The organism is Streptomyces sp. NPDC044003 (genome assembly GCF_056435185.1).
Map to the genome: position 1 here is coordinate 949,278 of NZ_JBWKFA010000002.1, position 114,770 is coordinate 1,064,047.

The following is a 114,770-nucleotide window of genomic DNA, read 5'->3' on the forward strand; positions in this document are numbered from 1 at the left end:
AGATCGCCGGCTTCATGGTGGCGCTGCGCGCCAAGGGCGAGACCGTGCAGGAGATCGCCGGCCTCGTCCGGACCATGTACGCGCACGCCAACGTCATCGAGGTACCCGGCCGCACCGTCGACATCGTCGGCACCGGCGGCGACGGCGCCAAGACGGTGAACATCTCCACCATGGCGTCGATCGTGGTCGCCGGGACGGGCGCCAAGGTCGTCAAGCACGGCAACCGCGCCGCGTCCTCCGCCTCCGGCTCCTCCGACGTCCTGGAGAAGCTCGGCGTCAATCTGAACCTGACCCCGCAGCGGGTCGCCGAGGTCGCCGACGAAGCAGGCATCACCCTCTGCTTCGCGATCAGGTTCCACCCCTCGCTGCGGCACGTCGCCGCGGCCCGTGGCCAGCTGGGCATCCGGACGACCTTCAACGTCCTCGGCCCGCTGACCAACCCGGCCAAGGTACGGTCCCAGGCCGTCGGGGTCGCCGACCCGCGCATGGCGCCCATCGTCGCCGGGGTCCTCGCCGAGCGCGGGAACTCCGCCCTGGTCTTCCGCGGCGACGACGGCCTGGACGAGCTGACGACCACCTCCACCTCCCGGGTCTGGGTGGTCCGGGACGGCGGCGTCACCGAGGAGCGCTTCGACCCGCGGGACGTCGGCATCGACCTCGTCCCCCTGGAGGCGCTGCGCGGCGGCGACGCCTCGTACAACGCCGACGTCGCCCGCCGGCTGCTCGCGGGGGAGACCGGTCCGGTACGGGACGCGGTGCTGCTCAACGCCGCGGCGGCGCTCACCGCCCTGGACCCCGGCACGGGCACCCTCGCGGAGCAGCTGGGCGCCGGCATCGCGAAGGCGGCCGAGGCGATCGACTCCGGCGCGGCCCTGCGGTCCCTGGAGCGGTGGATCGCCGTCAGCAACGCCTGAACCGCGCCTTGCGCCGTACGACCCCGGTCCACCATGCGGACCGGGGTCTTGCGCTTCGGCGATCATGTGGCAGGATGCTTCACAGGTCACGAGTGACAGCGTTTTGGCCCCGGCTTGCTGTCCGGCAACCCTCCTTCCGTGGCGGGGTGCCCCGGGTGATGACCGGGCCGTAGGCAGCGAGGTCTACGGCAAGCGCGGATCCCTCGAGCACCAGGGGTCCTGGTCAGTCGAGGAGCTTTTTCCGTGAGCAAGCGAATGCGATAGGGCGACTCCGCCCCTTCTTCACCCTCGGAAACAGGGTCCCTTCCGCGTACCCCCATGTCCTCCGAGGCATCACCCGTACCCCGCCGTACCCGGCCGCGTACGGGATTCACCGAAGCCATTCCGCACCGCCCGCCGGGAGATACCGCCATGTCCGCATACCCGAACGCCACTGCCGTCACCGCCGACTCCGAGTCCGCCGACCCCTGCTGCGCCGCCCCGCTGCCGGTCCTCGGCCGGGACGTCACCGTCCCGCTCGTCACCGGCGGCGAGGTGACCTACGCGGCGCTCGACTACGCGGCCAGCGCGCCGGCGCTCCAGCGGGTCTGGGACGACGTCGCCGCGTACGCCCCGTACTACGGCAGCGTCCACCGCGGCGCCGGCTACCTCTCCCAGCTCTCCACCGACCTCTTCGAGAACAGCCGCGTCACCGTCGCCGAGTTCCTCGACTGCCGCCCCGACGACCAGGTCGTCTTCACCCGCTCCACCACCGACTCGCTGAACCTGCTCGCCGCCACGATCCCGGCCGGCTGCCAGGTCTTCGTCTTCGAGACCGAGCACCACGCCTCCCTGCTGCCCTGGCGCGACGCCCGCGTCACCTACCTCAACGCGCCGCGCACCCCGGAGCAGGCCGTCGAGACCCTGGAACGCGCCCTCGCCGACCGCGACCCCTACGGCCCGGCCCTGGTCTGCGTGACCGGTGCCTCCAACGTCACCGGTGAGCTGTGGCCGGTGAAGGAGCTCGCCGCCGCCGCGCACGCGCACGGCGCCCGGATCGTGCTCGACGCCGCCCAGCTCGCCCCCCACCACCCGGTCTCCGTGCGGGAGTTGGACGTGGACTGGGTCGCCTTCTCCGGGCACAAGCTGTACGCGCCCTTCGGCTCCGGCGTCCTCGCCGGCCGTGCCGACTGGCTTCAGGATTCCGAGCCCTACCTCGCGGGCGGCGGCGCCTCCCGCAAGGTGGCCCGCCGGGCCGACGGTGGTGTGGACGTGGAGTGGCACACCACCGCGGCCCGGCACGAGGCGGGTTCGCCGAACGTCATCGGCGTCTACTCGATCGCCTCCGCCTGCAAGGCGCTGACCGAGGCCGGCTTCGACTCCCTCGTCGCCCGCGAGCAGCACCTGATCGCCAAGGTCCGCGAGGGCCTGGCCGAGGTGCCCGAGGTGCGGGTGCTCTCGCTCTTCGGCGACGACGCGCCCCGCGTGGGCGTCATCTCCTTCGTCGTGGAGGGCTGGAACAGCTCCCACTTCGCCGCCGCGCTCTCCGCCGAGTACGGCATCGGCGTCCGCGACGGTCTCTTCTGCGCCCACCCGCTGGTCCGCACCCTGCTCGGCAGCGACCCGCAGGACCCGGGCGAGTGCGGCTCCCCCGAGGCGGCCCCGGGGGAGCGGTCCCTGAACGCCATCCGGGTGAGCTTCGGCGCCGGTACTCCGGACGAGCACGTGGACCGGTTCGTCGGCGCCGTGAAGGAGCTCGTCCGGGACGGCGCGCAGTGGAAGTACCGCACCGAGGACGGCCGCTGCGTCCCGGACCGCGGCTGATCAGTCACTCGTACGGGTGAAGGGGGCCTCCCGGTCGGGAGGCCCCCTTCAGCCATGTCGCGTGCGCGGTGTCAGGACTCCGGACCGTCAGGACTCCAGACCGATGGCGAAGGCCGCCTCCAGGTCGTGCTGGGAGTACGTCCGGAAGGCGACGTGCGTGTCCGTGGCCTCGACGCCCGGAATCTTGCTGATACGGCCGGGGATCACGTCCGCCAGGTCGTCGTGGCGCGGCACCCGGACCATGGCGATCAGGTCGTACGTACCGGTGACCGAGAAGACCTCGCTGACGCTGTCGAGCGCGGCGATCGACTCGGCGATCTCGGGGATGCGGTCCACGCTGGTCTTGATGAGCACGATCGCGGTGATCACGGCTGGCTTTCTCCCTCGGTCGCCGCGGCTTGGGCTTTCACTCTATCCCCACCGCGGAAGCGCACCCAGGCGTAGAGGAAGCCGACGGAGAAGCCCACGACATGGGCCAGATAGGCGACGCCGGGTCCCGCGCCCGCCGCCCGCGCGGCCAGCCACTGCAGGGTGAACCAGAAGATCAGCACGATCCAGGCGGGGAAGCGCAGCGGCAGGAAGAACAGGAAGGGGAAGAGGCTGGTGACCCGGGAGCGGGGGAAGAGGAAGAGGAAGGCCCCGAGCACCGCGGAGATCGCCCCGGAGGCCCCGACCAGGGTCTGCTCGCTGTCCGCGTGCGCCACCGCGTACCCGGACAGGGCGATGTAGCCGGTCCCCAGGTAGAAGAGGCAGAACTCGACGGCCCCCATGCGCTCCTCGGCCATCGCGCCGAAGACGTACAGGAAGAGCATGTTTCCCAGCAGGTGGAGCCAGCTGCCGTGCACGAAGAGCGCGGTCAGCGGGGTGAGCAGGGCGCGCGGATCGCCGCTCGTCAGCTCGGCGGGGATCACGCCCCAGCGGCGGAAGTAGGCGCCCTGGGCGGCGAGGAGCTCGTCACCCGTGCCGTACCCCGGGTTGAGTCCGGAGACCGGGCTGACGGCGAAGAGCAGGCAGCAGGCGGCGATCAGCCCGTAGGTCACCGTGGGTCCGCTGCGGGTGCCCCGCCAGGCACCGAGGACCGCGCCTCGCCAGTCGATCATGGACAGATCATGGCGTACCGGGGCCGAAGTGGACAGAGTGCCTCGCCGTGCCCCGCCCTCCCCGCGAGGCCGTAGGGTTACGGGCACCACCACCGCAGTTCGACGGCGCACCGCGGCACCCGCACCTGGTACCACGCAACAGGAAGAAGGACGGCACCGATGACGACGGTTCCCCTGCCGACCGACGAGACCCGCTGGCGCTGCACGCTCTGCGGAAACCTGACCCGTTTCGACGTGACCCGCTCCTCCAAGGTCGTGGAGTACGTCCATCTGGACCTCGCCGGAGACCCGACGGTCGAGGAGCGGCAGGTGGTCAGTGAGACCATCGAGTCGGTCCGCTGCCGCTGGTGCAACGCGGTGGACCAGATCGAACTGGTGGACAGGCCGGGCGCCGCTTCCTGAGGGACGGCGCGGACGACATAGGGGTGACGGATCGTGGAGCAGCCCGCGCACGGTGGTGAGCCGGCCGGCGCGGCAGGTGACGCTGCCGAGACGCTCGACCACCCATTGCCGGAAGGTGTACGGCGGCGGGTCGTCGCGCTGGTCGCGGACGCCTTCGGCGGGCTCACCGTCGCGGAGCTGCCCGCGCCCCTGCGGCAGTACGCCCGCTTCACCGCGAGCCGGCGGGCCAAGTTCGCCGGCAACGCGATGGCCGCCGCGCTGGAGAGCGACCCGCTCTTCCGGCAGCGGATCGGCGAACGGTTCAAGCAGGGCCAGCCCGAGCTGGCCGGAGCCGTGGAAACCGGCACCCCGCCCGCGGCCGCCGACCCCGTCGACGTGGCGGCGGCCGCCTATGTGCTGCGCCCGCCCGGCTGGGTCAAGCTCGTCGCCGCCGCCGGCGAGGAGGCCCAGCGGGTCGACGCCGAGCGGGCCGACGAGGCCGGCCGGCGCGAGCTGGAACGGCTGCGCGAGGAGCTCGCCGCCGCCCGGGACCGCTCCCGGGGCGAGACCGAGCAGCTCCGGCACGACCTGGACGCCGCCCGCAAGGAAGCGGAATCGCTTCACCGCAAGCTGCGCAGTGCCCAGAGCGACGTCAAGCGAGGCGAGGCGGCCCTGCGCAAGGTCCAGGGCGAGATCGAGGCCGCGCGGGCCGAGTCGGCGGCCCAGGTGTCGGCCGCCGAGAGCGAGACCCGGCGCCTCAAGGCGCGGCTCGGCGAGGTCGAGGCGGCCCTGGAGGCGAGCCGCAGGACCGCCCGTGAGGGCCGCTCGGTGGAGGACATGCGGCTGCGGCTGCTGCTGGACACGGTGCTCGACGCGGCCCAGGGGCTGCGGCGCGAACTCGCGCTGCCGCCCGTCTCGGTGCACCCGGCGGACACCGTGGACGCGGTGGAGCCGGGGCGGATGTCCCCGAAGGACATCGCGGCGCGGGCGCTCTCCGAGACGGACCCGGCGCTGCTCGACCAGCTGCTCGCGCTGCCACAGGCGCATCTGGTCGTCGACGGCTACAACGTCACCAAGACCGGCTATCCGACGATGCCGCTGGAGAAGCAGCGGCTGCGGCTGCTCGGCGCGCTCTCGGCCCTGGCGGCCCGCTCGGGCGCCGAGGTCACCTGTGTCTTCGACGGGGCGGAGCTGGCGGCCCCGGTGCTGCTCGCCCCGCCGCGCGGGGTGCGGGTGCTGTTCTCCAAGCCCGGTGTCACGGCGGACGAGTTGATCCGTCAGCTGGTCCGGGCGGAGCCGCCGGGCCGGCCGGTCGTGGTGGTCTCCACCGACCGTGAGGTGGCCGACGGAGTCGCGAAGGCGGGCGCGCGGCCGGTGACGTCCGCCTTGTTGCTGAAGCGGCTTTCGCGCCTCTCGTGACGCATCGCAACTCCTGGGCGATATGCCCGAATTCTGGATGGCGCACTGTCAAGTACCCATCACTGGCAGTGTGATGTATGTAAATAAAGTGGTGCGTGAGCGAGATTTTTGCCAGCGGGATTTGAACTGATCACAACTCGGTCACTAGGGTCGGGCTTCGAACCTTCGCGCGGTTGATCACCCATCCGGGGTGGCGGCGGAGGAACCGCCTGCCCGTGACCGGTTGGGCGGCTCTGAGGAAGAAGGAGCTCGCCTTCGTGGCGTCCCACCGTCGACCCAAGCAGCCGAGCCGCACCCGTGTGACCGTGCTCACCGTGACCGCGGCCGCCGCCGTCGCACTCACCGCCCAGTCCGGCGCCCAGGCGGCCCCCGCCAAGCCCAAGATCGACGAGGTCAAGGCGAAGGTCGACGCACTGCACCACGAGGCCGAGGAGGCCACGGAGCAGTACAACCTCGCCGAGGAGCGCCGCGGCAAGCTGCAGAAGGAGATCGGCGACCTCCAGGACAAGGTGGCCCGCGGTCAGCAGGAGCTCAACACTCTGCGCGACCAGATCGGTTCGGTCGCCAGCGCCCAGTACCGCTCCGGCGGCATCGACCCGGCGCTCCAGCTCTTCCTCTCCTCCGACCCGGACACCTACCTCGACAAGGCGTCCGCGATCGACCAGTTGAGCGCCCAGCAGGCCGACGTGCTCACCTCGATCCAGGCCAAGCAGCGCACGCTCGCCCAGCAGCGCGCCGAGGCCACCTCGAAGCTGGCCGACCTCGAGGACGTCCGCAAGACCCTCGGCGCCAAGAAGGCGAAGTACCAGGGCAAGCTGGCCGAGGCCCGCAAGCTCCTCAACAGCCTCACCGCGGCCGAGCGGGCCAAGATGGAGCAGCAGGAGCAGCGCGCCAGCCGCGCCGCCGGCGAGCGCGTCAACCTGGGCAGCGAGGTCCCCGCGAACGGCTTCGGCGCCGCCGCGCTCGCGGCCGCCGCCACCCAGCTCGGCAAGCCGTACGTCTCCGGCGCCGAGGGCCCCAACTCGTACGACTGCTCCGGTCTGACCATGTGGTCCTACCGCCAGGCCGGCGTCACGCTCACCCGCACCACCTACACCCAGCAGAACGACGGCGTGAAGATCGGCCGCGGCCAGCTCAAGCCGGGCGACCTGGTCTTCTTCAACAACCTGTCGCACGTCGCGCTGTACGCGGGCAACAACACGATCCTGCACGCCCCCAAGCCGGGCGCGGTCGTCCGCTACGAGTCCATGAACTACATGGGCACCTTCCAGTTCGGCGTCCGGATCGGCGGCTGACCCGCCCCCGCGACCCGCTGCGGCACACCGCCCGAACGGGTGGTTCGCCGCGACGCGCACTGACCTGACGCCCCGCCGGTGACCTGTGTTCTCCGGCGGGGCGTCACTTTGTGTGCCCGGCGCCTTCGTTGGACGAGGACTGATCAGCGGCTACTGTCTGCCGCGCCAGTCTGCGTCGAGCCGAACGGAGCGCGATTCGTGGCGTCCCACCGCCGACCCGCCCGGGTCACCGTCCTCACCGCCGCCGCCGCGGCCACCGCGGCGGCGTCCCTCGGGGCCGTCCCCGCGAGCGCCGACCCCGGGGCCACGCCCGCGGCCACCCGCGCCACGGTCGACCGCCTCTTCGAGGAGGCCGAGAAGGCCACCGAGGGTTACAACCGGGCGGACGAGAAGGCGGACGCGCTGCGCAGGACGGTCTCCCAGGCGCAGGACAGCCTCGCCCGCGGCCAGGAGCGCATCAACCGCATGCGGGGCGCGCTCGGTTCGGTCGCCGGGGCCCAGTACCGCTCCGGCGGCATCGACCCCGCCCTCGCCCTGCTGCTCTCCTCCGACCCGGACAGCTACCTGGACCGGGCCTCCGCCCTGGACCGGGTCACCGCCCGGCAGGGCGCCGCGCTCGGCGAACTCCTGCGCGAGCAGCGCGGTCTGAACCAGAAGCGGAGCGAGGCCCGCGCGGCCCTCGGTGAACTGGAGCGCAGCCGGGCCGAGGTCGCCCGCCACAAGCGCACCGTCGAGCGGAAGCTCGCCGAGGCCCGCCGGGTGCTCGCCTCCCTCACCGCCGAGGAGCGCGCCGACTACGACCGGGCCTCCCGCACCGGCGAGCGCGCCGACACCCCCGCCGAGGAGCTGCCGCCGCTCGCCGACCTCGGCCCCTCCCGGGCCGCCGCCGCGGTGATCGCCGCCCGCAGCGCGATCGGCAGGCCGTACGTGTGGGGGGCGACCGGCCCCTCCGCCTTCGACTGCTCGGGCCTGATGGTCTGGTCGTACCGGCAGGCCGGGATCAGCCTGCCCCGCACCTCCTCGGCGCAGCGGTACGCCGGCCGGCAGGTGCCGCTCTCGCAGGCGCAGCCGGGCGACCTCGTCACGTACCGCGGGGACGCCAGCCATGTGGCGATCTACGCCGGGAACGGCCAGGTCATCCACGCCCCCTATCCGGGCGCCCGGGTCCGCTACGACCCGGTGAACATGATGTCCCACGTCACCGTGACCCGCGTCTGACCCGCGTCGGACCCGCGTCGGACCCGCGTCGGACCCGCTTCTGACCCCGTCCCCGTACGATCGGGGGCGTGGCGGGCAGGCGGAGCGGAGTGGTGCGCGGTGCGGCGGCGGGGCTGCTGGCCGCGGTGCTCGCCCTCGGCGGATGCGCGGCCCCCGCCCCGGCCGGGCCGGCGTCCGAGGAGATCCAGAGCCTGCTCGACCGGCACGCGCGGGCGCTCCTCGACCGGGACGAGGACGGCTACCTCGCGGCCCTCGACCCCGCGCTCGTACCGGCCGCGCGCACCGAGTTCGACCGGCTCGCGAAGGTCCCGCTCGGCGGCTGGACGTACCGGGTCACCGATGTCGACCGGGCTGGTGAGGGCCGGGTCGTCGCCAGGGCCGAGCTCGGCTACCGGATCAAGGGCTACGACTCAGGGCCCGCCACCACCGAGCGGGTCCTCGACCTCGCCGAGCGGGACGGCCGCTGGTACGTGACCGGCGACCGCGCCGCCGAGGGCGCCCCGCAGCAGCTGTGGCAGCAGGGCGAGGTCACGACCGTCACCGGCAGGCGCAGCCTCGTCCTCGGCGTGGGGCAGAGCCAGGAGCGGCTGCGGGAGATCGCGGCCGCGGCGGACCGGGCGGTGCCCGCGGTCGGGGACGCCTGGCGCGGGAACTGGGCGGGCCGGGTCGTGGTCCTCGTACCCGCCTCGATCGAGGCGATGGGCCGGCTCCTCGGCGGGCCGGCCGCCTCCTACCGGGGCATCGCGGCCGTCACGACCGGCCGGACCGGCGGCGGTCCCACCGCGCCGGCGGACCGGGTGATCGTGAACCCGGACGCGTACGCGGTGCTCGGGGCGTTCGGCCGGCAGCTGGTCCTCACCCACGAGACCACCCATGTCGCCACCCGCGTCCAGACCACCGGGTCCACCCCGGTCTGGCTCTCCGAGGGCTTCGCCGACTGGGTCGCCTACCGGGGGACCGAGCGCACCGCAGCCCAGGCCGCCCCCGAGCTGCGCCGCGCGGTCCTGGCCGGCGACCTCCCAGCCGAGCTCCCGGAGGACGAGGCCTTCTCCTTCGGCGGGGACGCGGAGGCCCTGGCGCGGGCCTACGAGGGCGGCTGGCTGGCCTGCGAGCTGATCGCGGACCGCTGGGGCGAGGAGAAGCTGACCGCGTTCTACCGGGCGGTGGGGGCGCACCCGGGCCGGGACGGCGCGGTGGAGACGGCGCTCCGGAAGGTCCTGGTCACCACTCCGGAGGAGTTCACCGCCGACTGGCGGGCGTACCTGGGGGAGCGGCTCGGCTAGCTCTCCGGCTGCGGGCTCTCCAGCTGCGCCAGCGCCTCCTGCAGCCAGGCCTTCTCCGCCGTGCCCGTCGCGCGGGCGATCCGCAGCATCCCCTGGCGGAAGAGGTCGGGCTCCCGCTCGACGGTGACCGGGGTCCCGCCCTCGTAGAAGAAGCTGGCCGGGGTGTCCAGGAACTCCTGGCGGCGGCGGAGCACGGCCGCCTGGTCCGCCCGGTCCGGCAGGTGCCGCAGGAAGGCGAGCAGGGTGAAGAAGCGCTGGCCGTCGGTGATCTCGGCGTCCTTGGGCGCACGCAGCCGGGCGAGGAGCTCCCGGCGGCCCCCGGGGGTGAGCGAGAGCGTGCGGCGCGGGGCCGCGCTCGCGCCGGGCTCCGTACGGCTGTCGACCAGGCCGTTCTTCACCAGCCGGGTGATGGCGGGGTAGAGGGCGCCGTCGCTGACCGGGCGGACGTGGCCGCTCAGGCCCTGGATGCGTTCCTTGAGCTCGTAGCCGTGCAGCGGCTTCTCGTACAGGAAGCCCAGGATCGACAGCTCCAGCACCTTGCACCACTCCTTCGCGCTTGTCGGGGGACCGGTTCTCATGCTACCTCTTTTCGAGGTGCCTCGAATCGAGGTACATCGGAAAGAGGGGGTCCTTTCGCATGTCCTCGCTGTCGCCGCCGTCCTCGCACCGCCGGACTCTCGTCCGGCTCGCCCGCCCGGTCTATCTCGAACTCCTCGCCGGAGTCGCCGCCGGCATCATCAACATGGTCTGGGTCGCCCGGCTCGGCGGGGACGCCGTCGCCGCCGTCGCGGTCGCCACCAACGTCGAGAACCTCCTGCTCGGCGTCGTCCTCATGGCCGGCTCCGGCACCACCGTCCTCGTCGCCCGCGCCCGGGGCGCCGACGACCCCGGCGCCGTCCGCGCCGCCGTCCGCGGCGGCACCGCCCTGTGCGCCCTGCTCGTGCCACCCGTCGCCCTCGGGGGCTACCTGCTGCGGGACCCGCTCGCCGCCCTCCTGCTCGGCGGCTCCGGCCACCCCGCGCACGCCCTGGCCACCGCCTACTTCGCGATCTCGCTCCCGGGCACGGCCGTCTTCTTCGCCACGAACGTCCTCGACGGAATCCTCAAGGGCACCGGCGACACCCGCACCCCCATGCGGCTCGCCTTCCTCGCCAACGGCCTGATCCTCGTCCTCGACCCGCTGCTCATCCACGCGTACGGGGTTCCCGGCGCCGCCCTCGCCACCGTCACCGGCCGGACCGTCGCCCTCGCCGCCGGCCTCGTCGCCCTGCGCCGCGACCCGCTCCTCAGGGCCGCGCGGGCCGCCCGGGCGGCCCTGCCCACGGCCGCCGCGCTGCGCCGCACCGCCGCCACCGGGCTGCCCATGGCCGTCGACTTCACGGTCCGGATGGCCGGAGCCCTCGCGCTCGTCTCCGTCGTCGCCCGGCTCGGTGTCACCGAGATCGCCGCCTACGGCATCGCCACCAAGGCCATGTACGTGGCGACCATGGCCTTCTACGCCGTCCGCCAGGCCGCGTCCATCCACAGCGCCCACCTCCTCGGCGCGGGCCGGGACGAACGCCGGGCCGTCGGCCGGCAGGCCCTCCTCCTCGGCGCCGCCCTCGGCGCGAGCGCCGCAGGGCTGCTGCTCCTCGGCGCCGGACCCGTCATGCGGGCCTTCGGCGCCGAGCCCGCGGTGGCGGAGGCGGGCGCGCTCTTCCTGCGCTGCCTCGGCCCCTATCTGCTGCTCATGGCCGGGTACATCGCGCTCGCCGGGGTCTTCGAGGGCACCGGGGCGAGCCCGTACCTCGCCCGGATCACCCTCGCCGGCGTCCTCGTCCAGCTCCCCCTCGCGTACGCCCTCTCAGGCGCGGGACTCGGCCTCCCCGGGATCTGCCTCGCGATGGCCCTCGCCATGGGAGCCCAGTGCGCGGCCCTCGGCCTGCTGCACCGCCGTACGGTCACGGCCGCCCCCGGGAGGACCGGGAAGGCCGGGAAGAGTCAGTACGAGCCGGACAAGGCCTTCTCGCGCTCCGGCTGAGCGCCCTGGGCCGCCCAGGCGAACGAGTGCGGCCGGCCTGGCGAGCTGATCACGGATCGCCGGGGCGAGGAGAAGCCGACCGCGTTCTACCGGGCGGTGGGCACGCACTCGGTGAGGGAGGGCGCGGTGGAGAAGGCGCTCCAGGACGTCCTTGAGACCACGCCGGAGCAGTGTGCAGCGGACTGGCGCGCGCACCTGACCGAGCGGCTGGGCGGCGCGAAAACCTAGAACGCGGATCGGCCGCCGGCGTAAGCCGACGGCCGATCAGGAGAACTCCGGACCTGGTCTGAGGGAGCGGAGCTCTCGGGGTCCAGCTAGCGGGTGATCTTCGGCGTGGCCTTGATCAGAGCGCCGGTGTTCCCGTTCAGCAGCTTGCCGTAGCAGGCACCCTGGCTGCCGACGGAAAAGACGTAGGACCGGGTCTGACCCGCGACGATGGTGAACTTGCCCAGGTCGCCGAACCAACGGCCGTTGTCGCAGTACAGGTTGAAGTCGACCGTCGCCGCGGCGCCGGACTTCTTGTAGTACTGAATGCGGTAGCCCGCCGGGTCGACGTTCAGGCACAGGCTGCCGCCGTCAGGAGTGGTGGAGCAGGCTGTGGTGACGGCGTTGGCCGTAGAACCGAAAGTCGCCATGGCGCCGACCATGGCGGCGGTGGAAAGCCCGACGCCCAGTGCGCGACGAATGAAAGTCATGTTCCGTCCCCTCGTTTTGTCGTCCCTTCTGGGGCGACAGGGGCAGAGAATATGGCCTCGACATCGCACTCGTGATCGAGTTTCGTTTGTGTGGGCGAATTTGAGCCGATTTCGCTCGGCCGGTCTCGTGGTACAGGGCGACGAACGGAGCCCGCTGCCACAGGAGTTGACCGACGGGTTTTGCCGCTCGATCCGACCGACTTGACGGACTGCCCCGCCCAGGCGGGGGAAGACCTGTCGGTGGTCCTGGGATCGGCCATCCTCAAGTCCGGATTTCGGGCCCAGGACTGGCCGAGTTCATTCGCATCGCCAGGCGTGGGCGGAGGCCCGCACGAAGCCCTGCGGCTGCGGGCACTGGCCGCGCTCGTGGCGGGGGACGGGCACATGAGGACGTGGCGGCGGTCTTCGGGGTGTCGCTGACCCACACCCACCGGGCCGGGAACCAGACCGAACTCGCCGCCGAAACCCGACGGTTCTTCCACCGCTGACAACGCCAAACTCACATCGTGCGCGGATACTTCGGTGGCCGGCACGTCCGCTACGTCATCGACCGGTGAACCCCATGAGTTCGATCAATGACGTGGGGTCTTCCCGCTGTCGACCCTGCTGAAAAGCGAAACCCCGTCGCGTATGTCGACCCTTTGGTAACCGGCAACATCCGGTATGGCCGCTTCCATTGCCCTTCCGGCTGTGCAGTCCGGATCGGTCATGTCGGTGGCGTCGTAGATCAGCCACTGGGGGGGCTCATTCGGAGGGAAGGATCGAGGGAACAGACAGATCTCGCTGACGGTGGTCCGGTTCGCGAGCTGAGCGGCCAGGCGATTCGATGCAGCCACGGTCGCGCCGTCAGGGATTCGTTCGAGCAGCTCGTTCGATGTCCTGACATGGGCGGAATCGCTCCATGTCTGCGGTAGTGCGAGCTCATGCAGGGGGTGAGTGAAGAAGGTGACGCCTGTGGTCACTGTTCCGATGACGCAGGCGGGAAGGATTCTGTGTGCGGTCACGCGGGCGGTAGCGACAGCATGGATGGCGGCGGCGAAGGCGATGGGCATGAGGACTGCGCTGTAGTGGAAATCCGTCCCCCAATGGAAGGGGTTCGGCGAGGTGAAGCGCCAAGCCAGGGTCGGCAATGCGACAAGCAGGATCGGAGAGCGTAGGGCAAGGAATCCGGTGGGGGCCAGGATTATGAAGACCGTGAGCCACTTCACGGGCGGCCAGAAGGCTCCGATGGCCTGCAGGAGTAGGCCCGTCTCCTCGGGAGTCGGGGCCGGCCAGTAGGCGAACTTCCCGATCGGGTTGAAGTACGGAAGGATTACCAGCATTTCCAGGGCGGTGGCGGCGACCCCGAAGGCGAGCGTGGCGAGCCCTGGGGCTCGAGGTCCTTTCCAGGCCACGTAGGCGCCGATCGCGGCAACGGTGAGACCGAGGTCCTCCTTGACGAGGATCAGTGGAAGCGACCACAGGATGGTCGCGCGCCAGTTCTTTCGTCCGGCGGCGCAGAGGGAGAGAGACAGGAGCGGTACGGCGAAGGCGACTTCGTGGAAGTCGAAGGAGATCAGTTTGGCGAGTCCCCAGGAAGCTCCGTACGACACTCCGATCCAGTAGGCGAACCTCCGGCCCCTGACGTCGTGAGCCCACTTCATCAAGGGGATGATGGAAAACGCGACAAGGGCCGCCTGAAAGACGAGCAGTGTATAGCTGGACGGAAATACTTTGTAGGCCGGCGCAATGAGGGCGAGGATCGGGTGGAAGTGATCCCCGAGCGTGTTGTAATCGGGCCCCTTGAGGGGGGAATAGGGGATGGACAGTTCGGAATATGACTTCACGATCTGCGTGAAGATTCCCAAGTCGTACCCGGTCGAGAGGTTTACCGCATGGCGCCTCCCCGACAGGAGCAGATAAGTCAGAAAGAAGGTGCCGGCGACCAGAAATGTGGGCTTCGAGAATTTCGCTGCCGCGACTTCCGGAGATTTCTTCTCTGCTCTCTCTGTATCCCCTGTCCCTGTGCGCCGCGGAAGCGTGTCGACCGAGAGGTTCGGATTATTCATATCAGTAGAAAAACCTAACGGGGGAAGGTTGATCAGGGTAGCATCAGCGCCTATCGGTGGGATTCAGACCGAACCGATCGGTACCTTCTTCTGCTCCAGTCGCGCCACCGGGACGGGGATCCGCATGACGCCTGCGTCCAGCACCGTGTGACGCCACAGAGTGCGGCATGCGGAGAAGGCGGCGGCCACGAGCAGGCCGTTGCGCAGGAACAGCACCGCAATGCCCAGCGGATCGCTCTCCGTCACGTGCGAGAACCAGACGGGGAACTCGAACTGCGTCGCAGCCGTCGCCCACAGGACAAGGTAGGCAGGGCGCCGCATCCTGGTTGACCGGTAGGCGAGGCAGACCGCGGCGAGCCCGACCAGCCAGACCATGTATTGAGGCGAGATCACCCGGCTTGTCACGGTGAAGAGCAGAACGGCCACGAAAGCTGCGTCCGCCACCGTTGAGGATGCGAAGCGCCGAGCCTTGAATCGCCACAGGGCCAGCCAGCCGAAAGCGGCAACCGTCAGCCCCATCGAGCCGGCCGACACCCACGAGACGTACGGGCCGACGAATTCCATCGAGCCGTAGTTCATCCGTGCCACCCCGTCCCAGCCGAAGTGCCGGGCCAGGTGGAACACCGTCGCGCCCAGCGACTCGACCTCCGTGCCCCGCTCGCTCTGGTGAGAGAGGAAGGCCAGCGACCCTGGCATCCAGGCTGTGCACAGCAGCAGGACCGCGCTTGCCGCGCCTGCCGCCACCGGCCAGGAACGCCAGGTCATCGACCCCTTCGGGGTGCCCACGAGGAGCAGTGCCGGCCACACCTTGAGCACCGCGCCGAAACCACCGAGCGCACCGAGGATCTGCGGACTACGGCCGGCGGCCAGCAGGGCTGCCACGGCGACGGCTGTCACCATGATGTCGTAGCGGGCGTACGCGGTCGGGCCGAGCAGCGGCACGGCTGCCAGCCATAGCCAGGCGCCCCGCATCGACCGGCCCGGTCGGCGGCCCGTGCGCACAAGAGACCCGAAGACGACGACATCGCACAGGGATGCCAGGACGAAGAAGGCGGCTGAGTACCCGAGGAACGGCAGCAGTGCGGGCGCGAGGATCGCAAGGGCGGCGGCAGGCGGATACTGCCAGGTCACGTCATTCTGGGGATAGGTTCCCGTCTTCAGGACTTCGAACCAGCCCTGGTAGATCTGCTCGACTTCCAGCGTCACGTCCGGGCCGGGGACCACCACGACCTTGAAAGCACACAACAGCAGGATGATCCGGCTGAGGCCCCAAAGAGTGATCGGAAGTCGCAGGTATATGGGGGGGTCGTTTCCCGCGGCGCCCGTCATGACCGTCCTGGTTCCTGTCCTGTCGGCTCGCTCATGTGGGAGGAGCGGTGTTGCCGGGCAGTGGATGCGATCGCGTACTGTCGGCCACGATGCACAAGACCCTGATCGTAACCAACGACTTCCCGCCGCGTCCCGGCGGAATCCAGGCCTTCCTGCACAACATGGCGCTCCGCCTGGACCCCGACCGGATCGTGGTCTACGCCTCCACGTGGAAGCGCAGCCGTGAGGGGATCGAGGCGACGGCCGCGTTCGACGCCGAACAGCCTTTCACGGTGGTACGGGATCGCACCACCATGCTGCTGCCTACTCCTCGGGTCACCGCCCGGGCCACCGCGCTGCTGCGCGAGCACGGCTGCGAGTCCGTGTGGTTCGGCGCGGCCGCGCCGCTCGGCCTGATGGCCCCTGCGCTCCGCCGGGCGGGCGCGAAGCGGCTCGTCGCCACCACCCACGGGCACGAGGCGGGCTGGGCCCAGCTGCCCGCCGCCCGGCAGCTCCTCCGCCGCATCGGCGAGGGCACGGACACGATCACCCACCTCGGCGAGTACACCCGCTCCCGGATCGCGACCGCCCTCACCCCGGCCGCCGCCGGACGCATGGTCCAGCTCCCGCCCGGCGTCGACGAGAAGACCTTCCACCCCGACTCCGGCGGCGACGAGGTCCGCGCCCGCCTCGGGCTCAGCGACCGCCCCGTCGTCGTCTGCGTCTCCCGGCTCGTCCCGCGCAAGGGCCAGGACACCCTGATCCGGGCCATGCCCGCGATCCTGAGCCGGGTCCCGGACGCCGTCCTCCTGATCGTCGGCGGCGGACCGTACGAGAAGGACCTGCGCCGCCTCGCCGCCGAGACCGGCGTGGCCGGATCCGTACGCTTCACCGGCGCCGTCCCCTGGTCCGAGCTGCCCGCCCACTACGGGGCCGGCGACGTCTTCGCCATGCCCTGCCGCACCCGGCGCGGCGGCCTCGACGTCGAGGGCCTCGGGATCGTCTACCTGGAGGCCTCCGCCACCGGCCTGCCCGTCGTCGCCGGCGACTCCGGCGGCGCGCCCGACGCCGTCCTCGACGGCGAGACCGGCTGGGTCGTCCGCGGCGAGTCCGCCGAGGAGACCGCCGACCGCGTCGCCACCCTCCTCCTCGACCCCGAGCTCCGCGACCGCATGGGCGAGCGCGGCCGGGCCTGGGTGGAGGAGCGCTGGCGCTGGGACCTCCTCGCGGAGCGGCTGCGCGAGCTGCTGTAGGGGGACTGCCGGAGAGGTACTGCTGCGAGAAGTGCTGCTGCAAGAAGTACTGCTGCAGGGGTACGCGAAAGGGGCCCGGGGCGATGCGATCGCCCCGGGCCCCTTCCTGTCGCCCCTACTTGGTGTAGATGGCCTCGATCTCGTCGGCGAAGTCCTTCGCCACCACGTTCCGCTTCAGCTTCAGGGACGGGGTGATGTGCCCCGCCTCCTCCGTGAACTGGGCCGGGAGGATACGGAACTTGCGGACCGACTCCGCCTTGGAGACCGCGGCGTTGCCGTCGTCGACGGCCCGCTGGACCTCCGCGATGAGCTCCGCGTCCTCACGGAGGGAAGCCGCCGTCGAACCGGCCGGCTTGCCGTGCTCGCTCGCCCAGCGACCCAGGAACTCCTCGTCGATCGTGACCAGCGCGCCCACGAACGGACGCCCGTCGCCGACCACCATGCACTCCGCGACCAGGGCGTGTGCCCGGATCCGGTCCTCGATGACCGCCGGGGCGACGTTCTTGCCGCCCGCCGTCACCAGGATCTCCTTCTTCCGGCCCGTGATCGCGAGGTAGCCGTCCTCGTCGAGCGTGCCGATGTCACCCGTGTGGAACCAGCCGTCCGCGAGCGCCTCGGCCGTCGCCGCCTCGTTGTTCCAGTACCGCGAGAAGATGTGCTCGCCGTGCAGCAGCACCTCGCCGTCGTCGGCGATCCGCACCACCGAGCCCGGCAGCGGCTGACCGACCGTGCCGATCTTCTGCCGGTCCCAGGGGTTGAACGCGGTCGCCGCGCACGACTCCGTCAGGCCGTAGCCCTCCAGGACCGTGAAGCCGATGCCCCGGAAGAAGTGGCCGAGCCGCTCGCCCAGCGGCGCGCCGCCCGAGATCGCGTACTCGCCGCGACCGCCGAGCACCGCCCGCAGCTTGCTGAAGACCAGCTTGTCGAAGATCTTGTGCTTCAGCTTCAGACCGAAGGACGGGCCCTGCGGGGTGCCGATCGCCCTGCTGTACGCGATGGCCGTGTGCGCGGCCTTGTCGAAGATCTTGCCCTTGCCGTCGGCCTGCGCCTTCGCCCGCGCCGAGTTGTAGACCTTCTCGAAGACGCGCGGCACGCCCAGGATGAGCGTCGGCCGGAACGAGGCCAGCTCGTCGGTGAGGTTCTTGATGTCCGGGACACAGCCGAGACGGATCGGCGCCATCACCGAGGCGACCTCGACGAGCCGCCCGAAGACGTGCGCGGCCGGCAGGAACAGCAGCACCGAGCACTCGCCCGTACGGAAGAGGGGCTTCAGCCGCTCCACGATGTTGCCGCACTCGGCGAAGAAGGCACGGTGGGACAGGACGCAGCCCTTGGGGCGGCCCGTCGTGCCCGAGGTGTAGACGATCGTCGCCGGGTCGTCGGCGTTCGCCGCGGACATGCGCGCGTCGAGGAGCTCGTCGGAGACGTCCGCGCCGGCCAGCATGAGCCGGGCGACCGCGTCAGCCTCGATCTGCCACACGCCCTTGAGCTCCGGCAGGTTCTCCCGCACGGACGCCACCGACTCCTCGTGCGCGGCGCTCTCGAGGAGGACGAGCCGGGCGCCCGAGTCGCCGAGGATCCACTGGATCTGCTCCGGCGAGCTCGTCTCGTACACCGGCACGGTCACCGCGCCCGCGCTCCAGATCGCGAAGTCGAGCAGCACCCACTCGTAGCGCGTACGGGAGAGCAGCGCGACCCGGTCGCCCGGCTCCACGCCGGAGGCGATCAGACCCTTGGCGATCGCGCGGACCTCGGTGAGGAACTGGGTGGCGGTGACGTCCGTCCAGACGCCGTCGACCTTGCGCCCCATCACGGCGACGTCTGGGTGCTGGGAGGCGTTGCGGCGGATGAGATCCGTCAGGTTGCCGTCCGTGGGGACCTCGTACAGGGCCGGAAGGCTGAACTCGCGCAAGACTGCTGCTCCTCATCGGGCGCCGGCGCCACGGCTCTGTGTGATGCACCGGTGAAGTCCATGATCGGGCAGGTGCTCAGTGGGGGTGAGCACGACTGGACCGCTCGGACGTTACCCACCAGTACATGGTTCCCGGTAGGGGGTCCCGGCCAGATGTTCCGTGCGTCACACATGCGTGACGTTGCTCTGCGCACAGTAATCCACCGGTTTCACGACTCCCAAGTAACCGCAGGTGACACCCCCTAAGGTGGGCTCATGCGAGTCCATGTGGTCAGTGACGTGCACGGCAACGCCGGCGACCTCGCCAAGGCAGGGGAGGGCGCCGACGCCCTGATATGCCTCGGTGACCTGGTCCTCTTCCTCGACTACGCCGACCACAGCCGGGGCATCTTCCCCGACCTCTTCGGCACCGAGAACGCCGACCGGCTCGTCGAGCTCCGCACCGCCCGCCGCTTCGACGAGGCCCGCGACCTGGGCCGCCGCCTCTGGGCCGAGCTCGACGTCGACCGCGACACCGCGATCGAGGCCGCGGTCCGCCGCCAGTACGCCGAACTCTTCGCCGCCTTCCCCACCCCTACGTACGCCACCTACGGGAACGTCGACATCCCCCGGCTCTGGACGGACTTCGCCGGACCCGGCACGACCGTCCTCGACGGCGAGCGGATCGAGCTCGGCGGCCTCACCGTCGGCTTCGTCGGCGGCGGCCTGCGCACGCCCATGCGCACCCCGTTCGAGATCTCCGACGAGGAGTACGCGGCGAAGGTCGAGGCGCTCGGGGACGTCGACGTCCTCTGCTCCCACATCCCGCCGGACGTCCCCGACCTGACCTACGACACGGTCGCCCGCCGCTTCGAGCGCGGCAGCCGCGCCCTGCTCGACGCGATCCACCGGGTCCGGCCGCGGTACGCGCTCTTCGGCCACGTCCACCAGCCGCTCGTTCGGCGGATGCGGATCGGTGTGACGGAATGCGTGAACGTCGGCCACTTCGCCTCGACCGGGAGGCCCTACGCCCTGGAGTGGTGACGGCGCGGCCACGGGGGCGCGATAGCCTTCCATCGGCACGTCTGTGCCCCTTTTCTACTTCCGCCGGACCGCACAGTGGAGGAGCCACCGCGATGGCCGAACACACCAGCTCGAGCATCACCATCGAGGCGGCGCCGGCCGACGTCATGGGCGTGATCGCCGACTTCGCCCGCTACCCCGAGTGGACGGGCGAGGTGAAGGAGGCCGAGGTCCTGTCGTCCGACGAGGCCGGCCGCGCGGAGAAGGTGCGGCTGCTCCTCGACGCCGGCGCCATCAGGGACGACCACACCCTGGCGTACACCTGGACCGGGGACAACGAGGTCTCCTGGACCCTGGTCAAGTCCCAGATGCTCCGCTCCCTCGACGGCTCGTACCTGCTGAAGGACCTCGGGGACAAGCGCACCGAGGTCACGTACCAGCTGACGGTGGACGTCAAGATCCCCATGCTCGGCATGATCAAGCGCAAGGCGGAGAAGGTCATCATCGACCGCGCGCTGGCGGGCCTGAAGCAGCGGGTGGAATCGGGCGCGTAGCCCTCACCGGGCAGCCCGGTCCCGGCCGGACGCCCACCTGCGCTGCGGGTCGCGCCAGAGGGACGGCGCCCCGGCCCCCGGGGTGGGCCCGCGCCCGGCTGGGCGGTGCCCCGACCCGCCGCCGTGTGGGCCCGCGCCCGCGCTGGGCGGTGCCCGCCGCCCACCCGCCGTGTGTCCGCCCGCGCTGGGCGGCGCCCCGGCCCACCGCCCGTGTGGGCAATCGTCCCGCTGGGGCGGGACGGGTGGGCACACGGGACGGCGCCCCTAGCGGCGCCTCCGCGTTCCGCGCCCTGACCCGCACCACCAGCTCGGCGTACGAAGGGGTGCGGGTCCAGGCTCGGAAGCCTCTGGCGCCGGCAGGGCGCGGGTCCGTTGTGCCCACCCGTTCCGCCCCAGCGGAACGATTGCCCACAACGGGCGGGGCGCCGTCCGGGAGGGTGGGCACTGCCCCAGCGGAACGATTGCCCACAACGGGGTGGGGGTGGGCGCCGTCCCGGTGGAGCGCATGGCCACAACGGGGTGGGTGGCTGCTCGCAGCAGGCTGGGCGGCTGGTCACGATCAGGGCCCGGTAACGTTTTGGCGCATGCGGATCATCCTTGTCACCGGCCCCGGCGGCGCCGGCCGCACCACCCTCGCCGCCGCCACCGCCCTCACCGAGGCCCGGGCCGGACGCCGCGTCCTGCTCGTGTCCGAGGACGCGGACCCGCTCCCGGGCGTCGACAGTCTCCGGCCCGCGCCCGCCGCCGACTTTCGGCGGGAGTTCCTGGCCCTCCAGGAGCGCTCCTCCGCCGCCCTCGACCTCCTCGGCGCCGCCCCCTTCGAGGACGCCGAGCTGACCGAGCTCCCCGGGAGCCGGCAGTTCGCCCTGCTCAGGGCCCTGCGTGACGCCGCCGCCGGTGACCACGAACTCGCCGTCGTCGATCTGCCGCCGCTCCCCGAGGCCCTCGCCCTCCTCGCCCTCCCCGGCCAGCTCCGCCGCTATCTGCGCCGCCTCCTGCCTCAGGAGCGCCAGGCCGCCCGCGCCCTGCGCCCGATGCTCGCCCAGCTCGCCGGCGTCCCCATGCCCGCGCAGTGGCTGTACGAGACCACCGCCCGCTGGGAGGCCGAGCTGGCCGCCGTCCAGGCCGTGGTCGAGGCCCCCGGCACCACCGTCCGGCTCGTCCTCGAACCCGGCCCCGGCGCCGCCCGCGCCCTGCGCGGCGCCCGGCTCGGCCTCGCCGTCCAGCGCCTCGCCCTCGACGCCGTCGTCGCCAACCGGATCCTGCCCGCCGCCTCCGAGGACCCCTGGCTCGCCGGACTCACCACCGAACAGCACCGGCACCTCGCGGAGCTCCGTACCGCCGCCACCGCTGAGCTGTACGAGCTGCCGCATCTCGGCCGGGCCCCGCGCGGGGCCGAGGACCTGCTGCTGCTCTCGCCCGTCCGGACCGAAGGAGCGGCCCCCGTACCGGAGTGGGCGGTCGAGGACCGGCGCGAGGAGGACGGCGTCCTCGTCTGGCACATCCCCCTGCCGGGCGCCGTCAAGGAGGAGCTCAACCTCGTCCGCCGCGGCGACGAACTGCTCCTGACCGTCGGCGCGTTCCGCCGCGGCGTCCCCCTGCCGGGCGCCCTGCGCCGCTGCACTGTCACCGGCGCCGGGCTCGTCGACGGGGACCTCCGGGTGCGCTTCACACCCGACCCCGGGCTCTGGCCCCGCACCCCCTGAGGCGGCGTGTACCGTCGAAGTACGCAGCCACTGAGGAGTACGCCATGAGCGATTCGGACGCCTGGGCCAAGGCCTGTGCCGAGGACCTGGAGGCGGAGAAGGCCCGCCGCCGGGCGCAGCGCGCGACCGAGCCCGGCTCGCCCGCGGAGGAGTTCCGCAAGCTCTTCGAGGCCGTGGCCGACAAGGTCTCCGGCGGCCTCGGGAACCCGTTCCTCGGCGGCCAGGCCGCGCAGACCGCCGCGGAGACCGTGCAGCAGCTCGTCAACCAGGCGAAGGCCGTCGTCGAGCCCGTCATCGAGCGCAACCCGCAGGTCTTCGACCACCTCGCCGCCGCCGGCAGCGAGCTGCTCGCCGCCTACCGCTCCGCCGTCGAGGGCCACGAGAGCCGCTGGACCCGCGGCGGCTCCGTCCCCGACGCCGACGACCCGCGCCGGGACGCGGACCCGGACAGGCCGCCCAAGGGCGACCGCAAGGACGACCGCAAGGACGACGAGGGGCCTGGAACCGGCCAGCACATCGACCTCGACTGATCGGCGGGCCACCCCCGCTCGGGTACGGTGGGCCTTAGCGGGGCTCGACCGAAAACTGAGGGACACATGGGACTCACCATCGGCGTCGACATCGGCGGCACGAAGATCGCGGCCGGCGTGGTCGACGAGGAGGGCAACATCCTCGACACGCACACTGTGCCCACCCCGCCGACCCCCGAAGGCATCGTCGACGCCATCTGCGACGCGGTCTCCCAGGCCGGCAAGGGGTACCAGATCGAGGCCGTCGGCATCGGAGCCGCGGGCTACGTCGACGACAAGCGCGCCACCGTCCTCTTCGCGCCGAACATCGACTGGCGGCACGAGCCGCTCAAGGACAAGGTCGAGCAGCGGGTCGGCCTGCCCGTCGTCGTCGAGAACGACGCCAACGCGGCGGCCTGGGGCGAGTACAGGTTCGGCGCCGGCAAGGGCCACGAGGACGTCATCTGCATCACCCTCGGCACCGGCCTCGGCGGCGGCATCATCATCGGCAACAAGCTGCGCCGCGGACGCTTCGGCGTGGCAGCCGAGTTCGGCCACATCCGGGTCGTCCCGGACGGCCTGCTGTGCGGCTGCGGCAGCCAGGGCTGCTGGGAGCAGTACGCCTCCGGGCGCGCGCTCGTCCGGTACGCCAGGCAGCGTGCCAACGCCACCCCGGAGCGCGCGGAGATCCTCCTCGGCCTCGGCGACGGCACCCCGGAGGGCATCGAGGGCAAGCACGTCAGCCAGGCCGCCCGCGCCGGCGACCCGGTGGCCATCGACTCCTTCCGGGAGCTGGCCCGTTGGGCGGGCGCCGGTCTCGCCGACCTGGCCTCGCTCTTCGACCCCTCGGCGTTCATCGTCGGCGGCGGCGTCTCGGACGAGGGCGACCTCGTCCTCGACCCGATCCGCAAGTCCTTCCGGCGCTGGCTGATCGGCGGTCAGTGGCGCCCGCACGCGCAGGTCCTCGCGGCCCAGCTCGGCAACAAGGCCGGCCTGGTCGGCGCCGCCGACCTCGCCCGCCAGGGCTGACAGCCCCCTCGGGGCATACGACGACCGCCCGCCGCGTCCTCTCGGACCCGGCGGGCGGTCGTCGTATGTTGGCCGTCATGGCGATCAGTGAGCTGCCCAACTCCCGCACCGAGAGCGACGGTTCGGCCGTCCTCCGGGTCCTGAGCTACAACGTCCGTTCGATGCGCGACGACGAGGACGCCCTCGCCCGGGTGATCCGCGCCTGCGCCCCGGACCTCGTCTTCGTCCAGGAGGCCCCGCGCTTCTTCCGCTGGCGCAAACACGCCGCCCGGCTCGCCGCGAAGAGCGAGCTCGTCGTCCTGAGCGGCGGCGCCACCGCGGCCGGACCGCTCCTGCTCTGCTCCCTGCGGGCCACCGTGGAGCGGACCGAGGACGTCCTGCTGCCGCTCACCCCGGGCCTGCACCGGCGCGGCCTCGCGACCGCCGTCGTCCGCTTCGCCGGGGCCCGGCTCGGTCTCGTCAGCTGCCATCTGAGCCTGCGGAAGGACGAGCGGTACGCCCAGGCCGGGATGGTCCTCGACCGGGTCGCCGCCCTCGGCACCCCGCACGCCCTCGTCGCCGGCGACCTCAACGAACGCCCCGGCGGCCCCGCCTTCACCCGGCTCACGAAGGAGCTCCAGGACGGCTGGGCGGTCAGCCCCTGGGGCGGCGAGCACACCTCGACCCCGGCCGACCCGCACCAGCGCATCGACGCGATCCTGGCGACCCCCGGCGTCGAGTTCCTCGGCTGCGGAGTCCCGACGGACCTCGACCCGGCGGACCTGCGGGCCGCCATCGACCACCTCCCGGTGCTGGCCGCGGTCCGCGTCCCCGCGACGAGCTGAACGACGGGCTCCGGCCACGTGGCGGCCGGAGGCCGGCGCAGCCGTCCGAAGCCCGGGAGGCGCCCCGACGCCGAGCGGTGCGAGGGCGGCGCCGGGAAGAGGTGCCTCAGACGACCGCCCCGCGGCCCGGGTCGTCGAAGCCGTCGTCATCGTCGTCGTCGTGCTTCATGCGGGCCACCAGGGTCGCGAAGCCGCCCAGGAAGCCGCCCACGCAGAGCGTCGTCAGCCACCAGGTCATGTCCCACTGGAGCACGACGGCGAGCAGCATCAGGACCGGGCCGCCGACGACCGCGAGCCAGGCGAACTTGGTCGTCGTGTCCGCCTCGGGCAGCGGCGGCGGCTCCGGCGGGACGAAGTGGCCCTCGTCGACGCCGCCCGCCGCCTCGTCGTCCGACTCGGCCGGGGAGTAGTCCCGGGGGCCGCCGCTCCCCACCCCGGGCGCGAACACGATCGAGCTGCCGAGCGCGGGCCGCTCGGGCCCCGTCTCCGGGTTCTCGTCCGCCTCGTCCGCCTCGGGGGCCTCCGGCGCGGGCTTCGGCCTCGGCTTCCAGGCCGCGCCCTTGATGGGCCGGACCTCCCCGCCGTCGTCGTCCGTGTCTTCGGGCTCGGGCAGCGAAAGGTTCTCGACGGGCCGGAACGGCTTCGTCCCCGGAGGGTCCGCGGGCTCCTCGCCGTACCCGGCGACGATCGCGGCCCAGGCCGCCTCCTCGTCGATGGGCTGCGGCTCCCGCTCCGGGCCGTCCTGCTGCTCAGCCACCGCTCCTGCTCCCCTTTCCGTCGACCAGATCCGGGGCCAGACGCTCGACGAAGGCCAGGCTCTCGTCGAAGATCCGCTCCGCGTCATGGTCCAACGTCGCCACGTGGTAGCTCTGTTCCAGCAGGACCTCCTTCACGTCCGTCGAGGAGATACGGGAGAGGATCCGGGCCGAGTCGGCGGGCGGCACGACGTGGTCCTGCGGGCTGTGGAGCAGTACCACCGGCTGGGTGACCTGCGGAAGCTCCCCGTCCACCGTCTGGAAGAGCCGGCGCAGGGAGTGCGCGGCGTGCAGCGGCACCCGGTCGTAGCCGACCTCGGTCACGCCCTCCTTGGCGATGTCGCTGGCGATGCCCTTCGTGGAGGGGACCAGGTGCCGGACGACCGGCAGGGCGTGCGCGGCGAGGCCGTGCACCTTGTTGCCCGGGTTGACGAGGACGATGCCCCGCACCGCGTCACCGTGCTGGGCGGCGAGCCGCAGCGTGAGGGCCCCGCCCATGGAGAGGCCGAAGACGAAGACGGTCCGGCAGCGCTCCAGGAGCTCGCGCAGGGCCCGGTCCGCCTCCGCGTACCAGTCGTGCCAGGTGGTGAGCTGCATGTCCTGCCAGCGGGTGCCGTGACCGGGCAGCAGCGGCACCGACACCGACAGGCCGCGCTCGGCCAGGTACTCGGCCCACGGGCGCATCGACTGCGGGGAACCGGTGAATCCGTGACAGAGAAGGACGCCGACCTCTCCGCCTTCATGGCGGTACGGCTCGGCTCCGGGAAGGACCGGCACCGGGGTCTCCTGTTCGGTTGCGACTCCGGCGTTCTCGGGTGCGCCGGAGCGACGGAAAATGGGGAAGGACCTTCACGGTACGCGACCGGACCGACACCGACCAGGGCCGTAGCGGGGGCCGTGCGTCGGTACGGGATAAAGTCGTGGCGACGGCACACGGAAGGCTTGGCGAGTTGATCTACGGCGCAATGAAGTTCTCCATCGGAGGGTCCCTGAAGCTCGCCTTCCGGCCCTGGGTGGAGGGTCTGGAGAACATCCCCGCCGAGGGACCGGCGATCCTCGCGAGCAACCACCTGTCCTTCTCGGACTCCTTCTTCCTGCCCGCCGTCCTGGACCGCAAGGTCACCTTCATCGCGAAGGCCGAGTACTTCACCACGCCCGGTGTGAAGGGCAAGCTCACCGCCGCCTTCTTCAAGGGCGTCGGCCAGCTCCCGGTGGACCGTTCGGGTGCCCGTGGCGCGGGCGAGGCGGCCATCAAGGCCGGCATCGAGGTCATCGAGGGCGGCGGGCTCTTCGGGATCTACCCTGAGGGCACCCGCTCGCCCGACGGCCGCCTCTACCGGGGCAAGCCCGGCGGCCTCGCGCGCGTGGCCCTGGCCACCGGCGCGCCGGTGATCCCGGTCGCCATGATCGACACCGAGAAGATCCAGCCGCCCGGCAAGGTCGTCCCCAAGCTGATGCGCCCGGGGATCCGGATCGGCAAGCCGCTGGACTTCACCCGCTACCAGGGCATGGAGGGGGACCGCTTCATCCTCCGCTCGGTGACCGACGAGGTCATGTACGAGATCATGAAGCTGTCCGGCCAGGAGTACGTCGACATCTACGCGACGGCCGCCAAGCGGCAGATCGCGGAGGCGGAGAAGGCGGCCAAGGAGGCCGTCAAGGCCGAGATCGCCGCTCGGGAAGAGTCCGGCGCGTAGGTCCCCGCGAGGGACTCGGGGGTGGGGGAGATGGCCAAGCGCGAGCGTGTCGTGCGCATGTCGGTCGAGCAGCCGCTGTGGCGGGCGCTGACCGGCTACCGCGTCCTGACGATGGTCTACGCGGTCCTGCTGGTCGCTTTCGGCCGGGAGCGGTACGAGCGGCCCTGGATCGCCGTCGCCTATCTGGCGGTGCTGTGCTGCTGGACCCTCGCCACCCTCCCCAAGGTGGCGAACGCGGCCGGCTGCACCAGACGCTTCCTCGTCGCCGACCTCTCCATCGCCCTCGTCGGCATCCTCCTCACCCCGCTCGCCGACGCCCACGCCCAGTCGATCGACGGCCCCACCCTGCCGTCCATATGGACCGCCGGCTCCGTCCTCGCGTACGCGATCAAGGGCGGCTGGCGCTGGGCCGGTGTCGCCTCCTCCCTGGTCGCCGTCGCCAACATCATCGAGCGCGGCCACCCCAGCCGGGACACCTTCCACAACGTGCTCCTCGTCTGGGTCGCCTCCATCGCCATCGGCTACGTCGTCGAGGTCGCCCGCGCGTCCGAGCGCACCCTCGCCCGCGCCCTGGAGATCGAGGCCGCGACCCGGGAGCGGGAGCGGCTCGCCCGCGACATCCACGACAGCGTCCTCCAGGTCCTCGCGATGGTGCAGCGGCGCGGCACGGCGCTCGGTGGCGAGGCCGCCGAACTCGGCCGGATGGCGGGGGAGCAGGAGGTCGCCCTCCGCACCCTCGTCGCGGGCGGGCTCACCCGGCCCAGCCTGGTCTCCGAGGACGAGTCCGAGGGCGCCTTCGTCCGGGTCGTCGAGGTCGACGACGAACCCGACACCGATGCGCCCGTCGACCTCCGCGTCCTGCTCGCCCCCCGCGCCGGGGCCAAGGTCACCCTCTCCGAGCCGGGTGCCCCGGTCCCGCTGCCGCCGCCCACCGCCCGGGAGCTGGCCAACGCCGTCGGCGCCGCCCTGGACAACGTCCGGGTGCACGCCGGGGAGGACGCGCACGCGTGGATCCTGATCGAGGACTGGACGGACGAGGTGATCGTCACCGTCCGGGACGACGGCCCCGGCATCCCGGAGGGCCGCCTCGCGGAGGCCTGGGGCGAGGGCCGGATGGGCGTCGCCCTGTCCATCCGGGGGAGACTGCGGGATCTGGGCGGCTCGGCCGAGCTGATCTCGGTCCCCGGCCAGGGCACGGAAGTCGAGTTGAAGGTTCCACGGGGGAAGGCAGGGGAGAAGTGAGCGAGCAGCGGATCAAGGTGATGGTCGTCGACGACCATCCGATGTGGCGGGACGCGGTCGCCCGCGACCTCGCCGAGGCGGGCTTCGACGTGGTCGCCACCGCCGGCGACGGCGAGCAGGCCGTGCGCCGCGCCGTCGCGGCCGGTCCCGACGTCCTCGTCCTCGACCTGAACCTGCCGGTCAAGCCGGGCGTCCAGGTCTGCAAGGAGCTCGTCGGCGGCCGGCCCGAGCTGCGGGTCCTCGTCCTCTCGGCGAGCGGCGAGCATGCCGACGTCCTGGAGGCGGTCAAGTCCGGTGCCACCGGCTACCTCCTCAAGTCGGCCAGTACGGAGGAGCTGATCGACGCGGTGCGCCGCACGGCCGTCGGCGACCCCGTCTTCACCCCGGGCCTGGCCGGCCTGGTCCTCGGCGAGTACCGCCGGCTCGCCTCCGAGCCCGCCCCGGCGGCCGGCGCCGACGAGCCGAAGGCCCCGCAGCTCACCGAGCGCGAGACCGAGGTCCTGCGGCTCGTCGCGAAGGGCCTCAGCTACAAGCAGATCGCCGAGCGCCTGGTCATCTCGCACCGCACGGTGCAGAACCACGTCCAGAACACCCTGGGCAAGCTCCAGCTGCACAACCGGGTGGAGCTCGTCCGGTACGCCATCGAGCGCGGCCTCGACGACGCCTGAGGCGGCCGGGCGTCACGAGGGGCCGTATATTCGCGATATTCGCTCGTATACGGCCCATCGTGACGTTGAGGGGAATCCCGTGGAAATCCTGGCATTCGGCGTGCAGGCGGACGAGAAGCCCCTCATCGAGAAGGCCTTCGAGGGCCACCACGACGTCCGCTGCGTGGGAGTCTTCCTCACGGAGGACACCGCCCCCATCGCCGCCGGGTACGAGATCATCTCCACCAGCGTCAACGCCGACCTGAACCACCGGGTCCTGCAGACCCTCGCGGCCGGCGGGACCCAGATGATCGCCCAGCGCTCCACCGGCTTCAACAACATCGACCTGGAGGTCGCCGAGCGCCTCGGCCTCACCGTCGCCCGGGTCTCGTACTACTCGCCGTACTCCGTCGCCGAGTTCGCCTGGACCCTTGCCACGGCCGTCAACCGCCGCATCGTCCGCGCCTCCAACCGGACCCGCGACTTCGACTTCCGGCTCGACGGACTGATGGGCCGTGACCTGCGGGGCCGTACCGTCGGCGTCCTCGGCACCGGCAAGATCGGCGAGGCCTTCACCCGGATCGCCCACGGATTCGGCATGAACCTCCTCGGCTGGGACGTCGCCGAGAACCCCGCCTGCGTGGAACTCGGCATGAAGTACGTCGAGAAGGAACGGCTCTTCGCCGAGGCCGACCTCATCAGCCTCCACGTCCCGCTGCTCCCCGCCACCCATCACCTCGTCGACGCCGCCGCCCTCCGGGCCATGAAGGACGACGCCATCCTGGTGAACTCCAGCCGCGGCGGGCTCATCGACACCGAGGCCCTCGTCACCGAGCTCCGGTCCGGCCGCTTCACCGGCGTCGGCCTGGACGTGTACGAGGCGGAGGCCGGGCTCTTCTTCCTCGACAAGTCCCTGGAGGTCGTCGAGGACGACACCCTGGCCCGCCTGGTCACCTTCCCGAACGTGGTGGTCACCTCCCACCAGGCGTACTACACGCTCGACGCGGTCGGCCAGATCATCGACACGACGGTCCAGAACGTCCTCAACTACGTGGCGCGGCGACGCGACGAGAACGTCCTGGTACCGAGGACCGTCTCCTAGACCAGCACGCCCGCGAGCAGCGAGGCGGTGAGCGCCGCGCCGTCCGTGGTGAGCACCGACTCCGGGTGGAACTGCACACCGGCGAAACCCGGTCCACGCAGGGCGTGCACCTCGCCGCTCTCCTCGTCCCGGCTCACCTCGATGCGGTGCAGCGCCAACTCCGTCGCCGTCCGGTCGTCGCAGCGGGCCGTGAAGCTGTTGTAGAAACCGACCGTCTGCTGCTGCCCGAAGAGGTCGATCCGCAGCTGCGCCCCCTGGAACGGCGTCCGCTTGCGCACGATGTCCAGGCCCAGTTCGGCCGCGATCAGCTCGTGCCCGAGGCAGACGCCCAGCAGGCCGTGGCGGTGTCCCCGTACGAGTTCCGCCGTCAGGCCGCGCAGGAAGCGCATCTTCGGGTCGGCGGCGTCCGAGGGGTTCCCCGGGCCGGGCCCCAGGACGACCGGCCCCTCGTGGGCGAGCGCCAGCTCCCGCAGCCCCGGCTCGTCGTAGCGCAGCACCGACACCTCCAGGCCCGAGGAGCGCAGGACGTGCGCGAGCATCGCCGTGAAGGTGTCCTCGGCGTCGATCACCAGCGCGTGCCCGGACAGCTCCGCCGAACGGGCCTGCATCTTCAGCCAGAACGGCGCCAGGTCCGCGCGGCGCGCGTCCAGCGCGGCCCGCACGCGGGGGTCGTCGGCGAGCCGCGGCGGCACCGGAGCCGACGCGTCGGCCGGCCGCCCCTCCCGTACGCCCAGGGCCGTGAGGACACCCGCCGCCTTCGCGTGGGTCTCGGCGACCTCGCCCGCCGGGTCCGAGTGCCGTACGAGCGTGGCGCCCACCGGCACCCGCAGCTGGCCGTCGGCGGCGATGTCGGCGGTACGGATGAGGATGGGGGAGTCCAGCGTCTGCACCCCGTTCGCGTCCGTGCCGAGCAGGGCGAGCGCACCCGCGTAGTACCCCCGGCCGCCCTCCTCGTGACGCTCGATCACCCGGCAGGCGTTCTGCACGGGCGAGCCGGTCACGGTCGCCGCGAACATCGTCTCCCGCAGCACCTCCCGCACGTCGAGCGAGGACCTGCCCCGCAACTCGTACTCCGTGTGCGCGAGATGGGCCATCTCCTTGAGGCGCGGTCCGACCACCACCCCGCCCATGTCGCCCACCGTGCACATCATCTTCAGCTCCTCGTCCACCACCATGGAGAGCTCCTCGGTCTCCTTGCGGTCGGCGAGGAAGGCGAGCAGGTCCTCGGCGGTCGGGGCGGCCCCGGCCGGGTAGCGGTACGTGCCGCTGATCGGGTTCATCACGACCGTCCCGCCCGACATCCGGACGTGCACCTCGGGGCTCGCCCCGACCAGCGTCCGGTCCCCGGTGTGCACCACGAACGTCCAGTACGCGCCCCGCTCGCCCGCGAGCAGCCGCCGGAACAGGGCGAGCGCGTCGGCGCGCCCGAAGCCCGGGATCTCGCCGGTGTAGGTGCGCCGGATCACGAAGTTCGCGCCTTCGCCGGAGCCGATCTCCTCGTCGATGACCCGTCGCACGGTCTCCGCGTACTCCTCGTCGGAGACGTCGAACCCGCCGCCCTCCACCCGTACCCCGTGGGCGGGCAGCGCGGCGAGGGCCTCGTCGAGCGGCAGCTCGTACGCCTCGTCGGCGACGAGCACGGAGAGCGGGGTGCCGTCGTCCCGCACGTCGAAGCCGCGCTCGCGGATCTGCCGGAACGGGACGAGCGCGAGCGTCGGCAGGGGCCCCACGGGAAGCTCCGCGAGGCGCTCGGCCTCGTGGACCCGGCCGATCAGCACCTCGACGGTGTCGTGGTCACGGCCGGGGGTGCGGCGGCGCAGCAGCGCGAAGGGAGGGCAGGAGGGGTCGAGGAGACGGGAAAGGTCCATGGGGCGGGTCGTTCCTTCCGAGTGGAGTACGGAGAGGAGGAACGGCCCGGGCACGAGAAAGGCCGCCCCTCGGGCGGCCTTTGCGTGTGTGGGTGTACGCGCAGTCAGTGGGCCGCCGGATGAGCGGTCCACCACCAGTTCTGGGTCTGCGAGACGTACGACATGCGAGCACTGTAACGCAGCCGGGCACGGGAACGGGGCCCGTTCCACACCGTGGACGGCGTGGAACGGGCCCCGAGGCCGTATCTGTTCTGCCCGATCAGAAGATCAGGTTGTAGGGCTGCCAGCCCGGGCTGACCTGCACGCGCGCGGTGTACGGGGCGGTGGCGCTGCCGGTGCCCTTGTACAGCCACAGCGCGCCGGCGCTGTCACGGGCGACGAAGTCCACCTTGCCGTCACCGGTGATGTCACTCGGACCGGTGATGCTGTTGTAGATCTGCCAGCCGGTGCCGACCTTGACGCGGGCGGCGTACGGGGCGGTGGCGCTGCCGGTGCCCTTGTACAGCCACAGCACGCCGGCGCTGTCGCGGCCGATCATGTCCGCCTTGCCGTCGGACGTGAGATCGCCGGTGCTGACGATGCTGTTGTAGATCTGCCAGCCGGTGCCGATCTGCACCCGGGGGGCGAACGGCGTCGCCGGGGTGCCGGTGCCCTTGTACAGCCACAGCGCGCCCGACTTCTCGCGGGCGATCAGGTCCGGCTTGGAGTCGCCGGTCAGATCACGGACGCCGATGATCCGGTCGTAGATCTGCCAGCCGCCGCCGGTCTTCAGGCGCGTCTTGAACGGCGCGGACGGGTTGCCGCTGCCCTGGTAGTACCAGAGCACACCGGAGGCGTCCCGGGCCACGGCGTCACCGGTGCCGTCGGCCCGCAGGGCGGTCAGCGGGGTGACGGCGTTGTAGATCTGCCAGCCGCCGCCGACCTTGTACCGCGTCAGGAACGGGCTGGTGGCGCTGCCGGAGCCCTGGTACTGCCAGAGGACACCGGAGCCGTCCCGGGCGAGGAGGTTGTAGCGGTTGTCGCTGCGGAGGGACGCCGTGGTGGCGACCTCCTTGACGTCGCTCGCCTTCACCCACGCCATGCGGTGGTTGTAGCGGATCGGGATGAAGATGTTGGTCGTGCCGACGACACGGGTGCCGTCGGTGTTGTAGGCGCTGTAGTAGTAGTCGCCCGGGACCGGGTCGCCGGCCTTCACGTACAGCTGCCCGGCCGGGAGGCTGTACTTCGTCAGCGAGGCGCTGTTGTTGGCCTGGACCGGGACACCGGTGCCCGTGTAGGCGGCGTCCTCGGGGTAGGTGCGGCCGTAGACCGGGATCGAGGTGGCGCCGTCCTTGGCGGTGATCGCCGTCTTCACGCCCGCGGGGGCCGTGTACTGGCCGCCGGGGTTGTAGAACCAGGCCTTCTTGCCGCCGTACCAGATGGCGGTCCAGTCGGTCCGGGACTCGGCGACGACGTGGGTGCTGCCGGCCGTGACCTTGTTCGCCCAGTTGGAACCGTACGTGGCACCCGAGGTGAAGTACGGGTCGGTCAGCGCCTTGGTCTGGTCGGCCACGGGCTCCGAGTAGAGGTAGCCGAAGTTGACCGGCAGCGCGACGGTGGTCTTGGTGACGCTCTGACCGTCGACCTGCTCCGTGTACTTCAGCTGCTGCTGGTTGGCCGAGGTGAACGGCGGGACGATCCGCACCAGCTGTCCGGCCTGGAGGGGGCCGCCCGCGCCACCGGCACCGGTGGGGGCGCCCACCAGCGTCATGAAGTGGTTCCAGTCCCAGAACGGGCCCGGGTCCCAGTGGTCCTGGATCTTGGAGTCCAGGATGCTCGGCACGTCGTCGTGGCCGATGATGTGCTCGCGGTCCAGCGGGATGGAGAACTTCGCCGCCAGGTACTTCACGAGGGCCGCGGAGGACTCGTACTCGGGCTCGGTGTACCAGCCGGAGTCACCCTTGATGGCAAAGCCCTCGTGCTCGATGCCGATCGAGTGCATGTTGAGGGTCTTGTTGCCGGCGTGGTACGCCTCGTTCTTGGTCTCCACCATCTGCGTCACGCGACCGTCGGCGCGGACGATGTAGTGGGCGCTGGCGTAGCTCAGCGGGTTCTGGAAGACACCGACGGCACCGTCGTGGTCGCCCTCGATGTCGTGGATGACGATCTGGCGGACGTCGAAGCCGTTCGCGGGACGGCTCGCGATGTTGTAGTTGCCGTCGTTCTGCGAGTAGGCGGCCGGGATGAACGTGCAGACCAGGCCCGTCGGGCACTCGACCGCCGGGTCCTCGCTCGTGGCCGTGAAGCTTGCCGCCAGCGGCACGTTCGACGGCTTGACCGGCTTCACCGACGGGTCCGCCGGCAGGACGACCTGCTCGCCGTCCGCGGTGATCTCCCGCTCGCCCGTCTTGATGGACTCGAAGACGCGCTTCGCGAAGAGGTCGGCGCCCTTCCGGTCGTCGGACTGGCTGTAGCGGGCCACGGCCGGGTACCAGGCGCCCGGGTCGTCGGACAGCTCGGCGCCGGCCTGCTTCTGGTACTCGGCGAGGAGCGCGGCACCGGCGCGGATCGAGGCGGCCGTGTCCTTCTGCACGGACTCGGTCGAGCCGTCGATCAGCTCGGCGGCCTTGTCGAGCGTGTGCAGCGTCGGGTCGGAGGTGTCGATCTTCTTCTCGGGGAGGGAGGCCAGCGCCTTCTTCCCGTCGAACCGCTTCTCGATGCGCGGGTCGCCGCTCCGGTTCATCAGATCGAGCAGCTGCTCGTCCGTGTCCTGCTCGACGTCCTCCGGGTCGACCTTCGTCAACCCCATGACGTTGTACGCACCCGTGGTGCTGGGCACACCTTCGTGCGACTCCCAGCGCGTCTGGCGGTACGACACGGCCATCAGCACGCTCTGCGGGACGTCGAACTCGCGGGCGGCGTTTGCGAACTGCGTCTGGAGGGAAGGGTCACCCCCGGACGTGCCGTCGCCCGCGCCGAGGAGGCCCGGTGAGGCGACCGCGATGGTGCCGATCGTGGCGGTGGCGACGACGGCCGCCGCCGCTCCGTACAAGAGTCGTTTCTTCTTGCGATCCCTGCGATGCCTCTGGGTCACGCCCACCCCTGTGAATTCGACTTTGCTCTTGTGAAACGGGCCAGAGGGTAACACCACTCGATGGCGTGAAGATCCCCGTGTGACATTTCGGGCGCGCGTCTCAGCCATTGGGCAGGGGGACAGGACCGGACGAAGAACCCCGTAATGTTGTGCATGTGACCGTGAACGCTGATTCCCACGCCGTCGCCAAGGCGACCTGGCGAGACCTGCCCGCGGCGCAGCAGCCCGAGTACCCCGATGCCGAGGCTCTGCGCGATGTGATCGCGGACCTCGAGTCGTATCCTCCGCTCGTCTTCGCCGGCGAGTGCGACCAGCTGCGCGCCCGGATGGGAGCCGTCGCCCGTGGCGAGGCGTTCCTGCTCCAGGGCGGCGACTGTGCCGAGGCCTTCGACGCCGTGTCCGCCGACCACATCAGGGCCAAGCTCAAGACGCTGCTCCAGATGAGTGCCGTCCTCACCTACGCGGCCTCCGTGCCGGTCGTGAAGGTCGGCCGTATCGCCGGCCAGTACTCGAAGCCCCGCTCCAAGGGGACCGAGACCCGCGACGGCGTGACCCTGCCGACGTACCGCGGCGACTCGGTCAACGGCTTCGACTTCAACGAGAAGGCCCGTATCCCGGACCCCGAGCGGCTGAAGCGGATGTACAACGCCTCCGCCTCCACGCTCAACCTGGTGCGCGCCTTCACCACCGGTGGCTACGCCGACCTGCGCCAGGTGCACGCCTGGAACCAGGACTTCGTGAAGTCGTCCCCCTCGGGCCAGCGCTACGAGGCGCTCGCCCGCGAGATCGACAACGCCCTGAACTTCATGAAGGCCTGCGGCACCGACCCGGCCGAGTTCAAGGCCGTCGAGTTCTACGCCTCCCACGAGGCGCTGCTGCTCGACTACGAGGGCGCCCTGACCCGTACGGACTCGCGCACCGGCAAGCTGTACGACACTTCCGGCCACATGGTCTGGATCGGTGAGCGCACCCGTCAGCTCGACCACGCGCACATCGAGTTCTGCTCGCAGATCGCCAACCCGATCGGCATCAAGCTCGGCCCGACCACCACGGTGGACGAGGCGCTCTCCTACGTCGACCGTCTCGACCCGGACCGCGAGCCGGGCCGGCTGACCTTCATCGTCCGCATGGGCGCCGACAAGGTCCGCGACAAGCTCCCCGAGCTGGTCGAGAAGGTCACCGCCTCCGGCGCGGTCGTCGCCTGGGTCACCGACCCGATGCACGGCAACACCTTCGAGGCGGCCTCCGGCCACAAGACCCGCCGCTTCGACGACGTGCTCGACGAGGTCAAGGGCTTCTTCGAGGTCCACAAGGCGCTCGGCACCCACCCGGGCGGCATCCACGTCGAGCTCACCGGTGACGACGTCACCGAGTGCGTGGGCGGCGGCGACGAGATCTTCGTCGACGACCTGCACCAGCGCTACGAGACGGCCTGCGACCCGCGGCTCAACCGCAGCCAGTCGCTCGACCTGGCGTTCCTGGTGGCGGAGATGTACCGCGATCAGTAAGTAGGTTCCTACGGGGATGGGGCACGGATCGCTGTGATCCGTGCCCCATCGTCGTATCGAGGGCTTTTACGCCTCGGGGGTGCCGGGTAAGGTTAGGTTAGCCTTAACGATCTCGGCGGGAGGTGAACCGCGTGTACGTCTGCTCATGCTTCGGTGTCACGGAGAACCAGGTCAAGGAGCACGCGGACGCGGGCGCCTGCACACCCCGCCAGATAGCCTCCGCCTGCAAGGCCGGCACGGACTGCGGCTCCTGCGTCCGTCGCATTCAAGCCATTCTCGGGCGCGGCAACTGCCCGCGACGCGAGCTCGTGGACCAGGGCATGCCCGCCCTGACGGCGGAGACGGTCACGGAGCTCCGGGAAGCGGCCTAGGGCCCGTCTGACGGCCTCAGCTCGGCTGCTCGATGAGCGTCGAGATGTACAGCGCCTCACCCAGGGACTCGATCAGCTCCAGCTGCGTGTCCAGGTAGTCGATGTGGTGCTCCTCGTCGGCGAGGATCTCCTCGAAGAGGTTGGCGGACGTGATGTCCCCCTTGGCGCGCATGACCTCGATCCCGCGCTTGAGGCGGTCGATCGCCTCCACCTCGACCTGGCGGTCCGCCTGGAACATCTCGGTGATCGTCTGGCCGACCCGCACATGGAAGAGCCGCTGGTAGTTGGGCAGGCCGTCGAGCATCAGGATGCGCTCGGTCAGCTTGTCCGCGTGCTTCATCTCGTCGATGGACTCTTCGCGGGTGTACTTGGCGAGCTTCGTCCACCCCTTGTTGTCCTGGATGCGGTAATGCAGCCAGTACTGGTTGATGGCCGTCAGCTCGCCGGTCAGCTGCTCGTTGAGGAACTCGAGGACCTCGGGGTCGCCCTGCATCGCTTCAGGATCCTTCCACGGTACGTGTCCATGCCGTCACTAGGCGGGATGGCCGCATCCTCGCACCCCGAATGGGGGGCGTCCAGTAAGTGCAGGCTTAGTCGGAGTTGCCCGAATCGAGCCTCCCGCGTGGTCGCTTGGTCATGACCACCCCTCGCCGTCTGTCACCATGGATGACATGGGTCAGCCGGAGAGCGGAGTACACCGGGAAGCGGGTCAGCCGGATCGTTCGCCGGAGCTTCCGCCGGATCTGCCGCCGGGGCAGCGCCTCCAGCGCGGCTGGCCGGTCACCCATTACGGGCCCGTCCCCAAGTTCAAGCCGGACCGCTGGGAGTTCCGCGTCTTCGGGGCGACGGCCGACGGCGACAAGCGGTGCTGGAACCACGAGGAGTTCTCGGCCCTGCCGTTCTCCACGGTCGTGGCCGATCTGCACTGCGTCACGAAATTCAGCATGCTCGGGGCCGAATGGGGTGGTGTCCCCGCCCGCACGGTCCTGGAGCTCGCCCCGCCCGCGCCCCACGTCACACATGTGATGGTCTGGGCCGAGTACGGCTACAGCGCCAACATGCGGCTCGCCGACTTCGCCTCGGACCGTACGATTTTCGCCACCCACAAGGACGGGGAGCTGCTCACCGCCGAGCACGGCTTCCCGCTGCGGCTCGTCGTCCCGCACCTGTACGCCTGGAAGGGACCCAAGTGGGTCCGGGGCGTGGAGTACATGGCCGCCGACCGGCGGGGCTTCTGGGAGGAGCGCGGCTACCACAACCTCGGTGATCCGTGGCGGGAGCAGCGGTACTCGTACCAGGAGGAACCCGGAGACGGCCCGGAGCTGTAGCAGCTCCGGACCGCCTCGGTGGTGGTGTCGTTCAGTGGTGGTACTGGTGGACCACCGCGTGGCCCTTGCCGCGGCCGATCATCCACTTGTTGACCGGGGTGGTGAGCACGAAGGCGACGCCGAGCGAGATCGCGAGGACGATCCAGAACAGCGGTTCGTCGAGGTGCGCGTCCATGGCGCCGGGCCAGAGGGCGATGACGCCGTTGTCGATGATCTCCATGACGGCGATGGAGAGGGTGTCGGCGGCGAGGGCGACCTTGAAAGCTGTCTTGAAGTCGACGCCGGCCTTGAGGATGCCGCGCAGGGTGAGCGCGTAGCCGAAGAAGAAGGCCAGGATGATCGCGAGGATCATCGTCGGCATGTTGCCCCAGCCGAACGCGGTGCCGATGATCATGCCGAGGATCTCGCCGATGGCGCAGCCGGTGAGGCAGTGCAGCGTGGCCTGGGCGGCCATGGACCAGGAGACGGTGCCGCCGGGGGCGTGGTGGTGACCCTCGTGGTCGGCGTGCGCGGCGTGATCCTCGTGCCCGGCGTGATCCGCGTGGGCGGAGTGGTCCATGTGGGTGGTGTGGTCCGCGTGGGCGCTGTGGTCGGCGTGGCCTTCGTGGCCGGCGTGAGCCAGGTGGGCCTCGTGATCCGCGTGACCCTGGTGGCCCGCATGGTCCTCATGGCCTGCGTGACTCTGGTGACCCGCGTGGCCCTCGTGGCCCTCATGTTCGTGGTGCGCGTGTGCTTCGTGCTTCATGGGAGTGCCCCCATTCCCGTATACGGAGCCTGCCGTCTTCAGGAACCGTATACCCCCCTAGGGTATTCCTCAACAGGAATGATCAAGAGGGGCGCTCGCGGAGCTTCTTCAGGAGTTCGATGTCGGCGACGTGCCCGTCCTTGCCGCCCGGGGTCTCGATGATCAACGGTACGTTCTCCGTGGCCGGATGGCGCAGGAGAGCACGGAACGCCTCCTCGCCGATGTGACCTGCACCGATGTTCGCGTGGCGGTCCTTGTGGGCGCCCACGACGTCCTTCGAGTCGTTGGCGTGGATCAGCTTCAGGCGCCCCTCGCCGACCGTCTCCACCAGCAGGTCCAGCGTCTGCGCCGCCCCGTGCGGCCCCGCCAGGTCGTGCCCGGCGGCGAAGATGTGGCAGGTGTCGAGGCAGACGCCCAGCTTGGGGTGGTGGTCGAGCGCGTCGAAGTACGGGCCGAAGTCCCAGGTCCGCGAGCAGAGCGAGAAACCCTGGCCCGCCGTCGACTCCAGGAGCAGGTACGGATCGTCCTCGTGGGTCAGCTCGTCGAGGAGCGGCAGCATGCGCTCGCGCACCTGGGCGAGGGCCACCTCGCGCGGGCGGCCGCCGGTCGCCGAGCCGGTGTGGACCACGACGCCCTTCGCGCCGATCTCCCGGCCGCGGCGCAGCGAGTGCCGCAGCGACTCCACGGACTTCTCCACCGTGGCCTCGGTGTGGGAGCCGAAGTTGATCAGGTACGGGGCGTGCACCCAGGCCGAGATCGACTCGGCCTCGCACTCGGCGCGGAACCGCTCGTCCTGGGCCGGGTTGCCGACCGGCGTGGCCCAGCCGCGCGGGTTGGCGACGAAGACCTGCACGGTCTCGGCGCCGAGCTCGCGGGCGTAGCCGAGGCCGGTCGTGGCGAGGCCACCGGCCACGGGGACATGGCCGCCGACGGGGTTGCGCATGAGTCTCTAGAGTCCCTTGATCGTGATGGTGATGGTGGAGCCCTCGGCCGCGGTCCCGCCGCCCTCGACGGACTGGCTCGCGACCGTGTCGCCGAGATAGGGGAAGGACTTCTTGACCTTCACCTCGAAGCCCGCGTCCTCCAGGGCCGTCCGCGCGTCGGCGGTCGTCTCGCCGGTCACGTCCGGGACCTCGACCAGCTTCGGGCCCTTGGAGACGGTGAGGGTGATGACGTCGCCCTCGGCGGCCCGGCTGCCGCCGGCGAGGGACTGGGCCGCGACGGTGCCGGCCTCCTCCGGGGAGTTGATCCGCTCCGGGGCGACCTTGACGGTGAGCCCCTCCTCCTGGAGGGCGGCCGTGGCGTCGGCGACGGTCTCGCCGCTGACGTCGGGCACGTCGATCGGGGAGCCCTTGCTGACCACGAGCGCGACGGCCGAGTCGGGGCTGCGCTCGGTGCCGGGCTCCGGATCGGAGCTGATCACGGCGCCCTGCGCGACGGAGTCGCTGAAGGCGTAGGTGATCACCCCGGGCGCCAGGCCCTCGTGCTTCAGGGCGCGCTTGGCCTCCCCGAGCGGCTTGTTCTTGAGGTTGGGGACCTTCACGATCTCCGGACCGCGGGAGAGCGTGAGGGTGACCGTGCCGTTGCCCCGGACGCGCTCGCCGGGGGCCGGGTCGACGGCCATGACCGTGCCGCGCTCGTACACGTCGCTGAAGGCGCGCTTCGTGGTGCCGACGTCGAGACCGGCGTCGGTGAGGCGCTTCGTCGCGGCGGCCTCGGACTGGCCGAGGACGGCGGGGACACGGGTGAACTGGCCGGAATTGATGTACCAGACGCCGGCGCCGAGGCCGAGAGCGAGGAGGACGGCGACGACGAGGAGGAGGGGACCGCGCGGAGGCCGCCTGCGGGCGGCGGGCGGTGCCTCCGGGGCGGGCAGCCGGTTGGTGTGCTCGGTCGCCGCCGGTACGGGGCGGGCGATCACGCTCGTCCGGTCCTCGGCGGTGTCCCGGGCCTCGGGGCGCGCCAGCGGAGGCACCGCGTCCAGCTGCTCGTCGCCGAGCCCGGCGCGGGCCTCCCGGAGCAGGGCGAGCAGGGCGACGGCGTCGTACGGACGGAGCTCGGGGTTGCGGGCCGTGGCCGCCGCGACCAGGTCGTCCAGCTCCGGGGCGAGGCCGGGGACGGTGGCGGAGGGGGCGGGCACGTCGGTGTTCAGGTGCTGGTAGAGCACCTGGGCGGGGGTGTCGCCGGAGTGCGGCTTGCCGCCGGTGAGCATCTCGTAGAGGACGACACCGCAGGCGTACACGTCGGCGCGGGTGTCGGCGGTGCCGTGCTCGATCTGCTCCGGCGCGAGGTACGAGACCGTGCCGAGGACCGCGCCGGTCGTGGCGGTCGCCGAGCCCACGGCCCGTACGAGACCGAAGTCGGCGACCTTCACCCGGCCGTCGTCCCCTATCAGGACGTTCTCCGGCTTCATGTCCCGGTGCACGAACCCGGCCCGGTGCGCGGCGCCGAGCGCGGCGAGCACCGGCTCCAGGATGTCCAGCGCGGCACGGGGCGACAGGGCGCCCCGCTCGCGCAGGACGTCGCGGAGGGTGCAGCCGGCGACGTACTCCATCGCCAGATAGACGTACGCGCCCTCGGCGCCCTGGTCGAAGACGCCGACGACGTTGGGGTGCGCGAGCCGGGCGACGGACTTCGCCTCGCGGATGAACCGCTCGACGAAGGCGGCGTCGGTGGCGAGGTCGGGGTGCATCACCTTGAGCGCGAGGACGCGGTCGAGGCGGGTGTCTACGGCCCGGTAGACCGTGGCCATCCCGCCGACGGCGATGCGCGCGTCGACGCGGTAGCGGCCGTCGAGCAGCCGCCCGACGAGGGGGTCCTGAAGGGTCGTGTCCACGGCGACGAGTCTACGAGGGCGGTACGGGGTGCCGGGCCTGGCGCCCGGCACTGCAGCGCACCTGTGACGCGGGGCCCGCGTCTGTGCGGGGCGTCGCCCACCCCGTGTGGGGCGGTGCCCCCGCCCCGTGTGGGCAATCGTCCCGTACCCCACCCACCCCCGTGTGGGCAATCGTCCCGCTGGGGCGGGACGGGTGGGCACACGGGACGGCGCCCTCTGGCGGCGCCTCCGCGTTCCGGGCCTGGACCCGCACCCCAAGCGGCGGCGCACATCGTGGTGCGGGTTCAGGCGCGGAAGCCTCTGGCGCCGGCAGGGCGCGGGTCCGTTGTGCCCACCCGTTCCGCCCCTTGCGGAACGCCTGCCCACAACGGGGCGGAACGCCTGCCCACAACGGGGGCGGGTGGGCGCCGCCTCGGCGGAACGGTTGACCGTGGTGTCAGAACGCCGGGCGTTCTGGGTCCAGGTGGGCCTGGCCCGTCGTCGGGGAGGACGCGGACGCGAAGTGGCGGCGGGGGATCCGCCCCGCCCGGTGCGCCAGGCGGCCCGCCGAGACCGCGTCCCGCATCGCGGAGGCCATCAGCACCGGCTCCTGCGCGCGCGTCACCGCCGACGCCAGCATCACCGCCGCGCACCCCAGCTCCATCGCGAGCGCCGCGTCCGAGGCCGTGCCCGCGCCCGCGTCGAGGATGACCGGGACTCCGGCCCGTTCCACGATGAGCTGGAAGTTGTGCGGGTTGCGGATGCCGAGCCCGGAGCCGATGGGGGAGCCGAGCGGCATGATCGCGGCGCAGCCCACGTCCTCCAGCTTCCGGGCCAGGACGGGGTCGTCGTTGGTGTAGGGGAGGACGGTGAAGCCGTCGTCGACCAGCGTCTCGGCCGCGGCGAGGAGCTCCTCCCCGTCCGGGAGGAGGGTCCGCTCGTCGGCGACGACCTCCAGCTTGATCCAGGACGTGCCCAGCGCCTCCCTGGCCAGCCGGGCCGTGAGGACGGCCTCGCCGGCCGTGAAGCAGCCCGCGGTGTTGGGCAGGACCTGGATGCCGAGCCGGTTCAGGACCGACAGGACCGAACCCTGGACCGTCGGGTCCAGGCGCCGCATGGCGACCGTCGTCAGCTCCGTACCGCTGGCGACGAGGGAGCGCTCCAGGACGTCGAGGCTGGGAGCGCCGCCGGTGCCCATGATCAGGCGGGAGGAGAACTCCGTACCGCCGAGGGTGAAAACGTCGTCGGACATCGCTCAGCCTCCCTGTACCGCCGTGAGGACCTCCACCCGGTCGCCCTCGCCGAGCAGCGTCGTGGCCCACTCGCCGCGCGGTACGACCGTCTCGTTGAGGGCCGCCGCGACCCCGGACCGGGCCGTGGTCAGGGTGGTCACCAGGTCGTCCAGGGAGAGCGGGGCGGAGAGCTCGCGCGTCTCTCCGTTCACGGACACGTTCATGCGGGCTGCTCCTGACGTACAGGGGAGAAACGGCGGGGGGTGAAGGGGCGCGCCTCGTCGGGGAGGCTGCCCGTGGTGAGCGCCTCCGCCATGACGTCGCCGGTGACGGGGGTGAGCAGCACCCCGTTGCGGTAGTGGCCGGTGGCCAGGTGCAGGCCGGGCAGGGCGGTGGGGCCGAGCAGCGGCGCGTTGTCGGGGGAGCCGGGGCGCAGCCCGGCGCACGTCTCGGTGAGCGGCAGCTCGGTGAGGCCCGGGACCAGCTCGTGGGCGTCGCGCAGCAGCTCGTACACCCCGCCCGCCGTCACCGTGGTGTCCCAGCCGAGTTCCTCGCTGGTGGCGCCGACGACGAGCTCGCCGTTCTCGCGGGGCACCAGGTAGACGTGGCTGCCGCGGACGACGGCCCGGACGGTGCGGGACAGGAAGGGGGCGTACGGCGCGGGGACGCGGAGCCGCAGGACCTGGCCCTTCACGGGGCGGACCGGCGGCAGCACCTCTTCCGGCACGCCCGCGAGCCGCCCGCTGAGGCTGCCCGCGGCGAGCACGACCTGGTCGGCCGTCAGCTCCTCGCCGCCGGTGAGGAGGACCCCGCGGGCTCGGTCGCGGACGACTGTCAGGCGCTCCGCGAGCGTGCGGTGGAAGACCACCCCGGCCCGCTCGCAGGCCACCACGAGGGCGGCGGCAAGCCGGCGCGGGTCGACCTGGTGGTCGCCGTCGACCCGCAGTCCGCCGCGCACCCCCGGGGCCAGCATCGGTTCGAGGCGGCGGCAGTCGCGGCCGCTGAGCCATTCGGAGACGAGGCCGCAGCGGGTCTGCAGGGCGTGCAGTTCGCGCAGATGGGCCCGGTCGTCGGCGTCGAGGGCGACGGCGAGGGTGCCGCAGGCCCGGTAGCCGACGTCGTGGCCGGTGGCCTCCGCCAGTTCGGTGACGAACGCGGGGTAGCGCTCGGCGGACGCGAGATTGAGCCCGAGCAGGGTCTCCTCGCCGTAGTGGAGTTCGGTGACGGCGGCGAGCATGCCGGCCGCGACCCGCGCGGCCCCGCCGCCCGGGTCCGGGTCGACGACGGCGGTGCGCAGTCCGCGCTGCGCGGCCCGCCAGGCCGTGACCAGGCCGATGATGCCGCCCCCGACCACGAGGACATCGGAAGAACGCATGGGCGTCCAGCCCCTCCCTTCGCCGGCATGACCCGGATCAGGTTCGTACGGTCGGAGGCCGTCCCAGCCTCCCTCTCAGCCCGGTGCGTCCGGGCTCCCGCGAGTGCTTTACGCCCGCCAGACTAGCCCGCGTCGATACCGGGCCACAGACCCCTCCCTTCCTGACGGATCGTCAGATGCGTAAGGTGGTCGGGTGAGCGAGCAGAAGCAGGCCCAGCAGCACGTCGTGATCGTCGGCGCCGGAATGGCGGGCGTCCAGACCGCCGTCGCCCTGCGCGAGCAGGGCTTCACCGGACCCCTGACCCTCATCGGGGCCGAACCCCACCAGCCCTACGACCGGCCACCGCTCTCCAAGGCGATCCTCCTCGGCAAGGCCGAGGACTCCGCCTTCGAGATCGACTTCGAGGACCTCGGCATCGAGCTCCGCCTCGGCCTGGACGTCACCGGGCTGCGCGCCGCCGACCACGAGATCGACACCGAGGCCGGACCCGTCGCGTACGACATCCTCGTCGTCGCCACCGGCGCCCACCCCGTCACCCTGCCCGGCACCGAGGGCGTCCCCGGGGTCCATCTGCTGCGCACCCTCGACGACGCCGTGCGCCTCGGGCCCGTCCTCGAGCGCCGCCACGCCGTCGTGGTCGTCGGCGCCGGCTGGATCGGCGCCGAGTTCGCCACCGCCGCGCGCGAGGCGGGCTGTGCCGTCACCGTCGTCGAGGCCGCCGACCGCCCCCTCGCCGGAGCCCTGCCCGCCGAGGTCACCGCCCCCATGGCCGAGTGGTACGGGGCGAACGGCGCCGAACTCCTCACCCACGCGCGCGTGCTCACCGTCGAGCCCGGTGCGCCCGGCCGCGTCGTCCTCGCCGACGGCCGCGAACTGGCCGCCGACGCCGTCGTCGTCGGCATCGGCGCCCGCCCCGCCACGAGCTGGCTCACCGGCTCCGGCATCGCCCTCGACCCGAGCGGCGCCATCACCGCCGACGACCGGCTGCGCACCTCGCTGCCCGATGTGTACGCCGTCGGCGACTGCGCCTCCTTCCCCTCCGCCCGCTACGGCGAGCGCCTCCTCGTCCACCACTGGGACAACGCGCTCCAGGGCCCGCGCGCGGTCGCCGCGGCGATCACCGGGGCCGCCGACGTGCCGTACGACCCGGTGCCGTACTTCTGGTCCGAGCAGTTCGGCCGCTTCGTCCAGTACGCCGGGCACCACGCGCACGCGGACGAGCTGCTGTGGCGCGGCGACCCGGCCGACGAGGCCTGGTCCGTGCTCTGGCTGCGCGCCGGGGTGCCGGTGGCGCTCCTCGCGGTCGGCCGCCCCCGCGACCTGGCCCAGGGTCGCAAGCTCATCGAGGCCGCCGTCCCCGTCGACCCGGAGCGCGCCGCGGACCCGTCCGTCCCCCTGAAGGCGGCAGTCCGGTAGGGCCCGACTACCGACTGTCAGTCCGGGATGGCAGGCTTGTCCTGTGACCGAGATTGACGTAAAGATCGATGCGCTCGTCCCCGCCTGGCTCTACGTGCCCGACATCGCGGAGATGCTCGATATCGACGTGGTGCGCGTGCGGCAGCTGATCAAGGAAGGTCAGCTCATCGCGGTGCGCCGCGGCGAGAACAACGCCCTGCAGATCCCCGCCGCCTTCATCCAGGGCGACAGGATCGTCAAGGGCCTCGTCGGGCTCCTGACCGTCCTGCGGGACGACGGCTTCACCAACGAGGAGATGCTGGAGTGGCTCTTCACTCCGGACGAGAGCCTGCCGGGCACGCCCGCGCAGGCGCTCAACGAGAATCGCGGCACGGAGGTGAAGCGCCGCGCCCAGGCGCTCGCCATCTGAGGCGTTCCTCGCCGACGTAAGAACGCACCGAAGACACCACCCGCGGGTGTCGCGGCGCCCCGCCCCTCGCGGGCGGGCGCTGCGGCACCGGCGCACGAACGGGGGGAACCCACCCATGTCCACGCCTCGTGAGCGGCTCGCCGACGCCCGCCTCTACCTGTGCACCGACGCCCGGAAGCGCCAGGGCGACCTGCCCGCCTTCCTCGACGCCGTGCTCTCCTCCGGCGTGGACATCGTGCAGCTCCGCGACAAGGGCATGGAGGCCGGTGAGGAGCTGGAGCACCTCGCCGTCTTCGCCGAGGCCGCCCGCCGGCACGGCAAGCTCCTCGCCGTGAACGACCGGGCCGACGTCGCCCACGCCATCGGCTCCGACGTCCTCCACCTGGGCCAGGGCGACCTGCCCGTGCCCGCCGCCCGCGCGATCCTCGGCGACGAGCTGCTGATCGGCCGCTCCTGCCACGCCGAGTCCGAGGTGGCCGCGGCCGCCGCCGAGCCGGGCGTGGACTACTTCTGCACCGGCCCCTGCTGGCCCACCCCCACCAAGCCCGGACGGTACGCACCGGGGCTCGGCCTCGTGCGGTACGCGGCGGGTCTTGCCCAGGACCGGCCCTGGTTCGCCATCGGCGGCATCGACGAGACCAACCTCGACGAGGTCCTGGACGCGGGCGCCCGCCGGATCGTCGTCGTCCGTGCCATCACCGAGGCCGACGACCCCGCCGCCGCGACGGCCGCCCTCGCCAAGCGGGTCCGCGAGCGCGCCGAGGTGTAGGACCGTCCGAAGCCGCGGGAAGCCGTCCGGCGAGTTGTCCGAAAAGGTGTCCAACACTCGGACAGCGCTCACGCGGCTCCCCGGACCGCGTCTAACCTGCCGGTATGGCCCTTGGAACCGCATCCGTCCGATCGGACCGTGCACGCACGGTGCGCGAGATCCTCGCTGCCGGTGACACGTCGTACTCCTTCGAGTTCTACGCGCCCCGGACCGAGAAGGGCGAGCAGGTCCTCTGGAACGCCATGCGCCGGGTCGAGGCGGTAGGCCCCAGCTTCGTCTCCGTGACCTACGGCGCCGGCGGCTCCACCCGCGGCGGCACCGTCAAGGCCACCCAGAAGATCGCCTCCGACACCACCCTCACCCCCGTCGCCCACCTCACGGCCGTCGACCACTCGGTCGCCGAGCTGCGGAACGTCCTCGGCCAGTACGCCGACGCCGGCATCCGCAACATGCTCGCGCTGCGCGGCGACCCGGCCGGCGACCCGCTGGGCGAGTGGATCGAGCACCCGGAGGGCGTGAAGTACGCCGCCGACCTCGTCCGGCTCATCAAGGAGTCGGGAGACTTCTGCGTCGGCGTCGCGGCCTTCCCGGAGATGCACCCCCGCTCCACCGACTGGGACACGGACATCCGGCACTTCGTGGACAAGTGCCGCGCGGGCGCCGACTACGCGATCACCCAGATGTTCTTCGACCCGGAGAACTACCTGCGGCTCCGCGACAGCGTGGAGAAGGCGGGCTGCGAGACCCCGATCATCCCCGAGGTCATGCCCGTCGTGAACGTGAAGACCCTCGACCGGCTGCCCCAGCTGAGCAACGCCGTCTTCCCCTCGGATGTGAAAGAGCGCATCCTCGCCGTCAAGGACGATCCCGTCGCTGTACGCTCCATCGGTATCGAGTTCGCGACGGAGTTCTGCGCACGTCTGCTCTCCGAGGGTGTCCCCGGACTGCACTTCATCACGCTGAACAGCTCCACCGCGACGCTCGAGATCTACGAGAATCTCGGACTGCACCAGCAGTCGTGACCGGTCGTACCCGCCCCGACCCGCGGCGGTGACCGTGGAGAGGGGCGGCGGGGCATGGGGTGGACGGTCCTCTACATCGCGTTCGGCGTGGTCGCGCTGTGGCTGCTGGGGGAGGTGCTCCTCCAGTACAAGGCGCGGCTGCGCTGGCGCCTCCTCGCCTTCGGCGGCTTCCTCTGCGTGGTCCTGGGCGTCCTGCTGCCCTCGGTCGTCGTCATCATCGCGGGGGCCGTCGCCTTCGCCGTCGGCCAGACCTATGTGACGCTCTCCTTCCGCCGCGGCTTCTCCACCGGCTGGGCGATCGGCGGCAACCCGGGGGCGAGCCGCCGCCGCAAGGCCGCCGGACCGGCCGCGGCCGGTGCCACCCTGGAGGTCACCGAGCTCTCGTACGACTCGGAGGACACCGCGTACGGCACGGAGGACGGGCCCGGTCACGAGGGGCACCCGGAGACCGCCGCCGAGACGACCGCGGTCTACGAGCCGCAGCCGATGCCCGAGGACACCGGCCAGTACGGGGTCTACGGCACGGGCTACGACTCCTACGCGTCCGGTTACGAGCAGCCCTCGTACGAGCAGCCCGCCTACGGACAGACCTCCTACGAACAGCCCGGCTACGAGCAGCAGCCGGCCTACGACTACGGCGCCGCCGCCGGGCAGCAGCAGTACGCCGCGTACTCCGACCCGTACATCGGCCCGGGCACGGACAGCCAGCAGTACACCCCGTACTACACCGACCCGTACGCCCCCTCGTACACCTACGACACCCCGCCCGGCGGCGTCTGGGTCCCGCAGCAGCGCGACACCGACCAGGCCCCGCAGCAGCAGGCCCCGTACGGCTACGAGCAGCCGCACCCGGACGACCAGTACCGCTACTGAGGCCCGTCCGGCGGATCAGGGCCGGACAGGCCCCAGGGCCTACTGGGAGCCGCGGAAGTCCGCGCCCTCCACGATGAGTCCGGCCACCAGCGCGCCCGACATGCCCGCGTGGGCGAGCCCGCCGCCCGGGTGCGACCAGCCGCCGGCGAAGTACAGGCCGGGCAGCGGGGAGCGGTTGGCGGCCGGCAGGAGCAGACCGCCCGCTCCGGCGAGCGCCGGACCCGGCACCTCGGCGGCGCCCGTGTCCCGCAGGACGTCCTCCGGGGTGCGGACGTGCCGCCACAGCAGCCGCTCCGCGAGCCCCGGGACCGCCCGCCCGGCCGCCTCGACCATCCGGTCGGCGAAGGCCGTGAAGTCCTGCGCCGGCGCGGTGCGCACGGTCGCCGTGACCGTCACCGACTCGTGGTCCCCGTCCGGGCGCAGCGCCGGGTCGTCCGGCCGCAGCACGGTCACGGCCGGCCGGCCGCCCTCCGCGTGCACGACGGTCCGGTGGACCGCGTCCGCCTCCCGGGCGCCACGCAGGGCCAGACAGACCGTCACCCGGCCCGTGCCGATCACCTGGTGACGAGGCTCCTCGCCGTGGTGGAACGCCGGCACCGGGGCCCCGGACACCACATGGTCAGCCTCGACCGTCTCGCCGCCCGCAAGCCGCACCCCGGCCGCCCGGCCGTCCTTCTCCAGGACGTCCTCGACCGGTGCGTCGAACACGAACTCCACCCGCCGCTTCCGGCACCGCTCGTACACCGCGTCGGCGAGCGCCCGCAGGCCCCCGCCCATGTACCAGCTGCCGAAGGTCTGCTCCAGGTACGGCAGGACGGCGGCCGAGGCCGGGACGGTCGCCGGGTCGAAGCCGTACGACCAGGCGTACGCGTCGAGGAGGGCCGCGAGCCGCGGATCGCGCAGCTCCCGCGCCCCGACCTGGGCGAGTGTCGTCGTCGGGCGCCTCAGCAGGCCCGCCTTCAGGGCCGGGTACGGCTCACGGGCCAGTGGTGCCGGGTCGGCCGGCTGCGGCTCCTCCAGGAGTGGGCGCCGGGTCCGGTCCCAGGCCTCGCGGGCCCGGGTCAGGAAGTCGCCCCAGCGCTCACCCGCCCCCGCGCCGAGCGCCGCGTCCAGAGCGGCGACCGTGCCGGCCCGTGAGGCGTTCGGCAGGTCGACGCGGGTGCCGTCGGCGAAGACATGACGGGCCGCCGGATCGACCTGCGTCAGCGAGACGCACTCCTCGAGAGGCTCCTTGCCGGTCTTCACGAACAGGTCCCGGTAGACGGCGGGCAGATGCAGCAGCCCGGGGCCGGTGTCGAAGGCGAAGCCGTCACGCTCGAAGCGGCCGACCGCGCCGCCGTACGTCGACGTCTTCTCGTACACCGTTACCGTGTGTCCGGCGACCGCCAGTCGGGCCGCCGCCGCCATGGCGCCGAGTCCCGCGCCGATCACCACAATCCGTGCCATGCGGGCGAGTCTATTTGGCGCCTCCGACACCGCCGGAGGGCAGGCCGGGCACGGTCAGAAGTGGTCCGACCCGTCGTCCGGCGGGCCCTGGGCCCGTGGGCGCGTCCCCATGGTGGCGAGCCGTCTCTCCTCCCGCCGCTGGGACCGGCGGCGCCAGAAGCGGCGGATCCGCTGCGCCAGGAAGACCACGATCGCCAGGCCCGCCAGGAGCAGGACGGCCGCGATGACCGACGCCGCCACGGGATGGAAGACGGCGAAGGTGACGAGCGCCGCCACCCCGAGATCCTCCGCCAGGCTCAGCGCGACGTTCGAGAACGGTTCCGGCGTGGTGTTGACCGCCATCCTCGTCCCGGCTTTGACGAAGTGACTGAGCAAGGCCGTCGTACCGCCGACCGCGCCCGCCGCCAGCTCCGGCAGCGAACCGTTCTGCCCGGCGAGCAGGGCGCCGACCACGGCTCCCGCGATCGGCCGGATCACCGTGTGGACGGAGTCCCATATCGAGTCGACGTACGGAATCTTGTCCGCCACCGCCTCGCACAGGAACAGCACGCCCGCCGCGACGAGGACATCGGTGCGCTGCAGGGACGCGGGCACCTCGTCGGTCAGCCCGGTCGCGCCGAAGATGCCGAACAGCAGGACCACCGCGTACGCGTTGATCCCGCTCGCCCAGCCGCTGGTGAACACCAGGGGGAGTACGGACACGCCCGCGATCGTAACCAGGACTGAGTATCCGTACCTAGGGGTCGAGATGAGTAGGTGCGCGGATGGGGCCGGTGCGGGCGGGAGGAGAGAGTGGAGCCCACGGAAGGGGCGCGGCTCCGGTACCGCCGGCACGGGGCTGCGGAACGGGGGCCGCGCACCTGCCGGCACGGGGGTGCGAAAGAAGCCGGTGCGGCGAGGCTCGGGGGGATCGAGCCTCGCCGCACCGGCGTTTTCATGACCTACGCGCGCGGTGGCGGCGGCCGTCGTGCGTCCGCCTCAGCGGCCGCCCACGCGCCCGTGCAGCAGGCGGGAGAGCGCCGCGTGCACGTCGTCGAGCGAACGCTCGCTCTGGAAGGCCTGCCAGTCGAGCGCGGCCACGAGCACCATCCCGACCAGCGCCGCGGCCGTCAGCTGGACGTCGATCTCCTCGCTCAGCTCACCGGCCGCGACCCCCTCGCGCAGCACCCCCTCGACGACCGCGACGGCCTCCTGACGCACCACCAGGAGGGTGGAGTTCCAGGCCCGGTTGGTGCGCCAGAGCTCGGCCACGTACAGCTGGGTGAAGGCCGGGTAGCGGTCGATGAAGACGAGGCCCGCCCGGATCATCGCGTCCAGCGCGTCGACCCGGCTCCCGCCGCGCTCGGCGGTCTCCTCGGCCGCCGAGCGCAGGGAGGCGGTGAGCATCGACACGCCGTGGCGCAGCAGCTCCTCGAAGAGCTCCGTCTTGCTCTTGAAGTTGTAGTAGACGGTGCCCTTGGCCACGCCGGCCCGCTCGGCGATCTCGTCCACCGTCGTCGCGGAGAAGCCCTGCTCCGCGATGAGGGTGACGGCCGCCTCGTAGAGCTTGGTGCGCGTGGCCTGGCGTCGGGTGCTGCTGCTGTCCATGGCGTCGATTCTCACAGGTTCAGAGCGACAGTTCGGGGTGGAGCCGGTCCATCGTCCACACCTGCTTCTTGCGTGCCGACACGGCGGTCAGTGCCAGGGCGCCGACGGTGAAGGCCGCCAGGACCGCGCAGGCCTGCCAGACCGGTCCGATCCCGCCGCCCGTGATCAGCCGGCGCAGGGCCTCGACCACGTGGCTCATCGGCAGGAACGGGTGGACGGCGTTGAAGAAGGCCGGGCTGGTCTGGACGGGGTACGTGCCGCCCGCCGAGGTCAGCTGGAGCATCAGGAACGCGAGCACCAGGATCCGGCCCGCCGCGCCGAAGCGGGCGTTGAGCCACTGGATGATCGCGGCGAAGCAGCAGGTGACCAGGGCGAGGAAGCCGATCGTGCCGGCGGCGCGGTCCATCTGGAGGCCGAGGCCCCAGTGGAGGACCGACATCAGGGCCGCGACCTGCAGGATGCCGATCGCCGCCACCGGGAGCCAGCCCGCGAGCGCGATCCGCCAGGCGGAGCCGCCCGCCGCGAGGGCGCGCCGGTTCAGCGGCTGGATGAGCATGTACGCGACCATCGCGCCGACCCAGAGGGAGAGCGGGATGAAGTACGGGGCGAAGCCGGTGCCGTAGTTCGGGGCCTTGTGCAGGGACTGGGAGGCCAGCTTGACCGGGTCGGCCATGACCTCCGTACGCCGGTCGCGGTCCTGCTGGTCGTAGTCCGGGATCTGGTCGACCCCGTCCTTCAGACCGGTGGCGAGGGTGCCCGAGCCGTCGGCCAGCTTGAACAGACCGCCGTCCAGGTCGCCCGCGCCCTTCCTGAGCTTGCCGACACCGGTGTCGAGGCTGACCGAACCGGTCTTGGCCCGGGTGATGCCGGTGTGCAGCTGGTCCGCGCCGGTCGCGACCTTCTGCGCGCCCGCGTTGAGCTCGTTGATCTTCCGGATGGCGCCCTCGACGTCCTCGTCGAGGTGCGGGGCGCGGGCGGCCAGCTCGTCGGCCTGCTTCTTCAGCTTGGCCAGGCGCGCGTCCAGGGTCTTCAGGTCGTCGGTGTTGTCCTTGGTGAGCTCGTGCACGTCGTCGGCGATCGTGGCCACGTCGCCGGCGGTGACCGAGGCCTCCTTGAGCTTCTGGCAGATCCGGGGGTCGAGCGGGGGAGTGGCGGCGGGGGCCTCCAGGCACAGCTCGCGGTGGAGCCGGCCGAGACCGTCGTCGGCCTTGTGGGCCGCGGTGCGCACCAGGGGCGCGCGCTTCACCAGGTCGTCCAGGTTGTGGCGGGCGGCCGTGGCCGAGTCGGAGACGAGACGGGCGGTGTCGCGGATCGACTTTCCGTTGTTCGCCAGGTACGGGCGGACCTTGTCGGCGGTGCCGTTCACCTTGTCGGCGAGGGCCTGCGTGCCGTTGGCGACCTTGCGGGAACCGTTCTCCAGGTCCTTGGCGCCCTTGTCGAGCTTCTTCAGACCGGAGGCCAGGTCGCCGCTGCCGGCCTTGGCGTCGGTGAGGCCCTCCGACAGGCTCTTGGAACCCTTCTTCGCCTTGTCCACGCCCTGCTTGAGGTCGGCCGCGCCCTTGGCGGCCTTCGCGGTGGCGTCGTGGATGTCGGAGAAGGAGATGAAGATCTTGTCGAGGAAGGTGCGGGAGGACTTCGTGGAGGCCGCGGTGCGCACCTCGGAGAAGACCGTCCGGGAGATCTGGCCGACGATGTAGTTGTTGGCGTCGTTCGTCCGCACCTGGAGCGCGCCGGTCTCGGGGGCGTCGCCGGAGCTGGAGGCGATGCGGGAGCTGAAGTCGCCGGGCATGGTCAGGGACAGGTAGTACGTCCCGTCCTCCACGCCCGCGCGTGCCTCGGCGTCGCTCACCCGGTGCCACTCGAAGGTCTTGCTCTCCAGGAGCCCCTCGGTGATGTCGTCACCGGCGTGGATCTCCTTGCCGCCGGCGGTGGCGCCGCGGTCCTCGTTGACGAGGGCGACGGGGATCTTGTCGAGCCTGCTGTACGGGTCCCAGAACGAGTACAGGTACAGGGCGCCGTACAGCAGGGGCAGCAGCAGGATCGCGACGAGCGCTGCGCGCGGCAGCTTTCCCCTGCCGAAGCGCTTCAGCTCAAGCGCGGCCAGTTTCGGCGAGCGCATCGGCCGCCCCCTCCTCGGTCGTGGCGTCGGTGGTGTCGTCGGTGGCCTCGGTGGCCTCGGTGGCCTCGCTGGCCTCCGTGTCCGGGGCCTCGGTGTCTGCGGCCTCGGTGTCCGGGGCCTTGGCCTTGCTCTCGCCCGGGACCGTCGTGATGCGCAGGGCGTCCTCGGGGGCCTCGCTGCAGACGGCGAGGACCGTCGTCCCGGACGCGGCCAGGGAGCGCAGCAGCGCCCAGGCCTCGGCGCGGTCGGCGTCCGAGAGCTTCAGGTCGGTGTCGTCCACGGCGAGCAGCCGGGGACGGCCGATCAGGGCCAGGGCGATCGAGAGCCGCAGCGCTTCGAGGCGCTCCAGATCCCGCACGGAGGTCCGCTCGCCCTTCGGCAGGGCGTCGAGGTCCAGGCCGGCGGCCTTCAGGGCCTCGTCGATCCGGGCCAGGGACGTGGCCGCCCGCTCGGCGGGGCGCCGCAGGAGGGCCCGCACGGAACCGTCGAAGCGGCGCTGGAGCAGGGCCCGCTCGCGCAGGTGCTCGGCGACCGTGAAGGCGGGGTCGAGCTCGCTGACGCCCGGGACCTGGCCGAGCGCGCTGATCCGGCGTACGGCGGCCATCTTGCGGGGCAGGGGGAGGCCGCCGACCTCGGCGTGGCCCTCCGTGGCCTTCATCCGGCCGGTGAGCGCGAGCAGCAGACAGGTGCGGCCCGAGCCCGAAGGGCCCTCGATCGCCACCAGCGCGCCCGGCTCGGCCCGGAAGGAGACCTCCCGGAAGGCCCAGCCGCGCGGTCCCTTCAGTCCGAAGCCGTCCGCGACGACGGTGGCTCCGTGCGGCTGTTCCTCGGTTTCGGTGCCCACGGACTCACCCCCCATTCCCCTTTTTGAACTGACCAGTCAGTTCAAAAGTTACCCCCGGGTTGGCTTTCAGGCAAAACCCCAGGTCAGCGCGATTGTCAGTGGGGCACGGCACGATGAACACATACGGCCACAGCGCCGTCACGCGACGACAGGAGGCTCGTCATGGCAAGCCCATCCGCAGCAGCCGCGCCCCGCCGCCGTCCCACCCCCGGGGAGGCGGGACCCGGCTCCGACATCCACCCCGTCCCGCGCCGCTCCGCCGCCCCGCCCGCCGCCCTCGACCTCCTCGCCAAGTCCCGCGCCGGACTCGCCGAGGCCGCCGTCCTCGACCGCCCCCACGAGCGGTACGCCACCGCCCACCTCGCCGCCCTGCGCGCTGCGGCCGCCGTGCTCGCCGCCCGCGGCAGGCCCGACACCCGGCCCCGCCACCGGCAGCGGATAAGGAGCGCCTGGGAGCTCCTCCCCGACCTCGCGCCCGAGCTGACCGAGTGGAGCGCCCTCTTCGCCGCCGGCGCCCAGCGCAGAGCCCGCGCCGAGGCCGGCATCAGCAGCGCCGCCACCCGGCGCGAGGCCGACGACCTGCTCAGGGACGCCGCCCACTTCCTGCGCCTGGTCGAGAAACTGCTCGCCCTCCAGCCGGTACTGCCCCGCCAGCCCGGGGCCGACGAGTCCGGAGGATGATCCGGAAGAAGGGGGCGAGGCCATAGGGTGGGGAGCGTTCGTACCCGTCACCGAGGAGTCAACAGCCGTGCCGGACCCTTCCCCTGTCTTCGGTCGAGAGGCGTCGTCGCGCCCGTCGCGCGCCTCCCTGCGTACCGCCGTCGTCTGGGACGTCCTCAAAGACGCCCTGGACCGCCGGGTCGAGGCCACCGGGAAGGACAGCCTCGACGTCCTCGACACGGGCGGCGGCTCCGGCAACTTCGCGGTGCCGGTCGCCCGCCTCGGCCACCGGGTCACCGTCGTCGACCCCAGCCCCAACGCGCTCTTCGCGCTGGAGCGCCGGGCCGCCGAGGCCGGCGTCGCCGACCTCGTCACCGGCGTCCAGGGCGACATCAAGGGCCTCTTCGACGTCGTCGAGCGCGAGGCGTACGACACGGTGCTCTGCCACGGCGTCCTGGAGTACGTCGACGACCCCGCCGAGGGCCTGCGGAACGCGACGGCCGCGCTCCGCCCCGCCGGCAGCCTCAGCCTGCTCGCCGCCGGCGTCGGCGGCGCCGTCCTCGCCCGCGCCCTCGCCGGCCACTTCACCGAGGCCCGGCACGCGCTCGACGACCCCGCGGGCCGCTGGGGCGCCGGCGACCCCGTACCCCGCCGCTTCACCGCCGAGCAGCTCACCGAGCTCGCCGGCGGGGCCGGACTCGAGGTCGGCGCCGTGCACGGTGTCCGGGTCTTCGCCGACCTGGTCCCCGGCGCCCTCGTCGACACCGAGCCCGGCGCCGCCGAGGCCCTGCTCAAGCTGGAGACGGCCGCCGCGGAGCTGCCCTCCTTCCACGCCATCGCCACCCAGCTGCACGTTCTCGGCGAGAAGCGGGCCTGATCAGGACGGCCACCCGTTCGGCGGTGCGGGCCGTGGTGTGCCATGGAGTACGCCACAGCCCGCCCGATCCGGGGCTCCGCCCCGTATGATCGGGGGACACCATCCGGCATGACGGACAAGGGGCCGGGGAATCAACGCCTCAGCAACCGATCCGCATGGCGGCCCGGATTGGCTATTCGGCATTGAGGGCGGGTTTCACGGGGGCGATTCCCTGCCTATCCTGAAAGGGCCGCAAACCGGTCGCCCCCGCGACCGACGACTAGGAGGACTCCGTGCCGCTCTCGGAGCACGAGCAGCGAATGCTCGAGCAGATGGAGCGAGCGCTGTACGCCGAAGATCCCAAGTTCGCGACAGCGCTCGAGGGAAGCGGACTGCGTACGTACACCCGGCGACGGGTTTACCAGGCAGTCGTCGGCTTCCTGGTGGGTATCGCGCTCCTCATGACCGGAATGGTCTTCCAGGAAGACGGCCTGATCTGGATCAGCGTGGTGGGATTCCTCGTCATGCTGGGCTGTGCGGTCCTGGCGGTCACCGGATGGCGCAAGGCGCCGAAGCCGGGTGAACAGCGGGCGGCCGCGGGCCGTCCGGCTCGGCAGCGACGCTCCATGATGGACCGGATCGAGGCGCGCTGGCAGCGCCGCCGCGATGAGCAGCAGGGCGGCGGCCACTGACGGCCCCGGAGCGGTAGCCCCGCGCCCCCGAAACCAACCGAGCCCCGCAGGGCCCGCGCCCACGAGCGCGCCGGCCCTGCGGGGCTCGCGGCGTTTCCGACCTTGGTGCGCCCGCGCCCGTGCGGGACGGCGCCCACCCGCCGTGTGGGGCGGTGCCCACTCCGGTGCGGGGCGGTGCCCCCGCCCGTGTGGGCAATCGTCCCGCTGGGGCGGGACGGGTGGGCACACGGGACGGCGCCCTCTAGCGGCGCCTCCGCGTTCCGAGCCTGGACCCGCACCACCAGCGACGGTGCACACGTGGTGCGGGTCCAGGCTCGGGAGCCTCTGGCGCCGGCAGGGCGCGGGTCCGTTGTTCCCACCCGTTCCGCCCCAGCGGAACGATTGCCCACAACGGGGTGGGCGTGGGCACCGCCCCGCACGGGGGTGGGCACCGCCCGGCGGGATCGGTGCCCACAACGGGCGGCGGCTCGTCAGTTCGCCTCGCGAGGTGTGCGGCGGAGGCGGGCCGTCAGGGCATGCCGCCGCTCCGACCAGCGCACCGTCGTCGACGACCAGCGGGCCGAGGCTGTCCAGCGGAGGCGGGCCGCCGAGCGCGGGGCCAGGCGGGCCCTGAGCCGGGTGCGGCGGTCGGCGCTCGCGTGGAAGCCCGCACGGATCCGCGCCGCATCGGCGGCCAGGTCGGCGACCGGCCGTGGCCGGGGCGCGTACAGGACCTCCTCCACCGCCCGGGCCACCCGCTGCACCGCGTCCGCGGACTCGCCCCGCAGCTCACCGAGGCGGACGATCCGCGCCGCCGACTTCCTCGGCGTGAGGGAGTCGTCCGGCTCGACCCCGTAGTCCCAGGCCGTGTCGTTGATCTCCTCCCAGACCGCGAGAGGCGCGGCGTCCGGGCCGAGTCGTCGCGCCCGTACCCGCGTCCGCCAGAAGAGGGGAAGGAGGGGGAGCGAGACGAGGAGGACGGCTGCCAGGGACAGGAGCAGGACCGTTTGGAGGTCCGGGCCCGAGCCGTCCCCGGAGGCGCCGGCCGCCGCCGCGTCGGGACCGCAGTCGCCGAGCTTCTTCATCTGCGGGGTGCAGCTCTCCGGGGCGCTCGGCGCGGCGGACGGCTGCGCCGAGGCGCTCTGCTGCGGCTGCGCGGGCCCGGTGGCGGTGCCCGAGGGGGTGTTCTCGCGGGTGTACGTGGGGGTGGAGCCCCGCGAGGGGGTCGGCTCGAACCGCGTCCACCCGGCACCCTCGAAGTACAGCTCGGGCCAGGCGTGCGCGTCCCGGATGCCGACGGAGACCGATCCGTCGGTCTGCGTCGTGCCCGGCATGAAGCCCACGGCCACCCGGGCCGGGATGCCGAGGGAGCGGGCCATCGCCGCCATCGAGAAGGAGAAGTGGACGCAGAAGCCCTCCTTGTCCTTCAGGAAGCGGGAGATCGCCTGGACCCCGGTGCCGGACACCACGTCGACGTCGTAGCGGAAGCCGCCGTCCTGGGCGAACCAGTCCTGGAGCTTCACCGCCCGCTCGTAGTCGTTCCGCGCGCCCTTGGTGACGTTCAGGGCCGTCGCCCGCACATCGGCCGGCAGCGTCGTCGGCACCTTGGTGTACTCGCGGCGCAGCTTCTCCGGGGCGGGCCCGGCGGCGGCCAGCTGCGCGGCCGTCGGCTGTACGTCCAGGCTGGAGACCTGGTAGCGGGCGCCCTTGGTGGTCTGCTTGTCGTCGCCGACGAGCATCCGGCCGGCCGGCTCGTACCGCCAGCGTCCGTCGATGTCGACCCGGCCCGCCGGGTACGGCATGGGCAGCCACTTCTGCTCGTACGCGTCGGAGGCGACGAAGTTGCTGGTCACCTCGGTGATCCGGACGCTCTGGGCGAGGCCCTCCGGCCAGGGCAGCTGCTTGGGCACGTCCTCGATCGGGCGGACCGAGGACTTCCACGAGGTGCCGTCGAACTGGTCGAGGGCGACGAGCCGGAGGTACATCCCGCTGGTGTCGCGGGCGTTGGTCCGGTAGCGAAGGACCTCCCGGTCCTCCGGCTGGCGCAGATTGTTCTGCAGGGACACCAGCGGGTTCACCGCGGCGATCGTGCCGCCCTTGCCGGAGCCTCCGCTCCCCTCGCCGTCGCCGCCGAAGAGACCGCCGGAGAAGCCCGGCAGCGCGAACGGCACCACCAGCGCGATGCCCATGGCGACGGCGCCGATCCGGCGGCCGGTGCGCGCCGGGGCGAAGGCGGGGCCGCCGCCGGCGGCGACGCTGGAGCCGGGCCGGCCGGAGCGCTGGGCGCCGCCGAAGACCCGCCCCCACTGGGAGAGCCGGTCACGGCCCTCGGCGAGGAGCAGCAGCAGATAGCCGGAGGCCGCGAGGAGGAACCAGAGCCAGCCCGCGCCGCCGCCCGAGAGGCCGGCGGCCACCGAGTACAGGGCGAGCAGCGGCAGGCCGGCCGGGGCCGCCTTGCGGAAGGTGACCGCGAGGGCGTCCACCAGGAGTCCGATCGCGATGACGCCGCCGACCAGCATGAGCCGGATGCCCTCGGTGTCGGGCGCGGGGATCGCGTACCGGCCGACGTCCTCGGCGCCCGCCCGGAACAGCTCGGCGGCGTGCGTGAAGACCTCGGGGCCCGGGACGAGCCACAGGAAGGCCTGCTCCCGGGCGAAGAACACGGTCAGTGCGAGGAGCGCGGTGACGGTCTGCGCGAGCAGGGTCAGCGGCCGGGCCAGCGGCACCCGCCGGGTGAGCGTGCCCACCCCGCTGACCAGGGCGAGGACGAAGGCGGCCGTGAAGATCCAGGTCGCCGGCTTCACCAGGGGGAGCAGTGCCCCGGCCGCCATCAGGGTGGCGGCCCAGGAAGCGAGCGTCAGCCGGGTGCGGCCGCTCATGACCATCCTCCGTAGGTGTCGGCGGCGGCGGTCTCCGGACGGAGCCCGGCGGCCTGCTGCCACAGGTCGGCGAGCGAGGCGCCGGCCGGCACGGCGAGCGCCGTCCAGCCCGCCTCCTGCAGCTGCCGCACCCGGTCCTCGACCGCTCCGGCGACCGCGCCGCCGGTGAGCCAGGTGCCGGAGTCCAGGACGAAGGCGACGGCCGCGCCGGTCCGCCCGCGCATCTTGGCGGCGAGGGCCGCCTGCTCCTCGTCGAGGTCGCCGAGGAAGGCGATGAGCAGCCCGTCGCCGCCGCCGCGCAGCACTTCGGAGGCGCGGGAGAACCCGGCGCCCTCGGAGTGGTCGACGACCGCGAGGGTGTCCATCATCAGACCGGCCGCCTCGGCCGAGTCCTGTGCCGAGCCGGCGAAGCCCTCGGATCCCTCGCCGGGGATCGCGCTGCCGGTGTCGGTGAGCAGCCGGACCGCGTAGCCGCGCTCCAGCATGTGGACGAGCGCGGAGGCGGTGCCGGAGACGGCCCATTCGAAGGCCGAGTCCGGGCCCGCGCCCTGGAAGGCGATCCGGCGGGTGTCGAGGAGGACGGTGCAGCGGGCCCGCTGGGGCAGCTCCTCGCGGCGGACCATCAGCTCGCCGTAGCGGGCGGTGGAGCGCCAGTGCACCCGGCGCAGGTCGTCGCCGTGGCGGTAGGTGCGCGGGATGACGTCGTCGTCGCCGGCGAGCGCGAGGGAGCGGGACTGCCCGTCCCCGTACCCCCCGGCCTCGCCGAAGAGCTTCACCGGCGGCAGGGCCTCGGTGCGGGGCACGACGGTGAGGGTGTCGTACGCGCTGAAGGACCGGGTCAGCTCGCACATCCCGAAGGGGTCGTTGAGCCGCAGCTGGAGGGGGCCCAGCGGGAAGCGGCCGCGCAGGTCGGAGCGGACCCGGTAGGACACCTCGCGCCGCCCGCCGGCCTCGACCCGGTCGAGGACGAAGCGGGGGCGGGGCCCCAGCATGTACGGCACGTGGTCCTGGAGCATCAGGAGGCCGGTGGGCAGCTTGGAGACGTTCTCCATCCGCAGCTGGACCCGTGCCTCGGTGCTGGTCTCCACCCGCTGGGGGGTGAGCCGGCGGGAGGCCGCGACCCGGTAGCGGGTCCGGTGCAGCACGAGGACGCAGATCAGCGGGAGGGCGGCGAGCAGCAGCCCGACGCGCAGCAGATCGGCCTGTCCGAGGACGTACGCGCAGGCGGCGGCGGCCACCCCCGCGGCGAGGAAGGAACGGCCGCGGGTGGTGAGACCGCCGAGGGCGGCCCGCAGACTGCCCCGGTCGTCCTCGTCGCCCCGCGGTCCGTCCGGCACGGCGGAGCCACTCATCACAGCCGCCGGGCGCCGGGCTGCTGCTGGCCGTAGAGGGGTCCGGCGGGCGGGGCGGCGGCCGGGACGGGGGTGCGCTGGAGGATCTCCTGGACGACCTGCTCGGCGGTGCGGCGGTTCAGCTGGGCCTGCGCCGTCGGCAGCAGCCGGTGGGCGAGGACGGGCGCGGCGAGGGCCTGGAGGTCGTCCGGCAGGACGTAGTCGCGGCCGCTGAGCGCCGCGGAGGCCTTGGCGGCCCGCACCAGGTGGAGCGTGGCCCGGGGGGAGGCGCCGAGCCGCAGGTCGGGGTGGGTGCGGGTGGCGGCGACGATGTCGACCGCGTACCGGCGTACCGCGTCGGCGACGTGGACCGCGCGCACCGCGTCGATCAGCTTGAGGATGTCGTGGGCGTGGGCGACCGGCTGGAGGTCGTCCAGCGGGGAGACCGAGCCGTGCACGTCGAGCATCTGGAGCTCGGCCTCGGCGCTGGGGTAGCCCATGGAGACGCGGGCCATGAAGCGGTCGCGCTGGGCCTCGGGCAGCGGGTAGGTGCCCTCCATCTCGACCGGGTTCTGGGTGGCGACGACCATGAACGGGCTGGGCAGCTCGTACGTCTGGCCGTCGACCGTGACCTGGCGCTCCTCCATGGACTCCAGGAGCGCGGACTGGGTCTTCGGCGAGGCGCGGTTGATCTCGTCGCCGATCACGATCTGGGCGAAGATCGCGCCCGGCTTGAACTCGAAGTCCCGGCGCTGCTGGTCGAAGATCGACACGCCGGTGACGTCCGAGGGCAGCAGGTCGGGCGTGAACTGGATGCGGCGCACCGAGCAGTCGATGGACCGGGCCAGTGTCTTGGCCAGCATGGTCTTGCCGACGCCGGGGACATCCTCGATCAGGAGGTGCCCCTCGGCGAGCAGCACGGTCAGCGAAAGCCGTACGACCTCGGGCTTGCCCTCGATCACACTCTCCACCGATCTGCGGACTCTCTCCACAGTGGTGGTCAGATCAGCGAGGCTCGCTCGATCGTCATAGGTCGTCACCCCGGCCCTCCTCGGCCTTTCGGAACTGTCGTCCGAGCATTGTTGTTGCCGTGGCCGGGCCTGTCACTTGCATGCGGACAAGTGCGGGGGAAATGCCAGGGTTTGACGGATTACGCCGGGTCGATCTCGCGCAGCAGACCCGTCGTCACGTCGAAGACGAAGCCCCGGACGTCGTCGGAGTGCAGCAGGAAGGGGGAGGTCCGCACCCGCTGCATCGACTGCCGGACGTCCTGGTCGACGTCGCGGAAGGCCTCGACCGCCCAGGCGGGGCGCTGGCCGACCTCGTCCTCCAGCTCGTGCCGGAAGTCCTCGGTGAGCGATTCGAGACCGCAGTTCGTGTGGTGCACCAGCATCACGCTGCGGGTGCCGAGAGCACGCTGGCTGATGGTGAGCGAGCGGATGACGTCATCGGTGACCACGCCGCCGGCGTTGCGGATCGTGTGGCAGTCGCCGAGTTCCAGGCCGAGGGCCGCGTGCAGGTCGAGGCGGGCGTCCATGCAGGCGACGACGGCGACGCGCAGCACGGGCCGTGCGTCCATTCCCGGGTCGCTGAAGTCGGCGGCGTAGTGGGCGTTGGCCTCGACGAGACGGTCGGTGACCGTCGAGCCGGTGCGTATGGCGTCGGCAGAGGGGTGCGCGGAGGTCGACATGGTTCCGACGGTAATGGTCACGCCCCTTTCCGGCCCGCTGTGAGAGGGGACAAAGAACATCAATGAGTCTTGTTGTGAGCTAACCCACAGGTGGGACTCCCCGCGGTTGTGCGACCCGCCAGTCGGTTGATTGACCGGCGGGTCCCGTGGACTAAAGTGACGCGAAGTTCACGGAGACAACGAGCGATTTTCCGCGGTTTCTCCCCCGTGTGTGCGGCGGTACCTACGGCTCGGCCTCTCCCGCGGTACGTGCCTCCGCGCCGGATCTGAGAGGGCGCATTGAGCAACGACCGACACGTCCCGGTGATGCTCCAGCGGTGCCTGGACATGTTGGCCCCCGCACTGCAGCGCCCCGGCGCGGTCGTCGTCGACTGCACCCTGGGCCTCGGCGGCCACAGCGAGGCCCTGCTGCAGCGGTTCCCCGAGGCGCGGCTCGTCGCCCTCGACCGCGACAAGGAGGCCCTGCGGCTCTCCGGCGAGCGCCTCGCCCCGTACGGGGACCGGGCCACCCTCGTCCACGCCGTGTACGACGAGCTGCCCGAGGTCCTCGACCGGCTCGGCATCCCCAAGGTGGACGGCGTCCTCTTCGACCTGGGCGTCTCCTCCATGCAGCTGGACGAGGCCGACCGCGGCTTCGCCTACGCCCAGGACGCCCCGCTGGACATGCGCATGGACCAGACGACCGGCATCAGCGCGGCCGAGGTCCTCAACACCTACCCGGCGGGCGAGCTGGTCCGGATCCTCCGCGCGTACGGCGAGGAGAAGCAGGCCAAGCGGATCGTCTCCGCGATCGTGCGCGAGCGCGACAAGGAGCCCTTCACCAACAGCGCCCGGCTCGTCGAGCTCATCCGCGACGCCCTGCCCCAGGCCGCCAAGCGCACCGGCGGCAACCCGGCCAAGCGCACCTTCCAGGCCCTGCGCATCGAGGTCAACCACGAGCTCGACAGCGTCGAGAAGGCCATCCCGGCCGCGGTGAAGGCCCTCGCCGTCGGCGGCCGGGTCGTCGTCCTCTCGTACCAGTCCCTGGAGGACCGGATCGTCAAGGGCGTCTTCGCGGCCGGCGCGGCGACCACCGCGCCGCCCGGGCTCCCGGTCGTCCCCGAGAAGTACCAGCCCCGGCTGAAGCTGCTCACCCGTGGCGCCGAGCTGCCCACGGAGGAGGAGGTCGCCGAGAACCGGCGCGCCGCCCCCGCCCGGCTCCGGGGCGTCGAGCGCATCCGGGAAGACGTCCTGTGAGCACGGCGAAGGGGCCCGTCAAAGGGCGGGCCGCGCGGCTCGGACGGCTCATGCCGTCGGGGCCCAGCTCGGCCGCCCGCACCCCCTTCGTCCTGCTCGTCTTCGTGCTGCTCGGCGGCGGGCTCATCTCCCTGCTCCTGCTCAACTCGGCCCTCAACCAGGGCTCCTTCAAGCTGAACGAGCTCAAGGTCAAGACCACCGAGCTCACCGACGAGGAGCAGGCGCTCCAGCGGGACGTCGACGACTACGCGGCCCCCGACGCCCTGGAGCGGCGGGCCCGCGAGCTCGGCATGGTCCCGGGCGGCAGCCCCGCCTTCCTGGGCCCGGACGGCAAGGTCCTGGGCGAACCCTCGGTCGCGGTCGCCCCGAAACCGACCCCGAAGCCCAAGCCGAAGCCGAAGCCGTCGGCGAACGCCGGCACCACCTCGACCGGCACCCTTCCGACCGGCGGAAGCCCCACCGGTCCGGGCCCCACGAGCACCGGCCAGGCGTGGACGTCGCCGGGACCGGATGTCCAGGACCCCACGGCACCGCAGACGCCCACGAACCCGACAACATCCGGCAGGTGACCGAGCAGTGCCCTCCAAGGAGCCCCCGCGTCGCCGTGTCCCCGGCCCCGCCCGGCCCGCACGTCCCCGGCCCGCCTCCGCCGGGGCCCGCGCGTCCGGAGCGCGCCCGTCCCGTCCCGCACCGCGCCCGGCCGCGAAGCGGCCCCCGGCCCGGCAGCCCCGCACGATCCGGCTCGGCAGCCCGCGGCCCCGGCTGCGCCTGATCTCCCTCGGCCTGACCCTCGTCATGCTGGTCTTCGTGGTGCGGCTGCTCCAGGTCCAGGCCGTGGACGCCAGCGCGTACGCCGCGAAGGCCGACAAGTACCGCTTCCAGGAGTACACGCTCTCCGCCGAGCGGGGCGAGATCACCGACCGCAACGGCATCGCGCTCGCCTCCAGCGTCGACGCGTACGACATCACCGCCGACCCCAAGCTCTTCACTAGCGAGGAGTCGAAGATCGCGGACGCCCCCGAGCAGGCGGCCGCGCTCCTCGCCCCGATCCTCGGCAAGCAGCCCGCCGAGCTCGCGAAGAAGCTCCGTACCCCCAAGTCCCGCTACACCCTGCTGGCCCGCAAGCAGACCCCGCAGGTCTGGAACCAGATCAAGGACCTCAAGAAGGTCTACGGGCAGAAGGCGCAGGCCGTCGGAGGCAACGGGATCAACCTCCTCGGCGGCATCCTCAGCGAGCCCAGCACCAAGCGCGTGTACCCGAACGGCGAGCTCGCCGCCGGGATACTGGGCTACGTCAACGCCGAGGGCAAGGGCGCAGGCGGCGTGGAGTCCATGCTCGACGCGGAGCTCGCCGGCAAGGACGGCAAGATCCGCTTCACCCAGTCCGGCGGCCGCCAGGTGCCCACCGCGGGCTCCCAGGGCACCCCCGCCGTCCCCGGCTCCGACATCGAGCTGACCATCGACCGGGACATCCAGTGGGCCGCCCAGCAGGCCATCACCGAGCAGGTGAAGAAGTCCAGGGCGGACCGCGGCTACGTCGTCGTGCAGAACACGCGGACCGGCGAGGTCCTCGCCATGGCCAACGCCCCCGGCTTCGACCCCAACGACCTCTCCGCCGCCAACGCCGCCGCCATGGGCAACGCCGCCCTCCAGGACGCCTACGAGCCCGGCTCCACCGCCAAGGTCATGTCCATGGCCGCCGTCCTGGAGGAGGGCAAGGCGGCCCCCGACACCCACGTCACCGTCCCCAACCGGCTCCACCGCGGCGACCGGCTCTTCAAGGACGACATCGACCACATCACCTGGTACCTGACCCTCAACGGCGTCCTCGCCAAGTCCAGCAACATCGGCACCATCCTCGCCACCGGCCAGCTCGGCAAGGACCAGCCCGAGGTCAACCGGGTCCTCCACTCGTACCTGCGCAGGTTCGGCATCGGCAGCCCCACCGGCCTGGACTTCCCCGGCGAGACCCCCGGCATCCTCGCCAAGCCCCAGGACTGGTCGACCTCGCAGCAGTACACGATCCCCTTCGGCCAGGGCCTCTCCGTCAGCGCGATGCAGGCCGCCTCCGTGTACTCGACCATCGCCAACGGAGGCGTACGGATCGAACCGACCCTGGTGCGCGGTACGAAGGGCCCCGACGGGCGCTTCGCGGCGGCCCCCGCGCCCAAGGAGTCCCGGGTCGTCAGCGAGAAGACGGCCAAGACCCTCGCGCAGATGCTGGAGTCCGTCGTCAAGGACCGGGAGGGCACCGGCACCAAGGCCGCCATCCCCGGCTACCGCGTCGCCGGCAAGACCGGTACCGCCAACCGCGTCGACCCCGAGCTCGGCCGCTACAAGGGCTACACCGCCTCCTTCGCCGGCTTCGCCCCCGCCGACGACCCGCAGATCACCGTCTACTGCGCCATCCAGAACCCCACCAAGGGCAGCTACTTCGGCGGCCAGATCTGTGGCCCCATCTACAAGAAGGTCATGGAGTTCGCCCTCAAGACCCTCCACGTCGCACCCACGGGCAGCGACCCCGCCCGACTGCCGGTCACCTTCGAACCCACCCCGTGACACTCCGGGAGCACCAGTGACAACGATCACCCCTCATTCCGGGAACCGGAAATCGAACTCCGGCGAGGCCCCGGGCTCTTTTGGCCCCGCACAGGGTGCGCCCGGTACGCTCACCGCCGTGCCACACGCTGATCAGTACCGAAACGCCCCACCCCGGCCGGAGCAGGCCCGCCCGACACCCCTGGGCGACCTGGCCGCGCAGCTGGGGGCCGACGCCCCCCGGGCCGCCGAGATCTCGGGCATCACGCACGACTCGCGGGCCGTGCGCCCCGGGGACCTGTACGCGGCCCTGCCCGGCGCCCGCACCCACGGCGCCGACTTCGTCGCCCAGGCCGCCGGACTCGGCGCCGCCGCGATCCTCACCGACCCGGCGGGCGCCGAGCGCGCCGCCGCGACCGGCCTGCCGGTCCTCGTCGTGGAGAACCCGCGCGGCCGGATGGGCGAACTCGCCGCCGCGATCTACGGGCGCCCCGGCGAGGACCTCCTGCAGATCGGCATCACCGGCACCTCCGGCAAGACCACCACCGCGTACCTCGTCGAGGGGGGCCTGCGGGGCTCCGGGCGGAAGACCGGTCTCGTCGGCACCGTCGAGATGCGGATCGGCGACGAGCGCATCAAGTCGGAGCGCACCACCCCCGAGGCCACCGACCTCCAGGCGCTCTTCGCCGTCATGCGCGAGCGGGGCGTCGAGGCCGTCGCCATGGAGGTCTCCAGCCACGCCCTGGTGCTCGGCCGGGTCGACGGCTGCGTCTTCGACGTCGCCGTCTTCAACAACCTCAGCCCGGAGCACATGGAGTTCCACTCCGACATGGAGGACTACTTCCGGGCCAAGGCCGGGCTCTTCACGCCCGAGCGCAGCCGCCTGGGCGTGATCAACCTCGACGACGCCTACGGCCGCCGGCTCGCCGGGGAGGCGACCGTCCCGGTCGTCACCTTCTCCGCCGAGGGCCGCCCCGAGGCCGACTGGCGCGCCGAGGACCTCGTCCTCGGCTCCCACGACTCGACGTTCACCGCCGTCGGCCCCGAGGGCGAGCGGATCCCCGCCAGCGCCCCGCTGCCCGGCCCGTTCAACGTCGCCAACACCCTCGCCGCGATCGCCACCCTCGCCGCCGCGGGCCTCGACCCGAAGGCCGCCGCCGAGGGCGTCGCCGCCGTCCCCGGCGTCCCGGGCCGCCTGGAGCGGGTCGACGCCGGCCAGCCGTACCTCGCGGTCGTCGACTACGCGCACAAGACGGACGCCGTCGAATCCGTCCTGCGCTCCCTGCGCGAGGTCACCGAGGGCCGGCTGCACGTGGTCATCGGCTGCGGCGGCGACCGGGACACCACCAAGCGCGGCCCGATGGGCGCCGCCGCCGCCCGGCTCGCCGACACCGCCGTCCTGACCTCCGACAACCCCCGCTCCGAGGATCCCCTGGTGATCCTCAGCGCCATGCTCGCCGGCGCCGCCGAGGTGCCGGCGGGGGAGCGCGGGAACGTCCTGGTCGAACCCGACCGGGCCGCCGCCGTCGCGGCCGCCGTGTCCCGCGCACGGCCCGGCGACACCGTCCTGGTCGCCGGCAAGGGCCACGAGCAGGGCCAGGAGATCGCCGGGGTCGTACGCCCCTTCGACGACCGCGAGGTCCTGCGCGAGGCGATTCTCCGCCAGCAGAGCCAGCAGGACGCACACCGTCACGAGAACAGTCAGGGATGAAGCAGTGATCGCCCTCTCCCTCGCCGAGATCGCCGAAATCGTCGGCGGGCAGGCGCACGACATACCGGATCCGGCCGCCCGGATCACCGGCCCCGTCGTCATCGACTCCCGCGAGGTGCGGGCCGGCAGCCTCTTCGCGGCCTTCGCCGGTGAGCACGTCGACGGCCACGACTACGCGGAGCGCGCCGTCGCGGCGGGAGCGGCGGCCGTGCTCGCCGCCCGGCCCGTAGGCGTCCCCGCCATCGTCGTGGACGACGTCCAGACCGCGCTGGGGGCCCTCGCCCGCGCGGTCGTGGAGCGGCTCGGAACCGATGTCGTCGCCCTCACCGGATCGGCCGGCAAGACCTCCACCAAGGATCTGATCGCCCAGGTCCTCGACCGGCACGCGCCCACCGTGTGGACGCCCGGCTCGCTCAACAACGAGATCGGCCTGCCGCTCACGGCGCTCCGCGCGAGCGACGAGACCCGGCACCTGGTCCTGGAGATGGGCGCCCGCGGCATCGGACACATCCGCTACCTCGCCGGCCTCACCCCTCCCCGTATCGGCCTCGTCCTGAACGTGGGCACCGCCCACATCGGCGAGTTCGGCGGCCGCGAGCAGATCGCCGAGGCGAAGGGCGAGCTCGTCGAGGCCCTGCCGTCCGCCGAGGAGGGCGGCATCGCGGTCCTCAACGCCGACGACCCCCTCGTGCGCGCGATGGCGAGCCGCACCAAGGCCCGCGTGACCCTGTTCGGCGAAGCGGACGAAGCGGCCGTACGGGCCGAGAACGTCCGCCTCACAGAGAGCGGACAGCCTTCTTTCAGTCTTCACACACCCACCGGGTGCAGTGACGTGACCTTGCGCCTGTACGGTGAGCACCACGTGTCGAACGCGCTCGCAGCGGCCGCCGTCGCGCACGAGCTGGGCATGCCTGTCGAAGAGATCGCCACCGCGCTCTCCGAGGCCGGCACCCTTTCGCGCTGGCGCATGGAGGTCACCGAGCGTCCGGACGGCGTGACGATCGTCAACGACGCCTACAACGCGAACCCCGAGTCCATGCGAGCCGCCCTGCGCGCGCTCGCGGCCATGGGCAGGGCCGCACAGGCCCGAGGGGCTCGTACGTGGGCGGTGCTCGGCAAGATGGCCGAGCTCGGTGACGCATCGCTCGTCGAGCACGACGCGGTCGGACGGCTCGCCGTCCGGCTCAACGTCAGCAAGCTCGTGGCGGTCGGGGAGAGGGAAGCTTCCTGGCTGCAACTGGGCGCATATAACGAGGGTTCGTGGGGTGAGGAGTCGGTGCACGTGTCCGACGCGCAGGCGGCTGTCGACCTGTTGCGCAGTGAGCTGCGCCCGGGGGATGTCGTCCTTGTGAAGGCTTCCAGGTCGGTCGGTCTCGAACAGGTCGCGCTGGCGCTCCTCGACACCGAGGGCGAGGTCACCGGCCGATGAGGCAGATCCTCTTCGCGGGGGCCATCGGGCTCTTCCTGACCCTGATCGGCACGCCGCTGCTGATCAAGCTCCTTGCCCGCAAGGGGTACGGGCAGTTCATCCGGGACGACGGCCCGCGCGGTCACGCCGGGAAGAAGGGCACGCCCACCATGGGCGGTATCTCCTTCATCCTGGCCACGCTCATCGCGTACGCGCTGGCCAAGGTCATCACCGGTGAGGACCCGACGTACTCGGGCGTCCTGGTGCTGTTCCTCATGGCCGGCATGGGCCTGGTGGGCTTCCTCGACGACTACATCAAGATCGTCAAGCAGCGTTCGCTCGGTCTGCGGGCCAAGGCGAAGATGGCCGGCCAGCTGATCGTCGGCATCGCCTTCGCCGTGCTCGCGCTCCAGTTCGCGGACCTGCGCGGCAACACCCCGGCCTCCACGAAGCTCTCCTTCATCACGGACTTCGGCTGGGCCATCGGCCCGGTGCTCTTCGTGGTCTGGGCGCTCTTCATGATCCTGGCCATGTCCAACGGCGTGAACCTCACGGACGGTCTGGACGGCCTGGCCACCGGCGCCTCGGTGATGGTCTTCGGCGCGTACACCTTCATCGGGCTCTGGCAGTTCCAGGAGTCCTGTGCCAACGCGGTGACGCTGACCAACCCCAACGCCTGTTTCGAGGTCCGCGACCCGCTCGACCTCGCGGTCGTCGCCTCCGCGCTGATGGGCGCCTGCTTCGGCTTCCTCTGGTGGAACACCTCGCCCGCCAAGATCTTCATGGGTGACACCGGCTCGCTCGCCCTCGGCGGCGCCCTCGCCGGTCTCGCCATCTGCTCCCGTACGGAGCTCCTGCTGGCCCTGCTCGGCGGCCTGTTCGTGCTGATCACGATGTCCGTGGTCATCCAGGTCGGTTCGTTCAAGATGACCGGCAAGCGCGTCTTCCGGATGGCCCCCCTCCAGCACCACTTCGAACTCAAGGGGTGGTCCGAGGTCCTGGTCGTCGTCCGGTTCTGGATCATCCAGGGCATGTGCGTGATCGTGGGCCTGGGCCTCTTCTACGCGGGATGGGCATCGGAAAAGTGACAGAACAGCTCGACTGGAACGGCAAGAAGGTCACCGTCGCGGGGCTCGGGGTCTCCGGCATCCCGGCCGCCCGCGTCCTGCACGGCCTCGGCGCGCTCGTGACCGTCGTCAACGACGGCGACGACGAGCGCTCCCGGGCGCAGGCCGCCGAGCTCGAGGCGGAGGGCATCACCGTCCGCCTCGGCGACGGGGCGACGCTGCCGGCCGGCACCGAGCTGATCGTCACCACCCCCGGCTGGCGCCCCGACAAGCCCCTCTTCACGGCCGCCGCAGAGGCGGGCGTGGAGATCTGGGGCGACGTCGAGCTGGCCTGGCGGCTCCGCGGCCCGGACGCGGCCCCGTGGCTCGCGATCACCGGCACCAACGGCAAGACCACCACCGTGCGGATGCTCGCCTCGATCCTGGAGGCGGCCGGCCTGCGGACCGCCGCCGTCGGGAACATCGGCGTCTCGCTCCTCGACGCCGTCCTGGGCGAGGAGACGTACGACGTCCTCGCCGTCGAGCTCTCCAGCTACCAGCTGCACTGGGCGCCGTCCGTCCGCGCCCACTCGGCCGCCGTGCTCAACCTGGCGCCCGACCACCTCGACTGGCACGGCTCCATGGAGGCGTACGCCGCCGACAAGGGCCGCATCTACGAGGGCAACCAGGTCGCCTGCGTGTACAACGTCGCCGACAAGGTCACCGAGGACCTGGTGCGCGAGGCCGACGTCGAGGAGGGCTGCCGCGCGATCGGCTTCACCCTCGGCACCCCCGGCCCCTCCCAGCTCGGTGTCGTCGAGGGCATCCTCGTCGACCGGGCCTTCGTCGAGAACCGGCAGAAGAACGCCCAGGAGCTCGCCGAGGTCGCCGACGTCCAGCCGCCGGCCCCGCACAACATCGCCAACGCCCTCGCCGCCGCCGCCCTCGCGCGCGCCTTCGGCGTCGAGGCCAAGGCCGTACGGGACGGCCTCAAGGCCTTCCGGCCCGACCCGCACCGCATCGAACTGGTCGAGGAGGTCCAGGGAGTCACGTACGTCGACGACTCCAAGGCCACCAACACCCACGCCGCGGAAGCCTCGTTGGCCGCCTACGACCCGATCGTCTGGATCGCCGGCGGCCTCGCCAAGGGCGCGACCTTCGACGAGCTCGTCCAGCGGTCGGCGAAGCGCTTGCGCGGCGCCGTCCTGATCGGCGCCGACCGTGCCCTGATCCGCGAAGCCCTGGCGCGACACGCCCCGGAGGTCCCGGTGGTGGACCTCGACCGGACCGACACTGGGGCGATGTCCGAGGCGGTCCGCGAGGCGGCCCGGCTCGCCCAGCCGGGGGACACGGTCCTGCTCGCCCCGGCCTGCGCCTCGATGGACATGTTCACCAACTACAACAAGCGGGGCGAGGCCTTCGCGGACGCCGTCCGCGCCCTCGCCACCACCGGGGACGTCTGACCCGACCAGCAGGAGGGTCCGGCCGGACCGGGCACGACTGGAGGGGACAGCGACCATGCCGAGCAAGATCGCCGGGACACGCCGGCCTTCCGCCGTACGCGGCGGAGGGCGGGCCCCCGCGACCCCGCGGCGGCCGCGCGGCGGAGGTGTACGGGGGCTGTACGAGCGGCTCCGCAAGGCCTGGGACCGGCCCCTCACGGCGTACTACGTGATCATCGGCGCGGGGCTGCTCATCACCACGCTCGGCCTGGTGATGGTCTACTCCGCCTCGATGATCACGGCGCTCCGCTACGACCTGGTGCCCTCCTACTTCTTCCGGAAGCAGTTCATCGCCGCGCTCCTCGGCACCGGACTGCTCCTGGTCGCCTCCCGGATGCCGGTCAAGCTGCACCGGGCGCTGGCCTACCCGATCCTGGTCGGCGCGGTCTTCCTGATGGTCCTCGTGCAGATCCCCGGGATAGGGCACGCGGTCAACGGCAACCAGAACTGGATCTCCCTCGGCGGCCCCTTCCAGCTCCAGCCCAGTGAGTTCGGCAAGCTGGCGCTGATCCTGTGGGGGGCCGACCTGCTCGCCCGCAAGCAGGACATGCGTCTCCTCACCCAGTGGAAGCACATGCTGGTGCCGCTGGTGCCGGGCGCCTTCATGCTGCTCGGGCTGATCATGCTCGGCGGCGACATGGGCACCTCGATCATCCTCGCGGCCATCCTCTTCGGCCTGCTGTGGACGGCCGGAGCGCCCACCCGCCTCTTCGTCGGCGTCCTCGCGGTCGCCGGCGCGATCGGCGTGCTGCTGATCAAGACGAGCTCGAACCGGATGAAGCGCTTCGACTGCATCGGCGCGACCGACCCCGGCGGCGAGGGAGCCCCCTGTCTGCAGGCCGCGCACGGAATCTATGCTCTGGCCTCGGGCGGATGGTTCGGTTCCGGACTCGGTGCGAGCGTCGAGAAATGGGGCCAACTACCCGAAGCGCACACCGACTTCATCTTCGCGGTCACCGGTGAGGAACTGGGTCTCGCGGGGACGCTGTCGGTACTCGCCCTGTTCGCGGCTCTAGGCTATGCGGGTATCCGCGTGGCCGGAGGCACGGAGGACCCCTTCGTGAGGTTCGCCGCGGGAGGTGTGACCACCTGGATCACGGCTCAGGCCGTGATCAACATCGGTGCGGTGCTCGGCCTGCTGCCGATCGCCGGTGTCCCGCTCCCGCTGTTCTCCTACGGAGGGTCGGCCCTGCTGCCGACCATGTTCGCCGTCGGGCTCCTCATCGCCTTCGCGCGACAGGAACCCGCCGCGAAAGCGGCCCTGGCCATGCGCCGCCCCGGCTGGGGCAAGCGGGCCGGGAAGAGATGGAAGTCGATGCGACGGCGCGTCAAGAAGCGCCCGTCCGGAGAGCGGTGAATTTCGGTGCATGTCGTACTCGCCGGCGGGGGGACCGCCGGCCACATCGAGCCCGCGCTCGCCCTCGCGGACGCCCTGCGCAGGCAGGACCCCAGCGTGGGGATCACGGCGCTCGGCACGGAGAAGGGTCTGGAGACCCGGCTCGTGCCCGAGCGGGGCTACGAGTTGGCGCTCATCCCCGCCGTACCGCTGCCCCGCAAGCCCACCCCCGAGCTGATCACCGTCCCCGGGCGGCTGCGCGGCACGATCAAGGCGGCCGAGCAGGTCCTGGAGCGCACCAAGGCGGACTGCGTGGTCGGCTTCGGCGGCTATGTGGCCCTGCCCGGCTATCTCGCGGCCAAGCGCCTCGGGGTGCCCATCGTGGTCCACGAGGCCAACGCCCGGCCCGGCCTGGCCAACAAGATCGGTTCGCGGTACGCGGCCGGGGTCGCCGTCGCCACCCCGGACAGCAAGCTCCGCAACGCCCGTTACATCGGCATCCCGCTGCGGCACACCATCGCGACCCTCGACCGGGCCCGGGTGCGCCCCGAGGCGCGCGCCGCCTTCGGTCTCGACCCGAACCTGCCGACGCTGCTGGTCTCCGGCGGCTCCCAGGGCGCCCGGCGACTCAACGAGGTGATCCAGCAGATCGCCCCGGTGCTCCAGCGCTCCGGCATCCAGATCCTGCACGCGGTCGGCCCGAAGAACGAGATGCCGCGCGTCGACAACATGCCCGGTATGCCGCCGTACGTGCCGGTACCGTACGTGGACCGGATGGATCTCGCGTACGCCGCGGCCGACATGATGCTCTGCCGCGCGGGCGCGATGACCGTCGCCGAGCTCTCCGCCGTCGGGCTGCCCGCCGCCTACGTCCCGCTGCCCATCGGCAACGGTGAACAGCGGCTCAACGCCCAGCCGGTGGTCAAGGCCGGCGGTGGGCTCCTCGTCGACGACGCGGAGCTGACGCCGCAGTGGGTGCAGGGCAACGTCCTGCCCGTACTGGCCGATCCGCACCGGTTGTACGAGATGTCCCGTTCCGCCGCCGAGTTCGGCCGCCGGGACGCCGACGACCTGCTCGTCGGCATGGTGTACGAGGCGATCGCCGCCCGCCGACAGGCGTAGCGCGGCGGCGAGAGGCAGGAGCGCCAGGTGGTGGCAGCCGGACCGACGACCGCGGAGAAGAGCGGGACGGGCAAGTCGAAGGGGTCGTCGGAGCGGTCTTCCGGCACGGGCACCCGGAACCGACGGTTCCGGGTGCCCGCCCCCCGGGTGCTCCTCGTGGCGCTCGGTCTCGTCGCGCTCGTCGCCGGCGGGGTCTGGGCGCTCTACGGCTCGACCTGGTTCCGTGTAGAACGTGTGAAGACTTCCGGGACCCGGGTGCTGACGCCGGCCGAGGTCGAGGCGGTCGCCGCCGTCCCCATGGGCGCCCCGCTCGTCACCGTCGACACCGACGCGATCGAGGCCCGGCTCCGGCAGAAACTGCCGCGGATCGAATCCATCGACGTCGTGCGGTCATGGCCGCACGGAATCGGGCTGAAAGTGACGGAACGGAAGCCGGTTCTTCTTGTCGAAAAGGGCGGAAAATTCACCGAAGTGGACTCGACGGGGCTGCGGTTCGCCACCGTCGACACCGCGCCCCGCGGCGTCCCCTTCCTCGTCCTCGACAGCGCCTCCTCGCCGAGCCTCCGCCGCTTCGACGCGGACCGGCTGCTCTCGGAGGCGGTCCGCGTCCGGGGTGAACTCCCGGCGGAAATCGCCCGGGATACTCGTGTCGTACGCATCACCTCGTACGACTCCGTCACGCTGGAGCTGACCAGGGGCCGAACGGTCTTCTGGGGCAGCGGTGAGCACGGTCCTGTCAAGGCCCGGGTGCTGACCGCCCTCATGAAGGCCACTCCCAAAGCGGGGCACTTCGACGTAAGTGCCCCCACGGCCCCCGCCTCGTCCGGAAGTTGACGGCCATCTCCGCTGGCCAGCACCCTGGTTGGCCATCGCTACGGGTGATCACATAGGGTGAAAAGAAAAACGGGAGGTTCGGCGTGTTCGTTGAACGTGCGCCACTTGTCGACTTAGTGTCCTGTTCGGAAGAGTCCAGCGAACAGAGACGCTGGTAACCCTAAACTTCAACGTTAGGGTTTGGGTCGGCGATTCGGACCGTCCCAATCGGCATCCGTCGGAGCGGCGCGACCAACCGCGCAGCGACGACACGTAACTCGAGGCGAGAGGCCTTCGACGTGGCAGCACCGCAGAACTACCTCGCAGTCATCAAGGTCATCGGTGTCGGCGGCGGTGGTGTCAATGCCATCAACCGAATGATCGAGGTCGGCCTCAAGGGCGTCGAGTTCATCGCGATCAACACCGACGCTCAAGCGCTGTTGATGAGCGACGCCGACGTCAAGCTCGACGTCGGCCGTGAACTCACCCGCGGCCTCGGGGCCGGGGCCAACCCGGCCGTCGGTCGCAAGGCGGCAGAGGACCACCGTGAGGAGATCGAGGAGGTCCTCAAGGGGGCCGACATGGTCTTCGTCACCGCCGGCGAAGGCGGCGGCACCGGCACCGGCGGCGCGCCCGTCGTCGCCAACATCGCGCGCTCGCTCGGCGCCCTGACGATCGGTGTGGTCACCCGGCCGTTCACCTTCGAGGGCCGCCGTCGCGCCAACCAGGCGGAGGACGGCATCGCCGAGCTCCGCGAAGAGGTCGACACCCTCATCGTCATCCCCAACGACCGACTGCTGTCGATCTCGGACCGCCAGGTCTCCGTGCTCGACGCCTTCAAGTCGGCCGACCAGGTCCTCCTGAGCGGTGTCCAGGGCATCACCGACCTCATCACCACCCCGGGTCTGATCAACCTCGACTTCGCCGACGTCAAGTCGGTCATGTCCGAGGCCGGTTCGGCGCTCATGGGCATCGGCTCCGCCCGCGGCGACGACCGCGCGGTGGCGGCGGCCGAGATGGCGATCTCCTCGCCGCTTCTCGAAGCCTCCATCGACGGCGCCCGCGGCGTGCTGCTCTCCATCTCCGGCGGCAGCGACCTCGGTCTCTTCGAGATCAACGAGGCCGCGCAGCTGGTCAGCGAGGCGGCCCACCCCGAGGCCAACATCATCTTCGGCGCCGTCATCGACGACGCCCTCGGCGACGAGGTCCGGGTCACCGTCATCGCGGCCGGCTTCGACGGCGGCCAGCCGCCGGCCCGCCGGGACAACATCATCGGCTCGGTCTCTGCCAAGCGTGAGGAGCCGGCCCCGGCGCCCCGCATCACCGAGACCCCCCGCCCGCTGGGCGGCCTCGGCACGGTCGCCCCGCGCGAGGAGCCGGCCCCGGTCCCGGTCGAGCCCGCCCCGGTCGTCAACGAGACCCCGCTGACGTCGGCCCCGCCGGTCGTCCCGCCGGCCCGTCCGTACGCGGACAGCCAGGCCGAGGAGCTGGACGTCCCGGACTTCCTGAAGTGATAGGACATCGCTTCGACGCGAACGGCGCGCACTTCGCCTTCACCGACAGGTGGGGCGGGGTGAGCGCCGTTCCGTACGAGGAGCTCAACCTCGGCGGAGCGGTCGGGGACGACCCCGCGGCCGTCCTCGCCAACCGGGCGGCGGCCGCCGGGGCCCTCGGGCTCGACCCGGCGCGCGTGGTCTGGATGAACCAGGTCCACGGAGCCGACGTCGCCGAGGTCGACGGACCGTGGGGGGACGCGGTGATCCCGTCCGTCGACGCGATCGTCACCGCAAGACCCGGACTCGCCCTCGCCGTCCTCACCGCGGACTGCGTCCCCGTCCTCCTCGCCGACCCGGTCGCCGGAGTCACGGCCGCCGCCCACGCCGGGCGGCCCGGGATGGTCGCCGGAGTCGTCCCCGCCGCCGTCGCGGCGATGGTGAAGCTCGGTGCGGAACCCGCCCGGATCGTCGCCCGCACCGGACCCGCCGTCTGCGGCCGCTGCTACGAAGTGCCCGAGGCGATGCGCGCCGAGGTCGCGGCCGTCGAACCGGCCGCGTTCGCCGAGACCTCCTGGGGCACCCCCGCCGTCGACGTCGCCGCCGGAGTGCGCGCGCAGTTGGAGCGGCTCGGGGTCCTGGACATCGCGGACGCCGGGGTCTGCACCCTGGAATCGCGCGACCACTACTCGTACCGCCGCGATCGCACCACGGGGCGACTCGCGGGATATGTCTGGTTGTGAGAAGAGACATGACAGACCGCAAGTCGGAACTCGCCGCGAACCTGGCCCAGGTGGAGGAGCGCATCGCCGCCGCGTGCGCCGCCGCCGGACGCGCGCGGGAGGAGGTGACCCTGATCGTGGTCACCAAGACCTACCCCGCGAGCGACGTCAGACTCCTGCACGAGCTCGGGGTGCGGGACGTCGCCGAGAACCGGGACCAGGACGCCGCCCCCAAGGCGGCCGCCTGTGCCGACCTCGATCTGACCTGGCACTTCGTCGGCCAGTTGCAGACCAACAAGGTCAGATCCGTGGTGGCTTATGCCGATGTGGTGCAGTCTGTCGACCGCTTGAAGCTCGTTTCCGCCCTGTCCGCGGCCGCGGAGAAGGAGGGCCGGGAGCTCGGCTGTCTGATCCAGGTGGCGCTCGACGCCGAAGCCGGTGAGCGGGGTGACCGCGGCGGTGTCGCGCCGGACGGGATCGAGGAGTTGGCCGCGGCCGTGGACGCCGCGCCCGGACTGCGACTCGCCGGCCTGATGACCGTCGCCCCGCTCGCCGGGGAGTTCGCCGGACGGCAACGCGCCGCCTTCGACCGGCTGATGGATTTGTCGACTGCCCTGCGCGCGATCCGTCCGGCTGCGAACATGGTGTCAGCAGGGATGAGTGCGGACCTCGAGGAGGCCGTCGCTGCCGGGGCGACACACGTACGCGTCGGTACGGCGGTACTCGGTGTCCGCCCGAAGCTCGGGTAACGTCGCGAAGCAAGTCGGACCACAGCAGAAAATATGGTCATTCCGCAGAACGGCGGCTTGACCCGTGGATCGCCGGCACTTGGTGACAAGGCCGATCCACCACAGAGCGGAGGACTCAGAGAATGGCCGGCGCGATGCGCAAGATGGCGGTCTACCTCGGCCTCGTGGAGGACGATGGGTACGACGGCCGGGGCTTCGACCCCGACGACGACTTCGAACCCGAGCTGGAGCCGGAGCCCGAGCGCGACCGGCGCCACACCCCCCCGCGTCAGGTGGAGCGCGAGGAGCCGGTGCGAGTGGCGCAGCCCCCGGCTCCCCGGGAGCCGATTGCCCATTCTGTCCCGGTACTCGCCGAAAGCGGACGTCCGGCCCGAATTGCCCCCGTGGCATCCATCACACCCGAACGTCCGAGCCTGGAGAAGAACGCACCGGTGATCATGCCCAAGGTCGTGTCCGAGCGGGAGCCGTACCGCATCACCACGCTGCACCCGCGGACCTACAACGAGGCCCGTACCATCGGGGAACACTTCCGTGAGGGCACCCCGGTGATCATGAACCTCACGGAGATGGACGACACGGACGCGAAGCGACTTGTCGACTTTGCCGCCGGACTCGTCTTCGGGCTCCATGGCAGCATTGAGCGCGTGACGCAGAAGGTGTTCCTGTTGTCGCCTGCTAACGTCGATGTCACGGCGGAGGACAAGGCCCGGATCGCAGAGGGCGGATTCTTCAACCAGAGCTGAGAACACAAGAACCGGACGGACCGGTCGCGAAGCGGCCGGACAAGCGAGAGCACGAAAGCCAGGGGAGAGGGAAAAGCGGGATGGGCGTCGCACTACAGGTGGTCTACATCGTGCTGATGTGCTTCCTCGTCCTCCTGATCGTCCGGCTTGTCATGGACTACGTCTTCCAGTTCGCCCGTTCATGGCAACCCGGTAAGGCGATGGTGGTCGTCCTTGAGGCCACCTACACTGTCACCGATCCACCGCTCAAGCTTCTGCGGCGACTCATCCCGCCGTTGCGTCTCGGGGGCGTGGCACTCGACCTGTCCTTCTTCGTTCTGATGATCATCGTCTACATCCTGATCTCCATCGTGAGCAGCTTCGCGAGGTGATGGTGGAGGAACAAGTGGACGATACGGTCTTGCCGACTGCCGACGACTACGTAGAGGTGAAGAAGAGATGCCGCTGACCCCCGAGGACGTGCGGAACAAGCAGTTCACGACCGTCCGCCTTCGAGAAGGCTATGACGAGGACGAGGTCGATGCCTTCCTCGACGAGGTCGAAGCCGAACTGACCCGCCTGCTCCGCGAGAACGAGGACCTGCGCGCCAAGCTGGCCGCCGCGACGCGTGCCGCCGCGCAGAACCAGCAGCAGGGCATGCGCAAGCCCCCGGAGCCGCAGGATCGTCCCGTCGGTCCCGGCGCTCCGGTGCCCGCCGCCATATCCGGACCGCCGGCCCAGCAGCAGCCGCCGCAGATGGGTCCGCCGCAGCTGCCGTCCGGTGCCCCCGCGCTTCCCCCCGGCCCCATGCAGGGTGGCCCCATGCAGGGCGGGCCCATGGGCCCCGGCCCGATGCAGGGCGGCCCCATGCAGGGCGGACCGATGGGTCCCGGCCCGATGCAGGGCGGCCCCATGGGTCACCCGCAGCAGCAGCAGATGCAGCCGCCGCAGATGCAGCAGCCGCAGCAGGGCCCCGGTGGCGACAGCGCCGCGCGTGTCCTCTCGCTCGCCCAGCAGACCGCCGACCAGGCGATCGCCGAGGCGCGCTCCGAGGCCAACAAGATCGTCGGCGAGGCGCGCTCCCGCGCCGAGGGCCTGGAGCGGGACGCCCGCGCCAAGGCGGACGCTCTTGAGCGGGACGCGCAGGAGAAGCACCGCGTCGCGATGGGCTCCCTGGAGTCCGCCCGCGCCACGCTGGAGCGCAAGGTCGAGGACCTGCGCGGCTTCGAGCGCGAGTACCGCACGCGTCTGAAGTCCTACCTGGAGTCCCAGCTGCGTCAGCTGGAGACCCAGGCGGACGACTCGCTTGCTCCGCCGCGCACCCCGGCCACGGCCTCGCTGCCGCCGGCCCCGTCGATGGCCTCGGCGGGCGCGAGCGCGCCGTCCTACGGCGGCAACGGCGCGATGGGTGGTGCGCCGTCCATGGGTGGCGCCCCGTCCTACGGCGGCCAGCAGCAGATGTCCCCGGCGATGACCCAGCCGATGGCTCCGGTCCGGCCGCAGGCGCCGCAGCCGATGCAGCAGGCGCCGGCGCCGATGCGGGGCTTTCTGATCGACGAGGACGACAACTGAGGCGGCGGGTGTAACGCGCGTTGAGCGCGTAGCCGTCGGCAGGCTGCAAGGGCCGGTTCCCCAGGGGAACCGGCCCTTCGCCGTACCCGCGCCCGCGCTGGGCGGTGCCCCGCACCCGGTCTGGGCGGTGCCCACCCGCCGTGTGGGCAATCGTCCCGCTGGGGCGGGACGGGTGGGCACACGGGACGGCGCGCTCAGCGGCGCCTCCGCGTTCCGAGCCTGGACCCGCACCCGTAGCGGCGGTGCACATCGTGGTCCGGGTCAGGGCACATGAGCCTCTGGCGCCGGCAGGGCGCGGGTCCGTTGTGCCCACCCGTTCCGCCCCTTGCGGAACGCCTGCCCACAACGGGGGCGGCGGGCACCGCCCCGGCGGAACGTATGGCCGGGTGCGCGAAGGGCCCGGCACCGTTGTGGCGCCGGGCCCCTTCGCGTGTCGGTTACGCCTTGCGGAGGCGGAAGGTGAGGTTCAGGCCCTCGTCCTCGAAGGGCGTGCCGTACGAGGCGTCGGCCTCGCCCTCCGCGTAGTCCGTGGACAGGACCTCGTCCGCGATCAGCTCCGCGTGGGCCGTCAGGGCCTCCACGGTCTCCGGGGAGCCGGAGGTCCAGCGGAGCGCGATGCGGTCCGCGACGTCCAGGCCGCTGTTCTTGCGGGCCTCCTGGATCAGGCGGATCGCGTCACGGGCCAGGCCCGCGCGGCGCAGCTCCGGGGTGATCTCCAGGTCCAGGGCCACCGTCGCGCCCGCGTCGGAGGCGACCGACCAGCCCTCACGGGGGGTCTCCGTGATGATGATCTCCTCCGGGGTGACGGTGATGTCCTCGCCGTTCACCGAGAGCGTCGCCTCGCCGGAGCGGAGGGCCAGCGAGAGGGCCGCCGCGTCGGCCGCCGCGACCGCCTTCGCCACGTCCTGGACGCCCTTGCCGAAGCGCTTGCCGAGGGCGCGGAAGTTCGCCTTGGCCGTCGTGTCGACGAGCGAGCCGCCGACCTCCGACAGGGACGCCAGGGAGCTGACGTTCAGCTCCTCCGTGATCTGGGCCTGGAGCTCCGGCGACAGCGCCGCGAAGCCCGTCGCCGCGACCAGCGCGCGGGACAGCGGCTGGCGGGTCTTCACGCCCGACTCCGCGCGCGTCGCCCGGCCCAGCTCCACCAGGCGGCGGACCAGCAGCATCTGCTCCGAGAGCGTCTTGTCGACCAGGGTCGCGTCCGACTCGGGCCAGGTGGCCAGGTGGACCGACTCCGGGGCGTCCGGCGTCACCGGGGCCACCAGGTCCTGCCAGACCCGCTCGGTGATGAACGGGGTCAGCGGGGCCATCAGGCGGGTGACCGTCTCGATGACGTCGTGCAGGGTGCGGAGCGCGGAGGCGTCGCCCTGCCAGAAGCGGCGGCGCGAGCGGCGCACGTACCAGTTGGACAGGTCGTCGACGAAGGCCGAGATCAGCTTGCCGGTGCGCTGGGTGTCGTACGACTCCATCGCCTCGGTCGTCTCGGCGACCAGCGTGTTCAGCTCGGACAGCAGCCAGCGGTCGAGGACCGTGCGGTCGGCCGGCGCCGGGTCCGCGGCCGAGGGGGACCAGTCCGACGTACGGGCGTACAGGGCCTGGAAGGCCACCGTGTTCCAGTAGGTGAGGAGGGTCTTGCGCACGACCTCCTGGATCGTGCCGTGGCCGACGCGACGCGCCGCCCACGGGGAGCCGCCGGCCGCCATGAACCAGCGGACGGCGTCGGCGCCGTGCTGGTCCATCAGCGGGATCGGCTGGAGGATGTTGCCCAGGTGCTTGGACATCTTCCGGCCGTCCTCGGCGAGGATGTGGCCCAGGCAGACCACGTTCTCGTAGGACGACTTGTCGAAGACCAGCGTGCCGACCGCCATCAGCGTGTAGAACCAGCCGCGGGTCTGGTCGATCGCCTCGGAGATGAACTGCGCCGGGTAGCGGGACTCGAAGAGCTCCTTGTTCTGGTACGGGTAGCCGTACTGCGCGAACGGCATCGAGCCCGAGTCGTACCAGGCGTCGATGACCTCCGGCACGCGCGTGGCGGTCTTCGAGCAGCTCGGGCACGGGAAGGTCACCGCGTCGATGAACGGGCGGTGCGGGTCGAGCTCCGACTGGTCGGTGCCCGTCAGCTCCGTGAGCTCCGCGCGCGAGCCCACGCACGTCAGGTGGTCGTCCTCGCAGCGCCAGATCGGCAGCGGGGTGCCCCAGTAGCGGTTCCGGGACAGCGCCCAGTCGACGTTGTTCGTCAGCCAGTCGCCGAAGCGGCCGTGCTTGACCGACTCCGGGAACCAGTTGGTCCGCTCGTTCTCCTGGAGCATGCGGTCCTTGACCGCGGTCGTACGGATGTACCAGGACGGCTGCGCGTAGTAGAGCAGGGCCGTGTGGCAGCGCCAGCAGTGCGGGTAGCTGTGCTCGTACGCGATGTGCCTGAAGAGCAGGCCGCGCGCGTCCAGGTCGGCCGTGAGGGCCTCGTCGGCCTTCTTGAAGAAGACGCCGCCGACCAGCGGCACGTCCTCCTCGAAGGTGCCGTCGGGGCGGACCGGGTTCACGACCGGCAGGCCGTACGCCTTGCAGACCTTGAGGTCGTCCTCACCGAAGGCGGGGGACTGGTGGACCAGACCCGTACCGTCCTCCGTCGTGACGTACTCGGCGTTGACGACGTAGTGGGCCTCCTCGGGGAAGGCCACCAGCTCGAAGGGGCGCTGGTAGGTCCAGCGCTCCATCTCCGCGCCCGTGAAGGACTCGCCCGTGGTCACCCAGCCCTCGCCGAGCGCCTTCTCCAGGAGGGGCTCGGCGACGACCAGCTTCTCGTCGCCGTCCGTGGCGACCACGTAGGTCACCTCGGGGTGCGCGGCGACGGCCGTGTTGGACACCAGGGTCCACGGGGTCGTCGTCCAGACCAGGAGCGCCGCCTTGCCCGCGAGCGGGCCGGACGTGAGCGGGAAGCGCACGTACACGGAGGGGTCGACGACCGTCTCGTAGCCCTGCGCCAGCTCGTGGTCGGAGAGGCCGGTGCCGCAGCGGGGGCACCAGGGGGCGACGCGGTGGTCCTGGACCAGGAGGTCCTTGTCGAAGATCTGCTTGAGCGACCACCAGACCGACTCGATGTACGAGGGGTCCATGGTCCGGTACGCGTCGTCGAGGTCGACCCAGTAGCCCATGCGGGTCGTGAGCTCGGCGAAGGCGTCGGTGTGCCGGGTCACGGACTCGCGGCACTTCTCGTTGAACTCGGCGATGCCGTACGCCTCGATGTCCTTCTTGCCGGAGAAGCCGAGCTCCTTCTCGACGGCGAGCTCGACCGGCAGGCCGTGGCAGTCCCAGCCGGCCTTGCGGGCCACGTGGTAGCCGCGCATGGTCCGGAAGCGGGGGAACACGTCCTTGAAGACGCGGGCCTCGATGTGGTGGGCGCCGGGCATGCCGTTGGCGGTGGGCGGGCCCTCGTAGAACACCCACTCGGGGCGTCCCTCGGACTGCTCCAGGGTCTTCGCGAAGACCTTGCTCTCGCGCCAGAAATCGAGCACGTCGTGCTCCAGCGCGGGCAGGTCGACCTGGGCGGGCACCTGGCGGTACTGCGACATCGATCTTCCTCCGGCGGACGGTTCTCTTCCGTCGGAGGGACGAGAGCGCTGCTCCCGCGGTACCACCCTCCTTGGCCCCGGACGTGATCGCCCTGAGCCCCCTCATTGGGGTCGCGACGCCGGTTCTAGTCACCGCACTGTCGTGCGGCTTTCTTCCGACGGCTCCGGGGTGATGCTTCACATCGGGCTCGCCCCCGGGCTCTCACCGTCCCCGGGTCGCTCATGGCTGCTTGCGACGCTACTCGTCCCCATCCAAGCCTTTCGCTGTGGCCAGTGTAAGGGGCCGGAGGGGAGGCGGCAGACCGGTTTTCCCGTGACCCGAATGGCCATACGGCCCGGGTTCGACTTCCTGTGCGGCCATGTGGGGGAGGGGTGGGACGGATAACCGGGCGGGGAGCTGGGCACAACGGAGGCAGGCCCGCCCCGTGGGGAGCGGGGGCGGGTGGGAACGGCGGCGTGCCCCGTTGCTGCGGGCCTTGGGCCGATTTATCGTCCCAGCACGATTCGCGAGCAAGATCACAAAATGTGAAGGGGCCGCGACATGGTGGCGAAGAAGACCGCCGCGAAGAAGACCTCGGTCGCCGGTTCCGCCGGCACGGCCGGGGTCGCCGAGGACATGGCCGCCAAGGACGTGGCCGGCAAGAAGTCGACGGTCGACGGGAAACCGGTCGCGAAGAAGACGCCGGCCAGGAAGACGGTCACGAAGAAGACGGTCGCGAAGAAGTCGGTCGCGAAGAAGACCGCGGCCCGGAGGACGGCCGCCGCGGACCCGGCCCCGAAGGACGCCGTCGGGAGAGAGGCCGGTGCGGCGGACCCCGCCGGCGAGGCCTCCGTCGACGACGCCCCCGCCCCGAGGACGCCCGCCAAGAAGGCCGTGGCGAAGAAGGCGGCCGCCAGGAAGGCGCCCGCCGCGAAGAAGCAGACAGGAGCCAGGACGGTGGCAGCGAAGAAGACCGCGGGTGGCGTCACGACCGTCGGCGACGAGGCGGCGGTGCCCCCGGCGCGGGCCGGTGAGCTCGCGGTGCGTCCCGGCGAGGACCCGTGGACGCCGGAGGAGGTCGCCGAGGCCCGCAGCGGCCTCCAGGCGGAGGTGCTGCGGCTGCGCAGCGAGCTCGTCCACTCCCAGGAGGAGCTGACCGGCCTGATGCGGGACTCCGGCGACGGCGCCGGGGACGACCAGGCCGACACCGGCACCAAGAACATCACGCGCGAGCACGAGCTGGCCCTCGCGGCGAACGCCCGGGAGATGCTGGAGCAGAGCGAGCACGCCCTGGAGCGGCTCGACGCGGGCACGTACGGCCTGTGCGAGGTGTGCGGCAAGCCGATCGGCAAGGCGCGGATGCAGGCCTTCCCGCGGGCCACGCTCTGCGTCGAGGACAAACAGCGACAGGAGCGGCGCGGCTGACGATCTCGGCTGCCGGTCTCGTACGCCTGTGCCGTACCCTCGGTGCACGGTCAGGCATCGAGGTCGAGGGACTCACTCACGTGGCAGAGGCGGAGCGCATCATCGGTACGCCGGATTCAGCAGGGGCCGACGAGACGGCCGCCCCCGACGGCACGGCCGCTCCCGAGGAGCGGCCCAGGGGCAGGCGCCGGATCGTCGCCCTCTTCGTCGTGGCCGTGCTCGCCTATCTGCTCGACCTCGGCAGCAAGATGCTGGTGGTCGCCAAGCTGGAGGGCCACGAGCCGATCGACCTGGTCGGCGACCTGCTGCGGCTCGACGCCATCCGGAACCCGGGCGCCGCCTTCGGCATGGGCGAGGCCTTCACGATCATCTTCACCTGCATCGCCGCCGCCGTGATCGTCGTGATCATCCGGCTGGCGCGGAAGCTCTACAGCCTGCCCTGGGCGATCGCGCTGGGCCTGCTGCTCGGCGGCGCGCTCGGCAACCTCACGGACCGGATCTTCCGCTCGCCGGGCGTCTTCGAGGGCGCGGTCGTGGACTTCATCGCCCCCGCGCACTTCGCCGTCTTCAACCTCGCCGACTCGGCGATCGTCTGCGGCGGCATCCTGATCGTCCTGCTGTCCTTCCGGGGCCTGGACCCGGACGGCACCGTCCACAAGGACTGAGCACGCAGGACCGAGCACTCCCGGCACAAGGCATACTCGACGGGTGAGCACGAGTCCCGAGATCCGCACGCTGCCCGTTCCCGATGGCCTGGAGGGCGAGCGCGTCGACGCCGCCATCGCCCGTATGTTCGGGTTCTCCCGTACGAAGGCGGCCGAGCTGGCCGCCGCAGGGAAGGTCCAGGTCGACGGCTCCGTCGTCGGCAAGTCCGAGCGGGTCAGCGGTGGCGCGTGGCTCGAGGTCGAGATGCCGGGCGCGCCCGCGCCGGTGCAGATCGTCGCCGAGCCCGTCGAGGGCATGGAGATCGTCCACGACGACGACGACATCGTCGTGATCATGAAGCCGATCGGTGTCGCCGCGCACCCCAGCCCCGGCTGGACCGGCACCACCGTGATCGGCGGCCTCGCCGCCGCCGGGTACCGGATCTCCACCTCCGGCGCCGCCGAGCGCCAGGGCATCGTGCACCGCCTCGACGTCGGCACCTCCGGCCTGATGGTGGTCGCCAAGTCGGAGTACGCGTACACCTCGCTCAAGCGCCAGTTCAAGGAGCGCACGGTCGACAAGCGCTACCACGCGCTGGTCCAGGGCCACCCGGACCCGATGAGCGGCACCATCGACGCGCCGATCGGCCGGCACCCGAACCACGACTACAAGTGGGCGGTCACCGCCGACGGCAAGCCCTCCGTCACGCACTACGACCTCATCGAGGCGTACCGGTCGGCCTCGCTGCTCGACATCAAGCTGGAGACGGGCCGCACCCACCAGATCCGGGTGCACATGTCCGCCCACCGCCACCCCTGCGTCGGCGACCTCACCTACGGCGCCGACCCCACGCTCGCCAAGCGTCTCGGTCTGACCCGGCAGTGGCTGCACGCCGTCCGCCTCGGCTTCGAGCACCCGGGCGACGGGTCCTGGGTCGAGTTCGCGAGCACCTACCCCGAGGACCTGCAGAAGGCCCTGGACCGGATCGCATCGGAGAGCCAGTGACCGCCGAGTACACCGTCCGCGAGGCGACCGGGACCGAGGACCGTGAGGCGTGCTTCGTGGTGCGCCGCGAGGTCTTCGTCGAGGAGCAGGGCGTTCCGCAGGAGATCGAGTACGACACGTACGACGAGACGGCGGTGCACGTCCTCGCCGTCCGCGCGGACGGGCTGCCGCTGGGCACCGGACGTCTGCTCCACGGGGCGGACGCGGCCGGCAAGACCGGCGGCGACGCCTCGGTGGGCTCGCTCGGTCGGCTCGCGGTGTCGAAAGCCGCGCGCGGTCTCGGCGTCGGTGCGGCGCTCGTGCGGGGCATCGAGGACGCGGCGCGGGAGCGCGGTCTGAGCGCCGTCGACCTGCACGCGCAGACCCACGCCCTCGGCTTCTACGAGCGGCTCGGGTACGAGGCGTACGGCCCGGAGTTCCCGGACGCGGGCATCCCGCACCGGTCCATGAGGCGCGCGCTGTAGCGGACACGGCTGAGGGCCGGTCCGGAAGGACAGGCCCTGCATGGACACCCGGGGGACGGTCTGCCCGGCCCGGACCGGGTGATCGTGGTGGTGGCTACTTGAAGGTGTGGCACCCGTGCGGGCGCTCGTCGACGGGTCCGGTGCACTGACCGCTCTGGCCGCCGCCGTTTCCGCCGTTGGTCGGCGGCGACGGGTTCGCCAGTGCTGCCGAGCCGGCGCCGAGCACGCCGGCGACGGCCAGCACCAAGGCGGCCGCGCGGCGCCCGATGTGCTGCCTCAACATGACATCCTCCTGGCGAGTGATTGGAATGTCCCTTTTGTGATAGGGGTTCTGATCTTCGCCCGCCTGGAGAGGACACCGTGGACCAGCTCGCCCTGCTGTTCCTGCTGCTGCTCGGCGCCGTGCTCACCGTGCCCCTGGGGGAGCGGCTGGGGCTGCCCGCGCCCGTCCTGATGACCCTCATCGGGATCGTGCTGGCCTTCCTGCCCTTCGTGCCGAACGTCGACATCCCGCCGGAGTTCATCCTCCCGCTGGTGCTGCCGCCGCTGCTCTACGCCTCCGTGCAGCGGACCTCCTGGCGGCAGTTCGCGGCCAACAGGCGGCCCATCTTCCTGCTCGCGGTCGCCCTGGTCTTCGTCACCACCGCCGCCGTCGGCGCGGTCGCGCACTCGCTCGTGCCGGGCCTTCCACTGGCCGCCGCGCTGGCACTCGGCGCCCTCGTCGCGCCGCCGGACCCGGTCGCCGCGACCGCCGTGGCGGGCTCGCTCGGGCTGCCCCGCCGGCTCGTGTCGATCCTGGAGGGCGAGGGACTCTTCAACGACGTCACGGCGATCGTGCTCTACCACGTGGCGATCGCCGCCGTCGTCAGCGGCTCCTTCTCCTGGCCCGAGGCGCTCGGCGAGTTCGCGCTCTCGGCCGTGGTCGCCGTGATCGTCGGCCTGACGCTCGGCTGGCTCTCCAACAAGCTCATCGGCCTCCTCGGCGACGCCACCCTGCAGACCGGCCTCACCCTCCTCGTCCCCTTCGTGAGCTACGTCATCGCCGAGGAGCTGCACGGCTCCGGCGTCCTCGCCGTCCTGCTCACCGCGCTCTTCCTGGCCGAGCACGCGGCCGACGCCGACGACGTCATGGGCCGGCTCGCCGGGCAGACCTTCTGGCAGATCGTCGACACCCTCGTCACCGGCATCGCCTTCGGTCTCATCGGCCTGGAGCTCGTCCATGTCTTCGGAGTGGCCGAGGGCCGCGGCTGGGAGATGCTCGGCTGGGGCGCGGCCGTGGTCGGCGTGGTCGTCGGCGTGCGGCTCCTGTGGCTGCTGCCGGCCACCTGGCTGGCGAAGAGGCTGCACACGCTCCGGGACGTCGACGAGGAGATCCCGATGAGCTGGCGGGAGACCGTCGTCATGTGGTGGGCGGGGATGCGGGGGGTGGCCTCGGTCGCCCTCGCCCTCGCCATCCCGTTCCGCACCGACGACGGCTCACCCTTCCCCGGCCGCGACGAGATCGTCTTCATCGCCTTCTGCGTGATCATCGCCACCCTCGTCTTCCAGGGCCTCACCCTGCCCTGGCTGGTGAGGCGGCTCGGGGTGCGGGCCGACACGGACGCCGAACGCGCCCTGGAGCGGGAGCTCGCGATCCGGGCCGCGAAGGCCGCCAGGCGCAGGCTCAAGGAGATCGAGGAGGTCGAGGAGCTGCCCGAGGAGGTGCAGGAGCGGCTGCTGCGCGGGGCGTACGACATCGGGGCGCGGATCAGCCCCGACATGGTGGACGACGAGCGGCGGGCCGCCTTCATGGAGCGGACGAAGCGGTTCAAGGCCGTGCAGCGGATCCAGCGGGAGCTGATGTCGGCCGCCCGGCACGAGGTTCTCGCGGCGCGCAGCGAACCGGGCGCCGACCCCGAGGTGGTGGACCGGGTGCTGCGCCACCTGGACGTGCGCAGCATGCGCTGACGGCGGGGCCGTCGGCGGCGGGTGGCAGGATGGGACGCATGGACATCATGCTCTTCCACTCGGCCTACGGGCTGACCCCTTCCGTCGAGGCGGCCGCCGAGCGGCTCCGGGCCGCCGGCCACCAGGTCTGGACTCCGGACCTCTACGACGGACGGACGGTCGGGACCGTCGAGGAGGGCGTGGTGCTCCGCGACGAGATCGGCAAGGACGAGCTGCTCAAGCGCGCGGTCCTGGCCGCCGCTCCCTACTCCGAGCGCGGCCTGGTCTACATGGGTCTGTCCCTCGGGGCCTCGATCGCGCAGACCCTGGCGCTCGGTGACGAGAAGGCGCGCGGGCTGCTGCTGCTCCACGGCACCTCGGACATCGCGGAGTCGGCCGCGGTGGACGAGCTGCCGGTGCAGCTGCACGTGGCCGAGCCGGACCCCTTCGAGACGGACGACTGGCTGTCCTCCTGGTACCTCCAGATGCGCAAGGCCGGGGCGGACGTGGAGATCTACCGCTACCGGGGCGCGGGGCACATCTACACGGATCCGGAGCTGCCGGACTACGACGCGGAGGCGGCGGAGCGGACCTGGTCGGTCGCGCTGTCCTTCATCGACAGCCTGTAGGACGACAGCCTGCAGGGCGACGGTCTTCAGGACGACGGCCTTCGGGACGTACGGAAAAGGGGTGTGGCCCCCGGGAGTTCCCCGGGGGCCACACCCCTTCTTCCGCGGACGGGCCGTCAGGCGCGGTACGCGGTCCAGGCGTCGTTCATCCGGGTCACCTGGCCCGCGGTGAACTGGTACATGCAGGAGTCGTACGTGTAGTCCATGAAGTTGTGGATCGGGTCCACACCGGGCTTCGAGGCGCAGGAGTCACGGCCGGTCGGGCACTGGTACGCCGGGCTCTTCTCGGCCGGGGTGTCGGCGACGTAGTCACCGTTTCCGTTACAGCCGCCCTGGAAGGTGTGGTAAAGGCCCATCCAGTGGCCGACCTCGTGGGTGGCGGTGTCGCCCTCGTCGTAGTTGGTGGCGGAGCCGCCCGGGAGGGAGGCGTCGAGGATGACGACACCGTCCATGTTCGGGCTGGAGTTGTACGAGGACGGGAAGGTCGCCCAGCCGAGCAGGCCGCCGCCGAGGTTGGCGGTGTAGACGTTCAGGGCGTTCGCGCCGCCCTTGCGCAGGGTGGTCTTCATGTCCTTCTCGGCCTGCGAGCCGGAGGTCAGGTTGTACCAGGTGGCGTTGTCCGTGTAGTCGGTCGCGGCCAGCGAGAACTGGAAGCCCGTGTTCACGTTGCCGGTGCCCTGGCCCGCGTAGGCGGCGTTGAGGACGGCCATCTGGTTGTTGACGGCCGTGGCGCTGAGCTTGCCCGTCGTGCCGCTGTGGATCACGTGGAAGTAGACGGGGATGGTGGCGCCGGCGGCGAGGGAGGTGGAGCCGACGCGGCCGGAGTTCCGCGCGGCGGCGACCTTCTTCTTCAGGTCGTCGTCCATGGCCTTGGCCTGCGCGGCGGTGACGTCGTTGGGCTCGGCCTTGGTGGCGTCCCCCTTGGCCTTGCGGGCGCCGGACAGGGCGGTGGTGCCGTCCGCGCACTTCTCGGCCGAGGCCAGCGTGCTGGTCGACGGAGTGGCCGCCGGGGCGGACAGCGGGGCCAGGGCCAGGGTTCCGGCCATGACGGCGGTGCCGAGCATACGGCGTGACGTACGCGGCGATATACGGACAAGAGCACGCACGGGTGACTCCTCGCGGGGGGTGGTGGGAGGAACTTCCTCGCCACGCCGGGGAGATTACGCGTCCATGTCACGCATCGTTGAGAAGTGATCAGGCCCAATCATTCATGGGGCAATTCGGGTCATCGGGAAGAAAAACTTGCGCCGCTTCCGGAGTTTGAGACGTCGACGTAACGGGCGGGGTGACGGAGGCGGGTGGTGTGTCCGGATTCGATCTCCGAAACCCACCACCCGCCGTAGCGATGTGATCTCCCGTTAACAGAAGAGATCATGGCTGAAAATCGCCGTTGAGAGTGCGGTTACAGCACCGGCTGGTACACCCGCTCGACACGCTGCGTTCCGCTCAGCGTCCGGTACGAGCGCGCCCAGGCCGCCGTCGCGGCCGGGTCCGTCTTGTCGGAGACCGCGTAGTAGTCCATCTGCGAGCGCTCGGCGGTCACGTCGAGCACGCCGTAGCCGTGGTGGTCCATGTCCACCCACTTCACATGGCGGTTGGCGGCCTTCACGGCACCCGCGGCCACCACGGAGAGCGTGCCCGGAGCCACGTGCAGCAGGTCGTCCAGGTTGTCCGAGGTCACCGAGGTGACCACGAACTCGGTCGCCGCCGAGGCCGAGAGCGGATACGTCGCGGCCTTCACCGGCACGTCGTTGGCCCAGGCCATGTGGATGTCGCCGGTCAGGAAGACCGTGTTCCGGATCGCCCGCGCGGTCAGGTGCGCGAGCAGCTCCTTGCGGTCGTCCGTGTAGCCGTCCCACTGGTCGACGTTGACCGCGAGCCCCTCCTTCGGCAGGCCGAGGAGCCCGGCGAGCGGCTCCAGGAGGTACGCCGGCAGGGAGCCGAAGGCGACCGGCGAGATCATCACCGAGGTGCCGACCAGCTGCCAGGTCGCGTCCGAGCCGGCGAGCCCGGCCTTGAGCCAGTCCAGCTGCGCCCGGCCGGTGATGCTCCGCTCGGGGTCGTCCACCGTGCCGCTGCCCGTCTTCGCCTGCGCGGACCGGAACGAGCGCAGGTCGAGCAGATGCAGATCGGCCAGCTTGCCGAAGCGCAGGCGCCGGAAGACCGTGCCCTCCGTGGAGGTGCGGACCGGCATCCACTCGAAGTACGCCTGCTTCGCGGCGGCCACCCGGGCCGCCCACTCGCCCTCGGCGCCCGGGGTGTGGTTCTCGGCCCCGCCCGACCAGGCGTCGTTGGCGAACTCGTGGTCGTCCCAGATCGCGATCACCGGGTGCGCCGCGTGCAGCGCCTGGAGGTCGGCGTCCGTCTTGTACTTCCCGTGCCGGGTGCGGTAGTCGGCGAGCGAGACGATCTCGTGGCGCGGCTCGTGCTGGCGCACGACGTACTTCGCCTCGGGGTAGGCGCCGCTGGCGTACTCGTAGATGTAGTCGCCGAGGTGGAGGATCGCGTCCAGGTCCGCGCGGGCCGCGAGATGGCGGTACGCGGAGAAGTGGCCGGACTCCCAGTTCGCGCAGGAGACCACGCCGAAGCGGACACCGGGCGCGGCGGAGTCGGCGGCCGGCGCGGTGCGGGTGCGGGCGGCGGGGGAGACGGTCGCGCCCGCGGTGAAGCGGAACCAGTAGGCGGTGGCCGGGCGCAGGCCCCGGACGTCGGCCTTCACCGTGTGGTCGGAGGCGGCGCTCGCCGTGGTGGTGCCGGAGGCGACGACCCGGGCGAACGAGCGGTCCTCGGCGAGCTCCCAGGCGACCTGGACGTCGGGGCCGAGGCCGGAGCCGGGCGCGGCCTCGGGGGTGGGGGTGACGCGCGTCCAGAGCAGGACGCCGTCGGGCAGCGGGTCGCCGGAGGCGACGCCGTGGAGGAAGGCGGGTGCCCCGGAGTCCGCGAGTGCCGGAGAGGCCGCGCCGAGCAGGGCGGGCGTGGCGACGGCGGTGACGGCGGCGGCCTTGACGACGGCGCGCCGCGTGGGGGCAGGAGATATGAAACGACTGGTCACGGGCAGTCAGATTACTGACGAGTACGGCCGAGGGGCAGGCGAATTCCGGAAGTTCGCCGACTCGTCGCCCGGCGGACGCCTCGGCCGGGTACACCGCGGCCCCGGACCGAGCCGGTCCGGGGCCATGGTGGTCTGTTCGGAGGGGGCGTCAGGCCTTGAGGGCCGCGTCGATCGCCGTGTTGAACTCGGCCACCGTCATCGGCGGGTTCTCCGTGCCCTGGACCGTGACGGCCTTGCCGTTCATCTTCAGCGTCGGCGTGCCCTGCACCCCGCTCGCGTCGAAGGCCTTCGACATCTTCATCGCCCAGGCGTCGAAGGTGCCGTCCTCGACGTTCTTCTTGAACGCGGCGTTGCCCTTGAGGGCCGGGACCGAGTCCGCCACCTCCAGGAGGTAGGAGTCCTTGGCGAACTTGTCGTCCCTCTCCTCCGGGTGGAACTTCGTGGAGTAGAGGGCCGCCTTGTACTTGAGGAAGGCCTCAGGGCTCACGTTCAGCGCGGCGCCGAGCGCCGAGAGGGCGTTCTTCGAGCCCTCGCCCGGGATGCCGTTGTCGATGAAGGTCGCACCGACGTACTTGATCTTGTACTTGCCGGCCTCGACGTCCTTCTCGACCGTGGAGCCCACGGTCTGCTCGAAGGTCGCGCAGACCGGGCAGCGCGAGTCCTCGTACAGCTCCAGCGTCTTCTTCGCGGAGTCCTTGCCGATGACGACGGTCGTGCCGTCGGTGCCCGTGGTGTTCTTCGGGGCGGTCACGCTCTTCGCGTCGGCCGCCGCCTCCCACTGGGTGGGCTTGTTCGACTGGACGATCGCGAAGCCGATGCCGCCGGCGGCGGCCAGGACGGCCACGGCCGAGACGCCGACGATCAGCTGCCGGCGCGCCCGGTCCTTCTTCGCCTGGCGCTCGCGCTCCTCGCGCAGTCGCTCGCGGGCGGCGGCCTTGTTGGTGTGGCTGTTGCGTGCACTCATGATCGTGTTCTCCGTGAAAGATGGGGAAAGGCAGGGGGAGGCGCGGAACCCGCTCAGACGAGAGCGAGCACCGGACGCGGCGGCCCCCGCCGCCCGACGGAGTGCACGAGGAGCCGGGCACGGGAGGACCGGGACCGCCCGGCGGGCCGGCCGGCCCGCAGCGGCGCCGGACCGGCGGCCCGGAAGAAGGCCGCCACGAGCAGCAGCGGCCGGAACGCGAAGGCCTCCACCGCGCGGAGCAGCCGGGCGAGCGCCCGCTCCCCGCCGCGCAGCCAGCAGGCCGCCGAGAGCCCCACGCCCACATGGGCCAGGAGCAGCAGCCACGGCAGCGCCGGGTCGGGGGAGTCGAGCAGCGCGGCGGCGCTCCCGCTCTGCGGGGTCACCACGCCGGGCAGCGGCGTGCCCACGGCGCCGCCGCAGAACACGTCCACGCCCACCGAGCGCAGCGAACCGGCGACCGGGCCGCCGGCGGGGCCGTAACAGACCGCCTGCCCGCTGGTGAAGAGAGTGTCGGCGGCCAGCTCCAGCGGGACGAGGAGCCCGGCGATCGGACCGAACCCGCGCTCGCGGCCGGCCAGCGCGTACGCCACGGCGAAGACGGCGGCCGCGACCGGGACGACCGTCCCCAGCGGCAGCGGGACGCCGGAGAGCAGCACGTGGGACGCCACGGACAGCGTCACGACCAGTGCCGTGAAGAACGCCGCCCGCAGCGCCCTCAGCTGCGTCCCTGCCATGTCCATCGTCGTGGAGTGTCCCATGCCCGCCCGTAAGACGGCCTTAAGCGCAGCCTGTGGACCCGCCCCTACAGCCCCGGGATCCGGCCGTTGCGGAAAAGGTCCACGAAGATCTGGTGGTCCGCCCGCGCCCGCGCGCCGTACGCGTGCGCGAAGTCGACCAGGAGCTCGGCGAAGCCCTCCTCGTCGGCGGCGATCGCCGCGTCGATGGCCCGCTCCGTCGAGAACGGGACCAGGGAGTGGCCGCTGGACTCGTCCGCCGCCGCGTGCATCGTGGCCGTCGCCCGGCCCAGGTCGGCGACGGTGGCCGCGATGTCCTGCGGGTCGTCGATGTCCGACCAGTCGAGGTCCACCGCGTACGGCGAGACCTCGGCGACCAGCTGGCCCGCCCCGTCCAGCTCCGTCCAGCCCAGCCACGGGTCGGCGTGCGCCTGGAGCGCCCGCTGCGAGATCACGGTGCGGTGCCCCTCGTGCTGGAAGTACTCCCGTACCGCCGCGTCCGTGACGTGCCGCGAGACCGCCGGGGTCTGCGCCTGCTTCATGTAGATCACGACGTCGTTCTCCAGGGCGTCGGTGTGCCCTTCCAGGAGGATGTTGTACGAGGGGAGGCCGGCCGAGCCGATGCCGATCCCGCGCCGCCCGACGACGTCCTTCACCCGGTACGAGTCGGGGCGGGCGAGCGAGGACTCCGGCAGGGTCTCCAGGTAGCCGTCGAAGGCCGCGAGGACCTTGTACCGGGTGGCCGCGTCCAGCTCGATCGCGCCGCCGCCCGACGCGAAGCGCCGCTCGAAGTCGCGGATCTCGGTCATCGAGTCGAGCAGCTCGAAGCGGGTCAGCGCCCGGGCCTCGCGCAGGGCGCCGAGCAGCGCCCCGTCGGCGGTCTCCAGGGTGAAGGCGGGGACCTCGTCACCCTTGGCGCCGGTGGCGAGGGCGTGGATCCGCTCCCGGTACGCGCCCGCGTAGATCCGGACGAGCTCGGTGATCTGCTCGTCGCTGAGCGCCTTGGCGTAGCCGATCAGGGCGAGCGAGGCGGACAGCCGCTTGAGGTCCCAGGTGAAGGGGCCGACGTAGGCCTCGTCGAAGTCGTTGACGTTGAAGACGAGCCGGCCGTTGGCGTCCATGTACGTGCCGAAGTTCTCGGCGTGGAGATCGCCGTGGATCCAGACCCGGCCGGTCTGCTCGTCCAGGTACGGGCCGGCCTGGGCCTCCTGCTCCAGGTCCGAGTAGAACAGGCACGCGGTGCCCCGGTAGAAGGCGAAGGCGGAGCCGGCCATCTTCCGGAACTTCACGCGGAAGGCCGCGGGATCGGCGGCGAGGAGCTCGCCGAAGGCGGTGTCGAAGACGGCGAGGATGTGCTCACCGCGCTCGGCTGCGGTGGGCTGCGGGACCGACATCGAGGGTGCCTCCTGGTGCAAGACTGCTCATGACAAATGGGACAGGTGTTCCCGGTCTCCCAACGCGCGACGGTACTCCCGAGTGCCCGGTCGTTGTCAGTCGGGCGACGTAGACTTCCACGCTGTCCCCCCAGAAATTCATCGGAGGCCTCCCCCGTGACCAAGCCGCCCTTCACGCACCTCCACGTCCACACCCAGTACTCGCTGCTGGACGGTGCCGCGCGGCTGAAGGACATGTTCAACGCGTGCAACGAGATGGGCATGACCCATATCGCCATGTCCGACCACGGCAACCTGCACGGGGCGTACGACTTCTTCCACACCGCGAAGAAGGCCGGGGTCACGCCGATCATCGGCATCGAGGCGTACGTGGCGCCCGAGTCCCGGCGCAACAAGCGGAAGATCCAGTGGGGCCAGCCGCACCAGAAGCGGGACGACGTCTCCGGTTCCGGCGGTTACACCCACAAGACGATCTGGGCGGCGAACGCCACCGGACTCCACAACCTCTTCAAGCTCTCCTCCGACGCGTACGCCGAGGGCTGGCTGCAGAAGTGGCCCCGGATGGACAAGGAGACCATCTCCCAGTGGTCCGAGGGCCTGATCGCCTCCACCGGCTGCCCCTCGGGCGAGCTGCAGACGCGCCTGCGCCTCGGCCAGTTCGACGAGGCCCTGAAGGCCGCCTCCGAGTACCAGGACATCTTCGGCAAGGACCGGTACTTCCTGGAGCTGATGGACCACGGCATCGAGATCGAGCACCGGGTCCGCGACGGGCTCCTGGAGATCGGCAAGAAGCTCGGCATCCCGCCGCTGGTCACGAACGACTCGCACTACACGTACGCGCACGAGGCCGGCGCGCACGACGCCCTGCTCTGCATCCAGACCGGCAAGAACCTCTCCGACCCGGACCGCTTCAAGTTCGACGGCACCGGCTACTACCTGAAGTCCACGGACGAGATGTACGCCGTCGACTCCTCGGACGCCTGGCAGGAGGGCTGCCGCAACACGCTGCTCGTCGCGGAGCAGATCGACACCTCCGGCATGTTCGAGGCCAAGAACCTCATGCCGAAGTTCGACATCCCCGAGGGCTACACCGAGGTCACCTGGTTCCGCGAGGAGACCATGCGCGGCATGCACCGCCGCTTCCCCGGGGGCATCCCCGAGGACCGCCTCAAGCAGGCCGAGTACGAGATGGACACCATCATCTCGATGGGCTTCCCCGGCTACTTCCTCGTCGTCGCCGACTTCATCATGTGGGCGAAGAAGCAGGGCATCGCCGTGGGCCCCGGCCGAGGCTCCGCGGCCGGCTCGATCGTCGCGTACGCCATGGGCATCACCGACCTCGACCCGATCCCGCACGGTCTGATCTTCGAGCGCTTCCTCAACCCCGAGCGCATCTCGATGCCCGATGTCGACATCGACTTCGACGAGCGTCGGCGCGTCGAGGTGATCCGGTACGTGACCGAGAAGTACGGCGCCGACAAGGTCGCCATGATCGGCACGTACGGAAAGATCAAGGCGAAGAACGCCATCAAGGACTCCGCGCGCGTCCTCGGCTACCCGTACGCCATGGGCGACCGGCTCACCAAGGCCATGCCCGCCGACGTCCTCGGCAAGGGCATCGACCTCAACGGCATCACCGACCCCTCGCACCCGCGCTACAGCGAGGCCGGCGAGATCCGCGCGATGTACGAGAACGAGCCGGACGTCAAGAAGGTCATCGACACCGCCCGGGGCGTCGAGGGCCTGGTCCGCCAGATGGGCGTGCACGCCGCCGGCGTGATCATGTCCAGCGAGCCGATCGTCGACCACGCCCCGATCTGGGTGCGGCACACCGACGGCGTCACCATCACGCAGTGGGACTACCCGCAGTGCGAGTCGCTCGGCCTGCTGAAGATGGACTTCCTCGGCCTGCGCAACCTCACGATCATGGACGACGCCGTCAAGATGGTGAAGTCCAACAAGGGGATCGACATCGATCTCCTGGCGCTGCCGCTCGACGACGCCAAGACCTTCGAACTGCTCCAGCGCGGTGACACCCTCGGCGTCTTCCAGTTCGACGGCGGGCCCATGCGGTCCCTGCTGCGGCTGATGAAGCCCGACAACTTCGAAGACATCTCCGCCGTGTCCGCCCTGTACCGGCCGGGCCCGATGGGCATGAACTCGCACACGAACTACGCCCTGCGCAAGAACGCGCAGCAGGAGATCACCCCGATCCACCCCGAGCTGGAGAAGCCGCTCGAAGAGGTGCTCGCGGTCACCTACGGCCTCATCGTGTACCAGGAGCAGGTGCAGAAGGCCGCCCAGATCATCGCCGGCTACTCGCTCGGCGAGGCCGACATCCTCCGCCGCGTCATGGGCAAGAAGAAGCCCGACGAGCTGGCGAAGAACTTCACCATCTTCCAGGCCGGAGCCAAGAAGAACGGCTACAGCGACGAGGCCATCCAGGCCCTCTGGGACGTCCTGGTCCCCTTCGCCGGCTACGCCTTCAACAAGGCGCACTCCGCCGCGTACGGCCTGGTCTCCTACTGGACCGCCTACCTCAAGGCCAACCACCCCGCCGAGTACATGGCGGGACTGCTCACCTCGGTCAAGGACGACAAGGACAAGTCCGCGGTCTACCTCAACGAGTGCCGCCGCATGGGCATCAAGGTCCTGCCGCCCAACGTCAACGAGTCCGAGTCGAACTTCGCCGCCCAGGGCGACGACGTGATCCTCTTCGGCCTCTCCGCCATCCGGAACGTCGGCACCAACGTCGTCGAGTCGATCATCAAATCGCGCAAGGCCAAGGGGAAGTACTCCTCCTTCCCCGACTTCCTCGACAAGGTCGAGGCCGTCGTCTGCAACAAGCGGACGGTCGAGTCGCTGATCAAGGCCGGCGCCTTCGACGAGATGGGCCACACCCGCAAGGGCCTGGTCGCCCACCACGAACCCATGATCGACAACGTGGTGGCGGTGAAGCGCAAGGAGGCCGAGGGACAGTTCGACCTCTTCGGCGGGATGGGCGACGAGGCGAGCGACGAGCCCGGCTTCGGCCTCGACGTCGAGTTCTCCGACGTCGAGTGGGAGAAGTCGTACCTGCTCGCCCAGGAGCGCGAGATGCTCGGCCTCTACGTCTCCGACCACCCGCTCTTCGGCATCGAGCACGTCCTGTCCGACAAGACGGACGCGGCGATCTCCCAGCTGACCGGCGGCGAGCACGGCGACGGCGCGGTCGTCACCATCGGCGGCATCATCTCCGGCCTCCAGCGCAAGATGACCAAGCAGGGCAACGCCTGGGCGATCGCCACCGTCGAGGACCTGGCCGGCTCCATCGAGTGCATGTTCTTCCCGGCCACGTACCAGCTGGTCTCCACCCAGCTCGTCGAGGACACGGTCGTCTTCGTCAAGGGCCGCCTCGACAAGCGCGAGGACGTGCCCCGCCTCGTCGCCATGGAGCTGATGGTCCCCGACCTGTCGAACGCCGGGACCAACGCGCCGGTCGTCCTCACCATCCCGACGGTGAAGGTGACCCCGCCGATGGTCAGCAGGCTCGGCGAGATCCTCAAGCACCACAAGGGCAACACCGAGGTACGGATCAAGCTCCAGGGCCCCCGGAAGACCACCGTGCTCCGGCTCGACCGGCACCGGGTGCAGCCCGATCCGGCGCTCTTCGGCGACCTGAAGGTGCTGCTCGGCCCCTCCTGCCTGGCCGGCTAGCCGCACCGCTCCCACCCACGCGCAAGGGGCGCGCCCGTCGTCACGGGCGCGCCCCTTTGCCGTATGCGAACCGTCAGTTGTGGCCGAATCGCTTCTGGCGGCCCTTGCGGGCCATGTCACCCGGAGTGACCTGGCTCGCGCGCTGCTCGGCCTGCGATTCCATCGCCGACTGCTGCGCCTGCTGGGCGCCGCGCTCGGCCGGCGACTGCTGCTTCTGACTGCGGTTCTGGTTGCGGTTCTTGGCCATGGGGTTGCCTCCTCAAAGGGACCTAGGGGCCAGGGCCGCTGTCAGACTCACACACGGTACGAACCGCCGCATGTTGGATCATTACGGAGCGTAGGGGGCGAGCGGGCGTGATACTCGCCACGCCGATGATCCAGTTCCGGACGTCAAGCACCTGGCAGTCGGGCAGACTCGAAGGAACCCGAAGCACCCTTTCGAACCCGAGGCTCCCGAAAGAGGGTGGAACACGTGGACCGCTGCGTCGTCCTGGTGGACGCCGGCTACCTGCTGGGCGCCGCCGCCAGTCTCCTCGCCGGGGAACCGGCCCGCTCCAGGATCACCGTCGACCACGCCGGGCTGATCCAGCAGCTGCGGCAGCGCGCCGAGGCCGAGACCGCGCTGCCCCTCCTGCGGATCTACTGGTTCGACGGCGCGCCCGACCGGGTGCCCCAGCCCGAGCACCGCCGGCTCCGCGTGATGCCCCGGGTCACGGTCCGGCTCGGTGCGCTGACCAGGAGCGACGGGCGCTGGGCGCAGAAGGGCGTCGACGCGGCCATGCACACCGAGCTGACCGAGCTCGCGAGGAACAGGGCCTGCTCCGACATCGTGCTCGTCACCGGCGACGGCGATCTGCTGCCCGGCCTCATGTCGGCCAAGGAGCACGGCGTCGCCGTCCACCTCTGGGCCGTCCAGGCCGCCGACGGCGACTACAACCAGTCCGAGGACCTCGTCGCCGAGGCCGACGAACGGCGGGTCCTCGACCGGGCCTGGATCACCCGCGCCGTCCGCGCCAAGGACCTCACCGGCATCTGCGCGCCGCCGCCCGCCCCGCGCCCGGAGATCGCCGCCATCCTCTCCGCGCCGCTGCCCGAGGCGGCCCTCGCCGCCTCCGCCGAACGGGCCGCCGAGGCGGCCGCCGCAGCGGCCGTGCGGAACGGGGTACCGGCCCCCGTCGACGCCAACGGCAACGGCGGCCACGAGCGCCTCCACCACAACGGACACGTCAACGGCGACGAGCACGTCGACGGCGAGGGCGTCCCCACCCCGGCGTCGCCCGGCAGGGGCGTCCCCACCCCCAAGGACCTGGCGGGACTGCGCGGCCCCGGCGCCCCGGCCACCCAGGTCACGCACGGTGCGAGCGCGCTGCGCTGGTCCTCCGACCGGGGCTGGGTCGAGCGCCCCGCCCCCTCCGTCGGCGAACCGGCCGAGACCGCCACCCTGCCCACCCTCGCCACGCTCACCAGCGCCGAGCAGCGCTGGGCCGACCGTGAGGAGGACATCACCACCGTCGGCGGCGACCCCTTCGAGGTCGGACAGGTGTTCGCCCGCCGTTGGATGGAACGGCTCCCCGAGCAGGGCCACGTCCAGAAGCTCTCCACCCTGTACCCGCGCATCCCGCACCGCATCGACGGCGAACTCCTCCGCTACGCCGCCCGTTTCGGACTTCTCGCCCACAAGGACGACCAGATCGACGAGCACGACCGGTACGCCATCCGGGCCGGGTTCTGGCGGGAGATCGACGTCCGGGCCGCCACCGAACACGCCCCCGCGCCCGGAGCGGCCCCGCCGACCCCGTAGGCTCTTCCCCCGTGAGTACGGTGTGCGTGGTGCGGGATCTGGTCAAGACGTACCCCGCCACGCGCGGCAGGCGGGGCGCGCCCGCGACCCCCGAGGTGCGGGCCACCGACGGGATCAGCCTCGACGTGCGCGGCGGCGAGATCTTCGGCCTGCTCGGCCCCAACGGCGCCGGCAAGTCCACCCTCGTCCGCCAGCTCACCGGGCTCATGCGCCCCGACTCCGGCACCGTCGAACTCCTCGGCCACGACCTGGTGCGCCACCCCGAGCGGGCGGCCCGGCTCCTCGCCTACCTCGGCCAGGAGTCCACCGCCCTCGACGAGCTGACCGTCTCCCTCGCCGCCGAGACCACCGGACGCCTCCGTGGCCTCGGCGCCCACGACGCCCGCGCCGAGCGCGACGCCGTCCTGGACGAGCTCGGGCTCGGCGAGATCGCCGGCCGCCCCCTCAAGAAGCTCTCCGGCGGACAGCGCCGGCTCGCCTGCTTCGCCGCCGCACTCGTCGGCCGCCGGCCCGTCCTCGTCCTCGACGAACCCACCACCGGCATGGACCCGGTCGCCCGGCGCGCCGTCTGGGCCGCCGTCGACCGGCGCCGCGCCGAGCACGGCACCACCGTGCTCCTCGTCACCCACAACGTCATCGAGGCCGAGACCGTCCTCGACCGGGTCGCCGTCATCGACCGCGGCCGGGTCATCGCCTGCGACACCCCCGCGGGCCTCAAGGAGCGGGTCGCCGGCGAGGTCCGCGTCGAGCTGGTGTGGCGCGACACGCCGCCGCTCCACCTGCCCGAGGTCGCCGACCTGCGCGCGCACGCCCAGGAGACCGGACGCCGCTGGCACCTCCGGCTCGCCCCCGACGCCGCCCGCGCGGCCGTCGCCACCGTCACCGGCGGGGCGGCGTTCGCCGCGCTCGACGACTTCACCCTGGCCACGCCCAGCCTGGAGGACGTGTACCTCGCGCTGGGCGGCGCGACCGAGGGGCTGGTGAAGGCGTGACCCGCCACGAACCGCCCGTGACCGTCAGGAGCTGTACGCAGTGAGCACCGTGCCCGCCGAGGCCCTGCCGACCGGCGCGCTCCCCGCCACGGACCGGGACGCGAAGGACACCGCCGCGCCCCTCGCCCCGCGCGCCCGGCTCCTCCCGGCGCTGGCCGCCGTCTACCGCGCCCAGCTCTCCCGGGCCCGAGTCGCCCGCATCCCGCTGCTCTTCGTCGCGACCTTCCAGTCGATCGGGATCATGGTCCTGATGCGCGGGGTCGTCGACGGCGGCTCCGAGGCGCGCGCCGTCGTGGCCGGCTCCACCGTCCTCGTCGTCGCCTTCGTCGCGCTCAACCTGCTCGCCCAGTACTTCGGGCAGCTGCGGGCCGGCGGCGGCCTCGACCACTACGCCACCCTGCCCGTGCCGCCCGCCGCCGTCGTGCTCGGCGCGGCCGGAGCGTACGCCTCCTTCACCGTGCCCGGGACCGCCGTCACCGCCGTCGCCGGCTCCGTGCTCTTCGGGCTGCCCCTCGCCCACCTGTGGATCCTCGCCGCCGTCGTCCCGCTCGCCGGGGCCGCGCTCGCCGGGCTCGGCGCGGCCCTCGGGCTCCTCGCGCCCCGCCAGGAGCTGGCCACCCTCCTCGGCCAGCTCGGCATGTCGGCGGCCCTGCTCCTCGGCGTCCTCCCGGCCGAACGGCTCCCGGGACCGATCGGCTGGGCGCGGGACCTGCTGCCGTCGACGTACGGCGTGGAGGCCCTGGCCCGCACCTTCGACCCGTATCCCGACTGGGCGGCCGTCGCCGTCGACCTCGCCGTGTGCGGGGCGGTCGGCCTCGTCTCGCTCGCCGTCGCCACCTGGGCCTACCGGCGGGCCGCCGTCCGCTGACGCCGGGCGTACGCGCGGGCCGCCGTCCGCTGAGGCCGGGCGTACGCGCGGGCCGCCGTCCGCTGAGGCCGGGCGTACCCGCGGGCCGCCGTCCGCTGAGGCAGGCCACAGGGACACCTGGCACGATGGCGGTGTGACCGCACCTCTGACTCCGCCTCACCAGCCGCAGCCGCACGATCCCGACTGGCCCCCGCCTGCTCCGCCGCCGGCCGGCCCGGCCGGTGACCCGATCACGGGCGCCGAGGTCGTCCAGGGCGTGCTGGTGACCCTCGTGTCCGCGGTCGCGGGGGCGCTCCTCGGAGTGCTGTGGCTGAACCTGGCCCCGCGCGTCCTGCTCATCTCGGACGGCAAGGGCGTCTACCTCCGGAACTCGGAGGGGGAGCAGGCGATCGGCGCCGACGGAACGTTCGTGCTCCTCGCGCTCGCCTTCGGCGCGGTCGCCGCGCTCGTGGTCTTCCTGCTGCGCCGCAAGGGCGGCGTCCCGCTCGTGCTCGGACTGGCCCTCGGCGGCGGCCTCGGCTCGCTGCTCGCCTGGGGGATCGGCACCTACTTCGGCCCCACCGACGACGTGGTCGCCCACGCGAAGGCCGTCGGCCCGAACGTCACCTTCGAGGCGCCGCTCGAACTGAACCTGGGGGCCGCCGCGATGCTGGCCTGGCCGCTCGCGGCGATGATCGTCCACCTGGGGCTCACGGCCGCCTTCGGGCCCCGCGACCCGGAGCCGGAACCCTGGGGGCAGCCGAAGCCGTACACCCAGGGGCCGAGCACCCACTGACGACCGCGCGAGGCCGCGCCTGAGCTCAGGCGCGGCCGATCGGGGCCACGACCGCCGAGGTGAGGGCGGCCAGGTCCGCGGGGGAGAGCTCCACCTCGAGGCCGCGCCGGCCCGCCGAGATGCAGACCGTCGCGTGGTCCGAGGCCGAGGAGTCGAGGACGGTACGGAGCCGCTTGCGCTGGCCCAGCGGGGAGATGCCGCCCCGGACGTACCCCGTCGTGCGCTCCGCCGCCGCCGGGTCGGCCATTGCGGCCCGCTTCCCGCCGACCGCCGAGGCCAGGGCCTTCAGGTCCAGCTGGCCCGCCACCGGGACCACCGCGACCGTCAGCTCGCCGTCGACGTCCGCGACCAGCGTCTTGAAGACCCGGTCGGGGGAGACGCCGAGGGCCTCCGCCGCCTCCTCGCCGTACGAGGGCGAGGCCGGGTCGTGCTCGTACGCGTGCAGGGTGAACGGGGTGCCGGCCGCCGTCAGGGCCACCGTCGCCGGAGTGCCTCCGCTGTTCTTCTTCTGCTTCTTCGCCACGCGCGCTCTTCCTGGGCCGGGCCCGGTCGGATCAGTTCGGGTACGTCGGGGTCTGCGTCAGGTCCACCACCGGCAGCGAGGGCAGATGCCGCAGCACCGCGGTCTCCGCGCGCAGCAGCGTCAGCTCCTCGCGCAGCCGGGTCGCCGTGTCCGGCGCCTGCAGCAGCCGCTGCTTCGACGGGGTGTCGAGCACCGCGGCCGCCGCGACCAGGTACGACACCACCGAGGGCTCGTCCGGCAGCTCACTCGTCGTCAGCGAACGCTCCCGGGCGCCCGCGAGCCGCTTCTGGTAGCTCCGGAAGGCCCGCAGCACCCCCTCGGCGAGCGTCCCCGCCTCCTCGCCCTGCTCCTCGGGGATCTCCTCGACCTCGGCCGTCAGGAACGGCCCGCTCGCGTCGACCGACAGCAGCTTCACCCGGGTCGTACCGGTCGCCATCACCTCGAAGCTGCCGTCGGCACGCTCCCGGATCGACGCCGCGTCGGCGACGCAGCCGACCCGGTGGAAGGACTGGATGGGATCGGAGCCGAAGCCCGCCGCCGGGCCCTTCTCCGGCAGCGCCGTCTGGTCCGGCATGCCCGGAGCCGTCGGCGCGACCTCGCGGCCGTCGCGGATGGCGACGACGGCGAATCGGCGCGGCTCCGCGTCGTCGATCGTGAGCAGTTCGCGCATCATGGCGCGATAACGCTCCTCGAAGACGTTCAGCGGCAGCACGAGGCCGGGGAACAGCACCGCGTTGAGCGGGAAGAGAGGCAGGCGAGCGGTGGTCACAGCCGCCAAGCCTAATGGCCGCCGGGCCCGCCCCGTCCGGCCCTTCCACGACCCGGACCACGGAGGGGTGTCCGGCGGGCCACTTCGCCCCGCACCCGGTCCCGCGTGGCCAGGAACCGGAGGAGGGGGTCGCCCCCGCTCGGGCGAGGCCGAGAGCTTGCGGGAGGCCCCTTCGGCGCGGCGGCCCGCGCGGCACCCCAGGGGAACGAGGTCGCGTACGGGCCGATCCGCCCGAACTCCTCCCACGCCTCCTCCCAGCGCCCCAGCTCGACCAGCACGTACGCGAGCAGGTTGCGGACCTCGGCCGGCCACGGGTCGCCCGCAGGGAACTCCGCCGACAGGGCCAGGGCACGGGCCACCGCCCGGTCGACCCGCGCGGCGGGCACGGACCCGTCGGGGCCCGGCGGCACCCGGAGCCCGTCGTAGGCCGCGCGGACCGGCAGCGCGCCCACGAGCGAGCCCGGGGCGGCGTCGTCGGCGGCCTGCTCGGCGAAGTCGAAGGCGGCGCGGTGCGAGCCGTACCACTGCGCGGAGAGGTACTTCAGCGCGGCGACATGGCAGCCGTAGTGGTGCGGGGAACGGCGCACGGCCTGCTCCCACAGCGACTCGAAGACCGCGTGCCCGGCGTGCGCCCCGCGGGCGTGGTCGAGCGCCAGCCGCCACGGTACCGGGTCGTGCGGCGCCTCCCCGGCGGTTTCCTGGATCAGCGGGGCGAGCTCGCGCAGCCGCTCGGCCCGCGCCGGCGACTCCCAGGCCCGGCGGACCGCGAGCTGCGCGGAGACGAGGAGGGCGTCGGGATCGCGGGGCGTGGCGGAGACCCACCGGGTGAGCCAGTCGCCCCTGCTGTACGCGAAGGTGGCGAGCCGGGTCACATACCGGTCGCGGTCCTCCCACTCGCCGCCGTCCCGGGTGGTGGCGAGCAGCTTCGCCGCGGGCTCCGGATCGCCGAGGGCGGCGGCGACCAGGGCCGGGGCGAGCCGCTCGTCCGGGGCGTCGAGCAGCACGTCGTCGTCCGGCACGAACCCCGCGGCGAGCCGCGGTGCGTGCCGGGCCGAGCGGAGGGTGCCGACCAGGGCGCGGAGCAAGGACATGGTGCTGTGCATTCTCCCCCGGCCCGGCCGCCCCGGGAGCCGCATCACCAGGTCACGACAGCACCCTCACCCGGCGGTGACAGCACTCTCACGCCCTCTGCGGGAACACGCCCGTCCGTACGGCCACGGCCCTCACCCCCTCCGCAGCAGCCGCGTCGCGCCCGCCGCCACCGTCGTCGCCAGGATCCAGCCGAGGAGGATCAGGGCCGCCGCGGCCCACTGCCAGATGCCTTCGAGCCGCCAGTAGCCGTCCTGGCCGAGGTTGATCACGGGAAGCAGCAGGTCGAGCGCGTACAGCGTGCCGCTCCACTCGGGCGCCTCGTCCGCCTTCATCGGTATCGGGCGGTAGTGGGAGAAGGCGACCGTGCCCGCCGCCCACAGCACGGCCATCCACAGCGCCGCCCGGCCCGGCCGGTAGCCGTACGCCACGGTCCAGTCCTGGAGGTAGCCCCACAGCTTCCCCGCGATCGGCAGGGTCTCCCGTCTGCGCCGCTGCTTGGCGAGCAGCACCTCGCGGGCGTCCGCGTCCTCGCCGCTGTTCCGCAGGACCGTCGCGAGCCGCTCATAGGGCTCGGGGGCGTACTCCGGGGTCGCCGCCGCCACCCACTCAAGCCGCCGGGCCAGCGGGAAGTGCCCGTACGGCACGAGGTTCTCGTAGACGAAGCCGCCCATCGCGAGACCTCCGGGCCCCGGCCAGCTCGTCGACAGGTCGATCAGGGTGACGACCTTCGCGCCGTTGAGCACGACCCGCCCCTCCTCCGGCCGCTCGCCGTTGAACCGGAGCTCCGGGGTGACGATGCGGCGCAGCGACAGCTCGTCCCGGCGCGCGCCGTTCAGCAGGAACCGGGCGCTGTGCAGGTCCACCGCGTCACCGAAGCGGCCGTCGTCGAGCCGCACCCCGCCGTGGCACTCCACCGGCTTGCGCCGGGTGCCCTGGGCGGGCGTCACCCCGTACGGCGGCGTGGCCGTGGTGTTCCCCGTCCGGCCCGAGCTCCCCGTCTCCTCGTACACCCAGGCCGCGTTCAGATAGAGCGAGCGCTCCACCGTCAGCTGCGGGGCGTTCAGCGCGCGGCGGCCCTGTGCCCCGCGGAGCACGCTGCCCCGCAGGCTGAGCGAGACGCCCACCTTCGCCCCGCGCAGGCTCAGCTCCCCGTGGGTCTCGATCAGCTCGGCCTGGAGGTCCTGGGCGACCACCATCCCGTCCGCCGTGATCGCCCGACCCCGCCGGTCCGGCCACACCTGGATCTGGTTGATCAGCAGGTCCGTGCCGATCTGGGCGTCCGTCAGCCGGATGCCGCGGCGCACCCGGCAGCGCGGCAGGTGGAGGTCCCCCTCCGTGTGCAGCCGGGCCGCCTCCAGGCGCGGCAGCACGCACTCGACCATTCGCAGCGTGCCGAACCGGGCCTCGGGCAGCACCACCTCGCCGTCGAACCGGCAGCCGTGCAGCTCCACGTACGGCCCTATCGTCCCGCCCGCCAGGTTCAGCACGCCGGTGATCCTCACCCCGCGCAGCTTCAGCGCGGCCACCCGCCCGGACCGCGCCGGCGGCCCGTCGAGCAGCAGCAGCGCCACCACGTCGGCGCGGACGCTCCGCTCCTCCCCCCACTCCCGTCCCCCGAAGGGGTCGTCCCGCTCCGCGATCCCCTCCGTGAGATCGCAGGTCCTGCCGATCCGGAACGCCCGCCACACGGCCCGCTCCGGGCCCGTGAGACCCTCCGGCATCCCGTCCTCGTGCGGCTCGGTCACTGCCGCCCCCTCGCTTTCCCCGATGCGCTCCCACGACTCCGCTTACCGGGATTCGTGGATTCGTACAGTCGTTCTTCCCGCGCTGTGACGGGCTGAACGCTAACGGTCAGGAGTGGCGAGGAGACGCCACCGTGGCGTGTATCAGCCAGTGATACGGGCGACCGGCGCTGTGGGCCGTCTGAGAGAATTGACCCGTGATCTCTCGAATCGATCTGCGCGGCGAGACCCTCCCCGAGGGTTCCGCACTGCGCGACCTGCTGCCCCGTGCCGAGTTCGACGTGGAAGCCGCCCTGGAGAAGGTGCGGCCGATCTGCGAGGACGTACGGCATCATGGCGCAGCGGCGGTGATCGACTACGGGGAGAAATTCGACGGCGTCCGCGTCCCGGGCCTGCGTGTCCCCGCCGAGGCGATCAGCCGCGGCCTCGACGAGCTCGACCCGGCCGTCCGCGCCGCCCTCGAGGAGTCCATCCGGCGCGCCCGGCTCGTCCACCGCGAGCAGCGCCGCACCACCCACACCACCCAGGTCGTCCCCGGCGGCACGGTCACCGAGAAGTGGATCCCCGTCGAGCGCGTCGGTCTGTACGTGCCGGGCGGCCGCTCCGTCTACCCGTCCTCCGTCGTGATGAACGTCGTCCCGGCCCAGGAGGCCGGCGTCGAGGGCGTGGCCATCGCCTCCCCGCCGCAGAAGGAGTTCGGCGGCCTGCCGCACCCGACGATCCTCGCCGCCTGCGCCCTGCTCGGCGTCGACGAGGTGTACGCCGCGGGCGGCGCCCAGGCCATCGCCATGTTCGCGTACGGCACGGAGGGAACGGCCGACGAGCCCGGCTGCGCCCCCGTCAACCTGGTCACCGGCCCCGGCAACATCTACGTGGCCGCCGCCAAGCGCCTCCTCAAGGGCCGCATCGGCATCGACGCCGAGGCAGGACCCACGGAGATCGCGATCCTCGCGGACTCCACCGCCGACCCCGTGCACGTCGCCGCCGACCTCATCAGCCAGGCCGAGCACGACCCGATGGCCGCCTCCGTCCTCGTCACCGACTCGGACGAACTGGCCGCCGCCACCGAGTCCGAGCTGAAGACCCAGGTCGCCGCCTCCAAGCACGTCGACGACCGGATCGTCCCGGCCCTGGCCGGCCGCCAGTCCGCGATCGTCCTCGTCCGCGACCTCGCCGACGGCCTCAAGGTCGTCGACGCGTACGGCGCCGAGCACCTGGAGATCCAGACCGCCGACGCCGCCGCCGTCGCCGACCGCGTCCGCAACGCGGGCGCGATCTTCGTCGGCCCCTGGGCGCCGGTCTCGCTCGGCGACTACTGCGCCGGCTCCAACCACGTCCTGCCCACCGGCGGCTGCGCCTGCCACTCCTCCGGTCTCTCCGTGCAGTCCTTCCTGCGCGGCGTGCACATCGTGGACTACACGCGCGACGCCCTCGCCGACGTCGCCCACCACGTCGTCACCCTCGCCGAGGCCGAGGACCTCCCGGCCCACGGCGCTGCGATCAAGGCACGGTTCGGATGGAAGGTCCCCGAGAGCAAGTGACCGAGAACGGCATCATCCGGATCGACGACCTGCCCGTCCGGGACGAGCTGCGCGGCAAGTCCCCCTACGGCGCGCCCCAGCTCGACGTCCCCGTCCAGCTGAACACCAACGAGAACCCCTACCCGCTGCCCGAGCCCCTGGTGGCCCGGATCGCGGAGCGGGTCGCCGAGGCCGCCCGCGGCCTCAACCGCTACCCCGACCGCGACGCGATCGAGCTCCGCACCGAGCTCGCCGCCTACCTCACCCGCACCGGCGGCCACCGTGTCGGCGTCGAGAACGTCTGGGCGGCCAACGGCTCCAACGAGGTCCTCCAGCAGCTCCTGCAGACCTTCGGCGGCCCCGGCCGTACCGCGATCGGCTTCGAGCCCTCGTACTCGATGCACGCCCTGATCGCCCGCGGCACCGGCACCGGCTGGATCTCCGGCCCGCGCAACGAGGACTTCACGATCGACGTGGAGGCCGCCGTCCAGGCCATCGCGGAGAACGCGCCGGACGTCGTCTTCATCACCTCGCCCAACAACCCCACCGGCACCGCGGTCGCGGCCGGCACCGTCCTCGCCCTGTACGAGGCGGCCCAGGCGGCCAAGCCCTCGATGGTGGTCGTGGACGAGGCGTACGTGGAGTTCAGCCACCGCGACTCGCTGCTGCCCCTCATCGAGGGGCGCCCGAACCTGGTGATCTCCCGGACCATGTCCAAGGCCTTCGGCGCCGCCGGGCTCCGCCTCGGCTACCTCGCCGCCCACCCGGCCGTCGTCGACGCCGTCCAGCTGGTCCGCCTGCCGTACCACCTCTCGGCCGTCACCCAGGCCACCGCGCTCGCCGCCCTGGAGCACACCGACACCCTCCTCGGGTACGTCGAGCAGCTCAAGGCCGAGCGCGACCGCCTCGTCACCGAGCTGCGCGCCCTCGGCTGCGAGGTCACCGACTCCGACGCCAACTTCGTGCAGTTCGGGAAGTTCCCCGACACGCACGCGGCCTGGCAGTCGATCCTCGACCGGGGCGTCCTGGTCCGGGACAACGGCGTACCGGGATGGCTCCGGGTCACCGCCGGCACCCCCGAAGAGAACGACGCGTTCCTCGACGCGGTCCGTGAACTGATGAAGGAGCAGAAGCGATGAGCCGCGTAGGCCGCGTTGAGCGCACCACCAAGGAGACCTCCGTCGTCGTCGAGATCGACCTCGACGGCACCGGAAAGGTCGACGTGTCGACCGGGGTCGGCTTCTACGACCACATGCTCGACCAGCTCGGCCGGCACGGGCTCTTCGACCTGACCGTCAAGACCGACGGCGACCTGCACATCGACTCGCACCACACCATCGAGGACACCGCCCTCGCCCTCGGCGCCGCCTTCAAGCAGGCCCTCGGCGACAAGGTCGGCATCTACCGCTTCGGCAACTGCACCGTCCCGCTGGACGAGTCGCTCGCCCAGGTCACCGTCGACCTCTCCGGCCGCCCGTACCTCGTGCACACCGAGCCCGAGAACATGGCGCCGATGATCGGCTCGTACGACACGACGATGACCCGGCACATCCTGGAGTCCTTCGTCGCCCAGGCGCAGATCGCGCTGCACGTCCACGTGCCGTACGGCCGCAACGCCCACCACATCGTGGAGTGCCAGTTCAAGGCCCTCGCCCGCGCGCTGCGCTACGCCTCCGAGCGCGACCAGCGCGCCGCCGGAATCCTCCCCTCCACGAAGGGCGCGCTGTAACCGTGACCGGCCTCTCCACCATCCTGATCCTCGTCGGGCTCTTCCTGCTCGGCGGCATCTACTCCTTCGTCAAGCAGCAGATGCCCAAGGGCCTCATCGTGCTCCTCTCCATCGGTGCCGCGATGTGTCTCTCTGCCGGCGTGCTGCGTCTGGACGTGTGGTCATGAGCACGAGTTCTCCGAAGAAGGTCGTCGTCTTCGACTACGGCTTCGGCAACGTGCGCTCCGCCGAGCGCGCGCTCGCCCGGGTCGGCGCCGACGTCGAGATCACCCGCGACTACGACAAGGCCATGAACGCCGACGGGCTCCTCGTCCCCGGCGTCGGCGCGTTCTCCGCCTGCATGCAGGGCCTCAAGGAGGCCCGCGGCGACTGGATCGTCGGCCGCCGGCTCTCCGGCGGCCGCCCGGTCATGGGCATCTGCGTCGGTATGCAGATCCTCTTCGCCGAGGGCATCGAGCACGGAGTGCAGACCGAAGGCCTCGACGAGTGGCCCGGCACGGTCGGGCCGCTGAACGCGCCCGTCGTCCCCCACATGGGCTGGAACACCGTCGACGCGCCCGCCGACACCGAGCTCTTCGCGGGCCTCGACGCCGACGCCCGGTACTACTTCGTGCACTCCTACGCGGTGCACGAGTGGACCCTGGAGGTCGGCAACCCCCACATCCGCGCCCCCAAAGTCAGCTGGGCCACCCACGGCGAGCCCTTCGTCGCCGCCGTCGAGAACGGCGCCCTCTGGGCCACCCAGTTCCACCCCGAGAAGTCCGGCGACGCCGGAGCCCAGCTCCTCACCAACTGGATCGGAACCCTGTGAGCACTCTCGAACTCCTCCCCGCCGTCGACGTCCGCGACGGCCAGGCCGTCCGGCTCGTCCACGGCGAGTCCGGCAGCGAGACCTCCTACGGCTCCCCGCTGGAGGCCGCCCTGGCCTGGCAGCGCGCGGGCGCCGAGTGGCTCCACCTGGTCGACCTGGACGCCGCCTTCGGCACCGGCGACAACCGTGACCTGGTCCGCCAGGTCACCGAGGCCATGGACATCAAGGTCGAGCTCTCCGGCGGCATCCGCGACGACGCCTCGCTCGCCGCCGCCCTCGCCACCGGCTGCACCCGCGTCAACCTCGGCACCGCCGCCCTGGAGACCCCCGAGTGGGTCGCCAAGGTCATCGCCGAGCACGGCGACAAGATCGCCGTCGGCCTCGACGTGCGCGGCACGACCCTGCGCGGCCGCGGCTGGACCCGCGACGGCGGCGACCTGTACGAGACGCTCGCCCGCCTCGACTCCGAGGGCTGCTCCCGCTACGTCGTCACCGACATCGCCAAGGACGGCACCCTCCAGGGCCCCAACCTGGAGCTCCTGAAGAACGTCTGCGCGGCCACCGACAAGCCCGTCGTCGCCTCCGGCGGCGTGTCCTCCCTGGACGACCTGCGGGCCCTGTCCGGCCTGGTCCCGCTGGGCGTCGAGGGCGCGATCATCGGCAAGGCGCTGTACGCCAAGGCCTTCACCCTCGAAGAGGCGCTCGCGGCGGTGGCGTCGTGACCTCCGAGATCCGCAAGGTCGTCACCGGCGCCCCCTGGGAGGAGGAGTTCGGCTACTCCCGCGCGCTGGAGCTGCCGAACGGCCTCGTCCTGGTCTCCGGCTGCACCTCGGTGGTCGACGGCAAGATCGCCGACGGCGGCCCGTACGAGCAGGCCGTCAACTCCTTCAACGTGGCCTTCGACGCCCTGAAGCAGCTGGGCCTGGGCGCGGAGCACGTCGTCCGCACCCGGATGTACATCACGCACGCCCGGGACGTGGACGAGGTCGGCCGCGCCCACAAGGAGCTGTTCGACGACGTCCGCCCCGCCGCTTCCATGATCATCGTCTCCGGCTTCGTCGACCCGCGTCTCGTGGTCGAGGTCGAGGTCGAGGCCTACCGGGGTGACGCCGCATGACTCTCGCCGTACGTGTGATTCCCTGCCTGGACGTGGACAACGGCCGGGTCGTCAAGGGCGTCAACTTCCAGAACCTCCGGGACGCGGGCGACCCCGTCGAGATGGCCAAGCTGTACGACGCCGAGGGCGCCGACGAGCTGACCTTCCTCGACATCACCGCCTCCTCCGGCAACCGGGAGACCACCTACGACGTGGTGCGCCGCACCGCCGAGCAGGTCTTCATCCCGCTCACGGTCGGCGGCGGCGTCCGCTCGGCCGAGGACGTCGACAAGCTGCTGCGGGCCGGCGCCGACAAGGTGGGCGTCAACACCGCCGCCATCGCGCGCCCCGAGCTGATCCAGGAGATCGCGGAGCGCTTCGGGCGTCAGGTGCTCGTGCTGTCCGTGGACGCGCGCCGCACCGCCTCGGGCTCCTTCGAGGTGACGACGCACGGCGGCCGCAAGGGCACCGGCATCGACGCCGTCGAGTGGGCGCACCGGGCCGCCGAGCTGGGCGCGGGGGAGATCCTGCTCAACTCGATGGACGCCGACGGCACGAAGGACGGCTACGACACCGAGATGATCGCGGCCGTACGCAAGCACGTGACGGTCCCGGTGATCGCCTCCGGCGGCGCCGGCAAGCTCGCCGACTTCGCGCCGGCCGTGGCGGCGGGCGCGGACGCGGTGCTCGCGGCCTCCGTCTTCCACTTCGGCGACCTGCGGATCTCGCAGGTCAAGGACGCGCTGCGGGAGGCGGGCCACCCGGTCCGCTGAGCCGGCGTTCCGCTTGACGGTCCGCTGACGGGAAGGGCCCCTTCGGGGGCCCTTCTTCTTGCCCAGACGTGCAGGATTACTTGCGCAATTTATGTTGCGCAACTTTTCTTTCGTATTTATGGTCGTGGACATGACCTCGTCGGAGAACCGCCGGATCACCGATCTCGGCACCCTCAAAGCCATCTCGCACCCGCTGCGGATGCGCCTCTACCGCGCCCTCTT

At 71.8% G+C, this 114,770-nt stretch carries 106 protein-coding genes and 2 riboswitches (2 of these 108 cut by a window edge); of the genes, 66 read left to right on the forward strand and 40 right to left on the reverse strand.

What is annotated here, in order from left to right:
• Positions 1–914: the 3' portion of an anthranilate phosphoribosyltransferase gene (gene trpD, locus AC07AW_RS10950; protein ID WP_478815109.1), read on the forward strand. It extends 151 nt beyond the left edge of the window; 914 of the gene's 1,065 nt are visible here — the last part of the coding sequence; its start codon lies off the left edge, out of view; the stop codon is at positions 912–914.
• A gap of 84 nt (positions 915–998) precedes the next feature.
• Positions 999–1,115, forward strand: a riboswitch (SAM riboswitch).
• Between the two features lie 210 nt (positions 1,116–1,325).
• Entirely contained in the window at positions 1,326–2,717 is a 1,392-nt protein-coding gene (locus tag AC07AW_RS10955; RefSeq protein ID WP_478815110.1) for an aminotransferase class V-fold PLP-dependent enzyme, read from the forward strand.
• Positions 2,718–2,804: 87 nt separating this feature from the next.
• On the opposite strand, the gene AC07AW_RS10960 is transcribed toward AC07AW_RS10955, so the two are convergent.
• Together AC07AW_RS10960 and AC07AW_RS10965 are read right to left on the reverse strand one after the other, a co-directional pair.
• A complete protein-coding gene (locus AC07AW_RS10960) occupies positions 2,805–3,086 on the reverse strand; it encodes an Lrp/AsnC family transcriptional regulator (protein WP_017238849.1) in 282 nt (93 codons plus the stop codon).
• Positions 3,083–3,817, reverse strand: coding sequence for a rhomboid family intramembrane serine protease (locus tag AC07AW_RS10965; protein ID WP_478815111.1), 735 nt, complete (start codon positions 3,815–3,817; stop codon positions 3,083–3,085). The genes AC07AW_RS10960 and AC07AW_RS10965 overlap by 4 nt, the downstream gene beginning before the upstream one ends.
• A 159-nt stretch (positions 3,818–3,976) precedes the next feature.
• On the opposite strand from AC07AW_RS10965, the gene AC07AW_RS10970 reads away from it, so the two are divergent.
• The 5 genes from AC07AW_RS10970 to AC07AW_RS10990 all read left to right on the forward strand — a co-directional run bounded on the left by AC07AW_RS10970 (position 3,977) and on the right by AC07AW_RS10990 (position 9,413).
• Positions 3,977–4,219 carry a hypothetical protein gene (locus AC07AW_RS10970; RefSeq protein ID WP_055644001.1) on the forward strand — a complete coding sequence of 81 codons (243 nt, stop codon included), beginning with the start codon at positions 3,977–3,979 and terminating at the stop codon, positions 4,217–4,219.
• Positions 4,220–4,252: 33 nt separating this feature from the next.
• Complete coding sequence (locus AC07AW_RS10975) at positions 4,253–5,617, forward strand: NYN domain-containing protein (RefSeq protein ID WP_478815112.1); 1,365 nt, start codon at positions 4,253–4,255, stop codon at positions 5,615–5,617.
• A gap of 257 nt (positions 5,618–5,874) precedes the next feature.
• Positions 5,875–6,912, forward strand: coding sequence for a C40 family peptidase (locus AC07AW_RS10980; RefSeq protein ID WP_478815113.1), 1,038 nt, complete (start codon positions 5,875–5,877; stop codon positions 6,910–6,912).
• 198 nt (positions 6,913–7,110) lie between these two features.
• Positions 7,111–8,130 carry a C40 family peptidase gene (locus tag AC07AW_RS10985; protein ID WP_478815114.1) on the forward strand — a complete coding sequence of 340 codons (1,020 nt, stop codon included), beginning with the start codon at positions 7,111–7,113 and terminating at the stop codon, positions 8,128–8,130.
• A gap of 68 nt (positions 8,131–8,198) precedes the next feature.
• On the forward strand, positions 8,199–9,413 hold the full coding sequence (locus AC07AW_RS10990; protein WP_478815115.1) for a hypothetical protein: 1,215 nt from the start codon (positions 8,199–8,201) through the stop codon (positions 9,411–9,413).
• Here the strand turns inward: AC07AW_RS10990 and AC07AW_RS10995 are convergent.
• Complete coding sequence (locus AC07AW_RS10995) at positions 9,410–9,949, reverse strand: PadR family transcriptional regulator (protein ID WP_478815335.1); 540 nt, start codon at positions 9,947–9,949, stop codon at positions 9,410–9,412. The genes AC07AW_RS10990 and AC07AW_RS10995 overlap by 4 nt on opposite strands.
• Positions 9,950–10,050: 101 nt before the next feature.
• On the opposite strand from AC07AW_RS10995, the gene AC07AW_RS11000 reads away from it, so the two are divergent.
• On the forward strand, positions 10,051–11,433 hold the full coding sequence (locus tag AC07AW_RS11000; RefSeq protein WP_478815116.1) for an MATE family efflux transporter: 1,383 nt from the start codon (positions 10,051–10,053) through the stop codon (positions 11,431–11,433).
• A gap of 314 nt (positions 11,434–11,747) precedes the next feature.
• Here the strand turns inward: AC07AW_RS11000 and AC07AW_RS11005 are convergent, their stop codons facing one another.
• From AC07AW_RS11005 to AC07AW_RS11015, 3 genes are all read right to left on the reverse strand, one after another.
• Entirely contained in the window at positions 11,748–12,128 is a 381-nt protein-coding gene (locus AC07AW_RS11005; protein ID WP_478815117.1) for a hypothetical protein, read from the reverse strand.
• A 572-nt stretch (positions 12,129–12,700) separates the two neighbouring features.
• The gene (locus AC07AW_RS11010) at positions 12,701–14,176 is read right to left on the reverse strand and encodes a DUF2079 domain-containing protein (protein ID WP_478815118.1); all 1,476 of its coding nucleotides are present in this window, start codon (positions 14,174–14,176) and stop codon (positions 12,701–12,703) included.
• A 63-nt stretch (positions 14,177–14,239) separates the two neighbouring features.
• Positions 14,240–15,505 carry a glycosyltransferase 87 family protein gene (locus AC07AW_RS11015; protein WP_478815119.1) on the reverse strand — a complete coding sequence of 422 codons (1,266 nt, stop codon included), beginning with the start codon at positions 15,503–15,505 and terminating at the stop codon, positions 14,240–14,242.
• An 89-nt stretch (positions 15,506–15,594) separates the two neighbouring features.
• Here AC07AW_RS11015 and AC07AW_RS11020 point away from each other — a divergent pair, with 89 nt between their 5' ends.
• Positions 15,595–16,737, forward strand: a complete 1,143-nt coding sequence (locus tag AC07AW_RS11020) for a glycosyltransferase family 4 protein (protein ID WP_478815120.1) — start codon at positions 15,595–15,597, stop codon at positions 16,735–16,737.
• Between the two features lie 115 nt (positions 16,738–16,852).
• Here the strand turns inward: AC07AW_RS11020 and AC07AW_RS11025 are convergent, their stop codons facing one another.
• A complete protein-coding gene (locus AC07AW_RS11025; RefSeq protein WP_478815121.1) occupies positions 16,853–18,649 on the reverse strand; it encodes an AMP-dependent synthetase/ligase in 1,797 nt (598 codons plus the stop codon).
• A gap of 255 nt (positions 18,650–18,904) precedes the next feature.
• On the opposite strand from AC07AW_RS11025, the gene AC07AW_RS11030 reads away from it, so the two are divergent.
• From AC07AW_RS11030 to AC07AW_RS11055, 6 genes are all read left to right on the forward strand, one after another.
• Positions 18,905–19,672: a metallophosphoesterase family protein gene (locus AC07AW_RS11030; protein WP_478815122.1), complete on the forward strand. Its 768-nt coding sequence runs from the start codon at positions 18,905–18,907 to the stop codon at positions 19,670–19,672.
• A gap of 92 nt (positions 19,673–19,764) precedes the next feature.
• A complete protein-coding gene (locus AC07AW_RS11035) occupies positions 19,765–20,205 on the forward strand; it encodes an SRPBCC family protein (protein WP_478815123.1) in 441 nt (146 codons plus the stop codon).
• 584 nt (positions 20,206–20,789) lie between these two features.
• A complete protein-coding gene (locus tag AC07AW_RS11040) occupies positions 20,790–21,911 on the forward strand; it encodes an ArsA family ATPase (protein ID WP_478815124.1) in 1,122 nt (373 codons plus the stop codon).
• A gap of 44 nt (positions 21,912–21,955) precedes the next feature.
• A complete protein-coding gene (locus AC07AW_RS11045; protein WP_478815125.1) occupies positions 21,956–22,441 on the forward strand; it encodes a DUF5304 domain-containing protein in 486 nt (161 codons plus the stop codon).
• Between the two features lie 66 nt (positions 22,442–22,507).
• Complete coding sequence (locus tag AC07AW_RS11050) at positions 22,508–23,449, forward strand: ROK family glucokinase (RefSeq protein WP_478815126.1); 942 nt, start codon at positions 22,508–22,510, stop codon at positions 23,447–23,449.
• Between the two features lie 77 nt (positions 23,450–23,526).
• Positions 23,527–24,273, forward strand: a complete 747-nt coding sequence (locus AC07AW_RS11055) for an endonuclease/exonuclease/phosphatase family protein (RefSeq protein ID WP_478815127.1) — start codon at positions 23,527–23,529, stop codon at positions 24,271–24,273.
• 106 nt (positions 24,274–24,379) lie between these two features.
• Here the strand turns inward: AC07AW_RS11055 and AC07AW_RS11060 are convergent, their stop codons facing one another.
• Together AC07AW_RS11060 and AC07AW_RS11065 are read right to left on the reverse strand one after the other, a co-directional pair.
• Positions 24,380–25,030 (reverse strand): hypothetical protein, encoded by a 651-nt coding sequence (locus AC07AW_RS11060; RefSeq protein WP_478815128.1) that lies wholly within the window; start codon positions 25,028–25,030, stop codon positions 24,380–24,382.
• Complete coding sequence (locus AC07AW_RS11065) at positions 25,023–25,805, reverse strand: alpha/beta hydrolase (protein WP_369143787.1); 783 nt, start codon at positions 25,803–25,805, stop codon at positions 25,023–25,025. The genes AC07AW_RS11060 and AC07AW_RS11065 overlap by 8 nt, the downstream gene beginning before the upstream one ends.
• Positions 25,806–25,978: 173 nt before the next feature.
• On the opposite strand from AC07AW_RS11065, the gene AC07AW_RS11070 reads away from it, so the two are divergent.
• The 4 genes from AC07AW_RS11070 (at position 25,979) to AC07AW_RS11085 (ending at position 29,716) form a co-directional block, all read left to right on the forward strand.
• Positions 25,979–26,725 carry a lysophospholipid acyltransferase family protein gene (locus AC07AW_RS11070; RefSeq protein ID WP_174518248.1) on the forward strand — a complete coding sequence of 249 codons (747 nt, stop codon included), beginning with the start codon at positions 25,979–25,981 and terminating at the stop codon, positions 26,723–26,725.
• A gap of 30 nt (positions 26,726–26,755) precedes the next feature.
• Positions 26,756–27,967, forward strand: coding sequence for a MacS family sensor histidine kinase (macS, locus tag AC07AW_RS11075; RefSeq protein ID WP_478815129.1), 1,212 nt, complete (start codon positions 26,756–26,758; stop codon positions 27,965–27,967).
• Between the two features lie 20 nt (positions 27,968–27,987).
• Entirely contained in the window at positions 27,988–28,635 is a 648-nt protein-coding gene (locus AC07AW_RS11080) for a response regulator (protein ID WP_123457269.1), read from the forward strand.
• Between the two features lie 79 nt (positions 28,636–28,714).
• Complete coding sequence (locus AC07AW_RS11085; RefSeq protein WP_478815130.1) at positions 28,715–29,716, forward strand: 2-hydroxyacid dehydrogenase; 1,002 nt, start codon at positions 28,715–28,717, stop codon at positions 29,714–29,716.
• Here AC07AW_RS11085 and AC07AW_RS11090 read toward each other — a convergent pair.
• The 3 genes from AC07AW_RS11090 to AC07AW_RS11100 all read right to left on the reverse strand — a co-directional run bounded on the left by AC07AW_RS11090 (position 29,713) and on the right by AC07AW_RS11100 (position 34,657).
• Positions 29,713–31,584 carry an anthranilate synthase family protein gene (locus AC07AW_RS11090; protein WP_478815131.1) on the reverse strand — a complete coding sequence of 624 codons (1,872 nt, stop codon included), beginning with the start codon at positions 31,582–31,584 and terminating at the stop codon, positions 29,713–29,715. The genes AC07AW_RS11085 and AC07AW_RS11090 overlap by 4 nt on opposite strands.
• Before the next feature lie 104 nt (positions 31,585–31,688).
• Positions 31,689–31,748: a trp operon leader peptide gene (locus AC07AW_RS11095; protein WP_225798856.1), complete on the reverse strand. Its 60-nt coding sequence runs from the start codon at positions 31,746–31,748 to the stop codon at positions 31,689–31,691.
• Between the two features lie 95 nt (positions 31,749–31,843).
• Positions 31,844–34,657, reverse strand: coding sequence for an N-acetylmuramoyl-L-alanine amidase (locus AC07AW_RS11100; RefSeq protein WP_478815132.1), 2,814 nt, complete (start codon positions 34,655–34,657; stop codon positions 31,844–31,846).
• 155 nt (positions 34,658–34,812) lie between these two features.
• On the opposite strand from AC07AW_RS11100, the gene AC07AW_RS11105 reads away from it, so the two are divergent.
• Complete coding sequence (locus AC07AW_RS11105) at positions 34,813–36,165, forward strand: class II 3-deoxy-7-phosphoheptulonate synthase (RefSeq protein WP_478815133.1); 1,353 nt, start codon at positions 34,813–34,815, stop codon at positions 36,163–36,165.
• Positions 36,166–36,287: 122 nt separating this feature from the next.
• Entirely contained in the window at positions 36,288–36,536 is a 249-nt protein-coding gene (locus AC07AW_RS11110; RefSeq protein WP_478815134.1) for a (2Fe-2S)-binding protein, read from the forward strand.
• A gap of 16 nt (positions 36,537–36,552) precedes the next feature.
• On the opposite strand, the gene bfr is transcribed toward AC07AW_RS11110, so the two are convergent.
• Positions 36,553–37,029, reverse strand: coding sequence for a bacterioferritin (gene bfr, locus AC07AW_RS11115; protein WP_015032978.1), 477 nt, complete (start codon positions 37,027–37,029; stop codon positions 36,553–36,555).
• Between the two features lie 178 nt (positions 37,030–37,207).
• On the opposite strand from bfr, the gene AC07AW_RS11120 reads away from it, so the two are divergent.
• Positions 37,208–37,864 carry a sulfite oxidase-like oxidoreductase gene (locus AC07AW_RS11120; RefSeq protein WP_478815135.1) on the forward strand — a complete coding sequence of 219 codons (657 nt, stop codon included), beginning with the start codon at positions 37,208–37,210 and terminating at the stop codon, positions 37,862–37,864.
• A 31-nt stretch (positions 37,865–37,895) separates the two neighbouring features.
• On the opposite strand, the gene AC07AW_RS11125 is transcribed toward AC07AW_RS11120, so the two are convergent.
• From AC07AW_RS11125 to thiO, 6 genes are all read right to left on the reverse strand, one after another.
• Positions 37,896–38,423 carry a DUF4396 domain-containing protein gene (locus AC07AW_RS11125; protein WP_478815336.1) on the reverse strand — a complete coding sequence of 176 codons (528 nt, stop codon included), beginning with the start codon at positions 38,421–38,423 and terminating at the stop codon, positions 37,896–37,898.
• A 268-nt stretch (positions 38,424–38,691) separates the two neighbouring features.
• Positions 38,692–39,552, reverse strand: coding sequence for a deoxyribonuclease IV (locus AC07AW_RS11130; protein ID WP_478815136.1), 861 nt, complete (start codon positions 39,550–39,552; stop codon positions 38,692–38,694).
• 6 nt (positions 39,553–39,558) lie between these two features.
• Positions 39,559–41,445: a Stk1 family PASTA domain-containing Ser/Thr kinase gene (gene pknB, locus AC07AW_RS11135; protein ID WP_478815137.1), complete on the reverse strand. Its 1,887-nt coding sequence runs from the start codon at positions 41,443–41,445 to the stop codon at positions 39,559–39,561.
• A gap of 436 nt (positions 41,446–41,881) precedes the next feature.
• On the reverse strand, positions 41,882–42,676 hold the full coding sequence (locus AC07AW_RS11140) for a thiazole synthase (protein ID WP_478815138.1): 795 nt from the start codon (positions 42,674–42,676) through the stop codon (positions 41,882–41,884).
• 3 nt (positions 42,677–42,679) lie between these two features.
• On the reverse strand, positions 42,680–42,880 hold the full coding sequence (gene thiS / locus AC07AW_RS11145) for a sulfur carrier protein ThiS (RefSeq protein ID WP_478815139.1): 201 nt from the start codon (positions 42,878–42,880) through the stop codon (positions 42,680–42,682).
• On the reverse strand, positions 42,877–44,031 hold the full coding sequence (gene thiO, locus AC07AW_RS11150; RefSeq protein ID WP_478815140.1) for a glycine oxidase ThiO: 1,155 nt from the start codon (positions 44,029–44,031) through the stop codon (positions 42,877–42,879). Before thiO ends, thiS begins: the two co-directional genes overlap by 4 nt.
• Positions 44,029–44,142, reverse strand: a riboswitch (TPP riboswitch). Its footprint overlaps the gene before it by 3 nt.
• Positions 44,143–44,224: 82 nt before the next feature.
• Here thiO and AC07AW_RS11155 point away from each other — a divergent pair.
• The 5 genes from AC07AW_RS11155 to AC07AW_RS11175 all read left to right on the forward strand — a co-directional run bounded on the left by AC07AW_RS11155 (position 44,225) and on the right by AC07AW_RS11175 (position 48,521).
• Complete coding sequence (locus tag AC07AW_RS11155; RefSeq protein WP_478815141.1) at positions 44,225–45,448, forward strand: NAD(P)/FAD-dependent oxidoreductase; 1,224 nt, start codon at positions 44,225–44,227, stop codon at positions 45,446–45,448.
• Positions 45,449–45,491: 43 nt separating this feature from the next.
• Positions 45,492–45,857, forward strand: a complete 366-nt coding sequence (locus AC07AW_RS11160; RefSeq protein WP_478815142.1) for an Rv2175c family DNA-binding protein — start codon at positions 45,492–45,494, stop codon at positions 45,855–45,857.
• Positions 45,858–45,972: 115 nt separating this feature from the next.
• Positions 45,973–46,626, forward strand: coding sequence for a thiamine phosphate synthase (thiE, locus tag AC07AW_RS11165; protein ID WP_478815143.1), 654 nt, complete (start codon positions 45,973–45,975; stop codon positions 46,624–46,626).
• Between the two features lie 104 nt (positions 46,627–46,730).
• Entirely contained in the window at positions 46,731–47,648 is a 918-nt protein-coding gene (gene metF, locus AC07AW_RS11170) for a methylenetetrahydrofolate reductase [NAD(P)H] (RefSeq protein ID WP_478815144.1), read from the forward strand.
• Positions 47,649–47,702: 54 nt separating this feature from the next.
• Positions 47,703–48,521, forward strand: a complete 819-nt coding sequence (locus tag AC07AW_RS11175; protein WP_478815145.1) for a hypothetical protein — start codon at positions 47,703–47,705, stop codon at positions 48,519–48,521.
• Between the two features lie 39 nt (positions 48,522–48,560).
• Here AC07AW_RS11175 and AC07AW_RS11180 read toward each other — a convergent pair whose 3' ends face one another.
• The 5 genes from AC07AW_RS11180 to AC07AW_RS11200 form a co-directional block, all read right to left on the reverse strand.
• Positions 48,561–49,967, reverse strand: a complete 1,407-nt coding sequence (locus AC07AW_RS11180; protein ID WP_478815146.1) for a phytoene desaturase family protein — start codon at positions 49,965–49,967, stop codon at positions 48,561–48,563.
• A 54-nt stretch (positions 49,968–50,021) separates the two neighbouring features.
• A complete protein-coding gene (locus AC07AW_RS11185) occupies positions 50,022–50,669 on the reverse strand; it encodes a DUF4126 domain-containing protein (RefSeq protein ID WP_478815147.1) in 648 nt (215 codons plus the stop codon).
• Positions 50,670–50,945: 276 nt separating this feature from the next.
• Positions 50,946–51,554, reverse strand: coding sequence for a TetR/AcrR family transcriptional regulator (locus tag AC07AW_RS11190; RefSeq protein ID WP_478815148.1), 609 nt, complete (start codon positions 51,552–51,554; stop codon positions 50,946–50,948).
• A 19-nt stretch (positions 51,555–51,573) separates the two neighbouring features.
• Complete coding sequence (locus AC07AW_RS11195; RefSeq protein WP_478815149.1) at positions 51,574–53,673, reverse strand: YhgE/Pip family protein; 2,100 nt, start codon at positions 53,671–53,673, stop codon at positions 51,574–51,576.
• Positions 53,645–54,517, reverse strand: coding sequence for an ATP-binding cassette domain-containing protein (locus AC07AW_RS11200; RefSeq protein WP_478815150.1), 873 nt, complete (start codon positions 54,515–54,517; stop codon positions 53,645–53,647). The genes AC07AW_RS11195 and AC07AW_RS11200 overlap by 29 nt, the downstream gene beginning before the upstream one ends.
• A gap of 162 nt (positions 54,518–54,679) precedes the next feature.
• Between AC07AW_RS11200 and AC07AW_RS11205 the strand changes: the two genes are divergently transcribed.
• From AC07AW_RS11205 to AC07AW_RS11215, 3 genes are all read left to right on the forward strand, one after another.
• Positions 54,680–55,198: an SAV_6107 family HEPN domain-containing protein gene (locus AC07AW_RS11205; RefSeq protein ID WP_478815151.1), complete on the forward strand. Its 519-nt coding sequence runs from the start codon at positions 54,680–54,682 to the stop codon at positions 55,196–55,198.
• 67 nt (positions 55,199–55,265) lie between these two features.
• Positions 55,266–56,054: a methyltransferase gene (locus AC07AW_RS11210; protein WP_478815152.1), complete on the forward strand. Its 789-nt coding sequence runs from the start codon at positions 55,266–55,268 to the stop codon at positions 56,052–56,054.
• Positions 56,055–56,326: 272 nt separating this feature from the next.
• Positions 56,327–56,725: a DUF3040 domain-containing protein gene (locus AC07AW_RS11215; RefSeq protein ID WP_478815153.1), complete on the forward strand. Its 399-nt coding sequence runs from the start codon at positions 56,327–56,329 to the stop codon at positions 56,723–56,725.
• Between the two features lie 470 nt (positions 56,726–57,195).
• On the opposite strand, the gene AC07AW_RS11220 is transcribed toward AC07AW_RS11215, so the two are convergent.
• From AC07AW_RS11220 to AC07AW_RS11235, 4 genes are all read right to left on the reverse strand, one after another.
• The gene (locus AC07AW_RS11220; RefSeq protein WP_478815154.1) at positions 57,196–59,583 is read right to left on the reverse strand and encodes a transglutaminase TgpA family protein; all 2,388 of its coding nucleotides are present in this window, start codon (positions 59,581–59,583) and stop codon (positions 57,196–57,198) included.
• A complete protein-coding gene (locus AC07AW_RS11225) occupies positions 59,580–60,935 on the reverse strand; it encodes a DUF58 domain-containing protein (RefSeq protein ID WP_478815155.1) in 1,356 nt (451 codons plus the stop codon). The genes AC07AW_RS11220 and AC07AW_RS11225 overlap by 4 nt, the downstream gene beginning before the upstream one ends.
• On the reverse strand, positions 60,935–61,954 hold the full coding sequence (locus tag AC07AW_RS11230; protein WP_478815156.1) for an AAA family ATPase: 1,020 nt from the start codon (positions 61,952–61,954) through the stop codon (positions 60,935–60,937). The genes AC07AW_RS11225 and AC07AW_RS11230 overlap by 1 nt, the downstream gene beginning before the upstream one ends.
• A gap of 110 nt (positions 61,955–62,064) precedes the next feature.
• A complete protein-coding gene (locus AC07AW_RS11235) occupies positions 62,065–62,604 on the reverse strand; it encodes a beta-class carbonic anhydrase (protein WP_181924661.1) in 540 nt (179 codons plus the stop codon).
• Positions 62,605–62,883: 279 nt separating this feature from the next.
• On the opposite strand from AC07AW_RS11235, the gene rsmH reads away from it, so the two are divergent.
• The 16 genes from rsmH to AC07AW_RS11315 all read left to right on the forward strand — a co-directional run bounded on the left by rsmH (position 62,884) and on the right by AC07AW_RS11315 (position 80,574).
• Complete coding sequence (rsmH, locus tag AC07AW_RS11240) at positions 62,884–63,840, forward strand: 16S rRNA (cytosine(1402)-N(4))-methyltransferase RsmH (RefSeq protein WP_351180639.1); 957 nt, start codon at positions 62,884–62,886, stop codon at positions 63,838–63,840.
• Positions 63,837–64,409, forward strand: a complete 573-nt coding sequence (ftsL, locus tag AC07AW_RS11245; RefSeq protein ID WP_478815157.1) for a cell division protein FtsL — start codon at positions 63,837–63,839, stop codon at positions 64,407–64,409. Before rsmH ends, ftsL begins: the two co-directional genes overlap by 4 nt.
• A gap of 7 nt (positions 64,410–64,416) precedes the next feature.
• A complete protein-coding gene (locus tag AC07AW_RS11250; protein WP_478815158.1) occupies positions 64,417–66,399 on the forward strand; it encodes a peptidoglycan D,D-transpeptidase FtsI family protein in 1,983 nt (660 codons plus the stop codon).
• Between the two features lie 16 nt (positions 66,400–66,415).
• Positions 66,416–68,089 carry a UDP-N-acetylmuramoyl-L-alanyl-D-glutamate--2,6-diaminopimelate ligase gene (locus tag AC07AW_RS11255; RefSeq protein ID WP_478815159.1) on the forward strand — a complete coding sequence of 558 codons (1,674 nt, stop codon included), beginning with the start codon at positions 66,416–66,418 and terminating at the stop codon, positions 68,087–68,089.
• A gap of 4 nt (positions 68,090–68,093) precedes the next feature.
• A complete protein-coding gene (locus tag AC07AW_RS11260; protein ID WP_478815160.1) occupies positions 68,094–69,518 on the forward strand; it encodes a UDP-N-acetylmuramoyl-tripeptide--D-alanyl-D-alanine ligase in 1,425 nt (474 codons plus the stop codon).
• On the forward strand, positions 69,515–70,585 hold the full coding sequence (mraY, locus tag AC07AW_RS11265) for a phospho-N-acetylmuramoyl-pentapeptide-transferase (RefSeq protein WP_392152981.1): 1,071 nt from the start codon (positions 69,515–69,517) through the stop codon (positions 70,583–70,585). Before AC07AW_RS11260 ends, mraY begins: the two co-directional genes overlap by 4 nt.
• Positions 70,567–72,006: a UDP-N-acetylmuramoyl-L-alanine--D-glutamate ligase gene (gene murD, locus AC07AW_RS11270; RefSeq protein WP_478815161.1), complete on the forward strand. Its 1,440-nt coding sequence runs from the start codon at positions 70,567–70,569 to the stop codon at positions 72,004–72,006. The genes mraY and murD overlap by 19 nt, the downstream gene beginning before the upstream one ends.
• Positions 72,007–72,061: 55 nt before the next feature.
• Positions 72,062–73,402 (forward strand): putative lipid II flippase FtsW, encoded by a 1,341-nt coding sequence (ftsW, locus tag AC07AW_RS11275; protein ID WP_478815162.1) that lies wholly within the window; start codon positions 72,062–72,064, stop codon positions 73,400–73,402.
• Positions 73,403–73,408: 6 nt separating this feature from the next.
• Entirely contained in the window at positions 73,409–74,503 is a 1,095-nt protein-coding gene (gene murG, locus AC07AW_RS11280) for an undecaprenyldiphospho-muramoylpentapeptide beta-N-acetylglucosaminyltransferase (protein ID WP_369143751.1), read from the forward strand.
• Positions 74,504–74,533: 30 nt separating this feature from the next.
• Positions 74,534–75,337, forward strand: coding sequence for a cell division protein FtsQ/DivIB (locus AC07AW_RS11285; protein WP_478815163.1), 804 nt, complete (start codon positions 74,534–74,536; stop codon positions 75,335–75,337).
• 278 nt (positions 75,338–75,615) lie between these two features.
• On the forward strand, positions 75,616–76,830 hold the full coding sequence (gene ftsZ, locus AC07AW_RS11290; protein ID WP_478815164.1) for a cell division protein FtsZ: 1,215 nt from the start codon (positions 75,616–75,618) through the stop codon (positions 76,828–76,830).
• Positions 76,827–77,552 (forward strand): peptidoglycan editing factor PgeF, encoded by a 726-nt coding sequence (pgeF, locus tag AC07AW_RS11295; protein WP_478815165.1) that lies wholly within the window; start codon positions 76,827–76,829, stop codon positions 77,550–77,552. The genes ftsZ and pgeF overlap by 4 nt, the downstream gene beginning before the upstream one ends.
• Positions 77,553–77,560: 8 nt before the next feature.
• Positions 77,561–78,280, forward strand: a complete 720-nt coding sequence (locus tag AC07AW_RS11300) for a YggS family pyridoxal phosphate-dependent enzyme (protein ID WP_478815166.1) — start codon at positions 77,561–77,563, stop codon at positions 78,278–78,280.
• A 122-nt stretch (positions 78,281–78,402) separates the two neighbouring features.
• Complete coding sequence (locus AC07AW_RS11305; RefSeq protein WP_190157125.1) at positions 78,403–79,023, forward strand: cell division protein SepF; 621 nt, start codon at positions 78,403–78,405, stop codon at positions 79,021–79,023.
• Between the two features lie 80 nt (positions 79,024–79,103).
• A complete protein-coding gene (locus tag AC07AW_RS11310) occupies positions 79,104–79,394 on the forward strand; it encodes a YggT family protein (RefSeq protein ID WP_017238790.1) in 291 nt (96 codons plus the stop codon).
• 67 nt (positions 79,395–79,461) lie between these two features.
• Complete coding sequence (locus tag AC07AW_RS11315; protein WP_478815167.1) at positions 79,462–80,574, forward strand: DivIVA domain-containing protein; 1,113 nt, start codon at positions 79,462–79,464, stop codon at positions 80,572–80,574.
• 437 nt (positions 80,575–81,011) lie between these two features.
• On the opposite strand, the gene ileS is transcribed toward AC07AW_RS11315, so the two are convergent.
• A complete protein-coding gene (ileS, locus tag AC07AW_RS11320) occupies positions 81,012–84,143 on the reverse strand; it encodes an isoleucine--tRNA ligase (RefSeq protein ID WP_478815168.1) in 3,132 nt (1,043 codons plus the stop codon).
• Between the two features lie 541 nt (positions 84,144–84,684).
• On the opposite strand from ileS, the gene AC07AW_RS11325 reads away from it, so the two are divergent.
• The 4 genes from AC07AW_RS11325 to AC07AW_RS11340 all read left to right on the forward strand — a co-directional run bounded on the left by AC07AW_RS11325 (position 84,685) and on the right by AC07AW_RS11340 (position 87,662).
• Positions 84,685–85,548, forward strand: coding sequence for a TraR/DksA family transcriptional regulator (locus AC07AW_RS11325; protein ID WP_478815169.1), 864 nt, complete (start codon positions 84,685–84,687; stop codon positions 85,546–85,548).
• An 80-nt stretch (positions 85,549–85,628) separates the two neighbouring features.
• The gene (gene lspA / locus AC07AW_RS11330) at positions 85,629–86,213 is read left to right on the forward strand and encodes a signal peptidase II (RefSeq protein ID WP_478815170.1); all 585 of its coding nucleotides are present in this window, start codon (positions 85,629–85,631) and stop codon (positions 86,211–86,213) included.
• Positions 86,214–86,256: 43 nt separating this feature from the next.
• Complete coding sequence (locus AC07AW_RS11335) at positions 86,257–87,198, forward strand: RluA family pseudouridine synthase (RefSeq protein WP_478815171.1); 942 nt, start codon at positions 86,257–86,259, stop codon at positions 87,196–87,198.
• Complete coding sequence (locus AC07AW_RS11340) at positions 87,195–87,662, forward strand: GNAT family N-acetyltransferase (protein ID WP_478815172.1); 468 nt, start codon at positions 87,195–87,197, stop codon at positions 87,660–87,662. The genes AC07AW_RS11335 and AC07AW_RS11340 overlap by 4 nt, the downstream gene beginning before the upstream one ends.
• Positions 87,663–87,756: 94 nt before the next feature.
• Here AC07AW_RS11340 and AC07AW_RS11345 read toward each other — a convergent pair whose 3' ends face one another.
• Complete coding sequence (locus AC07AW_RS11345; protein WP_392153002.1) at positions 87,757–87,945, reverse strand: hypothetical protein; 189 nt, start codon at positions 87,943–87,945, stop codon at positions 87,757–87,759.
• Between the two features lie 77 nt (positions 87,946–88,022).
• On the opposite strand from AC07AW_RS11345, the gene AC07AW_RS11350 reads away from it, so the two are divergent.
• Together AC07AW_RS11350 and AC07AW_RS11355 are read left to right on the forward strand one after the other, a co-directional pair.
• Positions 88,023–89,609 carry a Na+/H+ antiporter gene (locus AC07AW_RS11350; RefSeq protein ID WP_478815173.1) on the forward strand — a complete coding sequence of 529 codons (1,587 nt, stop codon included), beginning with the start codon at positions 88,023–88,025 and terminating at the stop codon, positions 89,607–89,609.
• Positions 89,610–89,647: 38 nt separating this feature from the next.
• Positions 89,648–90,217, forward strand: a complete 570-nt coding sequence (locus AC07AW_RS11355) for a dienelactone hydrolase family protein (RefSeq protein WP_453521721.1) — start codon at positions 89,648–89,650, stop codon at positions 90,215–90,217.
• A gap of 116 nt (positions 90,218–90,333) precedes the next feature.
• Here the strand turns inward: AC07AW_RS11355 and AC07AW_RS11360 are convergent, their stop codons facing one another.
• The 5 genes from AC07AW_RS11360 to AC07AW_RS11380 all read right to left on the reverse strand — a co-directional run bounded on the left by AC07AW_RS11360 (position 90,334) and on the right by AC07AW_RS11380 (position 96,361).
• On the reverse strand, positions 90,334–91,281 hold the full coding sequence (locus AC07AW_RS11360) for a zinc metalloprotease (protein ID WP_478815174.1): 948 nt from the start codon (positions 91,279–91,281) through the stop codon (positions 90,334–90,336).
• Positions 91,282–91,619: 338 nt separating this feature from the next.
• Complete coding sequence (locus tag AC07AW_RS11365; RefSeq protein WP_478815175.1) at positions 91,620–93,269, reverse strand: alkaline phosphatase D family protein; 1,650 nt, start codon at positions 93,267–93,269, stop codon at positions 91,620–91,622.
• Positions 93,270–93,417: 148 nt separating this feature from the next.
• On the reverse strand, positions 93,418–94,233 hold the full coding sequence (locus AC07AW_RS11370; RefSeq protein WP_478815176.1) for a DsbA family protein: 816 nt from the start codon (positions 94,231–94,233) through the stop codon (positions 93,418–93,420).
• Between the two features lie 53 nt (positions 94,234–94,286).
• Positions 94,287–94,973 (reverse strand): hypothetical protein, encoded by a 687-nt coding sequence (locus AC07AW_RS11375; RefSeq protein WP_478815177.1) that lies wholly within the window; start codon positions 94,971–94,973, stop codon positions 94,287–94,289.
• 62 nt (positions 94,974–95,035) lie between these two features.
• The gene (locus AC07AW_RS11380) at positions 95,036–96,361 is read right to left on the reverse strand and encodes a DUF2252 domain-containing protein (protein WP_478815178.1); all 1,326 of its coding nucleotides are present in this window, start codon (positions 96,359–96,361) and stop codon (positions 95,036–95,038) included.
• Between the two features lie 156 nt (positions 96,362–96,517).
• Between AC07AW_RS11380 and dnaE the strand changes: the two genes are divergently transcribed.
• A complete protein-coding gene (gene dnaE / locus AC07AW_RS11385) occupies positions 96,518–100,057 on the forward strand; it encodes a DNA polymerase III subunit alpha (RefSeq protein WP_478815179.1) in 3,540 nt (1,179 codons plus the stop codon).
• A 73-nt stretch (positions 100,058–100,130) separates the two neighbouring features.
• Here the strand turns inward: dnaE and AC07AW_RS11390 are convergent, their stop codons facing one another.
• Positions 100,131–100,304, reverse strand: coding sequence for a hypothetical protein (locus tag AC07AW_RS11390; protein WP_191094710.1), 174 nt, complete (start codon positions 100,302–100,304; stop codon positions 100,131–100,133).
• 216 nt (positions 100,305–100,520) lie between these two features.
• Here AC07AW_RS11390 and AC07AW_RS11395 point away from each other — a divergent pair, with 216 nt between their 5' ends.
• The 4 genes from AC07AW_RS11395 to AC07AW_RS11410 all read left to right on the forward strand — a co-directional run bounded on the left by AC07AW_RS11395 (position 100,521) and on the right by AC07AW_RS11410 (position 104,493).
• A complete protein-coding gene (locus tag AC07AW_RS11395; protein ID WP_478815180.1) occupies positions 100,521–101,858 on the forward strand; it encodes an NYN domain-containing protein in 1,338 nt (445 codons plus the stop codon).
• Positions 101,859–101,878: 20 nt separating this feature from the next.
• Positions 101,879–102,850, forward strand: a complete 972-nt coding sequence (locus AC07AW_RS11400; protein WP_478815337.1) for an ABC transporter ATP-binding protein — start codon at positions 101,879–101,881, stop codon at positions 102,848–102,850.
• 40 nt (positions 102,851–102,890) lie between these two features.
• On the forward strand, positions 102,891–103,718 hold the full coding sequence (locus AC07AW_RS11405; RefSeq protein WP_478815181.1) for an ABC transporter permease: 828 nt from the start codon (positions 102,891–102,893) through the stop codon (positions 103,716–103,718).
• A 133-nt stretch (positions 103,719–103,851) separates the two neighbouring features.
• Positions 103,852–104,493, forward strand: coding sequence for a DUF2567 domain-containing protein (locus AC07AW_RS11410; RefSeq protein WP_478815182.1), 642 nt, complete (start codon positions 103,852–103,854; stop codon positions 104,491–104,493).
• Positions 104,494–104,518: 25 nt separating this feature from the next.
• On the opposite strand, the gene ybaK is transcribed toward AC07AW_RS11410, so the two are convergent.
• The 4 genes from ybaK to AC07AW_RS11430 form a co-directional block, all read right to left on the reverse strand.
• Positions 104,519–105,016 (reverse strand): Cys-tRNA(Pro) deacylase, encoded by a 498-nt coding sequence (gene ybaK / locus AC07AW_RS11415; protein WP_116161498.1) that lies wholly within the window; start codon positions 105,014–105,016, stop codon positions 104,519–104,521.
• Between the two features lie 31 nt (positions 105,017–105,047).
• Complete coding sequence (locus AC07AW_RS11420) at positions 105,048–105,785, reverse strand: LON peptidase substrate-binding domain-containing protein (RefSeq protein WP_478815183.1); 738 nt, start codon at positions 105,783–105,785, stop codon at positions 105,048–105,050.
• An 11-nt stretch (positions 105,786–105,796) separates the two neighbouring features.
• A complete protein-coding gene (locus tag AC07AW_RS11425) occupies positions 105,797–106,888 on the reverse strand; it encodes a hypothetical protein (RefSeq protein ID WP_478815184.1) in 1,092 nt (363 codons plus the stop codon).
• Between the two features lie 120 nt (positions 106,889–107,008).
• Positions 107,009–108,622 (reverse strand): oxidoreductase, encoded by a 1,614-nt coding sequence (locus AC07AW_RS11430; RefSeq protein ID WP_478815185.1) that lies wholly within the window; start codon positions 108,620–108,622, stop codon positions 107,009–107,011.
• A 194-nt stretch (positions 108,623–108,816) separates the two neighbouring features.
• Between AC07AW_RS11430 and hisD the strand changes: the two genes are divergently transcribed.
• The 9 genes from hisD to AC07AW_RS11475 form a co-directional block, all read left to right on the forward strand.
• Complete coding sequence (gene hisD / locus AC07AW_RS11435) at positions 108,817–110,160, forward strand: histidinol dehydrogenase (RefSeq protein ID WP_478815186.1); 1,344 nt, start codon at positions 108,817–108,819, stop codon at positions 110,158–110,160.
• Positions 110,161–110,171: 11 nt separating this feature from the next.
• Complete coding sequence (locus AC07AW_RS11440; protein ID WP_478815338.1) at positions 110,172–111,278, forward strand: histidinol-phosphate transaminase; 1,107 nt, start codon at positions 110,172–110,174, stop codon at positions 111,276–111,278.
• Positions 111,275–111,868 carry an imidazoleglycerol-phosphate dehydratase HisB gene (gene hisB / locus AC07AW_RS11445; protein ID WP_478815187.1) on the forward strand — a complete coding sequence of 198 codons (594 nt, stop codon included), beginning with the start codon at positions 111,275–111,277 and terminating at the stop codon, positions 111,866–111,868. The genes AC07AW_RS11440 and hisB overlap by 4 nt, the downstream gene beginning before the upstream one ends.
• Before the next feature lie 2 nt (positions 111,869–111,870).
• Positions 111,871–112,035 (forward strand): hypothetical protein, encoded by a 165-nt coding sequence (locus AC07AW_RS11450; RefSeq protein ID WP_041128753.1) that lies wholly within the window; start codon positions 111,871–111,873, stop codon positions 112,033–112,035.
• Positions 112,032–112,679 (forward strand): imidazole glycerol phosphate synthase subunit HisH, encoded by a 648-nt coding sequence (hisH, locus tag AC07AW_RS11455; RefSeq protein ID WP_478815188.1) that lies wholly within the window; start codon positions 112,032–112,034, stop codon positions 112,677–112,679. Before AC07AW_RS11450 ends, hisH begins: the two co-directional genes overlap by 4 nt.
• Positions 112,676–113,401 carry a bifunctional 1-(5-phosphoribosyl)-5-((5-phosphoribosylamino)methylideneamino)imidazole-4-carboxamide isomerase/phosphoribosylanthranilate isomerase PriA gene (gene priA / locus AC07AW_RS11460; protein ID WP_478815189.1) on the forward strand — a complete coding sequence of 242 codons (726 nt, stop codon included), beginning with the start codon at positions 112,676–112,678 and terminating at the stop codon, positions 113,399–113,401. Before hisH ends, priA begins: the two co-directional genes overlap by 4 nt.
• Entirely contained in the window at positions 113,398–113,796 is a 399-nt protein-coding gene (locus tag AC07AW_RS11465; protein ID WP_478815190.1) for a RidA family protein, read from the forward strand. The genes priA and AC07AW_RS11465 overlap by 4 nt, the downstream gene beginning before the upstream one ends.
• Positions 113,793–114,548 carry an imidazole glycerol phosphate synthase subunit HisF gene (hisF, locus tag AC07AW_RS11470; protein ID WP_478815191.1) on the forward strand — a complete coding sequence of 252 codons (756 nt, stop codon included), beginning with the start codon at positions 113,793–113,795 and terminating at the stop codon, positions 114,546–114,548. Before AC07AW_RS11465 ends, hisF begins: the two co-directional genes overlap by 4 nt.
• A 130-nt stretch (positions 114,549–114,678) precedes the next feature.
• Positions 114,679–114,770, forward strand: partial view of an ArsR/SmtB family transcription factor gene (locus AC07AW_RS11475; protein ID WP_478815192.1) — the beginning only. 496 nt of this gene lie beyond the right edge of the window; the window shows 92 of its 588 coding nt (coding positions 1–92); the start codon lies at positions 114,679–114,681; its stop codon lies off the right edge, out of view.

Bases quoted from the DNA above. Each gene is read 5' to 3' on its own strand.
- AC07AW_RS10955 (WP_478815110.1), top strand. From the start codon at position 1,326: ATGTCCGCATACCCGAACGCCACTGCCGTCACCGCCGACTCCGAGTCC.
- AC07AW_RS10965 (WP_478815111.1), bottom strand. From the start codon at position 3,817: ATGATCGACTGGCGAGGCGCGGTCCTCGGTGCCTGGCGGGGCACCCGC.
- AC07AW_RS10970 (WP_055644001.1), top strand. From the start codon at position 3,977: ATGACGACGGTTCCCCTGCCGACCGACGAGACCCGCTGGCGCTGCACG.
- AC07AW_RS11000 (WP_478815116.1), top strand. From the start codon at position 10,051: ATGTCCTCGCTGTCGCCGCCGTCCTCGCACCGCCGGACTCTCGTCCGG.
- AC07AW_RS11005 (WP_478815117.1), bottom strand. From the start codon at position 12,128: ATGACTTTCATTCGTCGCGCACTGGGCGTCGGGCTTTCCACCGCCGCC.
- AC07AW_RS11010 (WP_478815118.1), bottom strand. From the start codon at position 14,176: ATGAATAATCCGAACCTCTCGGTCGACACGCTTCCGCGGCGCACAGGG.
- AC07AW_RS11015 (WP_478815119.1), bottom strand. From the start codon at position 15,505: ATGACGGGCGCCGCGGGAAACGACCCCCCCATATACCTGCGACTTCCG.
- AC07AW_RS11020 (WP_478815120.1), top strand. From the start codon at position 15,595: ATGCACAAGACCCTGATCGTAACCAACGACTTCCCGCCGCGTCCCGGC.
- AC07AW_RS11030 (WP_478815122.1), top strand. From the start codon at position 18,905: ATGCGAGTCCATGTGGTCAGTGACGTGCACGGCAACGCCGGCGACCTC.
- AC07AW_RS11035 (WP_478815123.1), top strand. From the start codon at position 19,765: ATGGCCGAACACACCAGCTCGAGCATCACCATCGAGGCGGCGCCGGCC.
- AC07AW_RS11040 (WP_478815124.1), top strand. From the start codon at position 20,790: ATGCGGATCATCCTTGTCACCGGCCCCGGCGGCGCCGGCCGCACCACC.
- AC07AW_RS11045 (WP_478815125.1), top strand. From the start codon at position 21,956: ATGAGCGATTCGGACGCCTGGGCCAAGGCCTGTGCCGAGGACCTGGAG.
- AC07AW_RS11050 (WP_478815126.1), top strand. From the start codon at position 22,508: ATGGGACTCACCATCGGCGTCGACATCGGCGGCACGAAGATCGCGGCC.
- AC07AW_RS11055 (WP_478815127.1), top strand. From the start codon at position 23,527: ATGGCGATCAGTGAGCTGCCCAACTCCCGCACCGAGAGCGACGGTTCG.
- macS (WP_478815129.1), top strand. From the start codon at position 26,756: ATGGCCAAGCGCGAGCGTGTCGTGCGCATGTCGGTCGAGCAGCCGCTG.
- AC07AW_RS11080 (WP_123457269.1), top strand. From the start codon at position 27,988: ATGGTCGTCGACGACCATCCGATGTGGCGGGACGCGGTCGCCCGCGAC.
- AC07AW_RS11090 (WP_478815131.1), bottom strand. From the start codon at position 31,584: ATGGACCTTTCCCGTCTCCTCGACCCCTCCTGCCCTCCCTTCGCGCTG.
- bfr (WP_015032978.1), bottom strand. From the start codon at position 37,029: ATGCAGGGCGACCCCGAGGTCCTCGAGTTCCTCAACGAGCAGCTGACC.
- AC07AW_RS11120 (WP_478815135.1), top strand. From the start codon at position 37,208: ATGGGTCAGCCGGAGAGCGGAGTACACCGGGAAGCGGGTCAGCCGGAT.
- AC07AW_RS11125 (WP_478815336.1), bottom strand. From the start codon at position 38,423: ATGGACCACTCCGCCCACGCGGATCACGCCGGGCACGAGGATCACGCC.
- AC07AW_RS11130 (WP_478815136.1), bottom strand. From the start codon at position 39,552: ATGCGCAACCCCGTCGGCGGCCATGTCCCCGTGGCCGGTGGCCTCGCC.
- AC07AW_RS11140 (WP_478815138.1), bottom strand. From the start codon at position 42,676: ATGTCCGACGACGTTTTCACCCTCGGCGGTACGGAGTTCTCCTCCCGC.
- thiS (WP_478815139.1), bottom strand. From the start codon at position 42,880: ATGAACGTGTCCGTGAACGGAGAGACGCGCGAGCTCTCCGCCCCGCTC.
- thiO (WP_478815140.1), bottom strand. From the start codon at position 44,031: ATGCGTTCTTCCGATGTCCTCGTGGTCGGGGGCGGCATCATCGGCCTG.
- thiE (WP_478815143.1), top strand. From the start codon at position 45,973: ATGTCCACGCCTCGTGAGCGGCTCGCCGACGCCCGCCTCTACCTGTGC.
- metF (WP_478815144.1), top strand. From the start codon at position 46,731: ATGGCCCTTGGAACCGCATCCGTCCGATCGGACCGTGCACGCACGGTG.
- AC07AW_RS11175 (WP_478815145.1), top strand. From the start codon at position 47,703: ATGGGGTGGACGGTCCTCTACATCGCGTTCGGCGTGGTCGCGCTGTGG.
- AC07AW_RS11180 (WP_478815146.1), bottom strand. From the start codon at position 49,967: ATGGCACGGATTGTGGTGATCGGCGCGGGACTCGGCGCCATGGCGGCG.
- AC07AW_RS11190 (WP_478815148.1), bottom strand. From the start codon at position 51,554: ATGGACAGCAGCAGCACCCGACGCCAGGCCACGCGCACCAAGCTCTAC.
- AC07AW_RS11195 (WP_478815149.1), bottom strand. From the start codon at position 53,673: ATGCGCTCGCCGAAACTGGCCGCGCTTGAGCTGAAGCGCTTCGGCAGG.
- AC07AW_RS11205 (WP_478815151.1), top strand. From the start codon at position 54,680: ATGGCAAGCCCATCCGCAGCAGCCGCGCCCCGCCGCCGTCCCACCCCC.
- AC07AW_RS11220 (WP_478815154.1), bottom strand. From the start codon at position 59,583: ATGAGCGGCCGCACCCGGCTGACGCTCGCTTCCTGGGCCGCCACCCTG.
- AC07AW_RS11225 (WP_478815155.1), bottom strand. From the start codon at position 60,935: ATGAGTGGCTCCGCCGTGCCGGACGGACCGCGGGGCGACGAGGACGAC.
- AC07AW_RS11235 (WP_181924661.1), bottom strand. From the start codon at position 62,604: ATGTCGACCTCCGCGCACCCCTCTGCCGACGCCATACGCACCGGCTCG.
- mraY (WP_392152981.1), top strand. From the start codon at position 69,515: ATGAGGCAGATCCTCTTCGCGGGGGCCATCGGGCTCTTCCTGACCCTG.
- murD (WP_478815161.1), top strand. From the start codon at position 70,567: ATGGGCATCGGAAAAGTGACAGAACAGCTCGACTGGAACGGCAAGAAG.
- ftsW (WP_478815162.1), top strand. From the start codon at position 72,062: ATGCCGAGCAAGATCGCCGGGACACGCCGGCCTTCCGCCGTACGCGGC.
- AC07AW_RS11300 (WP_478815166.1), top strand. From the start codon at position 77,561: ATGACAGACCGCAAGTCGGAACTCGCCGCGAACCTGGCCCAGGTGGAG.
- AC07AW_RS11305 (WP_190157125.1), top strand. From the start codon at position 78,403: ATGGCCGGCGCGATGCGCAAGATGGCGGTCTACCTCGGCCTCGTGGAG.
- AC07AW_RS11310 (WP_017238790.1), top strand. From the start codon at position 79,104: ATGGGCGTCGCACTACAGGTGGTCTACATCGTGCTGATGTGCTTCCTC.
- AC07AW_RS11315 (WP_478815167.1), top strand. From the start codon at position 79,462: ATGCCGCTGACCCCCGAGGACGTGCGGAACAAGCAGTTCACGACCGTC.
- ileS (WP_478815168.1), bottom strand. From the start codon at position 84,143: ATGTCGCAGTACCGCCAGGTGCCCGCCCAGGTCGACCTGCCCGCGCTG.
- AC07AW_RS11325 (WP_478815169.1), top strand. From the start codon at position 84,685: ATGGTGGCGAAGAAGACCGCCGCGAAGAAGACCTCGGTCGCCGGTTCC.
- AC07AW_RS11345 (WP_392153002.1), bottom strand. From the start codon at position 87,945: ATGTTGAGGCAGCACATCGGGCGCCGCGCGGCCGCCTTGGTGCTGGCC.
- AC07AW_RS11355 (WP_453521721.1), top strand. From the start codon at position 89,648: ATGGACATCATGCTCTTCCACTCGGCCTACGGGCTGACCCCTTCCGTC.
- AC07AW_RS11360 (WP_478815174.1), bottom strand. From the start codon at position 91,281: ATGCTCGGCACCGCCGTCATGGCCGGAACCCTGGCCCTGGCCCCGCTG.
- AC07AW_RS11370 (WP_478815176.1), bottom strand. From the start codon at position 94,233: ATGAGTGCACGCAACAGCCACACCAACAAGGCCGCCGCCCGCGAGCGA.
- AC07AW_RS11375 (WP_478815177.1), bottom strand. From the start codon at position 94,973: ATGGACATGGCAGGGACGCAGCTGAGGGCGCTGCGGGCGGCGTTCTTC.
- AC07AW_RS11380 (WP_478815178.1), bottom strand. From the start codon at position 96,361: ATGTCGGTCCCGCAGCCCACCGCAGCCGAGCGCGGTGAGCACATCCTC.
- AC07AW_RS11390 (WP_191094710.1), bottom strand. From the start codon at position 100,304: ATGGCCAAGAACCGCAACCAGAACCGCAGTCAGAAGCAGCAGTCGCCG.
- AC07AW_RS11425 (WP_478815184.1), bottom strand. From the start codon at position 106,888: ATGCACAGCACCATGTCCTTGCTCCGCGCCCTGGTCGGCACCCTCCGC.
- hisB (WP_478815187.1), top strand. From the start codon at position 111,275: ATGAGCCGCGTAGGCCGCGTTGAGCGCACCACCAAGGAGACCTCCGTC.
- hisH (WP_478815188.1), top strand. From the start codon at position 112,032: ATGAGCACGAGTTCTCCGAAGAAGGTCGTCGTCTTCGACTACGGCTTC.
- hisF (WP_478815191.1), top strand. From the start codon at position 113,793: ATGACTCTCGCCGTACGTGTGATTCCCTGCCTGGACGTGGACAACGGC.